The sequence below is a fragment of the Tepidicaulis marinus genome (assembly GCF_000739695.1).
Classification (GTDB): domain Bacteria; phylum Pseudomonadota; class Alphaproteobacteria; order Parvibaculales; family Parvibaculaceae; genus Tepidicaulis; species Tepidicaulis marinus.
This window is the reverse complement of the sequence record NZ_BBIO01000006.1, coordinates 112,682-198,109: the sequence shown is the minus strand read 5'-3', so window position 1 is coordinate 198,109 and position 85,428 is coordinate 112,682. Positions and strand designations below refer to the sequence as shown.

82 protein-coding genes and 2 riboswitches (1 of these 84 running past the window's edge) are annotated in these 85,428 nt (G+C 62.2%); of the genes, 43 read left to right on the top strand and 39 right to left on the bottom strand.

Annotated features, from left to right (window positions below; all coding sequences use genetic code 11):
- The 5 genes from M2A_RS07865 to M2A_RS07845 form a co-directional block, all read left to right on the top strand.
- A partial coding sequence (locus tag M2A_RS07865) for a HEPN domain-containing protein (protein WP_045445501.1) occupies positions 1-495 on the top strand: 495 nt, incomplete at its 5' end.
- Positions 496-680: 185 nt separating this feature from the next.
- Positions 681-1,826, top strand: a complete 1,146-nt coding sequence (nadA, locus tag M2A_RS07860) for a quinolinate synthase NadA (RefSeq protein ID WP_081875470.1) — start codon at positions 681-683, stop codon at positions 1,824-1,826.
- A gap of 65 nt (positions 1,827-1,891) precedes the next feature.
- A complete protein-coding gene (locus tag M2A_RS07855) occupies positions 1,892-3,451 on the top strand; it encodes an L-aspartate oxidase (RefSeq protein ID WP_045445374.1) in 1,560 nt (519 codons plus the stop codon).
- Positions 3,448-4,314: a carboxylating nicotinate-nucleotide diphosphorylase gene (gene nadC, locus M2A_RS07850; protein WP_197052876.1), complete on the top strand. Its 867-nt coding sequence runs from the start codon at positions 3,448-3,450 to the stop codon at positions 4,312-4,314. Before M2A_RS07855 ends, nadC begins: the two co-directional genes overlap by 4 nt.
- Before the next feature lie 112 nt (positions 4,315-4,426).
- Positions 4,427-5,236: an SDR family oxidoreductase gene (locus M2A_RS07845; protein ID WP_045445371.1), complete on the top strand. Its 810-nt coding sequence runs from the start codon at positions 4,427-4,429 to the stop codon at positions 5,234-5,236.
- A gap of 197 nt (positions 5,237-5,433) precedes the next feature.
- Here the strand turns inward: M2A_RS07845 and M2A_RS17270 are convergent, their stop codons facing one another.
- The 8 genes from M2A_RS17270 to M2A_RS07805 form a co-directional block, all read right to left on the bottom strand.
- Positions 5,434-6,153 (bottom strand): cell wall hydrolase, encoded by a 720-nt coding sequence (locus tag M2A_RS17270; protein ID WP_052379299.1) that lies wholly within the window; start codon positions 6,151-6,153, stop codon positions 5,434-5,436.
- A gap of 411 nt (positions 6,154-6,564) precedes the next feature.
- Positions 6,565-9,249, bottom strand: a complete 2,685-nt coding sequence (gene ppdK / locus M2A_RS07835) for a pyruvate, phosphate dikinase (protein ID WP_045445368.1) — start codon at positions 9,247-9,249, stop codon at positions 6,565-6,567.
- Positions 9,250-9,454: 205 nt separating this feature from the next.
- Positions 9,455-11,539, bottom strand: a complete 2,085-nt coding sequence (glyS, locus tag M2A_RS07830) for a glycine--tRNA ligase subunit beta (protein ID WP_045445365.1) — start codon at positions 11,537-11,539, stop codon at positions 9,455-9,457.
- Positions 11,540-11,542: 3 nt separating this feature from the next.
- On the bottom strand, positions 11,543-12,472 hold the full coding sequence (locus M2A_RS07825) for a glycine--tRNA ligase subunit alpha (protein WP_045445362.1): 930 nt from the start codon (positions 12,470-12,472) through the stop codon (positions 11,543-11,545).
- Between the two features lie 133 nt (positions 12,473-12,605).
- Positions 12,606-12,815 (bottom strand): hypothetical protein, encoded by a 210-nt coding sequence (locus M2A_RS07820; protein ID WP_045445359.1) that lies wholly within the window; start codon positions 12,813-12,815, stop codon positions 12,606-12,608.
- A gap of 43 nt (positions 12,816-12,858) precedes the next feature.
- Positions 12,859-13,716 (bottom strand): S49 family peptidase, encoded by an 858-nt coding sequence (locus M2A_RS07815; RefSeq protein WP_045445488.1) that lies wholly within the window; start codon positions 13,714-13,716, stop codon positions 12,859-12,861.
- A 145-nt stretch (positions 13,717-13,861) separates the two neighbouring features.
- Positions 13,862-14,653, bottom strand: coding sequence for a tRNA1(Val) (adenine(37)-N6)-methyltransferase (locus M2A_RS07810; RefSeq protein ID WP_045445356.1), 792 nt, complete (start codon positions 14,651-14,653; stop codon positions 13,862-13,864).
- Positions 14,653-14,871, bottom strand: coding sequence for a putative signal transducing protein (locus tag M2A_RS07805; protein WP_045445353.1), 219 nt, complete (start codon positions 14,869-14,871; stop codon positions 14,653-14,655). The genes M2A_RS07810 and M2A_RS07805 overlap by 1 nt, the downstream gene beginning before the upstream one ends.
- 161 nt (positions 14,872-15,032) lie before the next feature.
- Between M2A_RS07805 and M2A_RS07800 the strand changes: the two genes are divergently transcribed.
- Positions 15,033-16,049, top strand: a complete 1,017-nt coding sequence (locus M2A_RS07800; protein WP_045445350.1) for a polyprenyl synthetase family protein — start codon at positions 15,033-15,035, stop codon at positions 16,047-16,049.
- A gap of 17 nt (positions 16,050-16,066) precedes the next feature.
- On the opposite strand, the gene M2A_RS07795 is transcribed toward M2A_RS07800, so the two are convergent.
- The 3 genes from M2A_RS07795 to M2A_RS07780 form a co-directional block, all read right to left on the bottom strand.
- Positions 16,067-16,948 (bottom strand): 4-(cytidine 5'-diphospho)-2-C-methyl-D-erythritol kinase, encoded by an 882-nt coding sequence (locus M2A_RS07795; RefSeq protein ID WP_045445347.1) that lies wholly within the window; start codon positions 16,946-16,948, stop codon positions 16,067-16,069.
- Between the two features lie 4 nt (positions 16,949-16,952).
- Positions 16,953-18,761 carry a tetratricopeptide repeat protein gene (locus M2A_RS07790; protein ID WP_156101702.1) on the bottom strand — a complete coding sequence of 603 codons (1,809 nt, stop codon included), beginning with the start codon at positions 18,759-18,761 and terminating at the stop codon, positions 16,953-16,955.
- Between the two features lie 168 nt (positions 18,762-18,929).
- The gene (locus M2A_RS07780; protein ID WP_045445341.1) at positions 18,930-20,609 is read right to left on the bottom strand and encodes an electron transfer flavoprotein-ubiquinone oxidoreductase; all 1,680 of its coding nucleotides are present in this window, start codon (positions 20,607-20,609) and stop codon (positions 18,930-18,932) included.
- A 326-nt stretch (positions 20,610-20,935) separates the two neighbouring features.
- On the opposite strand from M2A_RS07780, the gene M2A_RS07775 reads away from it, so the two are divergent.
- From M2A_RS07775 to moaB, 3 genes are all read left to right on the top strand, one after another.
- Positions 20,936-21,832: a uracil-DNA glycosylase gene (locus M2A_RS07775; protein ID WP_244444407.1), complete on the top strand. Its 897-nt coding sequence runs from the start codon at positions 20,936-20,938 to the stop codon at positions 21,830-21,832.
- 270 nt (positions 21,833-22,102) lie between these two features.
- Positions 22,103-23,875, top strand: coding sequence for a lytic transglycosylase domain-containing protein (locus M2A_RS07770; protein ID WP_197052875.1), 1,773 nt, complete (start codon positions 22,103-22,105; stop codon positions 23,873-23,875).
- A gap of 89 nt (positions 23,876-23,964) precedes the next feature.
- Complete coding sequence (gene moaB / locus M2A_RS07765; protein ID WP_045445335.1) at positions 23,965-24,504, top strand: molybdenum cofactor biosynthesis protein B; 540 nt, start codon at positions 23,965-23,967, stop codon at positions 24,502-24,504.
- Between the two features lie 9 nt (positions 24,505-24,513).
- Here the strand turns inward: moaB and M2A_RS07760 are convergent, their stop codons facing one another.
- Genes M2A_RS07760 through M2A_RS07750 form a run of 3 tightly spaced genes read right to left on the bottom strand, consistent with a single transcriptional unit; the run spans position 24,514 to position 26,603 of the window.
- Complete coding sequence (locus M2A_RS07760) at positions 24,514-25,275, bottom strand: class I SAM-dependent methyltransferase (RefSeq protein ID WP_045445332.1); 762 nt, start codon at positions 25,273-25,275, stop codon at positions 24,514-24,516.
- Positions 25,272-25,868: a TIGR04282 family arsenosugar biosynthesis glycosyltransferase gene (locus M2A_RS07755; RefSeq protein ID WP_244444406.1), complete on the bottom strand. Its 597-nt coding sequence runs from the start codon at positions 25,866-25,868 to the stop codon at positions 25,272-25,274. Before M2A_RS07755 ends, M2A_RS07760 begins: the two co-directional genes overlap by 4 nt.
- A gap of 39 nt (positions 25,869-25,907) precedes the next feature.
- Positions 25,908-26,603, bottom strand: coding sequence for a TIGR04283 family arsenosugar biosynthesis glycosyltransferase (locus M2A_RS07750; RefSeq protein WP_045445325.1), 696 nt, complete (start codon positions 26,601-26,603; stop codon positions 25,908-25,910).
- A 249-nt stretch (positions 26,604-26,852) separates the two neighbouring features.
- On the opposite strand from M2A_RS07750, the gene M2A_RS07740 reads away from it, so the two are divergent.
- From M2A_RS07740 to M2A_RS07730, 3 genes are all read left to right on the top strand, one after another.
- The gene (locus M2A_RS07740; RefSeq protein WP_439645666.1) at positions 26,853-27,911 is read left to right on the top strand and encodes a PA0069 family radical SAM protein; all 1,059 of its coding nucleotides are present in this window, start codon (positions 26,853-26,855) and stop codon (positions 27,909-27,911) included.
- Positions 27,912-27,979: 68 nt separating this feature from the next.
- Positions 27,980-28,633, top strand: a complete 654-nt coding sequence (gene rnhB / locus M2A_RS07735) for a ribonuclease HII (RefSeq protein WP_081875468.1) — start codon at positions 27,980-27,982, stop codon at positions 28,631-28,633.
- Between the two features lie 115 nt (positions 28,634-28,748).
- A complete protein-coding gene (locus M2A_RS07730; protein ID WP_280113599.1) occupies positions 28,749-29,852 on the top strand; it encodes a site-specific DNA-methyltransferase in 1,104 nt (367 codons plus the stop codon).
- Between the two features lie 69 nt (positions 29,853-29,921).
- Here the strand turns inward: M2A_RS07730 and mutY are convergent, their stop codons facing one another.
- Positions 29,922-31,022: an A/G-specific adenine glycosylase gene (gene mutY, locus M2A_RS07725; RefSeq protein ID WP_045445313.1), complete on the bottom strand. Its 1,101-nt coding sequence runs from the start codon at positions 31,020-31,022 to the stop codon at positions 29,922-29,924.
- Positions 31,023-31,218: 196 nt separating this feature from the next.
- Between mutY and M2A_RS07720 the strand changes: the two genes are divergently transcribed.
- From M2A_RS07720 to M2A_RS07685, 8 genes are all read left to right on the top strand, one after another.
- A complete protein-coding gene (locus M2A_RS07720; RefSeq protein ID WP_147446247.1) occupies positions 31,219-31,749 on the top strand; it encodes a DUF721 domain-containing protein in 531 nt (176 codons plus the stop codon).
- 95 nt (positions 31,750-31,844) lie between these two features.
- A complete protein-coding gene (locus tag M2A_RS07715) occupies positions 31,845-32,519 on the top strand; it encodes a DsbA family protein (RefSeq protein WP_045445310.1) in 675 nt (224 codons plus the stop codon).
- Between the two features lie 66 nt (positions 32,520-32,585).
- On the top strand, positions 32,586-36,044 hold the full coding sequence (locus tag M2A_RS07710; protein WP_045445308.1) for a chromosome segregation SMC family protein: 3,459 nt from the start codon (positions 32,586-32,588) through the stop codon (positions 36,042-36,044).
- A gap of 399 nt (positions 36,045-36,443) precedes the next feature.
- On the top strand, positions 36,444-36,680 hold the full coding sequence (locus M2A_RS18165; protein ID WP_045445305.1) for an AtpZ/AtpI family protein: 237 nt from the start codon (positions 36,444-36,446) through the stop codon (positions 36,678-36,680).
- A gap of 10 nt (positions 36,681-36,690) precedes the next feature.
- Entirely contained in the window at positions 36,691-37,470 is a 780-nt protein-coding gene (locus M2A_RS07700) for a F0F1 ATP synthase subunit A (protein WP_045445302.1), read from the top strand.
- 124 nt (positions 37,471-37,594) lie between these two features.
- A complete protein-coding gene (locus M2A_RS07695) occupies positions 37,595-37,819 on the top strand; it encodes a F0F1 ATP synthase subunit C (RefSeq protein ID WP_045445300.1) in 225 nt (74 codons plus the stop codon).
- Positions 37,820-37,881: 62 nt separating this feature from the next.
- The gene (locus tag M2A_RS07690) at positions 37,882-38,460 is read left to right on the top strand and encodes a F0F1 ATP synthase subunit B (protein ID WP_045445297.1); all 579 of its coding nucleotides are present in this window, start codon (positions 37,882-37,884) and stop codon (positions 38,458-38,460) included.
- 12 nt (positions 38,461-38,472) lie between these two features.
- A complete protein-coding gene (locus M2A_RS07685) occupies positions 38,473-38,967 on the top strand; it encodes a F0F1 ATP synthase subunit B family protein (protein WP_045445294.1) in 495 nt (164 codons plus the stop codon).
- Positions 38,968-39,079: 112 nt separating this feature from the next.
- Here M2A_RS07685 and M2A_RS07680 read toward each other — a convergent pair whose 3' ends face one another.
- From M2A_RS07680 to M2A_RS17265, 6 genes are all read right to left on the bottom strand, one after another.
- On the bottom strand, positions 39,080-39,664 hold the full coding sequence (locus M2A_RS07680; protein WP_045445291.1) for a nucleotidyltransferase family protein: 585 nt from the start codon (positions 39,662-39,664) through the stop codon (positions 39,080-39,082).
- Entirely contained in the window at positions 39,664-41,235 is a 1,572-nt protein-coding gene (gene gcvPB / locus M2A_RS07675) for an aminomethyl-transferring glycine dehydrogenase subunit GcvPB (RefSeq protein WP_244444408.1), read from the bottom strand. The genes M2A_RS07680 and gcvPB overlap by 1 nt, the downstream gene beginning before the upstream one ends.
- A 5-nt stretch (positions 41,236-41,240) precedes the next feature.
- Positions 41,241-42,587: an aminomethyl-transferring glycine dehydrogenase subunit GcvPA gene (gcvPA, locus tag M2A_RS07670; protein WP_045445286.1), complete on the bottom strand. Its 1,347-nt coding sequence runs from the start codon at positions 42,585-42,587 to the stop codon at positions 41,241-41,243.
- Positions 42,588-42,591: 4 nt separating this feature from the next.
- Positions 42,592-42,969 (bottom strand): glycine cleavage system protein GcvH, encoded by a 378-nt coding sequence (gene gcvH, locus M2A_RS07665; protein WP_045445283.1) that lies wholly within the window; start codon positions 42,967-42,969, stop codon positions 42,592-42,594.
- Between the two features lie 46 nt (positions 42,970-43,015).
- Entirely contained in the window at positions 43,016-44,188 is a 1,173-nt protein-coding gene (gcvT, locus tag M2A_RS07660) for a glycine cleavage system aminomethyltransferase GcvT (protein ID WP_045445279.1), read from the bottom strand.
- A 63-nt stretch (positions 44,189-44,251) separates the two neighbouring features.
- A riboswitch (glycine riboswitch) is annotated at positions 44,252-44,363 on the bottom strand.
- 1 nt (position 44,364) lies between these two features.
- A riboswitch (glycine riboswitch) is annotated at positions 44,365-44,464 on the bottom strand.
- 171 nt (positions 44,465-44,635) lie between these two features.
- A complete protein-coding gene (locus tag M2A_RS17265; protein WP_052379294.1) occupies positions 44,636-45,217 on the bottom strand; it encodes a hypothetical protein in 582 nt (193 codons plus the stop codon).
- 235 nt (positions 45,218-45,452) lie between these two features.
- Between M2A_RS17265 and ispH the strand changes: the two genes are divergently transcribed.
- Genes ispH through rnhA form a run of 3 tightly spaced genes read left to right on the top strand, consistent with a single transcriptional unit; the run spans position 45,453 to position 47,832 of the window.
- Entirely contained in the window at positions 45,453-46,427 is a 975-nt protein-coding gene (gene ispH / locus M2A_RS07650) for a 4-hydroxy-3-methylbut-2-enyl diphosphate reductase (protein ID WP_156101701.1), read from the top strand.
- Between the two features lie 8 nt (positions 46,428-46,435).
- The gene (gene thrB / locus M2A_RS07645) at positions 46,436-47,401 is read left to right on the top strand and encodes a homoserine kinase (protein ID WP_045445276.1); all 966 of its coding nucleotides are present in this window, start codon (positions 46,436-46,438) and stop codon (positions 47,399-47,401) included.
- Positions 47,398-47,832, top strand: coding sequence for a ribonuclease HI (gene rnhA / locus M2A_RS07640; protein ID WP_045445273.1), 435 nt, complete (start codon positions 47,398-47,400; stop codon positions 47,830-47,832). The genes thrB and rnhA overlap by 4 nt, the downstream gene beginning before the upstream one ends.
- Positions 47,833-47,889: 57 nt before the next feature.
- Here the strand turns inward: rnhA and M2A_RS07635 are convergent, their stop codons facing one another.
- Together M2A_RS07635 and M2A_RS17260 are read right to left on the bottom strand one after the other, a co-directional pair.
- Complete coding sequence (locus M2A_RS07635; RefSeq protein WP_045445271.1) at positions 47,890-48,375, bottom strand: peroxiredoxin; 486 nt, start codon at positions 48,373-48,375, stop codon at positions 47,890-47,892.
- A 136-nt stretch (positions 48,376-48,511) separates the two neighbouring features.
- The gene (locus M2A_RS17260) at positions 48,512-49,384 is read right to left on the bottom strand and encodes a protein-disulfide reductase DsbD domain-containing protein (RefSeq protein WP_052379293.1); all 873 of its coding nucleotides are present in this window, start codon (positions 49,382-49,384) and stop codon (positions 48,512-48,514) included.
- A gap of 106 nt (positions 49,385-49,490) precedes the next feature.
- Between M2A_RS17260 and M2A_RS07625 the strand changes: the two genes are divergently transcribed.
- The gene (locus M2A_RS07625) at positions 49,491-50,138 is read left to right on the top strand and encodes a YqgE/AlgH family protein (protein WP_045445467.1); all 648 of its coding nucleotides are present in this window, start codon (positions 49,491-49,493) and stop codon (positions 50,136-50,138) included.
- Between the two features lie 3 nt (positions 50,139-50,141).
- Here M2A_RS07625 and M2A_RS07620 read toward each other — a convergent pair whose 3' ends face one another.
- The 12 genes from M2A_RS07620 to coxB form a co-directional block, all read right to left on the bottom strand.
- Complete coding sequence (locus M2A_RS07620) at positions 50,142-53,027, bottom strand: putative bifunctional diguanylate cyclase/phosphodiesterase (RefSeq protein WP_045445269.1); 2,886 nt, start codon at positions 53,025-53,027, stop codon at positions 50,142-50,144.
- Complete coding sequence (locus tag M2A_RS07615; RefSeq protein ID WP_244444405.1) at positions 53,027-53,593, bottom strand: GNAT family N-acetyltransferase; 567 nt, start codon at positions 53,591-53,593, stop codon at positions 53,027-53,029. The genes M2A_RS07620 and M2A_RS07615 overlap by 1 nt, the downstream gene beginning before the upstream one ends.
- Before the next feature lie 63 nt (positions 53,594-53,656).
- Positions 53,657-54,916 (bottom strand): M16 family metallopeptidase, encoded by a 1,260-nt coding sequence (locus M2A_RS07610; RefSeq protein ID WP_045445263.1) that lies wholly within the window; start codon positions 54,914-54,916, stop codon positions 53,657-53,659.
- A 2-nt stretch (positions 54,917-54,918) separates the two neighbouring features.
- On the bottom strand, positions 54,919-56,322 hold the full coding sequence (gene thrC / locus M2A_RS07605; protein WP_045445260.1) for a threonine synthase: 1,404 nt from the start codon (positions 56,320-56,322) through the stop codon (positions 54,919-54,921).
- A 68-nt stretch (positions 56,323-56,390) separates the two neighbouring features.
- Positions 56,391-57,122: an SURF1 family protein gene (locus M2A_RS07600; protein ID WP_045445257.1), complete on the bottom strand. Its 732-nt coding sequence runs from the start codon at positions 57,120-57,122 to the stop codon at positions 56,391-56,393.
- Positions 57,123-57,131: 9 nt separating this feature from the next.
- A complete protein-coding gene (locus M2A_RS07595; RefSeq protein WP_045445254.1) occupies positions 57,132-57,506 on the bottom strand; it encodes a DUF983 domain-containing protein in 375 nt (124 codons plus the stop codon).
- Positions 57,507-57,616: 110 nt separating this feature from the next.
- Entirely contained in the window at positions 57,617-58,450 is an 834-nt protein-coding gene (locus M2A_RS07590) for a cytochrome c oxidase subunit 3 (protein WP_045445251.1), read from the bottom strand.
- A gap of 58 nt (positions 58,451-58,508) precedes the next feature.
- Positions 58,509-59,084, bottom strand: coding sequence for a cytochrome c oxidase assembly protein (locus M2A_RS07585; RefSeq protein WP_052379292.1), 576 nt, complete (start codon positions 59,082-59,084; stop codon positions 58,509-58,511).
- The gene (locus M2A_RS07580; RefSeq protein ID WP_045445248.1) at positions 59,081-59,281 is read right to left on the bottom strand and encodes a cytochrome c oxidase system small membrane protein; all 201 of its coding nucleotides are present in this window, start codon (positions 59,279-59,281) and stop codon (positions 59,081-59,083) included. Before M2A_RS07580 ends, M2A_RS07585 begins: the two co-directional genes overlap by 4 nt.
- A 9-nt stretch (positions 59,282-59,290) precedes the next feature.
- On the bottom strand, positions 59,291-60,244 hold the full coding sequence (locus M2A_RS07575; protein ID WP_045445246.1) for a heme o synthase: 954 nt from the start codon (positions 60,242-60,244) through the stop codon (positions 59,291-59,293).
- 52 nt (positions 60,245-60,296) lie between these two features.
- Entirely contained in the window at positions 60,297-61,898 is a 1,602-nt protein-coding gene (ctaD, locus tag M2A_RS07570; protein WP_045445244.1) for a cytochrome c oxidase subunit I, read from the bottom strand.
- A 53-nt stretch (positions 61,899-61,951) separates the two neighbouring features.
- The gene (coxB, locus tag M2A_RS07565) at positions 61,952-62,809 is read right to left on the bottom strand and encodes a cytochrome c oxidase subunit II (RefSeq protein ID WP_045445461.1); all 858 of its coding nucleotides are present in this window, start codon (positions 62,807-62,809) and stop codon (positions 61,952-61,954) included.
- Between the two features lie 484 nt (positions 62,810-63,293).
- Between coxB and M2A_RS07560 the strand changes: the two genes are divergently transcribed.
- Complete coding sequence (locus M2A_RS07560; protein ID WP_045445241.1) at positions 63,294-63,689, top strand: hypothetical protein; 396 nt, start codon at positions 63,294-63,296, stop codon at positions 63,687-63,689.
- A gap of 49 nt (positions 63,690-63,738) precedes the next feature.
- Positions 63,739-65,163, top strand: a complete 1,425-nt coding sequence (gene tldD, locus M2A_RS07555) for a metalloprotease TldD (protein ID WP_081875466.1) — start codon at positions 63,739-63,741, stop codon at positions 65,161-65,163.
- A 12-nt stretch (positions 65,164-65,175) separates the two neighbouring features.
- Here the strand turns inward: tldD and M2A_RS07550 are convergent, their stop codons facing one another.
- Both M2A_RS07550 and M2A_RS07545 read right to left on the bottom strand, forming a co-directional pair.
- The gene (locus tag M2A_RS07550; RefSeq protein ID WP_045445239.1) at positions 65,176-66,546 is read right to left on the bottom strand and encodes a glutamate--cysteine ligase; all 1,371 of its coding nucleotides are present in this window, start codon (positions 66,544-66,546) and stop codon (positions 65,176-65,178) included.
- Positions 66,547-66,700: 154 nt separating this feature from the next.
- Positions 66,701-67,495, bottom strand: coding sequence for a 16S rRNA (uracil(1498)-N(3))-methyltransferase (locus M2A_RS07545; protein ID WP_045445456.1), 795 nt, complete (start codon positions 67,493-67,495; stop codon positions 66,701-66,703).
- A gap of 111 nt (positions 67,496-67,606) precedes the next feature.
- On the opposite strand from M2A_RS07545, the gene ubiA reads away from it, so the two are divergent.
- From ubiA to M2A_RS07525, 5 genes are all read left to right on the top strand, one after another.
- Positions 67,607-68,590, top strand: a complete 984-nt coding sequence (gene ubiA / locus M2A_RS07540) for a 4-hydroxybenzoate octaprenyltransferase (protein ID WP_045445237.1) — start codon at positions 67,607-67,609, stop codon at positions 68,588-68,590.
- 132 nt (positions 68,591-68,722) lie between these two features.
- Complete coding sequence (locus M2A_RS18160; RefSeq protein ID WP_158597094.1) at positions 68,723-68,896, top strand: hypothetical protein; 174 nt, start codon at positions 68,723-68,725, stop codon at positions 68,894-68,896.
- Between the two features lie 170 nt (positions 68,897-69,066).
- Positions 69,067-69,726 (top strand): TetR/AcrR family transcriptional regulator, encoded by a 660-nt coding sequence (locus M2A_RS07535; protein WP_045445235.1) that lies wholly within the window; start codon positions 69,067-69,069, stop codon positions 69,724-69,726.
- Positions 69,723-70,754 carry a fatty acid desaturase family protein gene (locus M2A_RS07530; RefSeq protein ID WP_045445233.1) on the top strand — a complete coding sequence of 344 codons (1,032 nt, stop codon included), beginning with the start codon at positions 69,723-69,725 and terminating at the stop codon, positions 70,752-70,754. The genes M2A_RS07535 and M2A_RS07530 overlap by 4 nt, the downstream gene beginning before the upstream one ends.
- Positions 70,729-71,445, top strand: a complete 717-nt coding sequence (locus tag M2A_RS07525; protein ID WP_081875473.1) for a class I SAM-dependent methyltransferase — start codon at positions 70,729-70,731, stop codon at positions 71,443-71,445. Before M2A_RS07530 ends, M2A_RS07525 begins: the two co-directional genes overlap by 26 nt.
- A 4-nt stretch (positions 71,446-71,449) precedes the next feature.
- Here M2A_RS07525 and M2A_RS07520 read toward each other — a convergent pair whose 3' ends face one another.
- Positions 71,450-72,676, bottom strand: a complete 1,227-nt coding sequence (locus M2A_RS07520) for a citrate synthase family protein (protein WP_045445231.1) — start codon at positions 72,674-72,676, stop codon at positions 71,450-71,452.
- 131 nt (positions 72,677-72,807) lie between these two features.
- On the opposite strand from M2A_RS07520, the gene M2A_RS07515 reads away from it, so the two are divergent.
- The 4 genes from M2A_RS07515 to M2A_RS07500 all read left to right on the top strand — a co-directional run bounded on the left by M2A_RS07515 (position 72,808) and on the right by M2A_RS07500 (position 76,367).
- Positions 72,808-73,917 carry a citrate synthase gene (locus M2A_RS07515; protein ID WP_045445229.1) on the top strand — a complete coding sequence of 370 codons (1,110 nt, stop codon included), beginning with the start codon at positions 72,808-72,810 and terminating at the stop codon, positions 73,915-73,917.
- Positions 73,914-75,005, top strand: a complete 1,092-nt coding sequence (locus M2A_RS07510; protein ID WP_045445227.1) for a DUF2332 domain-containing protein — start codon at positions 73,914-73,916, stop codon at positions 75,003-75,005. Before M2A_RS07515 ends, M2A_RS07510 begins: the two co-directional genes overlap by 4 nt.
- A gap of 99 nt (positions 75,006-75,104) precedes the next feature.
- The gene (locus tag M2A_RS07505) at positions 75,105-75,572 is read left to right on the top strand and encodes a MarR family winged helix-turn-helix transcriptional regulator (RefSeq protein WP_197052872.1); all 468 of its coding nucleotides are present in this window, start codon (positions 75,105-75,107) and stop codon (positions 75,570-75,572) included.
- A gap of 12 nt (positions 75,573-75,584) precedes the next feature.
- A complete protein-coding gene (locus M2A_RS07500) occupies positions 75,585-76,367 on the top strand; it encodes an enoyl-CoA hydratase-related protein (protein ID WP_045445221.1) in 783 nt (260 codons plus the stop codon).
- A gap of 13 nt (positions 76,368-76,380) precedes the next feature.
- Here M2A_RS07500 and M2A_RS17255 read toward each other — a convergent pair whose 3' ends face one another.
- Complete coding sequence (locus M2A_RS17255; protein ID WP_052379291.1) at positions 76,381-76,986, bottom strand: DUF6101 family protein; 606 nt, start codon at positions 76,984-76,986, stop codon at positions 76,381-76,383.
- A gap of 269 nt (positions 76,987-77,255) precedes the next feature.
- Between M2A_RS17255 and M2A_RS07490 the strand changes: the two genes are divergently transcribed.
- The 8 genes from M2A_RS07490 to lpxK form a co-directional block, all read left to right on the top strand.
- Positions 77,256-77,654 (top strand): MAPEG family protein, encoded by a 399-nt coding sequence (locus M2A_RS07490; protein ID WP_045445218.1) that lies wholly within the window; start codon positions 77,256-77,258, stop codon positions 77,652-77,654.
- Between the two features lie 107 nt (positions 77,655-77,761).
- On the top strand, positions 77,762-79,099 hold the full coding sequence (locus tag M2A_RS07485) for a TldD/PmbA family protein (protein ID WP_045445215.1): 1,338 nt from the start codon (positions 77,762-77,764) through the stop codon (positions 79,097-79,099).
- A complete protein-coding gene (locus tag M2A_RS07480) occupies positions 79,086-79,904 on the top strand; it encodes a 3'(2'),5'-bisphosphate nucleotidase CysQ (protein WP_045445212.1) in 819 nt (272 codons plus the stop codon). Before M2A_RS07485 ends, M2A_RS07480 begins: the two co-directional genes overlap by 14 nt.
- Positions 79,905-80,017: 113 nt before the next feature.
- The gene (locus M2A_RS07475; RefSeq protein ID WP_045445209.1) at positions 80,018-80,248 is read left to right on the top strand and encodes a DUF4170 domain-containing protein; all 231 of its coding nucleotides are present in this window, start codon (positions 80,018-80,020) and stop codon (positions 80,246-80,248) included.
- Between the two features lie 169 nt (positions 80,249-80,417).
- Positions 80,418-82,367 carry an ABC transporter ATP-binding protein gene (locus M2A_RS07470; protein ID WP_081875464.1) on the top strand — a complete coding sequence of 650 codons (1,950 nt, stop codon included), beginning with the start codon at positions 80,418-80,420 and terminating at the stop codon, positions 82,365-82,367.
- 2 nt (positions 82,368-82,369) lie between these two features.
- Positions 82,370-83,134, top strand: coding sequence for a lysophospholipid acyltransferase family protein (locus tag M2A_RS07465; RefSeq protein ID WP_045445206.1), 765 nt, complete (start codon positions 82,370-82,372; stop codon positions 83,132-83,134).
- A 6-nt stretch (positions 83,135-83,140) separates the two neighbouring features.
- The gene (locus tag M2A_RS07460) at positions 83,141-84,442 is read left to right on the top strand and encodes a 3-deoxy-D-manno-octulosonic acid transferase (protein WP_045445204.1); all 1,302 of its coding nucleotides are present in this window, start codon (positions 83,141-83,143) and stop codon (positions 84,440-84,442) included.
- A protein-coding gene (gene lpxK, locus M2A_RS07455) for a tetraacyldisaccharide 4'-kinase (RefSeq protein WP_045445202.1) crosses the window boundary here: on the top strand, positions 84,435-85,428 show its 5' portion. The gene runs 53 nt beyond the window's last position; 994 of the gene's 1,047 nt are visible here — the first part of the coding sequence; the start codon lies at positions 84,435-84,437; the stop codon falls past the right edge of the window. Before M2A_RS07460 ends, lpxK begins: the two co-directional genes overlap by 8 nt.

Sequence of the window (85,428 nt, the reverse complement as noted above, 5' to 3'; positions counted from 1 at the left end):
TCCCACAGCTATCTAGAAAGTCGCTTCCTAGCTTTAACTCAAGCCCTTGAGACATATCACCGCCGGACAAACAATGACACGCTGATGAGTAATGAGGATTACGAGCTTGCCTTGGCAAAAGTTGAGGAAGCAATCCCCTCTCAGCACAAAGCTTGGGTCCTAAGCAGGTTAACCTATGGAAACGAAATATCACTCAGTCAACGAATCAGATTCTTATTAAATTACTTCGGCGACATCTTTGGAGATAAGAGCGCCCGAAGAAAACTGTGCTGGAAAATTGTGAACACAAGAAACTATTTAACTCATTACGATGAAGGCTTGGCAGATGAAGCTGCCAAGGGAATGCAAATTTGGGTACTTTGCCGGAAGATGGAGACGTTGCTCCAGTTGCACCTGTTAAAAGAACTCAAGTTCTCAGACGAAAGAATCAAGCAGATTGCGCTGAAATCACTAGACATGAAGCACGCGCTAGACCTCAAAATGGCCAAGGCTTAACCTAAACGGCCACAAATTCTCCCATGGACCTTGATAAGGTTCATTGCCCCTTGACCTCCTTCACAGAAACATCATATCTCGCTTGACGCGGCTAATGCTCAAACGTAGCATAAGCCCCTCGGCCGGCCCCGACCGGTATTTTTTGAGCGATTATTTATACTCAAAGTGAGTATAAGGAGGCAGCGATGGCCCTGGTTCTGGATAAACGGTCCGGCGAAACCCCGGCAGCGGGAGCGCCCCAAAATGCGCCGACCCAAGAAGCGCCGGCCAAAAAAGCGCCGGAAGGAAAAGAGGCGACGCCGCCCCGCAATCCCCGTTTCAAGCCGCTCCCCATGCCCGATCTGGAATATACGCCGGAAGTGGCAAGAGAAATGGCGCCTTATTACGAGCGGGTGAAGCACGTCATCCCCGCCGTCGAATGGCCGGTCTATGCGCCTTATGTGAAGGCGATCAACGAGCTGAAAAAAGAGCGGAACGCCGTTCTGCTCGCCCATAACTACATGACGCCGGAAATCTTCCACTGCGTCGGCGACATTATGGGCGACTCGCTGCATCTCGCCAAAGAAGCCGCGCGCGCGGAAGCGGACGTCATCGTCCAGTGCGGCGTGCATTTCATGGCCGAGACCTCGAAAATCCTGAGCCCGGAAAAGACCGTGCTCATTCCCGACAGCCGGGCGGGCTGCTCGCTTGCCGAAGGGATTACGGGCGCGGATGTGCGCGCGCTGAAAGCGAAATATCCGGGCGTGCCAGTCGTCACTTACGTCAACACGACGGCGGAGGTGAAAGCGGAAAGCGACATTTGCTGCACCTCCTCCAACGCGGTGCAGGTGGTCGAAAGCCTCGGCGTGCCGGAGGTCATCATGATCCCGGACCAGTATCTCGCCATGAACGTGGCCGCCCAGACCAATGTGAAGATCCATACCTATGCAGGCTCCTGCGAAGTGCATGAGCGCTTCACGCCGGAAGAGCTGCGCGCCTACCGCGAGGACGATCCGTCCATCGTCATCATCGCGCACCCGGAATGCCCGCCGGATGTGGTGAAGGAAGCCGATTTCTCCGGCTCCACCTCCGCCATGATCAATTGGGTGAAGGTCAACAAGCCGAAGAAAGTGGTGATGGTGACCGAATGCTCGATGAGCGACAATGTGGCCGCGGAGACGCCGGAGGTGGAATTCGTGCGCCCCTGCAATCTCTGCCCGCATATGAAGCGGATCACGCTGCCGAACATTCTCGATGCGCTGGTTTACATGCATGAGGAAGTGACGGTCGATCCGGCTTTGGCCGCGCGGGCGCGGGCCGCCGTCGAGCGGATGATCAATCTGCCCGTCTGAGCGGGCGCACTTTAAGGGCCTCTCAAGCGGAGGCTCTTAAAGAGGCGAAAAAGCGGGGCACGCGCGTGGCCGCACTTCCTGAAATTTCCGATGCCGGCGATGTGCTGATCGCGGGCGGCGGGCTTGCCGGGCTTTTCACGGCGCTGAAGCTCGCGCCCTTGCGCGTGACGGTGCTGGCGGCTGCGCCCATCGGCAATGGCGCCTCTTCCGCCTGGGCGCAAGGGGGGATTGCCGCAGCCATTCATGAAGGCGACACGGCCGAGGCCCATGCCGCCGACACGGTGGCGGCGGGCGCCGGGCTCGTCGATCCCGCCATTGCCCAGCTTCTGGCCCGCGAGGCCCCGGCGCGCATTGCCGATCTTCTGCAGCTCGGCGTGCCCTTCGACCGGGACCTTGAAGGCAAGCTCGCCGTGGGCCTGGAAGCCGCGCATAGCCAGGCGCGCATCGTCCATGTGGAAGGCGACAAGGCGGGCAAAGCGATCATGGAAGCGCTGATCGCCGCCGTGCGCGCCGCCCCTTCCATCCGCATCATCGAACATGCCGAAGCCTATGAACTCATCTCTGCGGGCGGGCGGATCTCAGGCGTTCATGCGCTGGTGAGCGGCAAGCGCGTCTCTTTCCTCGCGCGGGCCACGGTGCTTGCCACCGGGGGCACCGGCGCGCTTTATGCCGTGACCACCAACCCGGCGGAAGCGCGCGGCCAGGGCCTTGCCATGGCGGCCCGCGCAGGCGCGGAAATCGCCGATCCTGAATTCGTGCAGTTTCACCCGACCGCCATTGCCGCGGATAAAGACCCCGCCCCGCTCGTGACCGAAGCCTTGCGCGGCGCAGGCGCGGTGCTGACCGATGCGGCGGGGCAGCGCTTTACGGACGAGCTTGCCCCGCGCGATCAGGTGGCCCGCGCGATCGGCGCGCGCATCACGCGCGGGGAAAAAGTTTTCCTCGATGCGCGGGCAGCCGTGGGCGATAAATTCCCCGCCGCCTTTCCCACCGTCTATGCCCATTGCCGCGCGCTCGGCATCGACCCGGTGCTTGAGCCCATTCCCGTTGCCCCGGCGGCGCATTATCACATGGGCGGCGTGCGCACGGATGCAGAGGGGCGCAGCTCCCTTGCCGGGCTTTGGGCCTGCGGGGAAGTGGCCTCCACCGGCGCGCATGGGGCGAACCGGCTTGCCTCCAACTCGCTTTTGGAAGCAGTGGTCTTCGGCGCGCGCGTTGCCGAAGACATTATGAATGCGCAGCTTCCCTCCCCCGCCCTTAGCGCGCAAGAAGCGGAAATGGCAGCGCCCGAAAGCGCGCATCTGCCGCTCCTTCAGCGTCTGCGCCGACGCATGAGCGCCAAGGTTGGCGTGGTGCGCGAGGCGGGCGGCCTTAGCCAAGCGCTGGAGCTGATCGAGGCTTTACGCGCGGAAGCTGCGGGGCCCGCCCGCACGCTCAGCGCCTTTGAGAACCCGGCGATTGCCGCCCATCTCATGACGCGCGCCGCGCTTGCCCGCGAGGAAAGCCGGGGCGGCCATTACCGCAGCGATTTTCCCGAGACGCGGCCCGGCTGGGCGCATCGCAGTCTGCTTTATCTCACCCCGTCTCACGATCCTATGCCCGCACAAGAAGGAACCAAGGCATGAGTGCCCGCCCCATCGACCCCTTGCCGCAGCTCCTTATCGAAGGAGCGGTGAAAGCCGCGCTTCTGGAAGATCTCGGCCGGGCCGGCGACATCACGACGGAGGCGACGGTGCCCGCGAATGCGGAGGCCATGGTCGTTATGCGCGCGCGCCAGGCCGGCACGATTGCAGGTCTCGATGCGGCGCGCACCGCCTTCCGCCTTGTCGATGCGGGGCTGCGCTGCGCGGTGCAAAAGCCGGACGGCTCGGACGTCGAGCCCGGCGATACGATCATGGCGATCGAGGGCAAGGCCCGCTCGATCCTGACGGGAGAGCGCGTGGCGCTGAATTTCCTCGGCCACCTTTCAGGCATTGCCACGACGACGCGCGCCATGGTGCAGGCGGTGGAAGGCACGGGCGCGCGCATTTGCTGCACGCGCAAGACGACGCCCAATCTGCGCGCCTTCGAAAAATATGCGGTGCGCTGCGGCGGCGGGGCCAATCACCGTTTCGGCCTCGATGACGGGGTGCTGATCAAGGACAACCACATTGCCGCAGCCGGCGGCATTACCGCTGCCATCAAAAGCGCGCGCGCCCATATCGGCCATATGGTGAAGATCGAGATCGAGGTGGACACGCTCGATCAGCTTTCAGAAGCGCTGGAAGCGGGCGCGGAAGTCATCATGCTCGACAATATGGGCCCGGCCGAACTGAAAGAGGCTGTGGCGCTGACCGGCGGGCGCGCGGTGCTTGAAGCCTCGGGCCGGGTAACGCTTGAAAGCGTGCGCGCCATTGCCGAAAGCGGCGTCGATATCATTTCGGCAGGCTGGATCACCCATTCCGCGCCCTGCCTCGATATCGGCCTCGATTACGAGACGGCGCTTTAGGCTTCCCCCGCCTCTTGTTCCCTTGCGTCAACGCGCCCTTGCCGCCCCGCCCCTCGACAGGGCGCGGGGGGCCTTTAAGATGCTCCCCATAAAAATATAAAGGGGAGATGTCATGAGTGACGCAAAAGGGCGCAAGTCCATTTTCATTACCGGGGCGGCAAGCGGCATGGGCCGGGAGACCGCGAAGCTTTTTGCCGAAGGCGGCTGGTTCATCGGCGCCTATGACGTGAACGAAGAAGGTCTTGCCTCGCTGCAAAAAGAGCTGGGCTCTGCAAATTGCCTCACGCGCAAGCTCGATGTGACGGATAAGGCGGATTTCGACGCCGCCCTTGCCGAATTCGGAAAAGCGACGGGCGGCACGCTCGATCTGATGTTCAACAATGCCGGGATCGGGCGCGGCGGGCTTTTCGATCAAATGTCTTATGAAGACATCATGGCCGTGGTGAATGTGAATTTCATCGGCGTGCTGAACGGCATCCATGGCGCCCTGCCGCTTTTGAAAGCAACGCCCAACTCGCTTTGCTTCACCACCTCTTCTTCCTCCGCGACCTACGGAATGCCCGGCATTGCCGTTTATTCGGCAACGAAACACGCGGTGAAAGGACTGACTGAGGCGCTTTCCATCGAGCTGCGCCTTTACGGGGTGCGGGCGGCAGACACGCTGCCCGGCCTCATCGACACGCCCATTCTGCCGGAAGGGACGGCTGCCGCCGCGCCCAAGGAAGGCATGTTCCGCGCCATTCCGCCCATCGAGGTCGCAAAAGCCGTTTGGGCCTCCTATCACGACGAGCCGGAGCGGCTGCACTGGTTCGTGCCCAAAGAGATCGGCGATCTGGACAAGGCCTCCGCGCTCGATCCGGAAGGCACGCGCGATGAGCTTGCCAAGACCGGACCGATCGCGGCGTTGCTGAAGCAAATCTAAAGGGATTGGTGGATGACGAACCGCCGCCCTGTCTCGGGGTGGTCGGCCAATGAGACCGGAATGCCCGAAGGCATCCCAAGCATGCAGCCCGTCATCCTGCAAGAAACTGCCGAAAGACAAAAGCCGGCGCATTGAGATGTATCAATGCCCGGCTTTTCGATTTTCAGATCAGGAATTCTTTCCGCGAGGCCGCTGCCTTAGGAGCGGGCCTCGGAGGTGGTGTTCCGGTAGAAGATGTGGCGGCCGATCTTCGTGACCTTATAAAGCTGCCCTGCCCAGACCGGATTGACGTAATCGGCATGGTAATGGGTCACGCCCTCGCCGATCACCGGCTCGCGGATCATGCCCATCAGCACATGCTGGGCGGTGCGCTGGGCCTTGCGCCAGGCGAGCTTGTCGCTCGGGTCCTTGGACATGCCATCGCAGGTGAAGGAGAACTGGCAACCAGTCAGCCGCTCGGAGCCCTGATAAACCACTTCGCAGATGGAATTGGGATAACGGGTGGAGGCGACGCGGTTCAGCACCACTTCGGCCACGGCCAGACGCCCGGCATAGCTCTCGCCGCGGGCTTCATAATAAAGGCCGGTGGCGAGGCACTTGCGCTCCTTGGCAAAATCGAGCGCGGCACGGCGGATGCTCGTATCCGTCACGGGCCCGGCTTTGAGGGCCGAGGACAAGCTGGCCAGCGTCAAGGGGCTGCCCACGGCCGCGCCGGCGGAAGCCAGCGGCCTATCTTCGGCGGAAAGAGCCAGAACCGGCCCTTTTTCAGGCGCGGTCGCTGCATCCGCAGGCCCGCCCGTCAGCGCTTCGGCATGGAAGGAAAGGGCGAGCGCCGTCACACCGGCCAATCCAAGGCCCGTGTGGACAAAATTACCTGCCCAGCTTTTGAAATCCACGAAGTCGAGCAATCTCAGCATCGTCTCACCGCTTTCCGTCTATAGGCGCTTCTGCGTTGTTACGCTTGTTGCGTCATACCGGCGGCGATCTCATTCTGAGACGTCCGTCCGGGGTTTTCCTTTTCCCCTGCAAGGCCGATGCCCGGCGGGGACCCCCTAACTGTCGATGAGGGCGAGTAACATAAAGAATCTGGGGCGGCAACACACAAAAGATGTGCCTATGTGACGCACTATAACCTATTGATTTCAAAGGATTATGTTCGATTTTGGGCTGATTTTGGGCAAAGCCGGGGCGACTCAATAGGTTAACGCATCCGCTAAAATGCGACCCTATGACCACATAAATTTTAAGGTTTTGCGAAACCGGATTCTAACCCAAAAGGCCTGAGTTATATTGTCCGTAAACAGACAATAAGACTGACCGAAAGGGCCTCAGGCGTCCCGCTCGACCTGCGCGACGGCGGCCTGGGCCGCTGCCAGCCGGGCAATCGGCACCCGGTAAGGCGAGCAAGAAACATAGTCGAGCCCGTGATCGGCGCAAAAGCGGATGGAGGCGGGATCGCCCCCATGTTCACCGCAAATGCCCATCTTCATGCCGGGCCGGGTGGCCCGCCCGCGCTCGGCGGCGATGGCAATGAGCTCGCCCACCCCCTCCCGGTCCAGCGAGACGAAGGGGTCCTGCTCCAGAATACCGTTGGTGAGATACTCGTTGAGGAAGGAGGCGGCATCGTCCCGGCTGATGCCGAAGGCGGTCTGGGTGAGATCGTTCGTGCCGAAGGAGAAGAACTCGGCGGTTTCAGCGATCTTGCCGGCCTGGAGCGCGGCGCGGGGCAGCTCGATCATGGTGCCGACCGAATAATCGAACCGGGCGCCCTTTTCCTTCATGACCGCTTCGGCCACCGCATCGATGCGGGGCTTGAGGAAATCGAGCTCGTTTTTCGTGGCGACCAGCGGCACCATGACTTCCGGCACGACGGGGGCGCCCGTCTGCTCACCGGCCAGGAGCGCGGCTTCGAAAATGGCGCGGGCCTGCATCTCGTAAATTTCAGGGTGAGAAACGCCGAGCCGGCAGCCCCGGTGGCCGAGCATGGGGTTGAACTCGGAAAGCTGCCCCAAGCGCCGCTTCAGCTTTTCCGGGTCGAGCCCGGCCTGGGCGGCGACTTCCTCCACCTCTTCTTCCGTGTGAGGGAGGAACTCATGCAGTGGCGGATCGAGCAGGCGGATCGTGACGGGCAGGCCCTTCATGATCTCGAAAAGCTGGCGGAAATCGTCCCGTTGCATGGGCAGGATTTTATCCAGCGCCTTTTTCCGGCCCGCGGAATCGTCCGCCACGATCATCTCCCGCACGGCCAGGATGCGCTCATCCTCGAAGAACATATGTTCGGTGCGGCAAAGACCGATGCCTTCCGCGCCGAACTTGCGCGCGGTCTTGGCATCATGAGGGGTTTCGGCATTGGTGCGCACCTTGAGCTTGCGGATCTTGTCCGCCCATTCCATGAGCTGCGCGAAATCGCCGGAAAGCTCCGGCTGGCGCGTCGGCACCGCGCCCTTGATGATCTGCCCGGCCGAGCCGTCGATGGTGATGAGATCGCCCTTATGGAACGTATCGCCCATCACGGACATGGTCTGACGGGCATAATCGATGCGCAGGGAACCGGCGCCGGAAACACAGGGCTTGCCCATGCCGCGCGCCACCACGGCGGCATGGCTCGTCATGCCGCCCCGCGTCGTCAGAATGCCGGCGGCCGAATGCATGCCGTGAATGTCTTCCGGGCTCGTCTCGATACGCACGAGAATGACGTCCTCGCCGTGCGACTTCATGTCGGCGGCTTCATCGGAGGAAAAGACGATCTTGCCGCTTGCCGCGCCCGGCGAGGCAGGCAGGCCCGTTGCCACGATGTTGCGCGGGGCGTCGGGGTCGAGCGTCGGGTGCAAAAGCTGGTCGAGCGAGGAGGCATCGACGCGGCCGATCGCTTCTTCCTTGCTGATCAGCCCTTCCTTGACCATATCGACGGCGATTTTGATCGCCGCCTTGGCCGTGCGCTTGCCGTTCCGCGTCTGCAGCATCCAGAGCTTACCGGCCTGCACGGTAAACTCGATGTCCTGCATGTCCCGGTAATGGGCTTCAAGGCGCTCGAAAATGGCTCTCAGCTCGGTATAGGCTTCCGGCATCGCCTCTTCCATGGAGGGCTTGGTTTCCTTGCCCGCCTCGCGCGCCGCTTTCGTCAGGCTTTGGGGCGTGCGGATGCCCGCCACCACATCCTCGCCCTGCGCATTGATGAGAAACTCGCCGTAGATCAGCTTTTCGCCCGTGGAAGGATTGCGCGTGAAGGCAACGCCGGTCGCGCTTTGCGTGCCCATATTGCCGAAGACCATGGCCTGCACATTGACCGCGGTGCCCCAGCTATCGGGAATATTGTGGAGGCGGCGGTAGGTTTTCGCGCGCACATTCTGCCAGGAGCCGAAAACCGCGCCAATGGCGCCCCAAAGCTGCGCCGTCACACCCTGGGGGAAAGGCTCTTCAAGTTCTTCTTCCACCAGGCGCTTGTAGCGGGTGATAACTTCTTTCCAGTCTTCGGCGGAAAGGTCCGTGTCGAGATAATATTCGTTTTCTTCCTTGAAGATATCGAGGATCTCTTCGAAGGAATGATGGTCGAGCCCCATCACCACATCCGAATACATCTGAATGAAGCGGCGGTAGCTGTCATAGGCAAAGCGCTCATCGCCCGCTTTTTCCGCGAGGCCCTTCACCGTCTCGTCGTTGAGGCCGAGATTGAGCACCGTGTCCATCATGCCGGGCATGGAGGCGCGCCCGCCGGAGCGCACAGAGACAAGAAGCGGGTTCGCCGGATCGCCGAAACGCGCGCCGACGATCTCGCCCACATGGGTAAGCGCCGCCTCGGCTTGGGCTTCAAGACCTTCGGGATATTGGCGGTTATTGTCGTAAAAGGCGGTGCAGACTTCCGTCGTGATGGTGAAGCCGGGGGGAACGGGCAGACCCAGATTGCTCATCTCGGCAAGGTTCGCCCCCTTGCCGCCCAGAAGATCGCGCAGGCCCGCATGCCCCTCGGCAGTGCCGTCGCCGAACGCGTAAACCCATTTATGCGTGTCTGCCATTTTCGCTGTCCGTCTTTGACGCTTCTACGTTTGACGCTTTGACCTGGCGGCGCTCCGCCCTGCCGGGTGCGCGCACCGCTTCCCCGAACCGAAGACCGTCACCCCGGGTCCCGTCCCGGGGGCCATGAAACTTCGCATCGCGGTGAGAGGCGGAATGGACCCCGGCATAAAGCCGGGGTGACACCCGTTATATGTGGCAGGTGCCCTACCCTTCGATCCGCGAGAAATCCGCCACGGCGCCCGTCGCCGCGCGGATACCGCTGAGAAGATTAAGCCGATTCTCACGAATCTCCGCCTCCGGCGCGTTCACCGTCACCTTATCGAAGAAGGCATCGACCGGGGCACGCAATTTCGCAAGAGCGGACATGGCATTTGCAAAATCTTCCGCCTCTGTGGCCCTTGCCGCCTCGCTGCGGGCGCTTTCAAGGGCCGCATGCAGCGCCTGTTCCTCCGGCGCTTTCAAAAGCCCGGCATCCACCGCGCCGTCGAAACTGCGCCCGTCCTTCTTCTCCTCGGCCTTGAGAATGTTCACCGCGCGCTTGAACCCGGCGAGCAGGTTCGCCCCGTCATCGGTTTTCAGGAATTCGCCCAGAGCCTCGACGCGCTTCACGATGAGAACGAGATCGTCCTGGCCTTCCAGCGCGAAGACGGCATCGACGAGGTCGTGCCGTGCACCTTGCTCGCGCAGGTGGACTTTGAGGCGGTCTGCGAAGAAAGAGAGGAGATCTTTTGCAGCTGCGGGCCCCTTCCCTCGCCAGTCGAAACCAGAATGAGTGAAAATCGTCATTGCATTTGCGAATGCTGTTTCTCTTAACGGCATTCGCAAATGCCGTTCTAAGAGCACACGCACAATGCCTAACGCCGCTCTACGCAACGCATATGGGTCTTTGGAGCCGGTCGGCTTTTCGTCAATTCCCCAAAACCCGACAAGCGTATCGAGCTTATCGGCCAGCGCGACAGCCTGAGCGACCGGGCCTTCGGGCAAATCATCCGCCGGGCCTGCGGGGCGGTAATGTTCGGCAATGGCATCGGCGATGCCGGCGTCGAGGCCCTGGGCAAGCGCGTAATAGCGGCCCATCTGACCCTGCAGCTCCGGGAACTCATAAACCATGCCGGACACGAGATCGGCTTTCGCGAGCAGGCCCGCCTTTTCGGCCTTGGCCTTGTCGCAGCCTGGGATGAAAGCGGAAAGCTCACCTGCGAGTTTCGAGACCCGCACCGCCTTTTCGCCCACCGTGCCGAGCTTGGCGTGGAAGACCACGTCTTTCAGCTTCGGCAGGAAATCTTTTTCGAGGCTCTTCTTCTTGTCTTCCTGCCAGAGGAATTCGGCATCGGCGAAGCGGGCGCGCAGCACGCGCTCATTGCCGTTGACGATGGCAGCGCCGCCATCTTCGGCGATGAGGTTGGAGGCGAGGATGAAGCGCGGCGCCATTTTGCCGTCCGCGCTTTTCAGCGTGAAATATTTCTGGTTCTCGCGCATGGAAAGGGAAAGCACCTCGCCCGGCACATCCATGAAGCGCTCGTCGATCTTGCCCATCAGCACGACCGGCCATTCGACGAGCCCTGCCACCTCGCGCAGCAGCGCCTCGTCTTCCACAAGCTCGAGGTTCTGGGCATGAGCGAGATTTTTTGCGTCTTCCCAGATCGTGCGGGCGCGCAGCGCGGGATCGAGCATGACTTTGGCGTCATGTAGCTTTTTCTCGTAATCCTCAAAGCGCTTCACCTTGATGGGCGCGGGGCCCATGAAACGGTGGCCATAGGTCGTATCGCCCGCCTTGATGCCATCCACCTCGAACGGCACCACTTCGCCGTCGAAGGTGCAGAGGATCGAGTGCAGCGGGCGCACCCAGCGCAGGCTCCCCTCGCCCCAGCGCATGCTCTTCGGCCAGGGGAAGGTGCGGATGATCTGCGGCACGATGTCGCCGATGAGACCGGGCAGCGGCTGGCCCCTCTTCTCGATCACGGCAACGTAATACTCGCCCTTTTTATCGGAGCGCGTTTCGCACTCATCAAGGCTGAGGCCGACGGAATTCAAAAACCCTTCCAGCGCCTTTTCCGGCGCGCCGACACGCGGGCCCTTGCGCTCCTCGCGCCGGTCCGGCTGCTCGGCAGGAAGGCCGGTGATGGAAAGCGTCAGCCGGCGCGGCGTCGCAAAAGCAACGGCGGCTTCGCCGAAGACATCGTTTTCGGCAAGCGCATCGGTCACGAGTTTTTTCAGATCGCCCGATGCCTTTTCCTGCATGCGGGCGGGGATTTCCTCGGAGAAAAGTTCCAGCAGAAGATCGGGCATGGTTCAGGCCTCCTCTTCCACTTTGATGCCGCCGCCTTGGGGCGTCGCGAGATAGGCCGTGCAGCAGGCTTTTGCGAGCGTGCGCACCCGGCCGATATAGGCCTGGCGCTCGGTCACGGAGATGACGCCGCGCGCATCGAGCAGGTTGAAAGCATGGCTTGCCTTGATGCATTGGTCGTAAGCGGGCAGCGGCAAAGGCGGATCGTTTTCCAGGAGCGCCATGCATTCGCCTTCCGCGTCATTGAAATGGCGGAAGAGCATGTCTGTGTTCGCCGCATTGAAATTGTGATGGGAATATTCGAACTCGGCCTGTTTGAAGACGTCGCCATAGGTCACGCGCTCGTCCCCGTCCTTGCCGTTGAAATTCAGCTCATAGCCATTATCGACGCCCTGGATATACATGGCGAGGCGCTCAAGCCCATAGGTAAGCTCGCCCGCCACCGGGTTGCAGTCGAAACCGCCGACCTGCTGGAAATACGTGAACTGAGAAACCTCCATCCCGTCGCACCACACTTCCCAGCCAAGCCCCCAGGCGCCGAGAGTCGGGCTTTCCCAGTCATCCTCCACGAAGCGGATGTCGTGGTTCTTGGGGTCGATGCCGAGCTCGTAAAGCGAGTTCAGGTAAAGCTCCTGAATGTTTTCGGGCGACGGCTTCAAGATCACCTGAAACTGATAATAGTGCTGAAAGCGGTTCGGGTTTTCCCCGTAGCGCCCGTCGGTCGGGCGGCGGGAGGGCTGCACATAGGCCGCCTTCCAGTGCTTCGGCCCGAGCGCGCGCAGCGTGGTTGCCGGGTGGAACGTGCCCGCCCCCATTTCCACGTCATAAGGCTGCAGCACCACGCAGCCGTAATCGGCCCAATAGCGCTGCAGGGTGAGAATGAGGTTTTGGAAGGACACATCCTTCGCGGGCGGGCGGCCGGCTTGACCTGACATGAAGCTCTCTTGACGTTCGTGCTGGGGCGGAACCGCCCAAAAGCCAAAAAAGCGCAGAATCCCGCGCCTCAGGCCCGCGCACGTTAGCGGCGGGGCTGCGGGCGGTCAAGGCAGTGAGAGGGGGTGGCGGCGCTTAGCTCGAGGGCCGCTTTTCAGGCACATAGGTACCGTCTTCGGCGCGGGTTAGCCGGCCGAGATCGCGCGGCTCGGCGCTGCTTTTTTGGCGGCGCATCTCGGCCTGCGCCTTGAGGCGGGCTTTGCGCGCGGCTTTGATGCCGTCCCAGATTTTATAGGCCGCGACCGCCGCTGCCATGGCAATGCCGGTCATCACGAAATCGCTCATTGGACGCTCCGGGTCTCTTCATCCCTTTAAAAGGACCGCCCCATTAAAGGCCAAAACGGGACCAAAGGGAACGGGCCTCCAACGCGGCCATCAAATCCTCGGCCCAGCTCGCGGAAATTTGCGCGGAAATCTGCGGCAAATCCGCTTCTCCCCCGCTCCTGGCAATCCCGATGCCCTGAGCGCGGCGCCACCAGGGCCGGGTCCCGCCGACCTTCTTTAACTGCACGTTTTTGCCGAATTTATGGCGCATCACCGAGCGCAAGTCCCCGAGTCCGTCAATGAGGCCGAGTTCCTTGGCCTTTTCCCCCGCCCAGAAGGCGCCGGTGAAAAGCTCCGGTTCCTCGGCTAGGCGCTTGCCCCGGCTTTCCTTGACCAGCGCCTTGAAATGCTCATGCACCTCGCGCTGCAATGCCTCGAGGCGGGCAACTTCCTCGGCGCGTTCCGGCTGGAAGGGGTCGAGCATGGCTTTCGATTCGCCGGCTGTATGCACGCGCCGCTCGATGCCGAGCTTTTCGATGAGGCCGGTGAAACCGAAGCCCGCGGAGATCACCCCGATCGAGCCGATGACCGAGCTTTCATCGGCGTAAATCTCATCTCCCGCGCAGGCGATCATATAGCCGCCGGAAGCGGCCACATCTTCGGCAAAGACATAGACCTTGACGTGGTTCTCCTTGGCGAGCGCGCGGATACGCTTGTAGATGAGCGCCGATTGCACGGGCGAGCCGCCGGGCGAATTGAGGAGAATGGCAACGGCGCGCGCGCCTTTCACCGTGAACGCTGCCTCCAGCGTATCGGCGACGCTTGCAAGGCTCATCCCCTGGCGCAGCGGGCTGACCGCGCCAATGGGGCCGGTGAGGCGCAGAACGGGGACAAGCGGCGGAGCTTTTTTCCAGAAGAGCAGCTTTCTGCGGCGGCTCTTTTTCTTCTTCTTGGGGGCTTCGTTATTGGCTTCGCCGGTTTTCTCGGTATTCTCGGTCAATTGCGCTCTCTATCTTTTCTGCGTTCTTCAATAAGTAAGATTCGGGGGCGGCGGCTCAAGCCCCCGCTCAGAAGATGGAAAAATCCAGCGCCTCGCCATGGCGGAGCACGGCTTCGGCCTCCGGCTCAAAACCGCCCTCCTCTCCATGCAGCACGAGGCCGGGCAACATGGCAAGGGGGCTGCGCGAGCCTTTGATCCCTTGCACGAGAAGCCGCCGCGCCGCTTTTCCCGGCGCCGGCCAAAGCGGATAGACAACGAGCCCGCCCAGCTTCGTGCCGATGGCGCCCAAAAGTTCGCCGAGCGCATCGGCCCGGTGGATGAAACTCACCGTGCCCTTGGGCCGCGCCATGGCGCAGCAAAAATCCACCCAGACGGTGAGGTTCGCGCCTTGCGCAATATGGGCCGTGGATTTGGCGGCATCGGGAGGCGTCCAGGTGGTGCCCGGCGCATAGAAAGGCGGGTTGGCCATGACATGATCGAAAGAATGGGGCGGGCAGTCTTTTTCGGAAAGCGCGCCGCGGGGCGCGGCCACATCCGCCTCGATGAACCGGGCCCGCGCTTCCAGCCCGTTACGCGCCGCGTTTTCACCGGCAAGGGCGACCAGACCCGCTTGAATGTCGATACCGCGCACTTCGAGCCCCTGCACGCGGCGGGCAAGGCAAAGCGCGGCAACACCCGCCCCGCAGCCCACATCGAGCGCCCGCTCCCCATGGATCGCGGGAATGGAAGCGGCCAGCATCACCGCATCGAGGCCGGAGCGATGACCCTTTGCAGGCTGCAATATTTTCAGCCGCTCGCCCAGAAAGCCGTCATCGGTGAGATCGCCATCGGCAGGCTTTGCGTGCGCCTCCTCGCCCATCAGCTCTCCTCCGCCTCCCGGCGCAACGCTTCGAGCACGCGCAGAGCCTGGGCTGCATCCTCATCGGCCACCATCATGCGCCGCGGCAGGACGCCGAGCGAGCCTTCCACGATGCTCATATGCGTATCGAACTGCAAAGGCTCGATGCCCGCCTGGCGCAGCGCGTCATCCAGCGCCGACAGGAGAACGGGATCGGTGGTGCGTAATATCTCTTTCATTCTGCCTTTCCGTCCTTCACTGCCACGCGCGGCCCCGTTTTCCATGCCTCACAGCTTGTTGAGCGCGCATCCGCCGCACTTGCCGCACCGTCTCCCGCACCCTATTCTGTGTTTATTGGCATTTCACGCCTGGAAACGGGAAATAAGAGCTGGGGATTACCTTGGGTATAGTCGTTCCACTTGAGGGCGAGCGCGGCAAGCAAAACGCTGTCGCCACTTTACAGGCCCTGGTGGCCGAAGACATGGAAAACGTCAACGATTTCATCCGCGCGCGTATGGCGTCCGACGTGCCGATGATCCCCGAGCTTGCCAGCCATCTGATCAATTCCGGCGGCAAGCGGCTGCGGCCCATGCTCACTCTCGCCTCCGCCCAGCTTTGCGCCTATCAGGGCGCCGATCACATTAAGCTCGCCGCCACGGTCGAGTTCATGCATACAGCCACGCTGCTGCATGACGATGTGGTGGATGAAAGCGATCTGCGGCGCGGGCGCAAGACGGCCCGTCTTCTTTGGGGCAACCAGGCCTCGGTGCTGGTGGGCGACTTCTTGCTCGGGCGCGCCTTCAAACTGATGGTGGAAACGGGCTCGCTCAGGGCGCTGGACATTCTCTCCAACGCCGCCGCCGTTATCGCCGAAGGCGAGGTGATGCAGCTTGCCGCCGCCAAGAACACGGCAACGACGGAAGACGCCTATCTCAAAGTCATTGCCGCCAAGACCGCTGCGCTTTTTGCCGCCGCTGCCGAAATCGGCGCGGTGATTTCCGGCAAGGACGGGGCGGAAGCCGCAGCGCTTGAATCTTACGGGCGCAATCTCGGCATCGCTTTTCAGCTCATCGACGATGCGCTCGATTATTCGGGCGAAAAAGACAAGCTCGGCAAGAATGTCGGTGACGATTTCCGCGAAGGCAAGATCACCCTTCCCATCGTGCTCGCTTACCGGCGCGGGGACGAAGAAGAACGCGCTTTCTGGCAGCGCTGCCTGCAGGAAGGCGATCAGCGCGAAGAAGACCTGCCCCATGCGCTTCACCTTCTCGCCAAGCACCGGGCGATCGAGGATACGGTCAAACGGGCCCGCCATTACGGCGAAATGGCACAGGATGCGCTCGGCATTTTTCCGGACGGGAACATCAAGCAGGCACTTTCCGACCTTATCGATTTCTGCATCGAGAGAGCGCATTAAGCGCGCAGCTTTACCGCTTAAAGGACGGACGCCGCACGGCACCACCAGTTGGGCCGGGCATCGGCAAGACGCGCTACCGCTTTTTCAAGCCGGCCCGTATCATCGAAAAGGCCGAAACATGTCGCACCCGATCCCGACATGCGGGCAAGGTGACAGCCGGGCTGCACGCGGATCGCGCCCAGCACATCTTCCAGTTCCGGCAGCAAGGAAACCGCAGGCACCTGCAGATCATTGTCATGCTCGGCCAGCCAATCGGCAAATTCACGAAACGTGTCGAAAGGCTCCGGCGCTTCTTGCCTGCGCCCGTCATAAGCGCCCGCGCCAAGCGCTTTGAACACATCGCCCGTTGCAAGCGGCGCGCGGCAATTGACGAGAAGAAGATTCAGCCCTTCCGGCAGGGTGACCGGGGAAAGGCGCTCGCCGATACCGGTCATGAAAGCGCTGCGGCTTTCGATGCAGACCGGCACATCCGCGCCAAGCTCCGTGCCGATCCCCGCCAGCTCGTCTCCCGACAGCCCAAGCGCCCAAAGCCTATTCAGCGCCCGCAGCGCGGCAGCCGCATCCGCCGAGCCGCCACCGATGCCGGAAGCGACGGGCAGATTCTTTTCCAGCTTCAGCGCGGCGCCGGTGTTCACCCCCGCTTTTTCCTGGAGCAGCTTTGCTGCTTTCAGAACGAGATTGTCTTCGCTGGATAAGCTGCGGGCGAAGGGGCCTTCCACGTCAAGCCTCAAGCCTTCGCCAGGCGCGGCCCACAGCCGGTCGCCCGCCTCTGCAAAGACCACAAGGCTTGCGAGCTCGTGATAGCCGTCCGCGCGGCGGCCGAGGATTTCCAGTGTCAGGTTGATCTTGGCAGGTGCCGCTTCTTCTATCGCGGCGGGATCGGGCACAGCAGCGGGCATGAGATCAGGCGCCCTTGTCTTCGGTCCCGTTTGCAGGCTCGGGCAAATCGGCCTCGCCGCGCTGGCGCGCGCCTGCCCCTTCAAGACCGTATTCGATCTTGGCTTCGATCTGCGGCACGAGATCTTCTTCCGGCTTCATTTCGAGCGCATGGCGCCACTGGAAGCGCGCCTCGATCTTACGGCCGACTTTCCAAAGCGCATCGCCCAGATGATCGTTGATTACCGGATCGTCCGGCTGCAACACCACCGCCCGCTCCAGATGTTTGACCGCTTCTTCGTAATTGCCGAGCCGGTAATGCGCCCAGCCAAGGCTGTCGACGATGAACCCGTCCTGCGGGCGCTGATCGACGGCCTTGCGGATCATTTCCATGGCCGTGTCGAGATTGAGCTTCTGATCGACCCAGGAATAGCCGAGATAATTGAGCACAAGCGGATGTTCATCGGAGAGCACAAGGGCGCGCTTCAAATCCTTTTCCGCCTCCGGCCAGCGCTTCAACCGCTCATAGCAGACGCCGCGGGCATAAAGCACCGACCAGTTTTCCGGGCCGACCTCGCCCAGAATGCCGATGGCTTTCGTATATTCCTTGGCCGCTTCCGCATACAGTTCCTGCGCGCGGAAAATATCGCCAAGCGCCACCACCGGATCGATGCTGCCGGGCATCCGCTCCTGCAGGTCGCGCAGACGCGCTTCCGCCTCATCCGTCTTTTCAAGCCGGTCGTAATTGATGGCGATCTGAATATCGGCATTGGGGCGCAGCGGCGATGAGCTGTCGACGCCTTCATAGGTCGTGATGGCCGTCTTCCAGTCCTGCGCGCGCTCGTAAATATCGCCGAGCAGAATGCGCGCCACATCGAAATCGGGGCGCAGATAAAGACCGAGCTGCAAATAGACGATGGAAAGATCGAGCCCGCTTTCCTGCGCAAGCGCGCTGCCCAGCCCATAAAGCGCTTCGGCTGCGCCTTCCGCCGGATGGGTGACGAGCGGCTCCGGTTTTGTGCCCTTGGCGATGCGCGCAAGATTGGCTTTCATTAGCGGATGCTCAGGTGAAAGCGCTTCATAATCGCGGTACAGACTGGCAGCCTCATCGGTCCGCCCCGTGCGCTCCAAAAAGCGCCCATAGGCCTCCACCACCCGCAGGCTTGCGCCGGCAGACGCAGAGACCGCCTCCCGGTACGCGGTATCGGCAGCTTCCGGCTGGTCCAGATATTCCGCGATCAGCGCGGCATGATAGGCGCGGAAAAGCTCGAAAGCCGGACGGCCCTTGAACGTGTCGAGGATAGCGTTTGCCGCATCGCCGTCACCTTGCCCCGCCGCGGCCCAGGCGCGGGTGAGCGTGCCGATCAGAGCGGTAAAAGGCCCGGGCGCCGCCTCGCGGATATGCCGGTCGGCATCCTCATAATCGCCCGATTTCAGCGCGCTGAGTGCAAGAACGAGACGGGCGAGGCGTTCTTCCCCGCCTGTCTCCAGGGACTTTTCGGCAAGCGCCGCCGCCTCATCCATATCGCCTGCGGAAATGGCAACGATAAAGGCGCGCTCGATCAGGACCGAATTATCGGGGTCCTGTTCCATCGCCTTGCCGAGAAAGCTGGACGCGGCATCGAGATCGCGCTCGGCGCCGGCATAGCGGCCCGCCAGATAATTACCGAACGGCGTGTCGGTATTGCGCGCGGATTGACCGAAAGAACTGCCCAGCCCCGCGCAGCCGCTCAGCGCCAGAGCCGCCGTCACGGCCAAAGCCGCGGCAAAAGAGCGTTTGGCCGCCCCGCCTTTAACAGTCATCGATTGGCTGGCGCTGCAAGACTGGACTTCCACGCTTTCCTCCGGCTTCGCGAACTCAGGCCTTTGGCCCGGCAATACTCCCGGTTTCGGGGGCGCGGGCGGGCAGCGCGCGCATTTTCATCATAGTGAAATGCCCGCCCCGCGCCAGCTTGCAATTGCCCCGCGGATGCCCCGCCAGCCGCCGCCGGCAGCGATACCCGTTTACATATTCGGGTAATTAGGCCCGCCGCCGCCTTCCGGCACCGTCCAGTTGATGTTCTGCGTCGGGTCCTTGATGTCGCAGGTTTTACAATGGACGCAGTTTTGCGCATTGATCTGGAAGCGCGGATTGGAGCCGTCATCGTCCCGCACCACTTCGTAAACGCCGGCCGGGCAATAGCGCTGCGCCGGTTCGTCATAGGTGGGCAGGTTGAAATTGATCGGAACCGTCTCGTCCTTCAGTTTCAAATGCACAGGCTGGTCTTCTTCGTGGTTCGTCGCGGAGAGGAACACGGAAGACAGCTTGTCGAAGGTCAGCTTGCCGTCGGGCTTCGGGTAGTCGATCGGCTTGCACTCGCTCGCTTTCTTGAGCGAGGCATGGTCGGGCTTCTTGTGCTTCAAGGTGAAGGGAAGACCAATACCGAGCTGGTTCATCCACATGTCGATGCCGCCAAGGCCGACGCCGAGCACAGTGCCGAGGCGCGACCAGAGCGGTTTGACGTTCCGCACGCGCTTCAGGTCCTTATAGACGTGGCTCTTTTCATAAGCGGCGGGATAAGCGGCAAGCTCATCACCCTGACGCCCGTCCTTCACCGCTTCAAAGGCCGCTTCCGCCGCCATCATGCCGGTGGCCATGGCGTTGTGCGAGCCCTTGATGCGGGGCACGTTGACGAAGCCTGCCGAACAGCCGATCAGCGCGCCGCCCGGGAAGGTGAGCTTCGGCACGGACTGGAAACCGCCCTCGGTAATGGCGCGCGCGCCATAGGCAATGCGCCGCCCGCCTTCGAACGTCTCGCGGATCACCGGATGCGTCTTCATCCGCTGAAACTCGTCGAAGGGCGAAAGATAGGGGTTCTGGTAGTTCAGATGCACCACGAAGCCCACCGACACCAGGTTTTCCCCGAAATGGTAGAGGAAGGAACCGCCGCCGGTCTTGTTGTCGAGGGGCCAGCCCATCGTGTGCTGCACAAGGCCCTTCTTATGCTTGGAAGGATCGACCTCCCAAAGCTCCTTGATGCCGATGCCGAATTTCTGCGGCTCGCGGCCTTCGTCCAGATTGAACTTGCGGATCAGCTCTTTGGAAAGCGAGCCGCGCACCCCTTCGCCGATCAGCGTGTATTTGCCGCGCAGTTCCATGCCGCGCATGAACGTGTCCTTGGGCTGGCCGTCCTTGCCGATGCCCATATCGTTCGTCGCAACGCCGCGCACGCTGCCGTCTTCATTGTAAAGTATCTCGGCGGCGGCAAAGCCGGGGTAGATTTCCACGCCCAGTTCTTCGGCCTGAGCGGCGAGCCAGCGGCACACTTCGCCCAGAGAAACAATGTAATTGCCGTGGTTGTTCATCAGCGGCGGCATGAAGAAATTCGGCAGCCGCAGCCCGCCCGACGGGCCCAGATAGATGAAATGGTCGTCCGTGACGGGCGTGTCGATCGGCGCGCCTTTTTCTTTCCAGTCGGGAATCAGCTCGTTCAGCGCAACCGGGTCGATCACCGCGCCGGAGAGGATATGAGCGCCGACTTCCGAGCCTTTTTCCAGCACGGTCACGGAAAGATCGAAATCCTCCTCGATCGCCAGCTGACGCAGGCGAATAGCGGCTGCAAGCCCTGCCGGGCCGCCGCCGACGATCACAACGTCATAGTCCATGTATTCGCGCTCGGCGAGCGCCGGATTGTCTTCGCTCATCCTTCCTCCTCATCCCACCAGGGGAAGTAAATCATTCGCCCGGCCGCTTGGCCGTCAAAACCCTTCTACATAAAGGGAGAATCCGGTGCGGGGGCACAAAATTGCCCTCTTATGAGGCGTTGCCGCGTTCAGGTCAACATTCTCCGCATTGCTTCATTCTCCCATTTTTTTCCACAACTGCCTGAAATCGCGTAGAAAATGACGTCCCGCCCTGCCTTCCTGTGACAAGACCCTTGGGTCACAATCGGGGGAGGACTATGGTTCGTGACCATGATTTAGGGCATGGAAGTGCGCAGGCCATGCCGGCAGCGCCTCTTTGACCGCCAATGAACACCCACTGGACCATGAACGAGCAAAACGCCTCTTCCGATACCCCGCTTGATCCGGCAGAAGCCCTGGCTTTGCTGGAGTTTTTCGCCGAGGCGGGGGTGAGCGAGCTCGTTCAGGACACGCCGGTGGACAATTACTCCCTGCCCGAGACCGTCAAAGCGGCGGCGCAGCCGGGCGCCGCTCCCGGCGAACCGCCTGCAACGGGCGGACGCCTCCTGCCGCCCCGCCAGAGCCAAAGCCAGCCCGCGATTTCCACCCCCGCCGCCATTCCGCTCGAGGGGCTGCAGGAAGCGGAAACGGCGCGGGAAATCGCCGCAAACTGCGCTTCGCTCGAGGAACTGCGCGAGGCGCTGGAGCGATTCGATCTCTGCGCCCTTAAACAGACCGCAAAGAACCTCGTCTTTTCCGACGGCAACCCGAAGGCACGGCTGATGCTGGTCGGCGAAGCGCCGGGGCGGGATGAAGATATTCAGGGCAAGCCTTTCGTCGGCCGCTCCGGGCAATTGCTGGACCGGATGCTGGGTGCCATAGGCTATAGCCGCGAGAACGCCTATATCGCCAATGTCCTGCCTTGGCGCCCGCCCGGCAACCGCAACCCGACGGATGGGGAACTGGCCATGTGCCGCCCCTTCATCGAGCGGCATATCGAGCTCGTCAATCCGGATGTCATTGCCTTTCTGGGCGGTGTTTCGGCCAAGCAGATGCTGGGCACCACCACGGGCATTATGCGGCTGCGCGGAAAATGGGCGGTTTACAGCATTGCCGGGCGCGAGGTCCCGGCCCTGCCCCTCCTGCACCCGGCCTATCTGCTGCGCCAGCCGGCCCAGAAACAGCTGGCCTGGCGCGACCTTTTGAAGCTGCGCGAAAAGCTCTCCTCCCTCCCGGAAGCTTAATCTTTTCCCCCTAAAGTTAGGTTTTCCGCCGCTTTGCGCGGTTCGTTAAACATTTCACGAAACCGTTCTTGAGGCGGCGGGCCGGCCTTGTCATGATGGGAAAAGTAACGTGAGTATCGAAAGCTGCGCTTGGGGGGCGCTTGCGACATGAGGGGCATGAGGCAGGGCGCCGCGGCCAAAACCGCCGCAGCACGCGCATATTGTGCGCGAAACGAGGCGGAGACCGTAAAACGGGCCGCGCTTTTCTCCGGATTCTTCTTTCTGATCGCAATGGCGCTGTTTCTGGCGCTCGGTACCGGTGCGGCCAAAGCCGGGAGCTATGGCGCGGGCGGGTTGACGGGCGTCACCCCGGCACTTTTGAGCGAGCAAGATCAGGCCCGCTACCGCCAGATTTTCCGGCTGCAGGAACAAGGCCGCTGGGGCGAGGCGGACCGGCTGATCGGCAACCTGCAAGAACGCGCGCTGATGGGCCATGTGCTTTACCAGCGCTACATGCACCCCACCGCTTACCGCTCCAAATTCTCCGAGCTGAAAAGCTGGCTCGATCTTTACAACGACCACCCGGGCGCCTCGAAGATTTACAAGCTTGCCATGAAGCGCCGTCCGCGCGGTGCGGCCTATCCGGCCCAGCCGCTGCGCCGCGTTTACCGGCAGCGCAACGATACGGCTTATTCCGTCGCCGCCACCCAGCGCAGCTTCTCCAGCAGCTACCGCAAAGCCAATTACCGCGTGCGCAGCTATTTGCGCCGCGAACGCCCGACCCAGGCGCTCGGCTATCTCAACCGGGTACGCGGCTCTTTGAGCGCGCTTGAATATGACACGATCCTGACGCGCATCGCCGGGTCCTATTTCATCGAGGACCGCAACGACCGGGCCTATGAAGAAGCACTGACCGCCCTTAAACGCTCCGGCGAAGGCGTACCGCTTGCCTATTGGTATGCAGGTCTTGCCTCCTGGCGCATGGATGAACCGGCAAAGGCGGCAGGTTATTTCGCCGTGCTGGCGCGCGCCCAAAACGTCAACGACTGGACACGGGCCGCGGGCGGTTTCTGGGCGGCGCGGGCTTATCTTGCCAGCCGCCAGCCGGAGCACGTTGCCGAGATGCTGGAAATCGCCGCCGGCACCGGCGCCACCTTCTACGGCATCCTCGCCGCCCGCCAGCTTGGCGATGAGGTGGAATTCGTCTGGCTGCGCCAGCCGCTCGATGAGGCAGGCTATAAATTGCTGCTCACGGAACCTGCCGTGCGCCGCGCCATTGCGCTTACCGAAATCGGCCGGCGCGACATGGCCGAGGAAGAATTGATGCGCGCCCATGGCCGCGTCGATGAAGGCCTCGATACGGCGCTCATCGCGCTTGCCGAGGCGCTGAAACTGCCCGCCACGCAGCTGCAAGTGGCAAGCGCCGCGCATATTCCCGCCTCTTACCGCGCCGCGCAAAGCGGCAGCGGGCACCGCGCCTTCGTCGTCAATGCGGGGCTTTTTCCCGTACCCGATTATGCGCCGAGCGAGGGCTTCCGCGTCGACCGCGCTCTGCTCTTTGCCTTCATGCGCCAGGAAAGCAAGTTCCAGCCGCAGGCGAAATCCTATGCCGGTGCGCGCGGGCTCATGCAGATCATGCCAGCCACCGCCAGCCACATTACGCAGGACCGCTCCTTGCGCCGCTCGAACCGCGACAAGCTTTTCGAGCCTTCCTTCAATGCCTCGCTCGGCCAGCAATATCTGCAGGAACTGATGAATATGGGCGATCCCCATGGCAATCTCATCATGCTCGCCGCCGCTTATAATGGCGGACCCGGCAATCTCAACCGCTGGCTAAAGCAGGTGGATTACCGCGAAGACCCGCTGCTTTTCCTTGAAAGCATTCCGGCGGCGGAAACGCGCGGCTATGTGGAACGCGTGATCACCAATCTTTGGATGTACCGGGACAGGCTCGGCCAGCTTTCCCCCTCGCTCGACACGGTAGCGGCGGGCGCCTGGCCGCTTTATCAGCCGATGGAACGGGGCGGACAGCTCGCGCGCGGCTCGGCAAGCCTTCAGCCTTAAAACCGCTCTCACGCAATAGAGATGACGGGGGCCTTTGAGGAGGCAGGCCCGGCCCCTATATTCGGGGCCGGAAACAAAGGAGCCCCCGCATGCCCGGTATCGATGAAAGCCGCGAGTTCATTCCCGTCCGCATTGCCGTTTTGACCGTCTCGGACACGCGCGGCCTTGAGGACGACAAATCCGGCGACACGCTGGCGGCGCGGCTGACGGAGGCCGGGCACATTCTCGCGGACCGCGCCATCGTCAAAGACGACATGGCGGCCATTACCAGCCAGCTGCAAAAATGGATCGCGGATAAGGATGTGGATGTCGTCATCTCCACCGGCGGTACGGGCCTGACCGGGCGCGATGTCACACCGGAAGCCTTTCACTCGGTCTATGAAAAAGAGATCGAAGGCTTTGCCGCACTCTTCCATCAGATCAGCTATGAGAAGATCGGCACCTCGACCATTCAGTCGCGGGCAACGGCAGGCGTTTCCCACGGCACCTATCTTTTCGCCCTGCCCGGCTCCACCGGCGCCTGCAAGGACGGCTGGGACGGGATTTTGAAATACCAGCTCGATTACCGCTACCGGCCCTGCAATTTCGTCGAGATCATGCCGCGCCTCGAAGAGCACCGGCGGAAGTAAGCGGCGCGCTCAGCTCTTGGCCTGCAAGACGAAAAAGCAGTAGCCGTACTGATCCTGAAAGCGCTCGAAGAGTTCCATCTCTTCTTCCTCTTCCTTGAAGACGGCCAGCGCTTCGGGGGCCCCTGCATAATCGGGCAGCAGTGCCCGGATACGGTCCTTCATGGGGCCATAATATTCCGTCCACCAATCATCTTCGGTGAGCCAGTGCGTGCCAAGCACCTCGAAACCGGCCCGCTGCGCCCGCGCCGCGTTTTCAGCAAGCGTTCCCATGGAAGGATAGGCTTCATCCCAGAAGTGCCGGATTTCAAGCGAGGGTTCATCCGTTTTCCAAATGCAATCGGAGATCACCGCATAGCGGCCCGGCGCAAGGAACGGGCGCCAGAGGGCAAGCCCTTCTTCAAAGCCCAGATTGTAGATCGCCCCTTCCGACCAGATGAGATCGAAAACGCCTTGGGGCAGATGCAGGTCTTCAAAATCGGCGCAAAGCGTGCGCAGCCTCGTTTCTGGTACGCCTTCGCCTTCCGCATTGGCTTCCAGCCTATCGAGAAACGGCTTCATGATGTCGACGGCGGTAACGCGCCCATCCGTCAGGCGTAGCAGTTCCAGCGTGGCTGCACCCTGGCCTGCGCCAAGGTCGAGAATTTCAGGCTCGCTTGGCAAAGGCGGCAGCAGCTTGAAAGCGGCGCGCGTCGCCTCCCGCGAGCCCGGGCCGTTGCGCGGCAGGCCGAGCTGGATTTCCATGAAGACTTTGAACGGATCGAGATCACTCATCGCTTCGCTTTCTCGCGCCAGGCGTAAAAATCGGCGCCGGTATCAATATCGGGCAAAGCTTCAAGCAGTGCCACGCGGGCGCCTTTCAGATTGGCGAGCGTATCATTCAACGTCGTCTCGCTCGACCAGCGCACCTGCCCGAAAATTTCCGGCACGCGGGGAAACCGCTTGAGGCCGACGAGCCAATAGCCGCCATCTTCCGCCGGGCCGAAAACCGCATCATGCGAGCCGAGCGCCTTGAAAGCCGCTGCAATGTGCCGGCTTTCGATATCGGGTATATCCCCGCCGATCATGACGATGGGTCCCGGCGCAAGGGAACGCATGAGATGGCCCATCCGCGCGCCTAGATCCCCGCCACCTTGCGCCACAAGCGGCAGATGGGGCGGGAAGAAGCCCGGCTCGTCCACCGCGCTGTCTGGCGCAACGGCGAGCAGCGTTTGCCAGCGCGGGTCCCGCCCCAGCTTGCGCATGAGCGCGGCGGAGGCGGTTTTATAAAAACGCAGCGCCTCCACCGCGCCGATGTCGCGCGCCAGGCGCGTTTTGACCTGCCCGAGCCGCGGCAGCTTGGACATAATGACGAGTTGCGGTGTCACTCTTTATCTATCCCGATCTTGCGCATGGGCTCTGCACGCTTACCCGTAAAGGCGGGCAAGAACGCGCGGCGGCACGCGCAAATAATAAAGCGAGAGGAGGCCGAGATTGCGCAAGGCGCGCAGAAAAAAGCCGCTGCGCACATAGCGCTCGGGGCTCGTCACAGCCTGTGAGCGCAGCAATACGAGGCGACTGCGCCCGATCCGGCGCACCAGATCCACATCTTCCATCAGCGGCAATTCCTTAAAGCCGCCGAGCTTCTTGTAATAGGCCTTGGAAATGACAAGGCCCTGATCGCCGAAAGGAAGGCGGAACAGCGCGCAGCGCAGCGCCACCATCTTTTCCATGAAACGCGCCTTGCCGGAAAAATCATCGAGCGCAAAACGGAAGGCCGCCGCAACCTCCCCGTCCTTCCAGCGCCCGCGCTCCACATGCTCGAACCATTTGCGCAGCTCGTCTTCCCAGCCGGGGGTGAGAACCGTGTCGGCGTGCAGAAAGAGCAGCCAATCGGCGCGCGCCGCCCTTGCGCCCGCGGCAAGCTGCGTGCCGCGCCCGCGCGGCCCGGCGATGAAATGGCAGCCCGCCGCATCGGCAATCTCCTCCGTCTTATCGGTGGAGCCGCCATCGGCAACGATCACCTCGCGCACGAGCCCCTGCACCGTCGCATCGATCAGGCAGTTCAAGGTGCGCGTCAGCGTCTTTTCGGCATTCAAAGTGGGTATGACAACACTCAGCATGGCGCGGACTATAGCGGGAAGCCTTGCCACAGTTCGAGGGAAAGGCGCGGAAAATCACGCGGTTTTCAGGTGTGTTCCTACTTCGAAAAATGTTCTTGTTTTGTTCTTATTGCCGTGTATATTTTCTTTATGACGACGGACCCTGGAAAACGCCCCGGCCTTGCACCCGCCTTCCCCCGGGCGGAGCGGCAGCCGCAGCATCCCCACCCGCAGCATCTGGAGGCCGGCACCCCCCTGCGCCAGATGCCGATGCACGGCCGCCGCGGCCGGGGCGCGCTTTCCAATCAAAGCGGGCGCTTCGAAAAACTTGCCTATGCGCCTGTCGATGACGGCTGGGACAATCTGGAAGACCTGCCGCCGCTGCGCAGCTGCGTGACGGCGGAAAGCCCGCGCAAGATTTTAACGCGCAACACCTCGCCCGACATTCCCTTCGACCGGTCCATCAACCCTTACCGGGGCTGCGAACATGGCTGCGTTTACTGCTTTGCGCGGCCCACCCATGCCTATATGGGCCTGTCGCCGGGGCTCGATTTCGAAAGCCGGCTCTTTGCGAAGCCGAACGCCGCCCAGCTTCTGGAAAAGGAACTGCGCGCGAAGAATTACAGCTGCCAGCCCATCGCCATCGGCACGAATACGGACCCTTATCAGCCCATCGAGCGGGAATTCCGGATCATGCGCCAGGTGCTCGAAGTGCTGGAGGCTTATAACCATCCCGTCTCGATCGTCACGAAATCGGCGCTGGTGACGCGGGATATCGATATTCTCTCGGCCATGGCAAAGCGCGGTCTTGCCAAGGTTGCCGTCTCCGTCACCACGCTCGATGCTAAGCTCGCCCGGGCGATGGAGCCGCGCGCCTCCACCCCGTCAAAGCGCATGGCGGCATTGGAAATGCTTTCGGCGGCGGGCATTCCGACCGCCGTGATGATCGCGCCCGTCATTCCCGCGCTCAACGATCATGAGCTTGAAAAGATCATGACGGGCGCGGCGCTCGCCGGTGTTAAGGCCGCCAATTACATTCTACTGCGCCTTCCTTTGGAGATCAGCGATCTTTTCAAGGAATGGCTGGAAGAAAACGCGCCGGATAAAGCAAAGCATGTGCTTTCGGTGCTGCGGCAAATGCGCGGCGGCAAGGATTATGACGCTGAATGGGGAAAACGCATGCGCGGCGAGGGGCCCTTCGCCTGGATGCTGAAGCGGCGGTTTGAAATCGCCGCCCGCAAACACGGCCTCACCCGCCCGCGCTTCGAGCTCGATTGCAGCCAGTTCAAGCCGCCCCCGCAACAAGGCGAGCAGCTCAGCTTCTTCTAAGCGATCAGACAGGGGAGCGTCTGTACATAAGCGCCGCGACAGCCTATCCAGAGAGGGTGGAAGCTGAGATGGAGCCGCGCGAAAAGATGCCCGTGCCCGAAGGAACAACCAAAGGCCCGACGCTTGAGCTTGAGAAAAAAGCAGGCTTTCCGGCAAAGCGCGTTGCCGGGGTCGATGAAGCCGGGCGCGGGCCTTTGGCAGGCCCCGTGGTTGCCGCCGCGGTGCTGCTCGATCCTGCCGCCATTCCCGACGGTCTCAACGATTCCAAGAAGCTGAGCGCGGCAAAGCGCGAAAAGCTTTTCGAGGAAATTTGCGCCTCCAGCCGCTATGCCATCGCCCTCGGCGCGGTCGAGGAGATCGACCGGCTCAACATCCATCACGCCACCTTGCAAACCATGAAGCGCGCCGTGGAAGCGCTGCCGCTCGCCCCCGATCATGTTTTGATCGACGGGAAGTTTACCCCTGCTCTCGCCTGCCCCGCCGAGGCGGTGATCGGCGGCGACGGGCGCTCGCTTTCCATCGCCGCCGCCTCCATTCTTGCCAAGGTGACGCGCGACCGGCTGATGCTGGATCTCGATGCGGCGCATCCCGGTTACGGCTGGGCGCGCAACATGGGCTATGGCACGGCGGCGCATAAATCGGCACTCGAAGCGCTCGGGCCCACCATTCACCACCGCCGCTCCTTCGCTCCCATACGCAAGATATTGAGTCCGGATTCCTAAGAGAGACTCGATATAGTAGGCGATGACTCGCTAACCCATTGATTCCAATAAATTAATTGACCTGTAACCGGTCCCCCGCCAATATCCCCGCCTCACACAAGAAGGGGACATTCCAGTGGGGCGTTCGCGTCAATTCAGCCGGATTCCGGCCAATGAAATTCTCCAGGGTGATTGCATCGAGCTGATGAACGCCCTGCCCGAAAAGTCGGTCGATCTCGTTTTCGCCGACCCGCCCTACAATCTCCAGCTTCAGGGCGATCTGACGCGCCCGGACCAAAGCAAGGTCAATGGTGTGACCGATGCCTGGGACCAGTTTGCCAGTTTCGAAACCTATGACCGGTTCACGCGCGAATGGCTCGCGGCGGCGCGGCGTATCCTGAAAGATACGGGCGCGATCTGGGTCATCGGCTCCTATCACAATATTTTCCGCGTCGGCGCCTCGCTGCAGGATGCCGGCTTCTGGGTGATGAACGACATCGTCTGGCGCAAGACGAACCCGATGCCGAATTTCCGCGGCACGCGTTTCACCAATGCCCATGAAACGCTGATCTGGGCGACGAAGAGCGCGGATCAGAAAAAATACACGTTCAATTACGACGCGATGAAGGCGCTGAACGAGGATCTGCAAATGCGCTCGGACTGGGTGCTGCCGATCTGCACCGGCGCTGAGCGGCTGAAAGACGAAACGGGCGATAAGGCGCATCCGACGCAAAAGCCGGAATCGCTGCTTCACCGCGTGTTGCTCGCCACCACCAATCCGGGCGACATCGTGCTCGATCCTTTCTTCGGCACGGGCACGACGGGGGCCGTTGCCAAGAAGCTCGGGCGCAATTTCATCGGGCTCGAACGGGAAGACAAATACATCAAGGCCGCCAAAGCCCGCATCAAGGCCGTGCAGTCTTCCAAGGCCGAAGATCTGAAAGTCACGCAGTCCAAACGCCAGGAGCCGCGCGTGCCTTTCGGCATGCTGGTCGAGCGCGGGCTTCTGGAGCCCGGCACCGTGCTTTATGATCCGCGCCGTTCGGTTGCCGCGAAAGTGCGCGCCGACGGCTCGCTCGTCTGCAAGGATGCGACAGGCTCGATCCACAAGATCGGCGCCCATGTGCAAGGGCTTGAAGCCTGCAACGGCTGGACCTTCTGGCATTTCAAGACGGATGGAAAGCTGAAGCCCATCGACCTTCTGCGCCAGAAAGTGCGCGCGGAAATGGGCACGGCCTGAGGCCGCCTTTCCTCGTTCTGCACCTACATTCCTTGTCATGGCCCGGTTTATCCGGGCCATCCAGGAAAGTTATCCCCTCTTCCCCCGAGTGGCGGCAAAGAGCGGGCCGTCTTCCGGCAAGGCGTGGGCGACGATCTTTTTCATGACGGTGGGCAGCGCGTGTTCGCCCAGCCTTTCGGGCGCACACCAGATGCCCTCCACCGCCGCGCGTTCTCCCGCCTTTCCCTGCCAGACTTCCAGCTCGAGATGAAAATGCGTGAAGGTGTGGCGCACAAGGCCGGGCAGTTTCTGCCACTCGGTATCGAGCGGGGCTTCGGCCAGTATTGCATCCGTCTCGCGCGGCTCGGCGGTCCATTCGCTTGAGGGGATCTCCGTCATCCCGCCCAAAAGCCCTTTTGCGTCTCTCTTGCGCAGCAACACCTCGCCGCCCGGCCCTTCCAGCCAGAAGGCCGCGCCCCGGCGCACCGGCTTTTCTTTCTTTGGCGCTTTGAGGGGCAGGCTCTCGGCAATCCCGGCGGCGCGCGCCGCGCAGGCGCTTTCAAAAGGACAGCGGTTGCAGGCGGGGCTGCGCGGCGTGCAGATGGCCGCGCCCAGGTCCATCATCGCCTGGGCAAAATCCCCGGCGCGCTTTTCCGGCGTCACCTCGTCCATCCGCGCCTTGATCTCTTTCTTGGCGGCCGGCAGCGGCGTTTCGATGGCAAAAAGACGGGCGATGACTCGCTCGATATTGCCGTCCACCACCACCGCCCGCTTGCCGAAGGCGATGGCGGCAATGGCCGCTGCCGTGTAAGGCCCGATGCCGGGCAGCGCCTGAAGCTCCTTTTCATCCGCCGGAAAGGCCCCGCCATGACGCGCGCAGACCGCGCCCGCGCAGGCATGAAGATTGCGCGCGCGGCTGTAATAGCCAAGCCCCGCCCAGGCATGGAGCACCTCATCGAGATCGGCTTTGGCCAGCGCCTCAACATCCGGCCAGCGGGCCAGAAAAGCTTCGAAATAAGGCCCGACCGTCGCCACGGTGGTTTGCTGAAGCATGATTTCCGAGAGCCAGACCCGGTAAGGGTCCGGGACCTCCCCCCGCCGCGCGCGCCAGGGCAGCACCCGGGCATGGCGGTCATACCAGGCAAGCAGAGCTCGGGCTTCGGGCCTTATTACTGACGGGGCGGCAGGCAAAGTGCTCTCACTCTTTTATGACGGACCCATGGGGCGGACGGCCAACTCGCGGCTCGCAACTTGAACTTATTTGCGCGACACTATAGGCGTGAACGCCGCCGCGGCCAGGCTTCTAGAAGTGCCTTTGAAGCGCCGCACGGCAAAAACCCCGCATTCAGCCGCCGCCAGCCGGCCCAAAGAAGACGATCGGCACGCGATGATCCAGACCCTGCCCCGCCGCCGCAAGAAAGGCCCGCCGCCCATGTCGGCGCGGCTTTCCATGGCAACGCGCGAGGTGCTCAAACGCCAGGGTTTTGCCGATATGCATATTCTCCGGCACTGGCCGGAAATCGTCGGGCGCAGCCTGGCCGAGCTCAGCGCCCCGGAAAAGCTCACTTTTCCGCGCGGGCGCGCACCTTCGGACGGGCGCAAGCGCGCGCGGCCGGAAGGGGCGATACTCACGGTGCGAATCGACGGCGCCGCGGCGCTGGAATTTCAGCATCTCGAACCGCAGATTATCCAGCGCATCAACAATTATTACGGCTACGGCGCGGTACAGCGCCTCAAACTCGTTCAAGGCCCGCTGCCTATGGCGCCGCGCAAACGGCGCAAGAGCTTCCGGGGGCTCACGCCGGAAGAAGAACAAGGCCTGAACGCAGAGGTAAAAGCAGTCGAAAACCAGCAGCTTAGAGAGTCACTTCTCAACCTTGGACGGCTCGTCATGGGCACCATAAAACCGCGCGCCTAACAGCGATTCTGAAAGCCTTGCAAGAGAAAGGTTCTGTTGCGGGGCTCTGGAGGGCGTGCCTACAATCCAACCATATTTAGTAGGGAACCAGGACCGTGGGACAAAATAAGAGCATCATCGCCGGCGTTGCCGTCGCTGCCCTCGTGCTTATTGCCGCCGGCATTTTCTATTTCAGCAGCCAGGGCAATGGCGCCGGCACAGCCCCGAACGGCATGGCGGATGCGCCCGAAGCGCTCGTTACGCCGGGCCCGCTCGGCGATCTGGCGCTGGGCGATGAAAACGCGCCCGTCACGATCATCGAATACGCCTCGCTGACCTGCAATCACTGCGCCGCCTTCCACACTCAGGTCTTTCCGGAGCTGAAGGAAAAATACATCGACACGGGCAAGGTCCGTTTCGTGGCCCGCGCCTTCCCGCTCGACCCCATCGCCACGGCAGCGGTCATGATTTCGCGCTGCGCGGGGGATGAGCGCTATTTCAAGTTCCTGGAAATTCTCTTTGCCAAGCAGAACGAATGGGCCTTTCAGGAAAACCCGGTCGACAAGCTGAAAGCCATCGCCAAGCAGGGCGGCTTTTCGGATGAAAGCTTCGAGCAGTGCCTCGCCGATCCCGAATTGCTCGACCATATCCGCCAGGTTCAAAAACGGGCCTATGAGGAGCTGAAAATCGCCTCCACGCCGACGTTCTTCGTGAACGGGGAAAAAGTGGAAGGGGCCATGCCTTTCGAGGATTTTGAAAAAATTATCCTCAAGCACCTGTCCGAATCGTGATTTAACGCCGGCCTGCTCCGCACGGGCAGGCCGGTATCGTCAGTCAACAGAAAGCGGTGTTATCTCGTGAAGTTCACGCGCCTACGTCTTTCAGGTTTCAAATCCTTCGTGGAGCCGACCGATCTTCTGATCGAACCGGGCCTCACCGGCATTGTCGGGCCGAATGGTTGCGGCAAGTCGAACCTGCTGGAAGGCCTGCGCTGGGCCATGGGCGAGAACTCTTTCAAATCCATGCGCGGCTCGGGCATGGAAGACGTGATCTTTGCGGGCACGAATATGCGCCCGGCCCGCAATCATGCGGAAGTCACGATCTATATGGACAATCAGGACCGCTCCGCGCCGTCCGCCTATAATGACAGCGAGCATCTGGAAGTCGGTCGCCGCATCGAAAAAGACAAAGGCTCGACCTACCGCATCAACGGCAAGGAAGTGCGCGCGAAAGACGTGCAGCTGCTCTTTGCCGATGCCTCCACCGGCTCGCACTCGCCCGCTCTCGTCAAGCAGGGCCAGATCACGCAGCTCATTAATTCCAAGCCGATCAACCGGCGCCGCATTCTGGAAGAAGCCGCCGGCATTACCGGCCTTCACACCCGCCGCCATGAAGCCGAGCTCCGGCTGAAAGGCGCGGAAACGAACCTGACGCGGCTCGACGATGTGGTGGGCCAGCTTGAAAGCCAGCTTTCCAGCCTGAAGCGCCAGGCGCGCCAGGCAACGCGCTACCGCAACCTTTCCGGCCTCATCCGGCAGGCGGAAGCGGTGTTCTTCCACCTGCGCTGGAACCACGCCAAGGAGCTTTTGGAAGCGGAAGAAAAGCGCCTCGCCGAGACCGACACGCGGGTTGCCGAATATACGGAAGCTGCCGCCGTCGCCTCCACCGCGCAGGCCGAGGCATCGGAAAAAATCCCGGCGCTGCGCGAGGCGGAAGCCGTTGCCGCCGCCAAACTGCACCGGCTGACGGTGGAACGGGAAAATCTCGATGCGGAAGAAAAGCGCGCCCGCGAACAGGCCGAGCGGCTGACCGCGCGGCTGGCGCAAATTTCCTCCGACCTTGAGCGTGAAAGCGGCCTTATCGCCGACACGGACGAAGCCATTGCCAAGCTCGCCGAGGAAGAGGCCGCCCTTAACAGCGAAAACGAAGCCCAGGGCTCCGCCCAGGAAGAAGCGGGCGCCCGGGTTGCAAGGGCGGAAGACGCCTTGAAAGCGCGCGAGAGCGAGCTTGATACGCTGGCAAATGAAGCTGCCGCGCTCAGCGCCCAGCGCCAGAGCCTTGAGCGCACGATCGAACAAAGCGCCGCGCGCATCGAAAAGCTGATCCAGCAGCTTCAAACCATTGCGAATGAGCGCGAAACGCTGGCCGATGCGGAGGCCAAACAGGTCGCCATCGCCCAGCAGACCGAAGAAGTTGAAACCGCCGTCGGCAAAGTCCTCGAAGCTTCGGAAGCAGCCGAGGAAGCGGAAAAAACGTTGCAGGCCGCCCGCGCCAGCGAAGCCCAGGCGCGCGAGCCGATGAACGCAGCCGAAAAGCAGCTCGAGCGCATGCTCGCCGAAGCCAAGGCGCTTGGCGACATGCTCGCCATCGGCGAAGGTGATCTCTGGCCGCCGCTCATTGACGCGGTGACGGTGGAGCCGGGTTATGAAACGGCGCTCGGCGCAGCCCTTGGCGATGATCTTTCCGTGCCGACGGACACAGCCGCGCCCATCCATTGGGACGAATTACCGGTGCTTGAAGCGCCCGCGCCCCTGCCCCATGGCGCCCTGCCGCTTTCTCAGTTCGTGCGCGGCCCGGCAGCCTTCGGCCGGCGCCTCTCGCATATCGGTCTGGTGGAAGCTGCCCAAGGCAGCGAGCTGCAAAAGCAGCTCAAACCCGGCCAGCGGCTGGTGACGAAAGAAGGCGATCTTTGGCGCTGGGACGGGTTTACCGCCGCAGCCGATGCGCCGACCGCCGCCGCCAAGCGGCTCGAACAGCGCAACCGCCTTGCCGATCTGGAAGAAGAGATTGCCGAGCAAAAGGCGCTGGCCCGCGCCGCCCGCGACACGTTTGAGGCCGCACGCCTTGCCGCGCAGGAAGCTCAGGTAAAAGAACAGGAACTGCGCCGCGCACTGCGCGATGCTCAGTCCCATGAAAGCCAGCTTCGGGCCGAGCTGACCGCCGCCGAGCGCCAGGCGTCCGCGCAGCTCTCGCGCCTTGCCGCTTTGGCGGAAGCCGAAGAACGTCTTTCCGGCGATCTGACCGAAGCGCGCCGCACCCATGAAGAAAGCACGGCCTCGCTCGAGGGCCTGCGCCCGGACGGCGAGCTGAAAGAAAAAGTCGCCGCGAAACGCGAGGAAGTCGGCGCGCTGCGCATCGAACTTTCCGAAGCGCGCGCCGCCCTTGAAAGCATCAACCGCGAGGCGCAGGCCCGTGCCCGCCGCCTTTCCGTGATCGGCCAGGAGCGCAGTGCCTGGGAGCTGCGCTCGGCAAACGCCCGCAAGCAGATCGAAACGCTGGGCCAGCGCAAGCAGGAAGCCGAAGCCGAGCTTGAAGAGCTGAAAGATGTGCCTGGCGCCATCGAGGAAAAGCGCAAGTCGCTGCTCAGCTTCATCTCGCAGGCCGAGACGGAGCGGCGGGAAGCGGCCGACGCGCTGGCCGAGGCCGAGCGCCACCTTTCCGAATGCGACAAGCTTGCCCGCGAAACCCAATCCGCCCTTTCCCAGGTGCGCGAGGAACGCGCCCGCATCGACGGGCTGGTGGACGGCGCCCGCGAGCGCAAGGCCGAGGCCGAAGCGCGCATCCGCGAGGAACTGAACTGCGCCGCCGAAGAAGCTCTGGCAAAAGCGGAACTGAAAGAAGGCGAAGAACTGCCCGCCGTCGATGCCATCGAGCAGAAACTCGACCGGCTGAAGCGCGAGCGCGAGAATCTGGGCGGTGTCAACTTGCGCGCCGATGAAGAAGCGCGGGAGATCGAAGAACAGCTCACCGCCATGCAGACCGAGCGCGAGGATCTGGAAGCGGCGATCGCCAAACTCCGCCAGGGCATTGCCAGCCTCAACCGGGAAGGCCGCGAGCGCATGCTGGCCGCTTTCGAGCAGGTGAACGAGAATTTCGCCAAGCTCTTCACGCATCTTTTCGGCGGCGGGGAAGCGCATCTCAAACTTACCGAATCAGACGATCCGCTTGAAGCCGGCCTTGAAATCATGGCCCGCCCGCCCGGCAAGCGCCTGCAGAATATGTCGCTGCTTTCGGGCGGCGAGCAGACGCTGACCGCCACCTCGCTGATTTTCGCTGTGTTCCTCACCAATCCCTCGCCCATCTGTGTGCTGGACGAGGTGGACGCGCCGCTCGATGATGCCAATGTGGAGCGTTTCTGCGATCTGATGGAAGAAATGGCCCGCACGACGGATACCCGCTTCCTGATCATCACGCACCACGCGCTCACCATGGCCCGGATGCACCGGCTTTTCGGCGTGACCATGCAGGAGCGGGGGGTCTCGACCCTGGTGTCGGTGGATCTGGAGGCGGCCGAGCAGCTGCGCGAAGCCAGCTAAGCAAGGCATTCTCGGGGAATCTTCCCGCAATTTCACACATCATCGCCAAGCCCCCGGACAAAGAGGAATCACCCCCTTGCCGGGGCCAATTGCCGCACCTTGCCTCAACGCAAGATTTTTCAATTATTTCAATAAGTTGACACTGGCTCAGAGGTTCTTGACAGCCTATGGGGGCCGAAGTAGGGTGCGCGCGGCTTGAGGCAGCTTTCCCGCAGTTTCCTGCGGGATTTCCCGCGCGAAGGAGCACGAGTTTTGACGGACGATGACGGCAAAACTCGATCGGGATCCAAGGATCAGAGCGATCTAGATCAGCTCCGATCCTTAGGGGAACGATTGAAGCATGCGCAAGGGGGCAGCAAAAGCCAAGGAAACCGGGCGTCTTCTGGCCGCCCCTCCGATATGGGCCCGGCGCTCCGCATGTCGACGGAGTTTATCGCGGGCGTAATTGCCGGCGGGGGTCTTGGGTGGTTTCTGGATAAGTGGTTCGAGACGATGCCGCTTTTCCTGATCATCTTTCTAGGGCTGGGGACGGCGGCAGGTGTCGTCAATATTATCCGCGCGGCAAACGCGCTGAGCACGAATGCGGGCGCGGATAAGGGAAATGATCAGGGCGGCTCGCCGCCCGCGAAGATGTAAGGCGGAAGCTGTGGCAGCACAAAATGGACAGGACGGCGGTTTTCCAGTCGATCCGTTGCATCAATTCGAAATCACCACCCTGGTTCCTTTGAACATTGGCGGTATCGACGCCTCTTTCACGAATTCCAGCCTCTGGATGGTGCTGACGGTTTTCGCCGTCACCTTCCTGACGGTTTTTGCCGTGCGCGGGCGCAACATGGTCCCCGGGCGGATGCAGTCCATCGCCGAAATGTCCTACGAGTTCGTCGCCAATATGGTGCGGGACAATGCCGGCAATGACGGGCAGCGCTATTTCCCTTTCATCTTCTCGCTGTTCATGTTCATCCTGCTCGCCAACTTCCTGAGCATGCTGCCCTATTCTTTCACCGTCACCAGCCACATCATCGTGACCTTCGCGCTTGCCGCGCTGGTTTTCCTGGGCGTGACGGTTATCGGCTTCGCCAAGCACGGCCTCGGCTTCCTGCGGCTTTTCGTGCCCTCCGGCGTGCCCGCCGTGATCCTGCCGCTCGTCGTGGCGATCGAGGTGATTTCCTATCTTTCCCGTCCGCTCAGCCTCTCGGTTCGTCTTTTCGCGAATATGCTGGCCGGTCACATCACGCTCAAGGTTTTCGCCGGCTTCGTGATCGCGCTGAGCAGCGCGGGCGTTGCGGGCATCTTCGGCGCGGTTCTGCCGCTTGCCATGATCGTCGCCATCACGGCGCTGGAATTCCTGGTCTGCGCCCTGCAAGCCTATGTGTTTGCGGTTCTGACCTGCATGTATCTGGGCGACGCCCTGCATCCGGGCCACTAAGCGCCCTTGAACGAGTTATCCCGCGCCTTCCGGGGCGCGCCCTATGGAAACAAGTTTCGGTTGGTCATGGGGACCGAACGATTTATGGCTGTCAGGAACTTTAAGGCAGAAGGAGCATAAGGCTATGGAAGCGGAAGCAGCTAAATTCATCGGCGCCGGTATCGCGTGCCTCGGCATGGGCGGTGCAGGCATCGGCCTCGGCCACATTTTCGGCAACTACCTGGCGGGCGCTCTGCGCAACCCGTCGGCTGCGGACGGTCAGTTCGGCCGCCTGATCTTCGGCTTCGCCGTGACGGAAGCACTTGGCATCTTCTCGCTGCTCGTCGCGCTGATCCTGCTGTTCGCCTAAGTTCCATTTAGGTGTGACGTGGCCGGCCGCTTCGGTGGCCGGCATATGATCAGGAGGGTTTAATGCCCGAGAACGCGCAAAACGAGATTGTAATCGGTCAAGACAATCTCGGCCTGCAAAGCGAAGTCCAAATTCCCGAGGCGGGTCATGAAGGCGGGTTTCCGCCCTTCAATACGGAAACGTTTGAAGCGCAGCTCGTCTGGCTCGTCATCACTTTCGGCATCCTCTACTATCTGATGTCGAAAGTGGCGCTGCCGCGCATCGCGAATGTGATCGAGGAACGGCGGGACCGGATTGCAGACGACCTCGATCAGGCCGGCCAGTTCAAGGCCCAGACCGAGGACGCGATCCAGTCCTATGAGACCGCGCTTGCCGAAGCCCGGGCGAAGGCGCATGCCATCGCCCAGGAAACGCGCGACCGCCTCTCTGCCGAAACGGACTTGCACCGCGAAAAACTCGAAAACGAGTTGGACAAGAAAATCGCGGATGCGGAAACGCGGATTGCCGCCACCAAGGAAGCCGCTCTTGCGCATGTGCGCGGCGTGGCGACCGATGTGGCTTCTTCCATCGTCACGCAGCTTCTGGGCGAAGATGCGGACAAAGCGGCGGTGGAAAAAGCCGTCGACGCCAAACTCGGATAAGGGAGACAACAGATGCAGGCTCTTCTCGTTGATTCCTCTTTCTGGGTTGCCGTCGGCCTTGTCATCTTCCTCGTCATTATCGGCCGCGCGAAAGTGCACAAGCTGATCGGCGAGAAGCTCGACGAGCGTGCGGAGAACATCAAGCGCGAGCTTGAGGAAGCCCGCCGCCTGCGTGAGGAAGCCCAGCAGCTGCTGGCCTCCTATCAGCGCAAGCAGCGCGATGCGGAAGCGGAAGCCGAAGCGATTATCGAGCAAGCGGAAGCGGAAGCCAAACGTCTGGCCGAAGAAACCCGCAGCAAGCTGCAGGAACAGGTCGCCCGGCGCACGAAAATGGCGGAAGACAAAATCGCTCAGGCCGAAGCGCAGGCCGTCAAGGAAGTGCAGTCCCTGGCAGCGGAAATCGCCGTCAGCGCCGCACAGGAAGTCATCGGCTCGAAACTGGCCAGCGGCGGCGCCGCCCGGCAGCTCGATAAGGCGATTTCCGAGGTTAAAGACAAACTTCACTAAGCCTTACAGCTTCAAACAAATCAAACCCCGCGAGGCTCCGGCCCCGCGGGGTTTTCTTTCTCGGGGCCGCGCCCAAACGCACATACTCTGAAAACGCCGGTAGAGACGCGCTTTAGCCGGGCGCGGCGACCGTCAGCTCGACCGTCAGCTCCGGCCAGGCCGCTTTCCAGCGCGCCGCTTTGCGCTCATATTCGGCGGCGCCGAAATTCGCCGTGACATTCGGGCGGATCAGCATATCCGCTATGTCGCTCAGCCCATCCGGCGCATAAAGCTCGAACCCGCCTTCCCCGTCCGGCTTCAATCCGACCTTGCAAGCGACTGCCAGAAACCGGTCGATGCCCTCGCAGGCGCTTTTGAGCGGCGCATAAGGCAGGCCGAAACGCTCCTCATACCAAAGGTGAACCCGCGCCTGGTTTTTCACCTCGATCTCGGCGCCAAGATCGGCAAAGAGCGCCTCTGCCCGGCGGATCACCTCATCCTCCGCTTCCCAGGAAAGGTCGGCATCATCAAAATAGAAAATGTCGTAGTCCTTGATGCCATGAGCGACGGGCCGCCCAGTTTTAACGTTCCAGCAGGTCTGAAACAAAGCGCCCGACACCAGCCAGGCATCGGGCGCTTTCAAATCGGGCAGTCTTTCGAGAATGGCGCGGTTCACAGGGTTCTGACATACAGCCGCCGTGAACTCCGCCTTCTCCATTACTCTGCCGCTTTCGAGGCCGGTTCATTGCGCCCATGCTGCCAGCGCAGGATGGGTTTGCGGGCCGCAAGCGTTTCATCGAGGCGGCGGCGCGGGGCAAGATAAGGCGCGCCGGAAAACCGTTCCGTCTCCCCGCGCTTGGCGCTTTCGGCAAGATCGCGCAGCGTTGCGATGAAGAGATCGAGACTGTCTTTCGATTCCGATTCCGTCGGTTCGATCAGCATCGCCCCATGCACGACCAGCGGGAAATACATAGTCATGGGGTGATAGCCCTCATCGATCATCGCTTTTGCAAAATCCAGCGTCTCGACGCCCGTGCCTTTCAGGAAGCTGTCATCGAAAAGCGCTTCATGCATGCACGGGCCTTCATAAGGCGCGCTCATCACGTCTTTCAGCGATGCCAGGATGTAATTGGCCGAAAGCACGGCGTCTTCCGATGCCTGGCGGATGCCGTCCGCACCATGCGAGAGCATATAGGCGAGCGCCCGCACGAACATGCCCATCTGGCCGTGAAAGGCCGTCATGCGGCCGAAAGGCTGGCCGGTGCTTTCACCCTCATGCTCGATGGCGCGGTAGGCGCCCTTTTCATGCACGATCCAGGGCAGCGGCGCGAAGGGCGCCAGCGCTTGCGAGAAGACGACGGGCCCGGCCCCCGGCCCGCCCCCGCCATGGGGCGTCGAGAAGGTCTTGTGCAGATTGATATGCATGGCATCGATGCCGAGATCGCCGGGGCGCACGCGCCCTGCAATGGCGTTGAAATTCGCACCGTCGCAATAGAAATAGCCACCCGCCTCATGCACCGCATCGGCAATCTCGATAATGTCCCGCTCGAAAAGCCCGCATGTATTGGGGTTCGTGAGCATGATCGCGGCAACATCGGGGCCGAGCTTCGCCTTGAAGGCTTTCACATCCACATGCCCGTCTTCGGTGGCGGGAATGGAATCGACGGTAAAGCCGATCTGCGCCGCCGTTGCCGGGTTCGTGCCATGGGCCGATTCGGGCACCAGCACGCGTTTGCGCGTGCCTTCCTCGCCGCGCGCGCGCAGCGCCGCATCGATCGCCATCATCCCGCATAGCTCGCCGTGTGCGCCGGCCTTGGGCGACATGGCAACGGCGGGCATGCCCGTCAGCTCTTTCAGCCAATGGGCAAGCGTGTCGATGAGCTCCAATGCGCCCTGCACCGTCTGCTGCGGCTGAAGCGGGTGCACATCGCCGAAGCCCGGCAAGCGGGCCATTTTTTCATTGAGGCGCGGATTGTGCTTCATGGTGCAGGAGCCCAGTGGATAAAGCCCGCTATCGATCGCGTAGTTCTTCTGGGACAGACGCACATAATGGCGCATCACTTCCGGCTCGGAGAGACCGGGCAGGCCGATCCGGCCCTGCCGCGCCACCCCGCCGAGGCGCGGCGCAAATTCTTCCGGCTCGTCCAGATCGACGCCAGAGGCACCGGGACTGTCCAGTTCGAAAATCAGCGGCTCTTCCTGCACGAGGCCGCGATTGCCGGTGAAGGTTTCATGGGGCGCGAAGCCCGTTTCCGCGCCCGTGCCGGTGGGCCGGCCTTTTGCATTCATGCTGCTCATGCCAGCACCTCCTTCAGCGCGCGCGCATAGGCGGCGCGGTCCTGATCGCTGTTCACTTCGGTCGAGGCAACGGCGATCAGATTTTTCATCTCATCATTGCCGGGCATCAGGCGGGAAAGCGGTACGCCGCCGAGCACGCCTTTTTCCACCAGCGCGTCGATCACCTCGGCGCCCGGTTTCGGCGTTTCGATGGTGAATTCGTTGAAGAATGCCTCATTCAGCACGTTCACGCCCGGCACCGCGCCAAGCGCATCGGCCAGTTTCACGGCATTCGCATGGTTGATCCGCGCCAGGCGCGTATAGCCTTCCTCGCCAAGGAGCGAGAGATGGATCGTAAAGGCCAAACAGCAAAGGCCCGAATTCGTGCAGATATTGCTCGTCGCTTTTTCGCGGCGGATATGCTGCTCGCGGGTGGAAAGGGTCAGCACAAAGCCGCGCTTGCCTTCAGCATCCACCGTTTCCCCGCACAGACGGCCCGGCATCTGGCGCACGAATTTCTGCTTCGCCGCGAAAAGCCCGACATAAGGCCCGCCGAAATTCAGCCCGTTGCCGAGCGACTGGCCCTCGCCCACCACGATATCCGCGCCCATTTCACCGGGCGGCGTGATGAGGCCGAGCGAGACGATTTCCGGCACGACGACGATCATCAGCGCGCCCTTAGCATGGGCGGCCTCGGCAAGCGCGCTCAAATCGCGCACATGGCCGAAGATATCCGGGTTCTGCACGACGACGCAGGAGGTTTCCTCGTCGATCTCACCGGCAAGGCCCTCGGTTCCTTTCGGGCAAGGCGGCTCGGTGACGAGCTTGTAGCTGCCGAAATCGGAAAGGTTTGCCACCACATCCTGGTAGTGCGGATGCAGATTGCCGGAGAGCACGGCTTTCTTGCGCTTGGTGACGCGGTGCGCCATCAGCACCGCCTCGCCGCAGGCCGTCGAACCGTCATACATGGAGGCATTGGCCACCTCCATGCCGGTCAGCATCGAAACCTGGGTCTGGAACTCGAAGAGATATTGCAGCGTGCCTTGCGTGATCTCCGGCTGATAAGGCGTATAGGAGGTCAAAAACTCCGAGCGCTGAATAAGATGGTCCACCGTCGCCGGGATATGGTGCTTGTAAGCGCCGGCGCCGACGAAGAACGGCACCTGGCCTGCCGGAATGTTTTTGCCCGCCATGGCGGCAAGCTGGCGCTCGACTTCCATCTCGCCCTGACGGCGCGGCAGATCGATCAGCCCGTCCAGGCGCGCGGCCTCCGGCACATCCTTGAAAAGCTCATCGACGCTTTTGGCGCCGATAGCCGCGAGCATTTGCGCCCGGTCGTCCGTCGTCAGGGGGAGATAACGCATGTGATCAGTCCAGCTCTTTGATGTATTTTGCGTAAGCGGCTTCGTCCATCAGATCGTCAAGCTCGTCTTCGTCCGTCAGCTTGAGTTTGACGAACCAGCCCTCACCCGTTGCATCTTCATTGACGCGGCCGGGGGCAGCTTCCAGTTCTTCGTTCACCTCGATCACTTCGCCGGAAACGGGCGCATAGACCTCGCTCGCCGCCTTGACGGATTCGACCACCGCCGCCTCGTCCCCCTGCTCCAGGGTCTTGCCGATATCGGGCAATTCGACGAAAACGACATCGCCGAGCTGCTCCTGCGCGTAATCGGAAATACCGATCGTGGCGGTGTCTCCGTCGACCAGCACCCATTCGTGATCTTTCGTAAAGCGAATATCGCTCATTGCCCTCAGTCCCTTGTTAGTCCTGCCTCTATGAGGCCGTTTCTGCTTACTTTTTTCCGCGGTAATAGCGCTGGGCAACGAAGGGAAGCGGCGCGATATGCGCGGGCCGCTCCTTGCCTCTCACCATCAGCACGACTTCGGTACTCACGTCACTTGCCGCCGTTTGCACATAGCCCATGGCAATGGGCCCGCCGACGCTGGGGCCAAAACCCCCGCTCGTTACAACACCGAGCTTTTCGCCCGTGGTGGAGAAAATCTCCGTCCCCTCGCGCGCCGGAGCCTTGCCGTCGGGCAGAATGCCGACGCGCTTTGAAGGCGCGCCGTTTTTAAGCTGATCCAAAATGGTTTCGGCGCCCGGAAAGCCGCCTTCCTCGCGCCGCCGCTTCGGGATCGCCCAATTCAGCGCCGCTTCGACAGGCGTCGTTGCCTCATCGATGTCATGACCGTAAAGGCAGAGTCCCGCTTCAAGGCGCAGCGAATCGCGGGCGCCAAGGCCGATGGGCTCAACTTCGTCGTGGGCAAGCAGTGCGCGGGCCACCGCCTCGGCTTTATCGGCGGCAACGGAAATCTCGAACCCGTCCTCGCCCGTATAGCCGGCGCGGGTCAGATGGCAGGCGATCCCGTCAAAACTGCCGCGCCGCGCATCCATGAAAATCATCTCGGCGGCTTGCCGCGCATGGCGAGCCAGCACCTCGCCTGCGCGCGGGCCCTGCAGCGCGAGGAGGGCTAAATCTTCCAGCGGCTCCAGCGTCACGTTTTCCGGCAGGCGGGCGGCGATATAGGCGTAGTCCTTTTCCTTACAGGCGGCATTGACGACGAGAAGGAGCGAGCCTTCCTCTTCCGGCGCTGCCGGGCGGGCGACCATGAAATCGTCCACGATCGTGCCTTTGTTCGTCAAAAGCAGGGAATAGACCTGGCGGCCCGCGCCCAAGCCTTTGAAATTGCCCGGCGCCAGCGCTTCAAGCGCGGCGGCAACGGTTTCATGGTCCGGGCCCTTCAGGCGCGCCTGGCCCATATGGGAAACGTCGAAAAGCCCGGCCGCCTCACGCGTGTGCACATGTTCGGCGAGCACGCCTTTGGGATATTGTACGGGCATGTCATAGCCCGCGAAAGGCACCATGCGCGCGCCCAGCTCCAGGTGCAGGCCATGCAGCGGCGTCATCTTCAAATCTGATGTCTTCAAATCTTCAGGAGTTGCCGCGGCTGAACTCTCACCCATGGGACGCACCTTTCACGGTAATTGAGCGGGACCGCCCCAAACCTTGCGGCTTAAAGCAGTGCCCCCTCTGTCCCATCTACCTGAGAGATTTGACCCGGCTCACGCGGCGCGCCGGGCTTACTCCTTCGGTGAGGCCCACGCGCAGCTTAAAAGGCGCGGCCTGCTTTCCAGAGTGCCATCCTTCTGCGGTCCTTTTGCCTGAGAGTTTCCGGGGCGGTTGCTCCTTCGGCGCCGGGCTGCCTTTCGGGCAGGGCCGGTCTCTCCCGCAGAGATCTTCTGTATGTGCCGGGATGATAGGCGGCAAGCGGCAGGAGTCAATTGCTTCCGGGCCGGGCCTGCGCGCCTTGCAAAAGCCCCTGAGATTCCGCGGGGAATGCCCAGGCTGTAGGCACCATCGTGCGGCCCGAATCGGCGTCAGCGGCTCCGAAAAGCGGCTTTCCGGGGCTTTTAGCGGCCCTCGGCCCGGTTCGCCTCCAGCTGGTCTTTCGTCAGCTGAAAGCCCACCAGCATCTCATAGGCCGAGCCGTCGAAAGGCGGCACATAGGGCACTTTCGTCTCCTCGATGGAATGGACGAAACCGACTTTCCGGCTCGCTCCGCCGAAAGAGAGGGTCAGCTCGCGCACTTCCTTGCGCAAAACCCGCGAGGAGGTTTCGGTCAGCGCAATGAAGACCGGCACCTTTACCTGGCGCGAGGTTGCCGCGGGCCCCAAATCCGCCGTGCCGCGGAAGGCAATATCCACATAGATAATACCGTCATCGAGATCGTATTCGCAGGCTGTCACTGCCTCCTCGATCTCCGCGCTCACCACCACATCGGTAATATCGCGGCCATTGCCCTCATAAACGGTAAGGGTTTCGGTATTGGCCAGAATGCCTACGCTCGGGCACGGAAGGCTTGCGAGCTTTTCCCGCTCCGCCTCGGAGGCGCAGCCTGCCAGAGCGGCGGCAAGCGCGCCCATCGCGGCAAATGCCGCCAGGCGGCCCTTCAGGGTGTTCTCACGCTTCCGGATCGGCGCTAGACCGCTCATTCCCATATCCGCTCTCTCTTGCTGGCGGCACCTGCCCGGCCGGGCGCGTGCTCGTTCCTTGACTTTATCAGGCCTCGGCCCTCTATTACCCTCAGATTCGCCTGTTGGCGGCCGGCGCGGCCAAGCCCGTGCACTTTACCGAAGGGCCAGCGGCCCCACAAGGTGCGGCACCCTGCGGTGAAAGCTTTTCATGCCGGCGGCACCCGAAACCCTCTTCACGCGAATTGAAACTTAGATGATGGATCAGGCCCCCAACGACCTCCCGCCAATCACGCTGCTGCTCGCCAATCCGCGCGGCTTTTGCGCAGGTGTCGACCGGGCGATCCAGATCGTCGAGCAGGCGCTGGTGAAATACGGCCCGCCCGTCTATGTGCGCCACGAAATCGTGCATAACCGCTATGTGGTGGAAGACCTGGAGCGCAAGGGCGCGATCTTCGTCGAGGAACTCGACGAGATCCCGGACGATGCCCGCGTGATCTTTTCCGCCCACGGGGTGCCGAAATCCGTGCCGGCCACGGCCGAGGCGCGCAATCTCTTTTATCTCGATGCCACCTGCCCGCTCGTCTCCAAAGTGCATGTGGAGGCCGAACGCCATTTCGAGGCGGGACGCGAGATCGTGCTGATCGGCCATGCCGGTCATCCGGAAGTCATCGGCACGATGGGCCAGCTCCCCGACGGCGCCGTGGCGCTGATCGAAACGGTGGCGGATGCCGAAGCTTTCGAGCCCAAGAACCCGGACAAGCTCGCCTTCATCACGCAAACGACGCTTTCCGTCGATGATACGGCCTCCATCGTCGCCGTGCTGCAGCGCCGCTTCCCGGCGATCGCCGCGCCGCATAAGGAAGACATCTGCTACGCGACGACGAACCGGCAGGCGGCGGTCAAGGCCATGACCGCGCGCGATGGCGGGCGCGCGGATGCGCTCCTCGTCATCGGCGCCCCTAATTCTTCGAACTCCATGCGCCTTGTGGAAGTTGCCGAACGGGCCGGCTGCACGCGCTCCATGCTGGTGCAGCGGGCGGGCGACATCGACTGGCCGCGCCTTGCCGGCGCCAGCCGGGTCGGCATCACCGCCGGGGCCTCGGCGCCGGAAATCCTCGTCGAGGAAGTGATCGATGCTTTCCGCGCGCATTATGACGTCACCGTGGAAACGCTCTCCGTGACGGAAGAGAATGTGAGCTTTAAACTGCCCCGCGCATTGATGGGATAGGCAGGGGCATGGCGGTTTACACGGAAGTCAGCGACGAAGCGCTCGAAGCGTTCCTTGCGGAATATGAAATCGGCGGCCTTCTCTCCTGCAAGGGCATCGCGGAGGGTGTGGAGAACTCCAACTTCATGCTCCATACCGATGGCGGCAGCTTCATCCTCACGCTTTACGAAAAGCGCGTCCATGCCGAAGATTTGCCTTTCTTTCTCGGTCTCATGAACCACCTGGCCGCCAAGGGTCTGAAATGCCCGGTGCCCATCAAACGCAAGGACGGCGAATTTCTGGGCGCGCTTGCCGGGCGGCCTGCTGCCATCATTTCCTTTCTGGAGGGCATGTCCGTCCATAGGCCCCAAGCTAAACATTGCCGCGAGCTTGGCGCGGCCATGGCCCGCTTTCATCTGGCAGGCCAAGACTTTCCCCTCACCCGCGCCAACAGCCTCAGCGTCGATCAGTGGCGCCCGCTTTATCTTTCCTGCGAGGGGCGCGCGGATGAAGTGCAAAAAGGCCTTGCCCGCGACATAGAAGCCGAACTGGATGCGCTGGAAAAGATCTGGCCGCAGAATCTGCCGCGCGGCGTCATTCATGCCGATGCCTTTCCCGACAATGTTTTTTTCATTCATGACGAGCTCTCCGGCCTTATCGATTTCTACTTCGCTTGCACCGATGCCTTTGCCTATGACTTGGCGATCTGCCTCAATGCCTGGTGCTTTGAAAAGGACGGCGCCTTCAACGCCACCAAGGCGCGCGCGCTCTTTCAGGCCTATCAACAGGTGCGCCCCTTGACGGACGCCGAACTTAAAGCACTCCCCCTTTTGGCGCGCGGCAGCGCGTTACGTTTTCTGCTCACCCGGCTTTACGACTGGCTGAACCAGCCGCCCGGCGCGCTCGTCAAGCCGAAGGACCCGCGCGATTATTGGAAGCGGCTGCGCTTTCACCGGGATGTCAAATCCGCCGCCGCCTACGGAATAGATGAATGAGTAAAGTCGAGATTTATACGGACGGCGCCTGCTCGGGCAATCCGGGCCCCGGCGGCTGGGGCGCGTTGATGATCTATAACGGCGCGGAAAAAGAACTTTCCGGCGGTGAGGCGGAGACGACGAATAACCGCATGGAGCTGATGGCCGCGATCCGCGCGCTTGAAGCCTTGAAGCGCCCCTCGAAAGTCGCGCTCTATACGGATTCCACTTACGTGCGCGACGGCATCACGAAATGGATCCATAATTGGAAACGCAATGGCTGGAAGAACGCCGCCAAAAAGCCGGTCAAAAACGAAGACCTGTGGAAGCGGCTCGATGCGGCCCTTGCCACACACGAGATCGAATGGCACTGGGTGAAGGGCCATGACGGGCACCCGGAAAACGAGCGCGCCGATGCGCTGGCCCGCTCCGGCATCGAGGCTTATCGCTGACCCCAAGAAAAAGGCCGCCCCGGAAGGCGGCCTTTTTGCTTTTTCCAAAGCTGCGTCTTAAAGCTGGGAGAGGATCGTGTCGGCGCCCGACACTTTCGCCTCGCCCGGATTGGGCTCGACATTCAGCTGCTTGACCACGCCGTCTTCCACGATCATGGAATAGCGCTGCGAGCGTCGGCCCATACCGAAGCCTGAACCGTCGAAATCTAGGCCGGTCTTGGCAGCAAAATCGCCATTGCCGTCGCCAAGCATCAGGACCGCATCGCCCGCGCCCTGCTGCTTGCCCCAGGCGCCCATGACGAAGGCGTCATTGACGGAAAGACAGGCGATGGTATCCACGCCCTTGGCTTTGATATCCGCGGCCTTCTCGATGAAACCGGGCAGGTGCTGGTTGGAACAAGTCGGCGTGAAGGCGCCGGGAAGCGCGAAGACCACGACTTTCTTGCCCGCGAAAAGCTCCGAGGTTTTGACCGGCGCAGGGCCTTTGTCCGTCAGTTGCATCAGCGTCACGTCGGGCAGCTTCTCTCCTACTGCGATCGTCATAGAGGGGCCTCCTTTCAGGTGGTGTTCGGGCGTATGAACTTTATCGGGCCAGCGCCCGGAAAATTCCGATGCGCCATTTAACCCTTTATCGCCGCCAAGGCCAAGGAGAACACCGAAAACAAAGGAAGAGAAACCCTTAGCGGATTTCGACGCGCTCTTCCCAGGCTTTGCCGCCTGCAAGAAAGGTGAGGTTCAGCATTTCGCCGGTAATGTCGCGGCCCGCATCGAGCTCGACTTCATAGCGTGAAGGTTCGCCGATATGCACAAGCTCGGCTTCGGAAAAATAAACCCCTTCCAGCCCATCGACGATGAGGACGGGCGGCGCGCCATCGCCGCCTTCCAAAAGCAGCTCCAGCTTGTTTTCGTTTTCAAGCCGGGCCGCAGCGCGGCTGCCGCGCGCGGAAAGCGCTTCGGGCACACGGGCCTCAAACGTTTCGATCTGCGCCGCCTCGACGCTGCGTTCGCCCTCCCCCGGCGCCAGCGTCATGTTAAAGACAGCTTCCGCCGGCACGCAAATATCATCGCAGAACCCGTAATTGAAAGTGAGCGACAGGTTAAGCGGTTCATCCTCATCCGCCGCTTCGACCTTGAGCGGCAGGATGACATGCTGCTTATAGCCATAAGTCGTGTCGGGTTTCGTGAATTTCTCCGGCGCGGGCCAGAGCGGCTCGGCGGATTTCAAATTCTGCGAGCCCGACCAGTCGAAGCGCGGCGGCAGGCCGGAATCACCCGGATAACGCCAATAGGTTTTCCAGCCTTTGGCGAGCGCGATTTCGACACCCAGCATCAAGCTGCCATCGCCCAGTTCCGTTTGCGCCGAAACCAGCCTGACTTTCGCGTAATCATGATCGACCCAATCGCTCGCCGCGCTTTGCGCCGGGGTCTGCGCCGCGGCAACAGGTTCAGGCGCATTCACAAACGCCCCCACCCCCAGCAAGGCCAAGGCAGCCACCAGCGTCAAACCGCCGGTCACCGGATGAAAGAACGGATTTTTGCGAAGATCACTCATGCGCCCATAACAGCATAAAATTTCCCGTATGGAACTAACACTCCAACAAATGCACGTGAGCGCATTCTCCTTGAGTCCCAGCCCCCGAACCCGCTACCATCTCATCATGGTTCAGAGTATTCCCAAGGGCAAGCCGGGTCCGACTGTGGAAGGGTATCTGCAGGGCCAGTTTCTTATTGCCATGCCGACGATGGGCGATCCGCGCTTCGAACGCGCCCTTGTTTATATTTGCTCGCATAGTGAAGAAGGCGCGATGGGGCTTATCGTTAACAAGTCCGCCCCCGGCATCACCTTCAACGGGCTTTTGGCCCAGGTCGGCATCGACCCGGCGCCGGGAACCGCAAAAGACAAAGAAAAAAACAAGAATCTGTCTCCCTTGCTGGAGGCGGAAGAGCGCCCCATTCTCTTCGGCGGGCCGGTGGAGCCGGGGCGCGGCTTCGTGCTTCATAGTCAGGACTATCTTTCCAAGGACAGCAGTCTTGCCGTTTCACCCGATGTGGCCATGACCGCGACGGTCGATATTTTGCGCGCCATCGTGCGCGGCACTGGCCCTTCCCGCTCCATCGTGGCGCTGGGTTATGCCGGCTGGGGGCCCGGCCAACTTGAAATGGAAATTCAGGAAAACGGCTGGCTCATCTGTGACATGAACGAAGAGCTGCTTTACGGGGCCGATGTCGAGACGAAATATGAACGCGCGCTGGCAACGCTCGGCGTCGATCTGTCCTTATTGTCGGGCGATGCGGGACACGCCTGACCTTTAATGCTGCCAGTGATGGGCGATGAACTTTACCGCTTCGCTCGACGTCATCGCCTTGCCATAGCGGAAGCCTTGCGCGAAATCGCAGCGCAGCGACATCATTTTCGCCGCCTGCTCGTCCGTCTCCACCCCTTCGGCAACGACATCGAGCCCCAGCCCTTTGGCCAGTGTCACCATGGCTTTGACAATGACCATGGTCTCCTCGTTATGCAGGCTTTCGGAGACGAAACTGCGGTCGATCTTCAGCGTATCGAAGGGAAAGCGCTGCAGATAGGAAAGGCTGGAATAGCCGGTACCGAAATCGTCGAGCGAGAGGCCTGCGCCCTTTTTCTTTACCCGGTGAAGCATGCGCGCGGCCAATTCCGGGTTTTCCATCACCAGGCTCTCGGTCACTTCCAGTTTCAGGCTTTCCGGCGCGATGCTGGTTTTGGAGAGAAACTCTTCCAGATCCTGAATGAGATCGTGACGCAGCAATTGCCGGCTGGAGACATTGACGCTGACGAAAAGCGGACGCTGCAAAGGAAAGAGCTTTTGCCAGCCTGCCAGGTCGTGCGCGGCCTGCCCCAGCACGAACCGCCCGATCTCCACGATAAGGCCGGTTTCCTCCGCCAGCGGAATGAAATCGTCCGGCGTGAGCAGCCCATAGGCAGGGTGATGCCAGCGCAACAGCGCCTCGAAACCGGCCACCCGCCCGTCGCTCAAGCACATGATCGGCTGGTAATAGGCCTCCAGCTCTTTGCGTTCGAGCGCGCGGCGCAGATCGTGTTCGAGGGGCACCTGATCCCGCAACTCCTCGCGCAGCTCCGGCGTGAAAAGCTCGATATTCGCCTTGCCCGACCGTTTGGCGTGAAAGAGCGCCAGTTCCGCCTCCTTCAGCACATCTTCGGGCCGCTCGTGCCGGTCCTCGCAAATCGCAATGCCGGCGCTGGCCGCCGGAAAGACCTCCCGCCCCTGCATGTCGATGGGCTGGCCCAACACATCCAAAATGGCCTCGGCCCGCTGATAGGCATCTTCAGGCGCCGTGTCGCCGACCAGCAGGATGGAAAATTCATCACCCTCGGTGCGTGCAACCGTGTCTTCCGGGCCCACCAGCGCCTCCAGGCGCCGGGCAAGGGTGATGAGCATCATATCGCCTGCCCCGTGCCCGAAAGCGTTGTTCACCGAGCGGAAGCGGTCGAGATCGATCACGATCAATGCGGCGCGCGGGCGGTCCAGCACATCCGTGCGGCGCACGGCGCGGGACAGACGGTCGAGAAAAAGCACCCGGTTCGGCAGGCCCGTCAGATTGTCATGGACGGCATCGTAGAGCAGCCGGTCCTCGCTCATATGCTGGATCGTGACATCTTCCACGGTGCCCGTGCAGCGCACGGCATAGCCTTCCTCGCCTGCAATGCAGGTTGCCTGCAGCGCGAACCAGCCGTACTCGTCCGCTTCGTTGCGCAAGCGGAATTCCATGCGGAAAAACGCATCTCCCTGCGCAATATAGGTATTGAGCATGTTGCGGTAGGTTTCCCTATCCTCCCCATGCATACGCTCGCGCCAGATGAGTTCCGAGCCGCAGAGCGCGCCCGTTTCAAGACCGAGCTCGGCCTCCAGAAGCGGGGAGACATAAAGCCTGTCTTCCAGAATATCCCAGTCCCAGACGCTGGTGCGCGCGCCGGCCAATGCGAACGCATGACGCTGCTCGGCCTGCAAAATAACCGGGTCGGTGCGCCGGCGCTGGGTCTGCACCTGGTAGGCGATGGCAAAGGCGGTAAGCGCCGCGCCAATAATGAAGAGACCGGCGATGACGGGCTCCATCATCATCCCGTTCATGGCGGAACTGAGCGCCGTTATCCCGGCAAGGAGCGCGGCCAAATCGAAAAAGAAAAGCCCCGGCAGCCAGAGCTGAGCGGCGCGCACACCGTGTTCGGCCAGACGGAAGGCGGCAAGACTTCCCCCGATCAACGCCAGCGCAAAACCGGCGCGGATGAACCCGCCGCCCGCTTCCGGCCAGGCCAGCGTCATAAGCAGCACAGCGCCCAGCCCGTAACAGGCATAGCGCACGGCCTGCTCAAGGCGCGGGGCATGATGCTTGAGGGCGAGCTGATTGAGGCCGAAATAGAGCCCGGTAAGCAGCAGCAGTCCGTGCGAGAAAAACCTGACGCGCCCTTCAAGCACCGGCGAAACCCCGAGAATGGACCCAAGATAGCCGAAACTCACCGCAAGAGTGAAAACGCCCGCCGCCATAAGGGCCGCGGCGCGGGCCGTTTGCGGTGCCCCGGTGAGCAGATAAAGGGTGGTGAGATAAACGAAAAGCACGCCGCCAATGCCAAGAAAGACGCCGTTGAGCAATGCAAGGCGCTGTTCGAACAAGAAAAGCGCCTCAGGGTGCCAAAGCTGCAGATCGGCGGGCGTGTCCTCTTGCGTATGCAGCGCCAGCGTCAATGTCGTTTGCGGGGGGATGGTAAGAGCAATGCGCTGGCTGTGAAGCCGGGTTTCGATGCCGAAAGGTCCGCCGCCGACAAACTCGGCCCGCTCAATACGGCCCGAGGCAGGGGTGGGCCAGAAAAGTCCGCTGCCCGCCAAAAGCCCGTGCCGGTTGAGAAGAACGCGCTCGACAGGCGCATCCGAACGGTTGCGCAGCGCCAGCAGCCACCATTCACCGCCGCCTTCGGCCTCTTCGCCAGCAGAGAGAACCAGCTGTCCGCCTTCCGGCGTCTCGATGGAAAGGCGCCGGCCTGCCGCTTCATAGCGTTCGGTAAAATCGGTCAGCTCCGTGACCGCTGCGCCTTCTTCCACGGCAATCGCGTCCAGCGCCCAGGCGCCCGGCGCATGAGCAGCGCCTGTCAGGAGGAGGCCGCAAACAACCAAAACCCGGCGGATTAGGGAAACAGAAAAAATCATCAGCGCGGATCGCCGCTCAACAGCGCAAAGACGGCATGGTCGTGCCACTGGCCGTTGATCTTGAGATATTCACGCGCAATTCCCTCTTCCTTGAAGCCGCATTTTCTGAGCACCGCCTTGGAGCGCTCATTATCGATCAGGCAGGCCGCCTGCACCCGGTGCAGGCGCAACTCGTCGAAGACGAAAGGCATCAAGGCTTTGACCGCCGCAGTGACATAGCCATTGCCCGCATAAGGCTCGCCCGCCCAATAGCCCAGCGCGCAAGATTGCTGCACGCCCCGTTGTACATTGGAAATCGTGCAGCCGCCAACGAGGGCATCGTCTTCGGCGCGGAAAATGAAAAACGGATAGGCCGCATCCTCGCGCACGTCGCGCATATAACGGCGCAGGCGGCGGCGGAAGGCGGCGCGGGTCAGATCGTCCGCCGGCCAGGTCGGCTCCCAGGGTGTCAGAAAGGCGCGCGAGCGGGTGCGCAGCTCCGCCCATTCGCCGTAATCGCTCATCATCGGCCCGCGCAGATAAACGCCCCTGCCCCTTACAAGCGGCGCCACCTCCGGGCGCGTCATAGATTTCAGGAAGACCATACCTTGCCGTTTTTTGTTCCGGCCCGGTAAAGGCCGGGCGCGCCATTAGCCGAATCTTGCCGCGATCCGGTCCTGCTTTTCAAGTCCGCCAAGGGGGCCGACAGCGGCAAGGGCGGGCGCGGGCCCGGCAAGCAGGCGTTTTGCATAGGCTTTCAGTGCCCCGGCATCCACCCGCTCCACTTCGCCGATCACATGTTCGGTAGGTAACAAACGGCCGAAAACCATCATCTGACGGGCCATTTGCTCGGCCCGGGCGCTGGACGATTCGAGCCCCATCAGAAGCCCGGCTTTCAGCTGCGCGCGGGCGCGGGCGGTTTCCTCCTCGCTCGCATCTTCCCCGAGACGCTGGATCTCATCGGCCATGACGGGCATCAGTTCGGCTAAATCCTCAGGCGCGGTGCCCGCATAAACGCCGAAAAGGCCGGTATCGGCAAAAGACCAGTTGAAGGAAAAGACCGAATAGCAAAGCCCGCGCTTCTCGCGCACCTCCTGGAAAAGCCGCGACGACATGCCCCCGCCCAGCACGCTGGCAAAAACCTGCGCGGTGTAATAATCCGGGTCCCCGTAAGGCACGCCTTCGAAGGCCAGCGTCACATGCGCCTGTTCGAGCGCTTTATCATCGCGCAGCTCGCGCCCTTCAAAGCGCGCGCGCTCATGCTCGTTCGGCCGGGCTGCGGGCAGCGCGGCAAACTTCTCCGCCACCTCGCCCACAAGCGCCTCATGATCGACGGCGCCTGCCGCCGCCACAACCATGGAGGGGGCGTGATAACGGTCGGCCATATAGGCACGCAGATCGCCGGAAGAAAACCCGCCCACCGTCTCCGGCGTGCCGAGGATGGGCCGGCCCAGCGCCTGGCCGGGATAAGACACGCTCATCAAATGATCGAAGACGATATCGTCCGGCGTGTCGGCGGCCTGCCCGATCTCCTGCAGGATAACGCCGCGCTCGCGTTCCAGCTCCTCGCTCTCGAAGGCCGAGCGCTGAAGAATGTCGGCCAGAATATCGAGCGCCAGGGGCGTGTCTTCTTTCAGGACGCGGGCGTAATAGGCCGTCGTCTCATGTGAGGTTGCGGCATTGATATGCCCGCCCACATTCTCGATTTCCTCGGCAATGCGCTGGGCAGAGCGCGAGGCGGTGCCTTTGAACGCCATATGCTCGAGCATATGGGAAATGCCGTGCCGGGCGGGCGTTTCGTGGCGCGCGCCTGCATCGACCCAGACGCCGACGGAGACACTGTCCACATGGCTCATCTCGTCGGAAAGGACGGTCAGCCCGTTATCCAGCCGCGTGACCTTGGGGTCCATGCTCATGCGGCAACCACCCGCGCCCTTTCACGGATATAGGCGCTCAGCGCTTTCACGTCATTGGCCAGCGTCGCGCAGCGCTCTTCCCGCTCGAAGAGCCCTTCCATGCGCGCGGGCAAGGCGGGGTGCTGGCCCGTCACCTTTTCGACCGGGGCCGGGAACTTCGCCGGATGCGCGGTCGAAAGCGTAACCATCGGCACGTCTTTTCCCTGGCGCTTTTCTTCGGCAGCTTTCACGCCGACGGCGGTATGCGGATCGATGAGGCGGCCCGTTTCTTTAAAGATACGCTCGATGGTCGCCGCGGTTTCTTCCTCGCTTGCGCGCGCCGCGCCGAAAAGACGGCGCGTCAGGGCAAGGCGTTCCTCATCGACCGAAAAGCCGCCCGACTGGGAAAGCGAATTCATCAGGCCGGCGACCTTCGCCCCGTCCCGCTCATACATATCGAAAAGCAGCCGCTCGAAATTGCTCGATACCTGAATGTCCATCGAGGGGCTCATGGTGGGCATCACCTCGCCCACTTCATAGCGCCCGCTCGTCATGACACGGCTCAAGATGTCGTTGCGGTTCGTCGCGATGATGAGCTGCTCGATGGGCAGGCCCATTTGCTTGGCGACATAGCCTGCAAAAATATCCCCGAAATTACCCGTCGGCACGGAGAAGGAGATGGTGCGCGCGGGCGCGCCCAGCGCAATCGCGGAGGTGAAATAATAAACGATCTGCGCCATCACCCGGCCCCAGTTGATCGAGTTCACACCGGCAAGGCGTATCTCGTCACGGAAGCCGTGATCGTTGAAGAGCGCTTTCACCAGCGCCTGGCAATCGTCGAAACTGCCTTCGATGGCAATGTTATGGACGTTAGCGTCGAGCACCGTCGTCATCTGGCGGCGCTGCACGTCGGAGACACGGCCCTTGGGATGGAGGATAAAAATATCCGTCGTCTCCCGGCCTTTGAAGGCCTCGATCGCCGCCGAGCCGGTATCCCCCGAGGTTGCGCCCACGATCGTGATGCGCTCGCCGCGCCGCGCCAGCGCGTAATCGAAAAGCCGGGCGAGGATCTGCATCGCCACGTCTTTAAAGGCAAGGGTCGGCCCGTGATAAAGCTCCATCAGCCAGTCATTGGGGCCGATTTGGGAAAGCGGGGCGACGGATTTATGGCCGAAACTGGCATAGGCCGCCTCGATCATGCCCTTCAAATCTTCATCCGGCACCGCCCCGCCGATAAAAGGCTTCATCACTGCAAAGGCGGTTTCTTCATAGCTTGCGCCGGAAAGCGCGCGGATTTCCGCCTCGCTGAAGGAGGGCCATTCGGCGGGCACATAAAGGCCGCCGTCCCGGGCAAGCCCGGTCAAAAGCGCCTCTTCAAATCCAAGTTCCGGGGCCGTACCCCGCGTGCTGACGTATTTCACGCCTTCTGTCTCCCGGCTCAAGTGAAGGGGCGTACCCTAATCCCAAGGCAAAGGGGGGTAAAGCACCCTTAGCGCCGTCTCCCAAAGCCCAAACGGCCCTGGGAGACGTGATAAGCGAAGTAAACGGCAATCAGACAGCCTGCAAGGCCGAACCAGGTCAGGGCATATTGCAGGTGATCGTTCTTGAGCTTCACGACGGACGCCCCGGGCCTCGGCCAGCCGCCCGGCACCTCGCCCCGGTCCTGAATGAGAAGGAAGGGGGCAACGGGCGCCACTTCGGCGTAAGCCGCCATTTTTTCCACATCCCGCGTGAACCAGGTGTTGGTTTCCGGATTGTCCTCCGCATCGAGCGCACCTGCCTGATGGGACGCGCGCACGATGCCCGACAGCGTCACCCGGCCGTCCACCAATCCCTCGCGCCGCTCGGATTGCGCTTTCAGCCGCTCCGGAACGAAGCCTCTATCGACCAGCACATAAGAACCGTCAGCAAGGCGCAGCGGTGTGATCACGTCATAGCCGGGGCCGATATCGGGAGCCTGCGTGAACCAGTGCATCTCCTTCTCATGAAGGAACGTGCCCGTGACCTCCACATGGCGAAACTCGTGGGAGGTAAGATCGAGCGCGCGGGCAGCCTCGATATCGCTGACGGAAATCGTCGGGGCGGAAAGGCGGGCCTCCATGCGGGCAATGAGATCGAGCTTCCAGTCGCGCCGCTCGAGCTGCCATTGCCCGAGCGCAAGGAGAATGCCCAGCGCGATCAGGGACGCAACCGTGGGCCATAAAAGAGGTCTGAAATACATGCCGCCTCCTTACCGGTCCAGCCGGCCTTCTTGAGCCTTGTGCTTATATTGCTGGGCAATCAGCCAGGTCTTGAAGGGTTGCAGCAGCAGGAGCGGAATAAGAATGCCGAGCGTGCCCCAAAGCACGCCATGCACCCAGTAAGGCGGCTGATAGCTCACCTCGACGAAGAGCGCCCCGCCGACGATCAGGAACCCGGCAATCAGGATGATGAAAACCGCCGGGCCGTCGCCGCTATCCATCTTGGCCAGATCGAGCCCGCAATAATCGCATTTATCGGCGAGCTTCAGATAGCTCTTGTAGAGCTTGCCATGGCCGCAGCGCGGACACTTGCCCCGCAGCGCCAGCCCGAGCGAGCTTTGCGGGGGAAAATAACGCTCATCCATAGCTCTTTCCTTTCAGCTCTTTCTGTCCTTCCGGCCCTGGCTCTATGGCCGGAAAAGCAAAGGGCGGCTGCCAGATGGCGCCGCCCCCCGCATGCATGATCCCCGGGCGCTTAATGCGCGGCGGGTGTTCCTGCCGCCCACACATAGATGGAGGCGAAGAGGAAGAGCCACACAACGTCCACGAAGTGCCAGTACCAGGCAGCAGCTTCGAAACCGAAATGATGCTGCGGCGTAAAATGGCCGGCCATCGCACGGCCCAGGCACACGGCCAGGAAGACCGTACCGATGATCACATGGAAGCCGTGGAAGCCCGTTGCCATGAAGAACGTCGCGCCATAGATCGAGCCGGAGAAGCCGAAAGCGGCGTGGCTGTATTCATAAGCTTGCAGCGCGGTGAAGAGCATGCCAAGCACCACGGTCAGCACCAGGCCCATTTTCAGCCCCTTGCGGTCGCCATGCTGCAGCGCATGGTGCGCCCAGGTGACGGTCGTGCCGGAGGTAAGCAGGATCAGCGTGTTGATCAGCGGCAGGTGCCAGGGATCGAACGTTTCGATACCCACCGGCGGCCACTGCCCGCCCGTTGCCTCGACACGCGCGAACTGCGCCGCCTCGTTCGAGAAAAGGCTGGCGTCGAAAAACGCCCAGAACCAGGCCACGAAGAACATCACTTCCGAGGCGATGAACATGATCATGCCGTAGCGCAGGTGAAGCTGCACGACGGGCGTGTGGTCGCCGCCTTCGGCTTCCTTCACCACATCGCGCCACCAGCCGATCATGGTGTAGATCACGCCGGCAAAGCCGATGAACATGACCCAGGGCGCGCCGCCATGCATATACATGATGGCCCCGACCGCGAGCACGAAAGCGGCAAGCGAGCCCACGAAGGGCCACGGGCTTGGATTGACCAAGTGATAGTCATGATGTTTGGCGTGGGCGTCTGCCATTTCCCCTCACTCCGTTCTCGCGGGGCTAGCCCGCTCTTTCTCTCAAGTTCCAACCAGTTTACTCCGAAGAAGCCTCTTTCTTCGGAAAAAACGTATAGGACAGCGTAATCGTCTTGATGCTGTCGAGCTGCGGATCGTCCGCGATTTCCGGATCGATGAAGAAGGTCACGGGCATATCCACCCGCTGGCCCGGCTCCAGCCGCTGCTCGGTAAAGCAGAAGCATTCGATCTTGTTGAAATAGTAGCCTGCCTGCTGCGGCGTCACGTTGAAGGTCGCGGTGCCGACAATGGGCTTGTCCGAATTGTTGTAAGCCTCGTAGAAAGCCAGCCCCGTCTCGCCCACTTTCAGCGTCACCGGCTCGCTGACCGGCTTGAAATCCCAGGGAATGTCTTTCGAGACATTGCCGTCGAAGCGGATCGTGATCTGCCGGTCGAGCACGGAGGCCGAAGCGGTATCCGCCCGGTTCGTCGTGCCGCCATAGCCCGTTACCTGACAGAAAATCTGATAGAGCGGCACGGCCGCATAAGAAAGGCCGACCATGCCGGCTGCCACGCCTGCGCAGAGCAAAGCGATCTTCAAGCCGCCGGTTCTGTTTTCATATGCCGCTGCCGTCATACCTTGCGCACCGTTCATATCGACCGCTCGGCGATGTTCCCGCCGAGTTTGACAACCGTCACCAGAAAGAAAAGCGCGATCATCGCTACAAGCACCCAGGCCATGGCCTTTGCCCGCGCTTTGCGCCGGGCGTAAAGCTCTGGCGTCCAGCCGGACGCATCCGGGCGCTCGCTTGGGTTCGTTTCCCCCTCGCTTTTCTTTTCTTCGCCTTCCATTGCTCCCCCTTATGCCCCCAGGCCCGGAACGGCGATCTTCAGACCGGCCGCATGTTCCACAAGCAAGGTTGCAAAAAGCAGGAACAGATAAAGGATGGAAAAGCCGAACAGCGCCTTGGCCCGCCCGTCGGCCTTCTCCCCGTCCCCTTCCGTCCAGATACGGGCGGCGAGCACGAGGAAGAAGATGCCGGCGCAAAGCGCGGCTGCGCCATAGACGAGCCCGGCAAAGCCGAGCGCCACAGGCGCCAGGCTCGTTGCGACCAGAAGCACCGAATAAATCAGGATCTGTTTGCGCGTTTCCCGCTTGCCCGCGATAACGGGGAGCATGGGAACGGAAACTTTTTCATAATCGCCTGCCCGGTAAAGCGCGAGCGCCCAGAAATGGGGCGGCGTCCACATGAAGATGATGAGGAAGAGCGCGATCGATTCCAGCGAGACGGAGCCCGTCACTGCGGCCCAGCCGATCATGGGCGGAAAGGCGCCCGCAGCCCCGCCGATGACGATGTTCTGAGGCGTCGAGCGCTTCAGCCACATCGTATAGACGAACAGATAAAAGCCGATGGTCAGCGCCAGAAGCGCGGCGGCGGTCCAATTGACCATGACGCCCATGGCAAGCACCGAGCCGACGGAAAGCGTCGCCCCGAAGCCCAGCGCCTCGCCCGGCTCGATCCGCCCTTGCGGGATCGGGCGCGAGCTGGTGCGGGACATTTGCGCATCGATATCGGCGTCGTACCACATGTTCAAAGCGCCCGAAGCGCCCGCCCCCACCGCAATGCACAGCAGCGCGGTAAAAGCGATGACGGGATGGATCGTGCCCGGCGCCACGACGATGCCGACAAGCCCGGTGAAAATCACGAGCGACATCACCCGCGGTTTCAGGAGCTCGAAATAGTCCCGGGCCGAGCCGCCATTATGGCGGGCTTCGGCCTCAAGACGTTCATTCGTGACAGACAGATCCGACATATATCCCGTCGCTTTGAAAATTCAGGTTCCGGTTCGGGGCAAGCCCCGCGGGTTACTTAACCCGCGGAAGCTCGCTGAACTGGTGGAACGGCGGCGGAGAGGGAAGCGTCCACTCCAGCGTCGTTGCGCCTTCGCCCCAAGGATTGTCCCCGGCTTTCTGCTTACGGGCCAAGGAGACGGCCATGCCGGCCAGGAAAACCAGGACGGAGAAAGCAGAGAGGTAGGAACCCCAGGAAGCCACTTCGTTCCAGCCGGCAAAGGCATCCGGATAGTCCGCATAGCGGCGCGGCATGCCGGCACGGCCGAGGAAGTGCATCGGGAAGAACACGAGGTTCACACCGATGAACATCATCCAGAACTGCAGCTTGGCGAAGAACTCGTTGTACATGTAGCCGGTGATTTTCGGGAACCAGTAGTACCAGCCACCGAAGATCGCGAAGACGGCACCCAGCGACAACACATAGTGGAAGTGCGCCACCACGTAATAGGTGTCGTGATAGGCCCGGTCGACGCCCGCATTCGCCAGCACCACGCCCGTCACACCGCCGACGGTGAACAGAAAGATGAAGGCGATGGCAAAGAGCATCGGCGCGCGGAACGTGATGGAGCCGCCCCACATGGTGGCGATCCAGGAGAAGATCTTAATGCCCGTGGGCACCGCGATCACCATGGTCGCCGCCACGAAATAGGCCTGCGTGTTCACGTCGAGGCCGACCGTGTACATGTGGTGCGCCCAGACGATGAAGCCGAGCACGCCGATCGCGACCATCGCATAGGCCATCCCGAGATAGCCGAAAATCGGCTTGCGCGAGAAGGTCGAGACGATGTGGCTGACGATGCCGAAGCCTGGAAGGATGAGAATATAAACTTCCGGGTGGCCGAAGAACCAGAACAGGTGCTGGAAGAGGATTGGGTCCCCGCCGCCTGCCGGATCGAAGAACGTCGTGCCGAAGTTACGGTCGGTCAGAAGCATGGTGATGCCGCCCGCCAGAACCGGCAGCGAGAGCAGCAGCAGGAAGGCGGTGACCAGCACCGACCAGGCAAAGAGCGGCATCTTGTGCAGCGTCATGCCCGGCGCGCGCATGTTCAAGATCGTGGTGATGAAGTTGATCGCACCGAGGATCGAGGAAGCGCCTGCAATATGCAGAGAGAGGATCGCGTAGTCCATGGCCGGTCCCGGCTGACCGCTCGTTGAAAGCGGAGCATAGATCGTCCAGCCGCCGCCCACACCGTCATTGCCCGGAGGGCCTTCGACGAAAAGCGAAATCAGCAACAGCGCAAAGGAAGCCGGGAGCAACCAGAACGAAATATTGTTCATGCGCGGGAAGGCCATGTCCGGCGCGCCGATCATCAGCGGCACGAACCAGTTGCCGAAACCGCCGATCATGGCCGGCATGACCATGAAGAAGATCATCACAAGGCCATGGGCCGTCGTGAAGACGTTGAAGGTATGCGGGTTGGAGAAGATCTGCATGCCGGGCTCATGGAGCTCCATGCGGATGCCGATCGACAGCGCGCCGCCCACGATCCCCGCCATGATGGCGAAGAGCAGGTACATCGTGCCGATGTCTTTATGGTTCGTGGAATAGACGTAACGCCGCCACCCCGTCGGATGATCTTCGTGACCAGCGTGCGCAGCTGCTTCACCTGCCATCTCTCGATCCCTTCCGTTTCTCTCTCAAATACTGATGTTATCCGGGCCCGGGCTTAGCGCCGCGCGTCCGACGATTGTTCTGCGGACGCCACGGACACGTTCGTGTCCACGCCTGCATATTCCTGCTGCGCCCATTCGGTCCAGGACGCGAATTCTTCTTCCGTCACCACACGCACCTTGATGGGCATGAAAGCGTGGCGGATACCGCAAAGCTCCGAGCACTGGCCGTAATAGGTGCCGGTCTTCGTCGCCTTGAACCAGGTTTCGTTGAGGCGGCCGGGCACCGCGTCGATCTTCACGCCGAAGGCCGGGATGGTCCAGGCATGGATCACGTCCGCTGCCGTCACCTGCAGGCGGATGACCTTGTTCACCGGCACGACGACTTCGGTATCGGTTTCCAGAAGGCGCGGCTGGCCTTCCTTCAGATCGGCGTCTTCCACCATCAGCGCGTCATAGATCATGCCGCCATGGTCCGGGTACTCATAGCCCCAATACCACTGATAACCCGTCGCCTTGATCGTCACATCCGCTTCCGGCACCACCACCTGGTTGTAAAGGAGGCGGAAAGAGGGAATGGCGATCGTCACGAGGATGAGCACCGGAATGATCGTCCAAGCCACTTCGATCAGCGTGTTATGCGTCGTCGTGGAGGGTTCCGGGTTCGCTTTGGCGTTGAAGCGCACCATCACGATCAGCAAAAGCGCCAGAACGAAGAGCGAAATCGCGGTGATGATGTAGAGCAGCATGTTATCGAACCAGGTCAGCTGATCCATGATCGGCGTAGCCGACTGCTGAAATCCCATCTGCCATTCATGGGGCTGACCCGCGAACGCCGCCATGGACCCCATATCCACCAGTGCCAGCGCGCCTGCCACAAGTGCCCCGAGAAGAGTTAAAACCCGCATCCTCATGCCCATTCCTTGTTTGCCCCACCCCGCGAACGGGGGCGGACAGTCGATTCCCGTCTCACCCGTCTGCCGCGAGTTGCCGGTCTGCCGCCGGTTCCCGCGCGGGTGCGCCGTTTGCCCCGGCTGGGTCCGCCCGGCCATTGCCAAAGGGACCTGCCGCCGGATTACGGCGCATTTATGCGTCAAAAATCACAAACCGAGGCGCGCCGCAAGCCATGAGACAGAAAATATCGCCCGGGCAGGCCGCCCGCACGCCTCATCTTCCCCGTGCTTATAGCACCCCTTGAGTCGGAGAGGAGTATAGTCCGCTGAAAGAGACAGAGGACACGGGCACCGCCCACCGCGACCTTTTGCCACAATTGTGCCCGGCGTGAACCGGCACGCTCACCCTGCATCTCCCTAAACCCCTAAAATAACGGGGGTTTTTTTATCCCCGATCCGTTCTAGACTCATTCGTAACAGATAAGAGCCAAGCGGAGCGGCAGGCATGCGGGACGAAGCGCTGATACATTTTCATTATGGCCGCCACATCTCGGCAGGGGTGCATCTTGCCCATGAAGGGGCGGCGGCGCCGGATCTGGTCAGCGAGGCTGCCCCATATCTCGACCCGAAACATCCCGGCCGCTGCGTCGTCGGCTTTTGCAGCGCCCATCCCGGAGCCGTCGACGACATCACCAATGCCCCGCCGCGCGGCTGGGAAAATTGGGGATTCGGTGAGTGGGACGATTGGTTCGGGCGCATCAACGGGGTCTATCTCGTCGATCTGCGCTCGCTCAAGGTGAAGCAGTACCCGCTCTACAGCTGCGCGCCGCTCATCGTGCCCTGCGATCTTTCGGGCCTGCCCGGCCGTTTGGTGCCGGTGGAAGAATGGCTGAAAGCCTGATATCCCGCAAAGTGCCCCTTAACGCCCCTTCAAATTAAAGAGACGCCCCATGACCGACAGTGAATTTTTCTTCCAGAAGACCGGCCTCGACCGCGCGAAAGTGGAAAGCACGGTCGGCAAGGCGCTGGCGGGCAGCGACGACGGCGAGCTTTACCTTGAATATAAAGTCTCAGAGGCACTGGGCTTCGATGACGGGCGGCTCAAGACCGCCAATTTCGATACCAATCAGGGCTTCGGCCTGCGCGCCGTGGCGGGCGAGGCAACGGGCTATGCCCATTCCGCCGATCTTTCAGAAGACGCGCTTGCCCGCGCCGCCGACGCCGTGCAGGCGGTCAAACGCGGCTATACCGGCACGCTCGCCGAGGGGCCGAAAGCCACCAACGTCAAACTTTATGGCGACGGCAACCCGCTCGGTGAACAGAGCTTCGAGGAGAAAGTGAAACTCCTCCAGGAAGTCGATGCCTATGCCCGCGCCAAGGACAAGCGCGTGCGCCAGGTCTCCTGCTCGCTGGCCGGCGAATGGCAGGTGGTGGAAATCATCCGCGCCGACGGCACCTCGATCCGTGATGTGCGCCCGCTCGTGCGCATGAATGTCTCCGTCGTCGTGGGCGACGGGGACCGCCAGGAATCGGGCTCCTACGGCGTGGGCGGACGCACGGGCTATGCCGCCTATCTTGCGCCCGAAAGCTGGCAGGCCAACGTCGATGAGGCGCTGCGCCAGGCGCTCGTCAATCTTGAGAGCGTGCCCGCCCCCGCCGGCGAAATGGATGTGGTGCTGGGCGCGGGCTGGCCGGGTATTCTCCTTCATGAAGCGATCGGCCACGGGCTCGAGGGCGATTTCAACCGCAAAAAGACATCCGCCTTTGCCGGACTGCTGGGTGAGCGCGTTGCAGCGCCCGGCGTGACGGTTGTCGACGATGGCACGATCTCGGACCGGCGCGGCTCGCTTACCATCGACGATGAAGGCACGCCCACCTCCAAGACCGTGCTCATCGAAGACGGCATCCTGAAAGGCTATATGCAGGACCGTATGAATGCCCGCCTCATGGGCATGGCGGCGACGGGGAACGGGCGGCGCGAATCTTACGCCCACCAGCCCATGCCGCGCATGACCAACACCTATATGCTGGGCGGCGACAAGGACCCGGGCGAAATCATTAGCTCCGTGAAGAAAGGCCTTTATGCCGTTTCCTTCGGCGGCGGGCAGGTCGATATCACGAGCGGCAAGTTCGTCTTCTCCTGCACCGAGGCCTATCTCATCGAGAACGGCAAGATCGGCGCGCCGGTGAAAGGGGCAACGCTCATCGGCAACGGGCCGGACTGCCTAACGAAAGTTTCCATGATCGGCAACGACATGAAACTCGATCCCGGCATCGGCACCTGCGGCAAGGCCGGCCAGGGCGTGCCCGTCGGCGTCGGCCAGCCGACCCTGCGCCTCAACGGCCTGACCGTCGGCGGCACAGCGGCGGGCTAAGCGCCCCTGCGCTTAAAACGCGAACTCATCATAGATGGGGGCGACGGTGCCGTTCCAGCGGCCGTGATAAAGATCGAGCAATTCTTCCGCGGGCGTCTTGCCCTTCTCGACGATCTCTTCGATCGATGACAGGAAGATGCGCTCATCCGCGCCGGTGCCGTCCCCTGCGCCGCGCCGCTTGAGGCCTTCCTGCGCCAGATCGAGCATCTGGCGGGCAAGATCCTGCACCGTGCCGCCGCGGAACGGGGTTTTGAGACCGAGCTTGGGCACCTCATCGCGCAGGCGCTGGCGTTCTTCCGCGCTCCAATCCTTCACCATGTCCCAGGCGGCATCGAGCACGCCGCCATCGTAAAGCACACCTACCCAGATCGCGGGCAGCGCGCAGATGCGGCTCCAGGGCCCGGCATCGGCGCCACGCATTTCCATATATTTCTTGATGCGCGCTTCGGGGAAAATCGTCGTGAGATGGTTCGACCAATCGCCGATGGTCGGCACTTCGCCTTCAAAGCCTTTCAGCTTGCCGTCCAGAAAATCGCGGAAGGAAAGCCCCGCCACATCGTGATAGGCGCCGTCCCGGTAGACGAAATACATCGGCACATCGAGGGCGTAATCGACATAGCGCTCATAGCCGAACCCGTCTTCGAAAACGAAAGGCAGCATGCCGGTGCGGTCGCGGTCCGTGTCTTTCCAGACCTCCGAGCGCATGGAAAGGAAGCCGTTGGGCTTTCCTTCCGTGAACGGAGAATTGGCGAAAATCGCAGTGACGATGGGCTGCAGCGCCAGCGAGACGCGCAGCTTTTTGACCATGTCGGCTTCGGAGGAAAAATCGAGGTTCACTTGCACCGTGCAGGAGCGGTACATCATGTCGAGACCCATCTTGCCGGTCTTTTGCATATAGCGCGTCATGATGCCGTAGCGGCCCTTGGGCATTTGGGGAATGTCGGCGCGGGACCAGTCGGGCGTGAAGCCGAGGCCCAGAAAGCCGATGCCGAGCTCGTCGCCGACTTCCTTCACCTGGGCGAGATGATCATGCACTTCACCGCAGGTCTGATGCAGCACTTCCATCGGCGCGCCGGAAAGCTCGAACTGGCCGCCGGGCTCCAGCGAGATATTGGCGCCCGAGCCTTCCTCGCAAACGAGGCCGATCAGCGTCTCACCCTCCATGACCGGCTTCCAGCCGAAGCGCTGCAGGCCTTCCAGCATGGCGCGGATACCGTCCGGACCGCCATAAGGCACGGCTGTATGATCTTTCAGGCGGAAGGAAAATTTCTCGTGTTCGGTGCCGATGCGCCAATCGCTTTTCGGCTTCTCGCCGGAGGCGAGGTAATTCACCAAATCATCACGGCTTGTAATGGGCTCGGGCCCTGCCACCAAAATGCTCATCTGAACGCCCTTCCACCGTGAAGCGCCGCGGGGTCTTTCTGCCCCTTCCGGCCAATTGCGCTCATGTAAGGCCAGCCCCTACACGAAACAAGGTTAAATCGCCCGGCCTCGGGGAATTGTGAACCCTGCGGTGAGCGCTGCGTGCTGCCGGCCCCTAACCATCATCGCCGCGCCAGTCGCCAAGGACAAGTTGCACCGCGGCAAGAGCGGCGACGGCGGCGGTATCCGCCCGCATGATTCGCGGCCCGAGCGAGAGGGCGCAAGTATCGTCCCGCGCCAGAAGCCGTTCGCGCTCTTCCGGGGCAAAGCCGCCTTCCGGGCCGATGAGAAGCGCGAAGGGTCCCTTGCCGCGCTCGCCTTCAAGCTGGGCCAGCGCGCTGCCGGGAGGCGCGCTTTCATCGCAAAAAAGAATGCGCCGCGCCGGGGTCTGCCCGCTCCAGCCATCCAGCAGTTTTTCAAGCGATTGAGGCTCGCGGAATTCGGGCACCGTAAGCAGCCCGCATTGCTCGGCCGCCTCGATCAGATTGGCCTCGATGCGTTCTTCTTTCACCCGGGCCACATTCGTGAAGCGGGTCATGACGGGCTGAATGACACCGGCGCCCATTTCGGCGGCCTTTTGGACCATGTAATCGAGCCGGGCTTTTTTCACCGGCGCGAAAAGCAGCCAGATATCGGGCAGGCCTTCCTGGGCGCGGGTCATCCGTTCCGGCAGAAGGCTTGCCGCCTTCTTGCGCACCTCCGAGAGCGTGCAGAGCCACTCCCCGTCCCGCCCGTTAAAGGCGAGAATAGGCGCGCCTTCTTTGAGGCGCAGCACATTCAACAGGTAATGGGCCTGATCGCGGCCGAGCTGGACCGGCACGCCTGCGGCCAGATCCGCGGTCACATAGAGCCGGGTCTTACCGGTGGCGCAGCGCTCCGCCGCGCGCTCAATGCCTTCGCTTTTTTCCATCGCCATCCTTCCGCGCCCAAAGAACCTCCAGGCGGGCCCGCAACACTCGTTTCTTTTCTCTGGCATGCTATAGATCGGGGCGCATTGCAACGACAGGAACCTGCCCACGCCATGACGCAGAATGCCGAGCCTTCCCGAAACGCCGATCAGGCCGTCGCCGATGCCATGCCCGCCAATTGGGTAGACCGCTGGGCGCCGCGCGCGGCCCGGCCCTATTTGCGGCTGATGCGGGCGGACCGGCCTATCGGCTCCTGGCTTCTGATGTGGCCTTGCTGGTGGTCGGCGGCGCTGGCGACGCAGGCGACGGGCCAATTGCAGGACGGGCGCCCGCTCGGCACCTTTCCCGATCCCTGGTTTCTCTTTCTCTTTGCCCTCGGCGCCATCGTCATGCGCGGGGCGGGTTGCACCTATAACGACTTTGTGGACCGGGACATTGATGGCTCGGTGGCGCGCACGCGCTCGCGGCCCATCCCTTCGGGCGCGGTGAGCCCGAAAGCCGCCTTCATGTTTGCGGTGCTTCTCTCCCTTATCGGCTTTCTCGTACTCATCCAGTTCAATGCCTTCACGATCGGCCTCGGCATCGCCTCGCTCGGCATTATTGCCGTCTATCCCTTCATGAAGCGCATCACCTATTGGCCGCAAATCGTGCTGGGGCTCGCCATGAATTGGGGGGCGCTGATGGGCTGGGCGGCGGTGACGGGCTCGCTCGCCCTTGCCCCGCTCGTGCTTTTTGCCGGGGCGATTGCCTGGACCATCGGCTATGACACGATCTATGCGCATCAGGACCGGGAGGACGATGCGCTGCTCGGGCTGAAATCCACCGCGCTGAAATTCGGCGCGCGCACCAAACCCTGGCTCTGGCTGTTTTACAGCATCACCGCGCTTTCCTTCATCGGGGCGGGACTTCTGGCCGGGCTCGGCGCCGGCTTTTATCTCGTGATCGGCTTTGCCATCTGGCATCTCTTCCGCCAGATCACCCGGCTCGACATCAATAACGGCGCGCGCTGCCTGGCGCTCTTCCGCTCCAACCGCGATCTCGGCATCATCGTTTTCGTTGCCATTATCGCGGGCAGTCTCGGCCCGCCGCTTCTTTGACGCTCGGCCTATTCCGGCAAAAATGCCGCAGGCGCCCGCCCTTGCGGTATGTTGCGGCGCATCTTATATGCTGCATTGCAACATGCCGCTCTAGCCAGCGGCTTAGAGACATCAAACAGAGAGAGGTGTGCCATGTTCAGAGAATGGCTCCATGGCGCCGCCATCGCCGCCGGGTTCTTTGCCGGCCTTCCCTATTGGCAGGCCGCTGCGGACACCCAAGACCGCGGCGCCGCGCCCAAAGGCAAAACCGAAGCGCCCCAGCGCGAAGATGGGGCCGGGTTTATCCCCGCCCTTGCCGCCGACTGATCGCTGCCCTTTCCGGGCTGCCTTCGCCCCATGGGCATATAATCCTGAACCCCGGTTCACATCTGAGCCGGGGTTTTTCGTGCCCGGGCAGTGAACGCTGTTTCATTCATTGCCATTTTTATTCAAGCGAACTACCATTCACCGGATTTCAGGTGAATGGAGGTTCAGTCTTGGCTTATCGCAGAACCGAGGCGGTCGCCCAGCGGCTTGCGGAAAACCGGCGGCGGATCATCAATGCCGCCCGCGAACTCGTGCTGGAAGGCGGCTTTGCCAGTGCCCAGATGGCGCCGGTCGCCGAGCGGGCGGGCCTGGCCACCGGCACGCTCTACCGCTATTTCTCCGCCAAGGACGAGCTTTGCCTGCAGGTCTTCCGCGAGGTCTCTGCCCGCGAGATGAGCATTTTGAACGCCATCGCCTCCAAAACCGCCCCGGCCCCGACGCGCCTTGAGCAAGTGGTGCGCACTTTCGCCACCCGCGCCATTCGCGGGCGCCGGCTTGCCTATGCGCTCCTCGCCGAGCCCGTGGACAATGCCATTGCCGAAGAGCGCTGGCGCTTCCGGCGCACCCATGCCGATATTTTCACCCGTGTGATACAAGACGGGCTGGAAGAGGGAAGCTTCGAAGTGGCCGATGCGCGCCTTGCCGCAACCTGCATTGCCGGCGCGGTGCCCTCCGCACTGATCGGCCCGCTCGCCCCTGAAAGCCACGAGCTTGACGGCAACGGCGATCACGTTATCGACGCTATCGTACAATTCTGCCTGCAGGCGGTCGGCTATCAGGGCAAGATGACCGGCCAGGGTCTTGCCAAGGATCAAAGGGTGACAGCATGAGCACGGCACGCATCAATACAAGCGAGCTTCTGAGCCCCTCCCAGCTTGCCGAAGTGCGCAAGCGCTCGAACCTGCGCGGCATCTGGCTCGTCCTTCACGCCTGGGGTGTGATCTTCGGCTCCATGGCGCTTTTCGTCTGGATGCCCAATCCCCTCACCTTCCTCCTTGCGGTGATGCTGATCGGCGCGCGCCAGCTCGGCCTTGCCATCCTCATGCATGACGGGGCGCACGGGAACCTGACGGAAAACCCGAAGCTCAACATGTTTCTCAGCCAATGGCTCTGCGCTTACCCCATGGGCGCGGAAACCATGGCCTACCGGCGCTATCACCTGCAGCACCATATGAACACGCAGCAGGAAAACGACCCGGACCTCATTCTCTCCGCGCCCTTCCCCATCACGAAGAAGAGCTTCCGGCGCAAAATGATCCGTGACCTGACGGGTCAGACGGGCTACCAGCAGCGCAAATCGCAAATCATGAATGCGCTCGCCCTCGGCGGCCAAGGCAAGGAGATGAGCGCCAAGGAACGCGCCCTCCACTATTGGAACAAGCTCGGCCGCGCCACGCTCGCTCAAGTCATCCTCTTTGCCATTCTGGCGGCAAGCGGGCACTGGTATCTTTATTTCGCGCTCTGGGTCTTGCCGCTTCTCACCTGGCATATGGCAATCACGCGGGTGCGCAACATTGCCGAGCACGCCATGGTGCCGGACAATGACGATCCTTTCCGCCAGGCCCGCACGACGCTGGCAGGCCCCCTGGCGCGCGCCTTTATTGCGCCTTACTGGGTGAATTACCACGTCGAGCATCACCTTTTGATGTGGGTGCCCTGCTACAACCTGCCCAAGACGCGCGCCTATCTCATCGCCAATGGCTATGGCGATAAGATGGAAAGCAAAAAGAACTACCTGGACGTGCTGCGCATGGCGACCTCGCGCCCGGATGACGAAGACGGGCCGGGCAAACTCGTGCATAATGCGCGCCGCCGGGTGGCCGGCACGTTCGATGAAGGATTTTCAAGTGCCAATTGAGGCCGAACAAGACACAGAACAAGCGGCGGGACGGATTGGCGATCCCGCCGCTTTTATTTTACGCGAGACGGAACTGCTCACCCCGCCGCTGATCCCGGAAGTCACGCTGCATCTGGCAAGCGACTGCCTGCCGCTTTGGGAACTGACGGAAGAAGAGCTGCTGGAACAAGGCCTGCCGCCGCCCTTCTGGGCCTTCGCCTGGGCAGGCGGGCAAGCGGTCTCGCGCTATATTCTCGATCATCCGGAAACCGTGCGCGGCAGGCGCGTGCTCGATTTCGGCTCGGGCTCCGGCCTTTGCGCCATTGCCGCGCTGAAGGCGGGGGCGGCGGAGGTGCTCGCCGCCGATATTGACGTCTTTGCCTATGAAGCGATCCGCCTTAATGCAAAAGCGAACGGCGTTACGCTCAGCGCCACTCGCGCAGATCTCGTCGGCACGCCCTGCGCGGACTGGGACACAGTGCTGGTCGGCGACATGTGCTACGAGCAGCCGCTTGCAGGGCGCATCGAGGTCTGGCTGCGCGGGCTGATGCGCGAGGGCAAGCAGGTCCTGATCGGCGATCCGGGCCGCACGTACCTGCCCAAAGAAAACATCGAAAAGCTCATTTCCTATGCGGTCAAAACCGACCGGCGCCTAGAAGACCTCGATGTGAAAAACACCGCCGTCTGGCAGCTGGTGGAAGGGGCGTCGTGAACGCTCACCCCTTCGGCGCGGGGCCGGTGTAAAGGGCGCGGGGGCGGATGAGGGTGCGCTCGCGCATCTGCTCGCGCGCATGGGCGGCCCAGCCGATGGAGCGGCCCACCGCGAAAAGGCCGATGCCGGCAAGAGCGGGCAGTTTCAAAAGATGGGTGAGGATGGCAAGGCCGTAATCGATATTGGGCGCAACACCCACGGCCTTTTGCACGTAAGCGGGCACCTCGCGGGTGAAGAAGGTTTCGCCGAGTTTTTCTTCCACCGCCTCGAGCAGCACTTTGGCGCGCGGGTCCCAGCCCCGGTAGATGGTGTGGCCGAAACCGGCAAAGCGCTCGCCCGCCGCCGCCTGCTCGCGAATCTCGCTCAAGACCTCGCCGCTCTTCATCAGCTTTTGCAATTGCAGCGCGGCGCGCGCCGAGGCCCCGCCATGCAGCGGGCCTTTGAGCGCGGCAAGCGCGGCAATGGTGCCGTCATAAAGGCTCGCGCCCGTGGAAACCGCGCAGCGCAGCGTGAAGGTGGAAGCATTGAGCTCATGATCGGCGAGCAGCACCAGCGCCATGCGCACGAGCGCGCGGCCTTTTTCATCGAGCCCCCAGGCATCGCCGAACTGATCGTGAATGGGCCGCGCTGAAAGCGGCCCGCCCGAGACAAGCGCCGCCATAAGCCGCGTGATACGGGCGGCGGCAAGGGCAAGACCCTGGTCGGTGCGGTTATAGGCCCCTTCATCCGCCGCGCCGGCCAGCGCCAGCACCGCCATGCAGCGGTCGATGGGATGAGCGTCTTTTGCTTCATCGGCCAGCAGCTTCAGCACCGGCACCTGCGGCGGCAGATTGTCTTTGGCAAAAGCATCGTAATCCGCTGTCTGCCAGAGAAGGCCCGCCGCGCTTTCAAGGCTCGCATGGCGGGCAAGCTCGCCCGCATCGACGCCCCGGTAATAAAGCCCGCCTTCCGCGATGAGCGAAATGTCGGAGGCGAGCACCGGCTGGGCCGCGGAGAAAGCTGTGACATGGCGCGGGCGCTTTTCCGCCTTGCCGGGCGGGGCGCGCCGCTCGGCAAGGGCGCGCACATCCTCGGCGCGGTAGCGCTTCGCCCGGGCGCCGGGCACGGGCTCGGAGCGGATCATCCCCCGGCTCACATAAGCGTAAAGCGTGGCGGGTGAGACGCCGAGCTCCGCCGCCGCCTCGCGGGCAGAGAGATAAAGGACCGAGTCTTCCGAGCTGTCAGCGCTCATCGCAGAAATCTTTATATTGATTAGCTTAATCAAGATTGATCATACCCATAAACCCTCCCAGATTCGATGGCAAGCGGCCGGTCTTTCCGGCGCCCCAACACCTCGCCACATCGCCACTTATGGAGGGTTTCATGAACACGCACCTCTCATCTGCCTCCCCCCTTACCGGGCTTGAAGGTATTCCCGCCGCCGAAACGGCGCTGAGCCGCGTCGACGGCCAGGCGGGCCGGCTCATTCTCTGCGGCGCGCATCTGAAGGATTTCACCGCCGCCCACACATTCGAAAGCGCGGCAGCAACTTTCTGGGGGGAGGCTCAGGCCCGCCCGGCGGAAAGCGCCGAAGCCGTCCGCGCCGCGCTTGGACGCGCGCGGGAGGAGGCTTTCACGCGCCTTGCCCCGTTCCTTCCCGCCTTTGAAGGCTTGAGCACCTCTGAAGCGCTGCGCCTCGGCCTTGCCGCGATGAAAGGCAGCGAAAAGAGCGCGCCGCATCTTGCCGTCACCGGCGCGGTGCCCGTCATTCTTGCCGCCGCTTTGCGTCTGCAGGAAGGCAAAGCCCCGCTTGCCCCCGATGCGGGTAGCGGCCATGTCGCCGATTTCCTCCGTATGCTGACAGGGGAGACACCCGCGCCTGCGAGAGAAGAAGCGCTCACCACCTATCTCGTCACGGTGATGGATCACGGCATGAATGCTTCGACCTTCACCGCCCGCGTCATCGCCTCCACACAGGCCGGCATCGACTGGGCCGCGCTCGGCGCTTATGCCGCGCTCACCGGGCCGCTTCACGGCGGGGCGCCCGAACCCGTTCTCAATATGCTCGATGCGATCGGCACGCCGGAGCGGGCGGAAAGCTGGATCGCGGAGGCCCTTGGCAAGGGCGGACGGCTGATGGGCTTCGGCCACCGCATCTATAAAGTGCGCGACCCGCGCGCCGATGTGCTGAAAGCCGCGCTTGAAAAACTCAAACCATCGGGCGAGAAACTGGCGCTCGCCCGGGCCGTCGAAAAAGCCGCCCTTGCCGCCCTCAAAGCGCGCAAGCCTGACAGGCCGCTTGAAACGAATGTGGAGTTCTACACGGCCATGCTGCTCGACGGGCTTGCCATGCCGCGCAGCGCCTTCACGCCCCTCTTTGCCATGGGCCGGATCGTCGGCTGGACGGCCCATGCGATGGAGCAGCAGCGCATCGGCCGCCTCATCCGCCCCGCCTCGCTTTACACCGGCCGGGAACCAGAGGAGGCCGCATGAGTACGGCTTTGGAAACCAACAAAAACAAAGAGCGCCTTTCCGTGCCGGAACATTTTGCCAAGCAGGCCGCGGCTTGCGAGGCGCTGGGCTCGCCCTTCACCGGGCGGGTCTGCCGCCTGCTCCCTTCTCTTTTGAGCCGCAAGAGCGCCTTTGGCACTAAAGTGCTGGGCTGGAGCGCGGAAGAAGGACGCGATCCTGCCGCCGATGCTCTGGCGCTGCGCGCGGCAGGGGCTTTCCATGCGCTGCGGCGGGCGGGCAGCGCCGTGCTGCAAGAGGTCTATCCGCCGAAGAGCGCGGACGATGCCGCGCTCAAGTCCGCGCTTGAGGCGGCGATAGAAGCGGAAGACGCTTTCCTCACGGCCTGGCTCGAAAGCGCGCCGCAGACGAATGAAGTCTCCCGGTCGAGCGCGCTGCTTGGCGGGGCGCTTCATATCGCCGAGAAAACCCGCCTGCCCCTCGACATTTACGAGATCGGTGCCAGCGCGTCGCTCAATCTTTCCTTCGACCGCTATGCTTACGAGCTTGAAACGCCGGAAGGCATGCACCGCCGGGACGGCGCCTTGCCCGTTACCATCACCTCGCGCTGGGAAGGACCGCTGCCGCCGCTCGGCGCCCCGCTTAAAATCGGCGCGCGCCGGGGCTGCGATCTCAATCCCCTGCCCGCCTCGGATGTTAAGGCGCGCGAACGCCTGCTCTCCTACATTTGGCCGGATCAGACGGCACGCCTTGCACGGATAGAAGCCGCGCTGAAAGCGACCGCTGAAGCGGGCCTTGAGGCGGACAGAGCGGATGCAGCGGCATGGATCGCAGAGTATTTTTCAACGCCCGGTGAGAGCGGCCGCGTGCGGCTTCTCTTTCACACCATTGTCTGGCAATACCTGCCGCAGAAAACGAAAGCTGAGATCGAAAAGATCATGAAAGGCGCCGCAGAGCAGACAAGTAATGACGCGCCTCTTGCCTGGTTTTCCATGGAAGCCGATGCGAAAGACGCAAGCTCCGCCGCCCTTCGCCTCCGCCTCTGGCCGCAGGGTACCGACACCGAAATCGGCCGCGCCGATTTCCACGGGCGCTGGGTGCGGTGGAACTGATTCATTCTGCTCCCCCTGATCTTTTCGGCGCCCATTGACTCCTCCATTTAATTCACCTATGTACAATTTACTTCATACGTGAATTAAATGGAGCGCCGGTTGAGCCCGCCCCGCCTGTTTCATCTGATGCATCTCGCCCATCACACGCTTTTCAAGGAAGCGGACCGAAAGCTGATGGAAAAGCTCGGCATCAGTTCGGTGCAGATGAGCGCGCTTTTCATCATCAAGGCAAACGATGGCTGCCTGATGAGCTATCTGGCGGGTGCCATGCGCATGAACCGCTCGGCGGTAACGACACTCGCGCAGCGGCTGGAAAAAGCCGGCCTCGTGCGGCGTATGGCGGATACCGAAGACGGGCGCGCCACGCGGCTTTTCATCACCGCCGAAGGAAAGCGGCTCGTGAAAAAAGGCGGGCCGGAAGTTCAAAAAGCCAATGCGGAGCTTCTGGCAGGCCTCAGCGCCGAGGAAGCCCGGCTCATCGAAACCTTTCTTCTGTCCATCATCGAACGCGGGAGCGGCGGCAAAAGCGCGCCGCTGCCTGCCGCTCTCTCTTCCCCCTCAGCTTAAGGAGTACGCCCCATGACACAGGCTTGCGAGCATTTGAGCCAGGAGCTCAGCGACGGCATTTTGACCCTGACCTTCAATCGGCCGGAAAAGAAAAACGCTTTGACGCAGGCGATGTATGGCGCGGCCGCCGATGCCATCAACGCCGCGCAGGACGACAAGAATGTGCGTGTCATTCTGCTGACCGGCGCGGGCGATGCCTTTACGGCCGGCAACGACATTGCCGATTTTGCCGGCGCGGGCAGCGCGCCGCGCGACGGCGAGCCGCCGGTCGCGCGGTATCTCAAGGCCATTCTTTATTGTGAAAAGCCGCTCATCGCCGCAGTGAACGGGCTTGCCATCGGCGTCGGCGTGACCATGCTTTTGCACTGCGATCTTGTTTATGCAGGTGAAGCTGCGACGTTCCAGACGCCTTTCGTCAATCTCGGCCTTGTGCCGGAAGCGGCCTCCAGCCTCCTCTTGCCGCGCGCCATCGGCACGCAAAAGGCAAATGAGATGTTCCTTCTCGGGCGCAAAGTCGGGGCGGAAGAAGCCGAGCGCATCGGCCTTGTCGCGGCCACGGTGCCGGACGCGGAGCTGATGAAAACCGCCCGCGCCGCCGCCAGCGCTCTTGCCGCCAAAGCGCCGGGCGCGGTCAAAGCCACAAAGAAACTTGCCCGCGGCGAACTGGCTGAAATCGCCGCGCGCATGGACGGCGAAAGCAAGATATTCGGCGCGCAGCTGCAAACGGCCGAATTCGCCGAAGCGGCCTTAGCCTTCGCGGAAAAACGCGCGCCGGATTTCACGAAGGTCGCGTAAGGCGCAAATCGGCTCAGTAAGCGTGCGGGCGGGTGCCGGTCACCAAACGGTCGGGCCAATAGCGCCCGCGGCCGGTATAGCCGAAGGAAAGGGGGCGGCGGGCGGAAAGCGCGCTTGCCCTTTTATGCGGCTGGGGCTCGCCGAGAAAGACGCCCCCGAGTTTGGGATCGGCCAGGCGGGTTTCCCCGCTTCTGTCTTCCACGAGGGCGGGAAGGCCGAGCTCCTTCGACCAGGAACGCCAGCGCGCCGAAGCGTCGGCCCCGTCGAAAGACACATGAAGCAGCACGTTTTTGGCGGCATCGGGATGAATAAGCTCGACGATGATGACGGGCTCTTTCGTCTCCCCGCGCCGGTAGGCCACGCGGATGGAGACGCCCTTATAGCCGCGGGTGCTTTCCCGCCAGGTCCAGACACCGAAAAGCGGCGATGAATCGTTCACCACCACCATGTCCCGGTAGATCGCGGCATAGCGGATGAAGCCGGCGGCGCGGCGCGGCAGATCCTGCGCGGGCCCTGCCGTGTAAGCGGGCATGAGATAGGGATCGGCGTCGATTTCGCCATCGCGCCAATTCCGGCGGGCCCCGGCCCGTGTCATGTTTTTCGTCCACCAATCGCTCATGCCTCCAGCCTAGGCGGGCAAGGTTTGCGAGGAGTTAACTTTTTCGCCGCTTTGCAAATTTCTCCCGATTTTCCGGGGATTTGCCGGGGATTTGCCGGGGATTTGCCGGGGATTTGCCGGGAGCCTGCCGGGAACCTGGAAAACAGCCGCGCCATCGTCCGCCGCCCCGCCCCGGGCCGGGCCGTGATAAACTTTTATCCGGCACAAACGAATCAGCCCGGTGAAAGCGCCGGGCGCAAGGGGACGGAGATTTCTCCGGGAGGGACAAAATGACAGCTTATGCATTGCAGATGCTCGGCCTTTATGCCGGGCTCAACATTCTTCTCAATCTCATTCTGGCCTACCGCGTTTCATCGAACCGGGTGCGCGCGAAAGTCATGACCGGCACGGGCGAGGATAGCGGGCTTTACAATGCCAGCCGCGCCCACATCACGAATGTGGAATATACGCCTATCGGCCTGATCGGCCTTCTCGTCGTCGCCTCGCTCGGCGCCTCGATCTGGGTCATTCACGGGATCGGCGTGCTGTTGACCCTCGGCCGTCTTCTTCACGCAATCGGCGTCTCGCGCACCTCCGACAGCTCGCCGCCGCGCCTTGTCGGCACGCTTTTGACCTGGGTGGCGCTGCTCGTCGCCGGGCTCGGCTGCCTTTATTACGCTTTTATTTGAGTACCAGCGCGCAATAGCGGCATTTCAAGCGCCCGATTTTGAAACCCGGCCCCCGCCCTATATAAGGACGGGGGCTATTTCGTCCGGCCCCCTTCTCAGGAGCTTTCATGTCCACACAACCTCTCGACATCGTTCACCATCTGGTCAAAGCCGCCCGCGCGGCCGGCGCGGATGCCGCCGAGGCCGTTCTCTTCGAAAGCACATCTCTTTCCGCCTCCTGCCGTCTCGGCAAGGCAGAAGACATCGAGCGTTCGGAAGGGCGCGATCTCGGTCTTCGGGTTTTCGTGGGCGAGCGCCAGGCGGTTGTCTCCTCCACCGACTTTCTGCCCGAGACCTTGAGCGCGCTGACCGAGCGCGCCGTCGCCATGGCCAAGGTCGCCCCGCCCGATCCTTATTGCGGGCTTGCGGGCAAGGAGCTTCTGGCCACCGCCTTTCCCGATCTCGAGCTTGACGATGGCAGCGATGTGCCCGCCGAAACCTTGATGGAGACGGCGCTGCGCGCGGAAGAGGCCGCCCTTGCCGTAAAAGGCGTGACGAATTCGAGCGGCGCCGGGGCAAGCTTCGGGCGCGGCTCCGTCTATCTTGCGACAAGCGCGGGTTTCACCGGCTCTTATACGGGCAGCACGCATTCGCTTTCCGCTTCCGTCCTTGCCGGGGAAGGCACGGCGATGGAGCGGGATTATGATTTTTCCTCCGCCCGGTTTCTGGAAGACCTGGAAGCGGCAGAAGAAATCGGCAGGCGCGCGGGTGAAAAAGCCGTGCGTCGGCTCGGTGCGCGCAAGGTCAAATCACAAGCCGTGCCCATCATCTACGATCCGCGCGTCAGCAACGGTTTGCTCAGCCATTTCGCCGGGGCGATTTCCGGGGCAAGCGTTGCGCGCGGCACGAGCTTTTTGCAAAAGAAGATGGGCGAGGCGGTATTTGCCAAGGGTGTGCGCATTATCGACGATCCCTTGAAAAAACGCGGGTTGCGCTCCAAGCCTTTCGACGGTGAAGGCGTTCAAACCACGCGGCAGGCCATTGTCGAAGACGGGGTTTTGAAAACCTGGCTGCTCGACATTTCCACCGCCAAGCAGCTCGGGCTGAAAAGCACGGGCCATGCAAGCCGCGGCACGGGCGCCCCGCCGTCCCCCGGCCCCACCAATCTTTATATGGAAGCGGGCACGCTTTCGCCCGAAGAGCTGATCGGCGATATCGAAAACGGGCTTTATGTGACCGAGATGATCGGCATGGGCGTCAATGGCGTCACCGGCGATTATAGCCGCGGCGCGTCGGGCTTCTGGATCGAGAAAGGCAAGCTTGCCTATCCGGTGAGCGAGATCACCGTTGCCGGCAATCTGAAAGAGATGTTCGCGCACCTTACCCTTGCCAGTGATCTCACCTTCCGCTACGGCATGAACGCGCCGACTCTGCGCATCGAAGGAATGACCGTTGCCGGGAACTGATCAGCACACCGCCCCTAATGAGCGGGCGGAGGATCACGCGCTTTTATGCAAGGCCGTGCGCGAGGCCGGCGCCTTGGCGCTGACCTATTACAAGGCCGATGCCAAGCATTGGGAAAAGAGCAAGGGCGATCCGGTCAGCGAGGCCGATCTTGCGGTCAATGCGCTCCTTGCCGAGCGGCTGCAAGACGCACGGCCGGGTTACGGCTGGCTCTCGGAGGAAACCGAAGACGATGCGCGCCGCCTGACGCGGACCCGCGTCTGGGTCATCGATCCCATCGACGGCACCCGCGCCTTCATCAAAGGCAAACCGCATTTCACGATTTGCGGCGCGCTGGTGGAAGAAGGCCGGCCCGTTCTCGGCGCGGTCTTCAATCCGGCGATGGACGAGTTTTTCGAAGCGGTGTCGGGCGGCGGTGCGCGGCTCAACGGCGCGCCCATTCAGGTGAGCGCCTGCGACGCGATAGATGGCTGCCGCATGGCCGCCTTCGGACCGATGTTCAAGCACCCGGCCTGGCGCGAGCCCTGGCCGGAGATGGAGATCGTGGACCGCAATTCCGTTGCCTACCGCCTCGCGCTTGTCGCCTGCGGGCAGGCGGATGCCGCCATGGCGCTCAACCGCAAGAACGACTGGGACATTGCCGCCGCCGATCTCTTGATCCACGAAGCAGGCGGCAAGGTCACCGATCATCAGGGCGCCCCGCTCATCTATAACCGGGAAGACACGAAGCACCGCAGCTTCATTGCCGCGGGCCCCGCCCTTTATCAGGCGATCATCGCGCGGACCGGCAAGATCACGCTTCCTTAAGGCGAAGGGCTTATCCCTCCAAGAGTGCAAGGCTCAGGCGAATGCCGGATGCCAGTCCCGCGCAAACATGGTAAATTCAGCGCTCCCCTTAAGATGACCGGCGAGGTTCTTTCATGAGCGACGACAAACAGCTTCTCCATCTCGTCTTCGGCGGCGAGTTGTCGGACCTGCAAGGGGTGACGTTCGAGGATGTGAACAAGCTCGATGTGGTGGGCATCTATCCCGATTATGCCAGCGCCTATAACGCCTGGAAGGACGTTTCCCAGAAAAACGTGGACAGCGCCCGCACCCGCTATTTCATCGTGCATCTGCATAAGCTGCTCGATCCGGAAAACGACCATTAAACCGCCCGGCACTGACAAGCGGCGGCACCAAAAAGTGATTATGCTGCCTGATCTTAAGGTCCATGCCGGGTGACGGCCCCAAAGCCCCGTGATATGGTCGCGCGCACCTTGAAAGGGCTCTTTTCCGGCCCGGCAGAGAGCGCGAACGGGCAAAGACGCAGGTACGAACGTGGGTAACGACGTGGTTGAGAATGCGGGCCAGAATGCCGGCAAGACGGCAGGCAGGGACGAGGCAAAAGAGCTTTCGGCTTTCGCCGCCGCCCGCCGGGTCGCGGCCCAGTATCTTTACCCCTACCGCTGGCACATCCTGACCGCCGTTGCCGCCAATATCGTGGTGGGCGCCGTCGGCCCGGCCCTGCCCTTTCTCCTGCAGCAGACCATCGATCTGCTTTTCGTCGCCGATCCTTCCACCGATCTGAAGATCGACGTGCCTTTCGCAGATAGCGGGCTGACGGAGGATATGTCCTTCGGCTCCTCGATGGATGTGCTTCCCTATATCGCCGGGGCCGCCGCTCTCATCATGGTGGTGCGCGCCTTTGCGACCTACATCTCCAACATCTTCATGGCGACGATGAGCCAGAACATGATTGCCGCTTTGCAGCGCAATCTTTTTCAAAAGCTCGTCTGGTCCGATCTCGGCTGGGTGCAGCAAACCCATTCGGGCCGTTTCATCTCGATCTTCCTGAACGATGTGACGCGGCTTGAGTCCGCCATGTCGCAGACCATCGTCAACATGACGCGCCATCTGATCATGCTTGTCGGCCTTCTGGCCTACATGATCTATCTCGACTGGCTGCTTACCATTCTTGCCACCTGCGTCGGCCCGCTCATAGTCGTCTTCCTGCGCCGCATCGGCAAACGCACGCGCAAAGCGACGACGAAGAACCTCAATGAGACGGCAACGCTTTCCTCGCTGATTTCCGAAGCCTTGAAAGGCATCCGCGTGGTGAAAGCCTATGGCCAGGAAAGTCATGAGACGGACCGGGCGCAGGCAACGATCCTCAAAGTCCTCGAACACCGGATGAAAGCGGTACGCGCGCGCGCCGCCGCAAGCCCGCTGACGGAAGCCTTTTCCGGTCTCGGCTTTGCCGCCGTCATTTATTATGCGGGCTATCAGGGCGGCACGGGCGCCATGACCTCGGGCGAGTTCATGGGTTTCGGCTCGGCGCTGCTGCTCGCCTATCAGCCGCTCAAAGCCGTGGCGAACCAGGGCACCGTGATGCAGGAAGGGGCGGCGGCTGCCTCGCGCATCTTCCCCGTGCTTGATGAAAAAGCCGAAATCGCCGATATGCCGGGCGCGGCGCCGTTGAAAGTCAGCTCCGGGGAAATCCGCTTCGAGAATGTCTCCTTTCATTACCGGGACGGGACCGAGGCGCTTCACGCCGTCGATATCGACGTGCCCCATGGCAAAACCGTCGCGCTTGTCGGCCCCTCGGGGGCGGGCAAAAGCACGATCCTCAATCTCGTGCCGCGCTTTTATGACACCTCAAGCGGGCGGGTTCTCATCGACGGGCAGCATGTGCGCGATGTGACGCTTTCAAGCCTGCGGGACGCGAGCGCGCTCGTCACGCAGGAACCCTTCCTCTTCGACGATACGATCCGCGCCAATATCGCTTACGGCGTGCCGGATACTTCACAAGAGGCGATCGAGGCCGCTGCCCGCGCCGCCGCCGCCCATGAGTTCATTCTCGCCCTCAAAGACGGCTATGACACCGTGGTCGGCGAAGGCGGCTTGAAACTTTCCGGCGGCCAGCGCCAGCGCATCGCCATTGCCCGCGCCATGCTCAAAAATGCGCCCATTCTGCTGCTCGATGAAGCAACCTCCTCACTCGACACCGCCTCCGAGCAGCAAGTGCAGGAAGCCTTGAGCACGCTGATGAAAGGGCGCACGACGCTCGTCATCGCGCACCGGCTTTCCACCATCATGCATGCGGACCGGATTTATGTGATCGATGGCGGGCGCGTGCTCGAGCAAGGCACCCATAGCGAGCTGCTTGCCAAAGGCGGGCTTTATGCGGAGCTTTATCAGACGCAATTCGCGCAGGATGACGGCAGTGAAACGCAAACGCCCGCAGACGTGCCGCTGAAAGGCACAGAACAAGCTGCTGCCGGAGAATGAGCATGTCTCCCTTGAAGCGCCTTGTAAAAAGCAGTGCCTTCCAAAGCACGGCGGCCTTTATCGCCGCGTTCTATATCCGCCTCGTGCGCTATACGAGCCGCTTCATCATCCGCCGCCCGGATGTGCCCGAACGCTTCTGGAAGAACAATGAGAGCTTTATCTGCACCACCTGGCACGGGCAGAACATGCTCACGCCGCCCTTCTGGCACAATTGGCGCGAGCTTGCGATCCTCGTCTCCCGCTCCAGCGACGGGGAAATTATCGCCCGGCTGATGCACCGCCTCGGCCTTTCGACCATTCGCGGGGCGGGCGTGCCGAAAGGCGCAAAGAAAAAACCTAAGAACAAAGACAAAGGCGGCGCGGTTGCCTTGCGCGGCATGGTGCGGGCGCTGCAAAACGATGTTTCCATCGGCATGACGGCGGACCTGCCGCCCGGACCCGCCCGCCGCGCAGGCGAAGGGATCGTGGCGCTGGCACGGCTTTCCGGCCGGCCCATCGTGCCCATCGCCGTTACGACAAAAGCGCGCATCGTGCTCAACAATTGGGACCGCTATCAGATCAACCTGCCTTTTTCCAAAGGCGCTTTTGTGTGGGGCGAGCCGATCTATGTGCCGGGCGATGCGAGCGGCGAGGCTTTGGAAGAGGCCAGAAAGAAAGTGGAAGAAGCGCTGAATGCCGTCACCGAAGAAGCGGACAGACTGGTCGGCCGCCGCAGCGAAACACAGCCCGCGGCCGGCGCGCCCTCTTCCCCGCGCAGCGCCGGATAGCTGCCCATGACGACACCTTTTCCGCTCAGGCTCTACAGCGCCGCTGCAACCGCCCTGCGTCCTGCCGCCCCGCTTTTACTGGCGCGCCGGGCCGCGCGCGGCAAGGAAGACAGCACGCGCATCGGCGAGCGGCGCGGACGCGCATCGGCGAAGCGGCCCGAGGGCACATTGCTTTGGCTGCATGGGGCAAGCGTCGGCGAATCTCTTTCCATTCTGCCGCTGATCGACATTCTTCTCGCAAGCCGCGCGGATCTCACAATCCTTGTGACCTCCGGCACGCTGACCTCCGCGCAGCTGCTGGCCGAGCGGTTGCCGGAACGGGCGATCCATCAATTCGTGCCGCTCGATGCCCCGGCCTATGCACGCCGGTTTCTCGATCATTGGAAGCCGGATCTTGCGGCGTTCGTCGAATCGGAGCTTTGGCCGAACCTCATCCGCGAAGCGGCAAAACGCGACATTCCGCTCGCCCTGGTCAACGGGCGGCTGTCGCAGAAGTCGCTGGAAGGCTGGCAGCGCGCGCCGCAAAGCGCCGAAACGCTGCTTGGCGCCTTTGCCGCCATCATGGCGCAGGATGAAAAAAGCGAGGAACGCTTCGCCGCTCTTGGCGCGGGGAATGTCACGCAGCCCGGCAATCTGAAGTTCGATGCGCAGCCCCTGCCCTTCGATGAAAAGAAGCTGGAAAAACTGCAGGAGGCAACCCGCGAGCGCCCGCTTTGGCTCGCCTCCAGCACCCATGAGGATGAAGAGCTTCAAGCCGGGCAAACGCATCTCGATTTGAAAGCCGCTTTCCCGGATCTTTTGACCATCATCGCGCCGCGTCATCCCGCCCGCGCCCATGAGATCCGCGCCCAGCTTGAAGCGCTTGGGCTCAGCGTTGCCCAGCGCAGCCTCGAGCGGCTGCCGCGCGAGGAAACCGACATTTATCTCGCCGATACGATGGGCGAGCTCGGGCTGTTTTACCGGCTCTGCCCGCTCGTCTTTATGGGCGGCTCTTTAATCCCCCATGGCGGACACAATCCGCTGGAGCCGGCGCGCCTCGGCGCGGCGCTGCTCTTCGGCCCGCATATGTTCAACTTCACGGTGCTCGCCGGGCATTTGCTGGCGCAAGGCGGGGCGCTCGAAGTCCAAGACCGCACGGCGCTGACGGAGACACTCGGAAATCTTTTGCAAGCGCCGGATGAAGTCGGCGCGCGGGCCGAGCAGGCGCATAATGCCGCTTCGCTTCTGGGCGGGGCAAGCATGCGGGTCGCGCACCAGTTACTTGCCTTGATGCCGGAGGGGTCGGCGCGGGAGCGGCCTCATGCGTAGCCCCTCCTTCTGGTATCCGCCGAAGGGCGCTACGCCTCTTGCCGCCCGGCTTCTTTCCCCGCTCGGCTGGCTTTACGCCCGCGCCGCCTTTTTCAAACAGCGTTTCAGCGCGGGTGAGCGCATCGGCATTCCGGTTATTTGCGTCGGCAATGTCACGGCGGGCGGGGCGGGCAAAACACCGGCAGCGCTTTTTCTCGCCGAACGGCTGAAAGCCATGGGCGAGCACCCGCATTTTCTCAGCCGGGGCTATGGCGGCACGCTTGAAGGCCCGCTCCGCGTCGATCCTGCCCGCCACAATGCAGCGGAGGTGGGCGATGAGCCGCTGCTCCTTGCAAACGAAGCACCCTGCTGGATCTCCGCCGACCGGGTGAAGGGCGCGCGGGCCGCCGAAGAGCAAGGTGCAAGCGTCCTCATCATGGATGACGGCTTTCAAAATCCCTCTCTCCAAAAAGACCTTTCCTTTCTCGTCATCGACGGGGACGCAGGCCTTGGCAACGGCAAGGTGATGCCCGCCGGTCCCTTACGCGAAACCTATGAAGCGGCGCTCGCGCGCGCCGAAGCCGTCATCATCATCGGCGCAGGCGAGCCCGGCAGAGGCCCGGCAGAAATAGCGGAACGTGCGGGCCTTGCCGTTTTCAGCGCAAAGCTGCAGCCGGGCAAGGCAGAAGCCGCCGCGCTTCGGGGCCAAAAAACCGTCGCCTTTGCCGGGATCGGGCGGCCGGAAAAATTCTTCCGCACCCTGGAGGAAATCGGCGCGGACATTCAGAGCCGGCATGGCTTTCCCGATCACGCGCCCTACAGCCAGAAAGACCTGGACGGGCTTTCTAAGGAAGCCGCGCGCCTCGAGGCCGTGCTGGTGACGACGGAGAAAGACGCCGTGCGCTGCCGCGGCCTTTCCCTTTCCCGGCTCATGACCTTGCCCGTCCGGCTTGAAGTGGCGGGCGAAGACGGCATCGACGCGCTGCTCGACGCGGCGCTGAAGAAGG

Coding starts and splice junctions, on each gene's coding strand:
- glyS (WP_045445365.1), bottom strand. CDS start 11,539: ATGCCCGATCTTCTGCTGGAACTTTTCTCCGAGGAAATCCCCGCCCGC.
- M2A_RS07620 (WP_045445269.1), bottom strand. CDS start 53,027: ATGATTTTTTCTGTTTCCCTAATCCGCCGGGTTTTGGTTGTTTGCGGC.
- M2A_RS07720 (WP_147446247.1), top strand. CDS start 31,219: ATGATCCAGACCCTGCCCCGCCGCCGCAAGAAAGGCCCGCCGCCCATG.
- M2A_RS07530 (WP_045445233.1), top strand. CDS start 69,723: ATGAGCACGGCACGCATCAATACAAGCGAGCTTCTGAGCCCCTCCCAG.
- M2A_RS07685 (WP_045445294.1), top strand. CDS start 38,473: ATGCAGGCTCTTCTCGTTGATTCCTCTTTCTGGGTTGCCGTCGGCCTT.
- M2A_RS07465 (WP_045445206.1), top strand. CDS start 82,370: ATGTCTCCCTTGAAGCGCCTTGTAAAAAGCAGTGCCTTCCAAAGCACG.
- M2A_RS07580 (WP_045445248.1), bottom strand. CDS start 59,281: ATGGAAGGCGAAGAAAAGAAAAGCGAGGGGGAAACGAACCCAAGCGAG.
- M2A_RS17255 (WP_052379291.1), bottom strand. CDS start 76,986: ATGAGCGATTGGTGGACGAAAAACATGACACGGGCCGGGGCCCGCCGG.
- M2A_RS07520 (WP_045445231.1), bottom strand. CDS start 72,676: ATGAGCGCTGACAGCTCGGAAGACTCGGTCCTTTATCTCTCTGCCCGC.
- moaB (WP_045445335.1), top strand. CDS start 23,965: ATGCCCGGTATCGATGAAAGCCGCGAGTTCATTCCCGTCCGCATTGCC.
- M2A_RS07500 (WP_045445221.1), top strand. CDS start 75,585: ATGACACAGGCTTGCGAGCATTTGAGCCAGGAGCTCAGCGACGGCATT.
- M2A_RS07560 (WP_045445241.1), top strand. CDS start 63,294: ATGCGGGACGAAGCGCTGATACATTTTCATTATGGCCGCCACATCTCG.
- coxB (WP_045445461.1), bottom strand. CDS start 62,809: ATGAGGATGCGGGTTTTAACTCTTCTCGGGGCACTTGTGGCAGGCGCG.
- gcvT (WP_045445279.1), bottom strand. CDS start 44,188: ATGGGTGAGAGTTCAGCCGCGGCAACTCCTGAAGATTTGAAGACATCA.
- nadC (WP_197052876.1), top strand. CDS start 3,448: ATGAGTGCCCGCCCCATCGACCCCTTGCCGCAGCTCCTTATCGAAGGA.
- M2A_RS07780 (WP_045445341.1), bottom strand. CDS start 20,609: ATGAGCGAAGACAATCCGGCGCTCGCCGAGCGCGAATACATGGACTAT.
- ispH (WP_156101701.1), top strand. CDS start 45,453: ATGATGGATCAGGCCCCCAACGACCTCCCGCCAATCACGCTGCTGCTC.
- M2A_RS07525 (WP_081875473.1), top strand. CDS start 70,729: ATGAAGGATTTTCAAGTGCCAATTGAGGCCGAACAAGACACAGAACAA.
- M2A_RS07545 (WP_045445456.1), bottom strand. CDS start 67,495: ATGGAAAAAAGCGAAGGCATTGAGCGCGCGGCGGAGCGCTGCGCCACC.
- M2A_RS07585 (WP_052379292.1), bottom strand. CDS start 59,084: ATGAACGGTGCGCAAGGTATGACGGCAGCGGCATATGAAAACAGAACC.
- tldD (WP_081875466.1), top strand. CDS start 63,739: ATGACCGACAGTGAATTTTTCTTCCAGAAGACCGGCCTCGACCGCGCG.
- M2A_RS07695 (WP_045445300.1), top strand. CDS start 37,595: ATGGAAGCGGAAGCAGCTAAATTCATCGGCGCCGGTATCGCGTGCCTC.
- M2A_RS07550 (WP_045445239.1), bottom strand. CDS start 66,546: ATGAGCATTTTGGTGGCAGGGCCCGAGCCCATTACAAGCCGTGATGAT.
- M2A_RS07760 (WP_045445332.1), bottom strand. CDS start 25,275: ATGAGTGATCTCGATCCGTTCAAAGTCTTCATGGAAATCCAGCTCGGC.
- M2A_RS18165 (WP_045445305.1), top strand. CDS start 36,444: ATGGGCCCGGCGCTCCGCATGTCGACGGAGTTTATCGCGGGCGTAATT.
- M2A_RS07680 (WP_045445291.1), bottom strand. CDS start 39,664: ATGGAGAAGGCGGAGTTCACGGCGGCTGTATGTCAGAACCCTGTGAAC.
- M2A_RS07485 (WP_045445215.1), top strand. CDS start 77,762: ATGTCCACACAACCTCTCGACATCGTTCACCATCTGGTCAAAGCCGCC.
- M2A_RS07515 (WP_045445229.1), top strand. CDS start 72,808: ATGAACACGCACCTCTCATCTGCCTCCCCCCTTACCGGGCTTGAAGGT.
- M2A_RS07600 (WP_045445257.1), bottom strand. CDS start 57,122: ATGTATTTCAGACCTCTTTTATGGCCCACGGTTGCGTCCCTGATCGCG.
- M2A_RS07490 (WP_045445218.1), top strand. CDS start 77,256: ATGACAGCTTATGCATTGCAGATGCTCGGCCTTTATGCCGGGCTCAAC.
- M2A_RS18160 (WP_158597094.1), top strand. CDS start 68,723: ATGTTCAGAGAATGGCTCCATGGCGCCGCCATCGCCGCCGGGTTCTTT.
- M2A_RS07845 (WP_045445371.1), top strand. CDS start 4,427: ATGAGTGACGCAAAAGGGCGCAAGTCCATTTTCATTACCGGGGCGGCA.
- thrB (WP_045445276.1), top strand. CDS start 46,436: ATGGCGGTTTACACGGAAGTCAGCGACGAAGCGCTCGAAGCGTTCCTT.
- M2A_RS07635 (WP_045445271.1), bottom strand. CDS start 48,375: ATGACGATCGCAGTAGGAGAGAAGCTGCCCGACGTGACGCTGATGCAA.
- M2A_RS07810 (WP_045445356.1), bottom strand. CDS start 14,653: ATGGGCGAGGAGGCGCACGCAAAGCCTGCCGATGGCGATCTCACCGAT.
- gcvPA (WP_045445286.1), bottom strand. CDS start 42,587: ATGCGTTATCTCCCCCTGACGACGGACGACCGGGCGCAAATGCTCGCG.
- M2A_RS07770 (WP_197052875.1), top strand. CDS start 22,103: ATGGCGCTGTTTCTGGCGCTCGGTACCGGTGCGGCCAAAGCCGGGAGC.
- ctaD (WP_045445244.1), bottom strand. CDS start 61,898: ATGGCAGGTGAAGCAGCTGCGCACGCTGGTCACGAAGATCATCCGACG.
- M2A_RS07805 (WP_045445353.1), bottom strand. CDS start 14,871: ATGAAAGAGATATTACGCACCACCGATCCCGTTCTCCTGTCGGCGCTG.
- rnhB (WP_081875468.1), top strand. CDS start 27,980: ATGGAGCCGCGCGAAAAGATGCCCGTGCCCGAAGGAACAACCAAAGGC.
- M2A_RS07460 (WP_045445204.1), top strand. CDS start 83,141: ATGACGACACCTTTTCCGCTCAGGCTCTACAGCGCCGCTGCAACCGCC.
- M2A_RS07595 (WP_045445254.1), bottom strand. CDS start 57,506: ATGGATGAGCGTTATTTTCCCCCGCAAAGCTCGCTCGGGCTGGCGCTG.
- rnhA (WP_045445273.1), top strand. CDS start 47,398: ATGAGTAAAGTCGAGATTTATACGGACGGCGCCTGCTCGGGCAATCCG.
- M2A_RS07475 (WP_045445209.1), top strand. CDS start 80,018: ATGAGCGACGACAAACAGCTTCTCCATCTCGTCTTCGGCGGCGAGTTG.
- M2A_RS07820 (WP_045445359.1), bottom strand. CDS start 12,815: ATGAGCGATTTCGTGATGACCGGCATTGCCATGGCAGCGGCGGTCGCG.
- M2A_RS17265 (WP_052379294.1), bottom strand. CDS start 45,217: ATGAGCGGTCTAGCGCCGATCCGGAAGCGTGAGAACACCCTGAAGGGC.
- gcvPB (WP_244444408.1), bottom strand. CDS start 41,235: ATGAATGCAAAAGGCCGGCCCACCGGCACGGGCGCGGAAACGGGCTTC.
- M2A_RS17260 (WP_052379293.1), bottom strand. CDS start 49,384: ATGAGTGATCTTCGCAAAAATCCGTTCTTTCATCCGGTGACCGGCGGT.
- M2A_RS07575 (WP_045445246.1), bottom strand. CDS start 60,244: ATGTCGGATCTGTCTGTCACGAATGAACGTCTTGAGGCCGAAGCCCGC.
- M2A_RS07625 (WP_045445467.1), top strand. CDS start 49,491: ATGGTTCAGAGTATTCCCAAGGGCAAGCCGGGTCCGACTGTGGAAGGG.
- M2A_RS07825 (WP_045445362.1), bottom strand. CDS start 12,472: ATGTCAGGTCAAGCCGGCCGCCCGCCCGCGAAGGATGTGTCCTTCCAA.
- M2A_RS07610 (WP_045445263.1), bottom strand. CDS start 54,916: ATGGACCCCAAGGTCACGCGGCTGGATAACGGGCTGACCGTCCTTTCC.
- M2A_RS07590 (WP_045445251.1), bottom strand. CDS start 58,450: ATGGCAGACGCCCACGCCAAACATCATGACTATCACTTGGTCAATCCA.
- M2A_RS07775 (WP_244444407.1), top strand. CDS start 20,936: ATGAACACCCACTGGACCATGAACGAGCAAAACGCCTCTTCCGATACC.
- ppdK (WP_045445368.1), bottom strand. CDS start 9,249: ATGGCAGACACGCATAAATGGGTTTACGCGTTCGGCGACGGCACTGCC.
- M2A_RS17270 (WP_052379299.1), bottom strand. CDS start 6,153: ATGCTGAGATTGCTCGACTTCGTGGATTTCAAAAGCTGGGCAGGTAAT.
- nadA (WP_081875470.1), top strand. CDS start 681: ATGGCCCTGGTTCTGGATAAACGGTCCGGCGAAACCCCGGCAGCGGGA.
- M2A_RS07510 (WP_045445227.1), top strand. CDS start 73,914: ATGAGTACGGCTTTGGAAACCAACAAAAACAAAGAGCGCCTTTCCGTG.
- M2A_RS07615 (WP_244444405.1), bottom strand. CDS start 53,593: ATGACGCGCCCGGAGGTGGCGCCGCTTGTAAGGGGCAGGGGCGTTTAT.
- gcvH (WP_045445283.1), bottom strand. CDS start 42,969: ATGAGCGATATTCGCTTTACGAAAGATCACGAATGGGTGCTGGTCGAC.
- M2A_RS07740 (WP_439645666.1), top strand. CDS start 26,853: ATGCACGGCCGCCGCGGCCGGGGCGCGCTTTCCAATCAAAGCGGGCGC.
- ubiA (WP_045445237.1), top strand. CDS start 67,607: ATGACGCAGAATGCCGAGCCTTCCCGAAACGCCGATCAGGCCGTCGCC.
- M2A_RS07795 (WP_045445347.1), bottom strand. CDS start 16,948: ATGCCCGCTGCTGTGCCCGATCCCGCCGCGATAGAAGAAGCGGCACCT.
- M2A_RS07750 (WP_045445325.1), bottom strand. CDS start 26,603: ATGCTGAGTGTTGTCATACCCACTTTGAATGCCGAAAAGACGCTGACG.
- M2A_RS07690 (WP_045445297.1), top strand. CDS start 37,882: ATGCCCGAGAACGCGCAAAACGAGATTGTAATCGGTCAAGACAATCTC.